Origin of the sequence: Vibrio sp. T13N (assembly GCF_032970445.1) — a bacterium.
Taxonomy (GTDB): domain Bacteria; phylum Pseudomonadota; class Gammaproteobacteria; order Enterobacterales; family Vibrionaceae; genus Vibrio; species Vibrio diabolicus.
In genome coordinates this window covers 1-113916 of sequence record NZ_JAWJYE010000005.1, presented here as the reverse complement: position 1 = coordinate 113916, position 113916 = coordinate 1, and the positions used below count along the sequence as shown (strand labels likewise).

Sequence of the window (113916 nt, the reverse complement as noted above, 5' to 3'; positions counted from 1 at the left end):
TTTGGAATAAAGCACAAACATATTGAGGTAGGTTCTTGGTCCCGTTGAGGGGGAGAGTTACAATGAGCGCGTCTTTTCTCAATACGTGAACCTCATGTCTTCTGCTGTTAATAAGAATGCTGCGATCACTGCTTCAAATCTGTCAAAAACGTCATCTAAATCAATGCTTCGTAAGTGGCTAGAGCGTTCTCTTATGCTTATAGCGATAGTTGGAACCGTTGTCGTGTGCATGCTGTATAGTGATTTGATTACTCGAACCATTAATCCGCCCATTCCCAAATCGACTATTTATGGCCGCTGGGTTGAGCAAGATGTTGCGCCTTATGCTCGTGAAGAATTTGTGTTGAGTGAGCGCGGTGTTACCGTAAATGGTTCTACAGTGGCGACCAGTTTTGAATTCGATGGGGATTCGTTTTCGTATCGAGTGGGTTCAAATGAGCGGCACTTCAATTTTGTGGGTAAGCAGCATGCAGAAATGAAGCTGGATGCCAATGCGCATTATCTACCTGTATTCCGTCTAGAGGGGCGTGCAAGGATTGCGGTAAGATAGTCGTTTTTATCATTGTCTGTTAAGCAGAGATCTCTTGCGTCTGTGAGTCACATGGATGATCACAATTTCATCTCTCAATCAGTAAATCTTACTTTCAAACATAATCCGGACAATTCCGTAATTCTTCCGCTGCTATCATGTTGCATTAACTGAATGAATTCACAACGAGTAAACGGATTGGCTTAGCGTTGAAACATTTTGTCGTTGCTTTTCAATTGCACCGTATGCATTTGTTTGCCATCCTTTTGCTATTCTCTTTTACGGAAAAGACACGTGTTAAAAAAACTCCTTCCTATTATCTCTTTGAGCCTACTCTTTGGCTGTGCTCAACAAAATGATCGTGCTCAGCAATATCTTGATGGTGAGTTTCCTCAGATCCTCAATCAAGTGGATGTGGTTGAGTCTAACAAACCACGCGATTTTACTGAATTTAACAAGCAAGCAGAGCAAGTGGTGATAAAGTCACCATCCATGGCGAAGATGTACCAACCGCTATATCAACGATTAAGTGAGTGGGCGCAACAGAGCGGAGATACCAGTGCGTTGAGTGCGTTTGGCATTCAAGCCGCGCAATTGGGTGGTGGTGATAAAAAAGGTAATGTGCTGTTTACCGGATACTTTTCTCCCGTGATGGAACTGCGTCATACACCAAACGACATTTTTAAGTACCCAGTTTATGGCAAGCCAAACTGCTCATCAGATTGTCCGACTCGCGCGGAGATCTACAATGGAGCACTAGATGGACAAGGTTTGGTGCTAGGTTACGCGCCTAATCGTATCGACCCATTTATGATGGAAGTGCAAGGCAGTGGCTACGTGCATTTTGAAGATGATGATACGTTGGAGTACTTTGCGTACGCGGGTAAAAACAATAAAGCTTACGTCAGCATTGGCCGCATTCTGATTGAACGTGGTGAAGTCCCGCGTGAAAAAATGTCCCTCAAAGCAATCAAAGAGTGGGTGATGGACAACGACGATGCGACAGTGCGCGAGTTGTTGGAGCAAAACCCTTCTTACGTTTTCTTTGCGCCAAAAGCAGAAGCGCCAGTAACAGGCTCGGCTGGTATTCCGTTGTTGCCAATGGCCGCCGTCGCGGGTGACCGTTCTATCTTACCAATGGGTACGCCAATCTTGGCGGAAGTGCCGCTGTTGAATGCCGATGGTACGTGGAGCGGTGCGCATCAACTGCGAATGCTGATCGTTTTAGACACTGGTGGTGCGGTAAAACAAAACCATTTGGATCTGTATCATGGCATTGGTGCGAGAGCAGGAACGGAAGCAGGGCACTACAAGCATTTTGGTCGAGTGTGGAAACTTGGGTTAGAAAACTCACCAACTCAAGCGCCTTGGGCTTTACCGCCAGAAAAGCTACAATAGTCGTCCAAGAGAGAGGAACACTCTCTTATCTAGACATTTCATCAAAGAGTGCGTATAAATCGCACTCTTTGTTTTTCTATCGATCATCTGGACTTCAATATGCGTGAACTCGATACCCCAGCATCTGACAGCTACAATCAACGCTTTGGCGGCACTCGTCGTCTTTATGGCAACAGCGAAGTGGACATTCTTCGCGCTGCACACGTTTGTGTGATTGGTATTGGTGGCGTAGGTTCATGGGCGGTGGAAGCGCTGGCTCGTACGGGGATCGGTGAGCTAACTCTGATTGATATGGACGATGTTTGTGTCACGAACATTAACCGCCAAATTCATGCGATGACGGGTACCGTTGGCCAAAGCAAGATTGAAGTGATGGCCGAGCGTGTTAAATTGATCAACCCAGAGTGTAAAGTTAATCTGATTGATGATTTCATCACGCCAGACAACCAACATGAGTACTTAAGCAAAGAGTTTGATTACGTGTTGGATGCCATTGACAGCGTAAAAGCGAAAGCGTCTTTGTTGGCGTATTGCCGCAGCAACAAGATCAAAGTGATCACCACGGGTGGTGCTGGTGGTCAGGTTGACCCAACGCAGATCATGGTCGCTGATTTAACGAAAACGATCCAAGATCCTCTAGCGAAGAAAATCAAAGACACCTTGCGTCGTCATCATAACTTCCCTAAGAACCCGGCTCGTAAGTTTGGTATTGATTGCGTATTTTCAACCGAGCAGCTGAAGTATCCTCAAGCAGATGGTTCAGTGTGTGGTGTAAAGTCGACAGCGGAAGGTCCAAAACGTATGGATTGTGCTAGCGGCTTTGGGGCGGCGACTGTCGTAACTGCAACGTTTGGCTTTGTCGCGGTATCGCGGATCGTTGAGAAGTTGATTTCAAAATATAAGCAGTAAACTAGAAGAAGAGCGCATCATGACAGATTTTCCCGTTTCTCCATTTGGTACAGATATCACCAGCGAAGACATTGTAGCGACTATGCAGCAATTTAAAGGCTGGGAAGATCGTTACCGTCAGGTTATTCAGTGGGGTAAAAAGCTGCCACAAATGCCAGAAGAGCTGAAATCAGAACAAGTTACCGTTTCGGGTTGTGAAAGCTTGGTGTGGTTAGTGAGCCAAGAGCAAGATGGCGTTTGGCATTTTTGTGCGGACTCCGATGCGCGTATCGTCCGTGGATTGATTGCCTTGGTGATGGCGGCTTATGACGGAAAAAAGGCCGATCAAATTCAAGCATTTGACATCGATGCTTATTTTGATCAACTGGGGCTTATTGCACATTTAAGCCCGTCACGTGGTAATGGCTTGAAAGCTATTGTAGAGCAGATTAAGCAAACCGCCGTGTAATGAGTCATTTTCCCAATTCTTAAAAAACGCCGAATAGCCTAGCTGTTTGGCGTTTTTTGTATCTGAGTTGAGACATCTTTTGCATATGGGTAAAAAATATGCAAATGGTCGACTATTTTAGCGCTAATTAACCATTCTATTGATCCTGGTTCATTATATTGCCCACTTGGTTTTTATAAACTCAATTGTATTTAAAATTTGTCTATATTAGATAATAGACATATGCCCCATTCGCTCCTATTCCCCAATGTGGAAACACACTTGGAAGCGATTGGGTTACTTAGATACAAATGCTAGGAACCTCCCTATATGCAATTCACCTTGGAACATGCGCAAGACGTGTTATCCGGAATGCCAGACCCCACTTTTATTCTGAGTGAAGATGGTATCTATATTGATGTTTTTGGAGGAACAGATAAAAAAGCCTATCACGATGGAAGTAATTTGATAGGTGAGACGCTGCACAGCGTACTTGAGAAAGATAAAGCTGACTGGTTTATCGAACAGATAAATCGGTCACTGAAACAAGACAGTATTGTGACGATCGAGTACAAGATGTGCGCCGACAGCATTCAGGGAATAGATGCTAACAGTGGGCCAAGAGGCGACCTATACTACGAAGGCAAGATCTGCCCACTCGCTATAAAATACCGAGGTCGTCGCGTTGTCCTTATTCTTACACGCAACATCTCCAATCGCCACCGAGTTGAAACCCTTCTTCGCCATCAAAGCCAAATTGATGCTCTTACCAACATCTACAATCGACGTGTCTTTTTCGAAAAGCTCACAGAAGAAGTTATTAAATCCCAAGCTCCGGATTATCACTCCGCGTTGTTATTATTTGATTTGGATTTTTTTAAAGTCATCAATGATAAACGTGGTCATGATGCGGGGGATTATGTCTTAGAGACGTTAGCTGATTTGGTTTCTCACTTACTCGTCAAAGACGAAATTTTTGCAAGAGTCGGAGGGGAGGAGTTTGCGATTATTTTGCCAGAAACTTCTCTGTCGGCGGCGAAAGAGGTAGGAGAGGAAGTACGTTCCCATATTCAAAATTGTCAGTTCGAATTTGAAAAGATTGAAATTCCGGTCACGGTGAGTGTAGGCGTGGTGGAAATAGGCAGGAATGAAACCACCAAACGTTTGTATGCGCATGCAGATAAAGCGCTTTATGCTGCGAAAAGAAATGGCAGAAATTGCGTGGCGACTCTGGATAGGCAGATGGAGTAACCTTGTTGGTTACTCCAAATCAAACCGTTGGCGTTATAGCATGTCGACGGCTTTTTCTACGGCGGCGATGAGTCTTTCCACATCGTTCGTCGTGTTATAAATACCAAAAGAGACGCGTACCGTGCCTTTCACATTTAGCGCATCCATCAATGGGTGAGCGCAGTGGTGTCCTGCTCGTACCGCAATGCCTTGTTGATCGAGCAGCGTCGCCATGTCTTGGTGATGAACGCCGTCCATGACGAACGTCAGTACAGAGGCATTCGGTTGATAGCCTAGAATATGGATGTCATCCAACGCGCTTAGTGCTTGGTAGGCCTTATCCTGAAGCGCATGGAGATGATCCTCTACTTCGTGATGGTCAAAACCTTGGTACCACTCAATGGCTTTCGCTAGAGCAATCGCGCCCGCAACGTTTGGTGTGCCCGCTTCAAATTTACCAGGAAGTGCTGAAAAGGTCGTTTTCTCGAACGAAACGCGTTCAACCATTTTACCACCGCCGTGCCATGGTGGCATGGCTTCCAAAAGTTCAAGCTTGCCGTATAAAACGCCAATACCTGCTGGCGCATAAAGTTTGTGACCTGAGAAAACGTAAAAATCGATATCTGATACCGATAAATCAAGCTGCTCATGGACGATGCCTTGAGCGCCATCAATCACAACAACCGCGCCAACGCTGTGCGCTAGTTCAGTGATTTTTTCGATAGGTTGTCGTGTGCCCGTGACGTTGGTGATTTGCGCACAAGCAACAATTTTACAGCGGTCAGACAGAAGCGCCTCAAATGCACTGATGTCGAACTGGCAATCTGATGTCATTGGAACTTTTATGACTTTGGCGCCCGTTTGCTCTGCCACGATTTGCCAAGGCACGATGTTAGCGTGGTGCTCCATCTCGCTAATCAAGATCTCATCACCCGGTTGTAACGTGCTGCGGGCGTAAGTCTGAGCAATTAAGTTCAGTGCTTCGGTTGCGCCCCGTGTCCAAATGATCTCTTTAGAGCTGTTTGCACCAATAAAGTTTGCCACTCGTTCTCGTGCCGCTTCAAATTGGCTGGTGGCATTAGCCGTTAAACTATGACTGCCACGGTGAACATTGGCATTTTGCGCACTGTAGTAATGACTGATGACATCAATCACACATTGCGGTTTTTGCGTTGTCGCTGCGCTATCTAGATACACTAAGGGCGTATCGTTGACGGATTGATTTAGAGCGGGAAATTGCTCACGTACAGCATTTACGTCAAACATTATTCTTCACCAAGCTTATGGTAATGCAGAGTAGGCAGAGGGATCATTGGTTCAGCAACTGACCATGCGTGTTTTTTACCTGAGAGTTGAATGATTACTTCCATTGCGAACTCTAAAGCAGTGCCCGGACCTTGACTGGTGATCAGGTTGTGGTTGATATCAAAGGTCACGCGTTTGCTGCGCCACTTCTCTTCCGGGATATGTGACTGAAAGCTCGGGTGACAGGTCATCAGTGATTGTGGGAAAAGATCATGGTGTTGCAATACCAACGCTGGTGCTGCGCAGATAGCAGCGACCAATTTTCCCTCGTAGATGTGCTGCTTAAGGATTTCTATCATCACCGTGCTATCACGAAAAATTTCTGCACCACCAACACCACCAGAAAGCGCTATGGCGTCAAACTCATCATCAGCGATATCGACCAGCTTACAATCGGCTGTTAGTGTGACTCCGCGAGAAGCTTTCATCGTCAATGAGCCATCAAAAGCAGCACTCGCTACTGTAACGTCATAACCCGCGCGAACCATCATGTCGATAACGGTGACGGCTTCCATTTCTTCGGTGCCCGGAGCGATTGGCACTAAGATTTTCTTACTCATTGTTCTGTCCAGCTTTGTTCTATTTGTTTGATGCGTTGGTAAAGTTTTAAATTCTCAGGCGTATTGATGTGATGTTTCTCGGCAGCCTTTAACAAGTATCCGGTTATAAAATCAATTTCCGTTCGACGCTGATGGAATACGTCTTGCTTCATTGAAGAATAGTTCTCAGCTGTGGCGTTCACCACTTGCATTACCGTATCGAAAAGAGAGCGATACTCGATAGCAATACCTTCTTTACTCATTACTTCAACCAGTTCTTGAGTGATGCTTTCGAGTTGTATCTTAAACTCGGGCTGCGCAAGCTCACCATTCTTACACTGGTGAATCGCAGTCAGTGGGTTAATCGCGCAGTTAATTGCTAACTTAGTCCATAACGCAGATTGGATGTGTGGATTCCAAATGGCCTCTGGAAGAGCATGATGCATAACATCTTGCAGAAAAGCGCACTGCATTCCTTTGTCATTATAACCACCCACTTGCGTTGTTCCGTGACCGGTATGCAGTACGTGTTGGTTATCTGGTTTGTATGCGCCGTGCGTCGTTGTGGCGAGCACTATCGGATTGTTTGGCAGAGCCTTCTCCACGCCAGAGGCGGTACCCATACCATTGTGCATCAGCATGATAATCGTGTCTGCGTTGATATGAGGCAGTAAAGGTTGAATGGCGTCTTCCAATTGCCAAGCTTTTACCGTGATCAAAATGAGATCCGCTTGATTTACGGAGGAAATATCTTGATTACTGAATACGATTGCGGGTGTGTCATTCAACTGAAGTGATTGTTGGCTTTCAGAGCTTCTTCCCCACAATGAAACATTGTGCCCGGCAAGCTTAAATTTTGTTGCCCAGAGTGAGCCCACCGCACCTGGACCGAGGATAAGGATATTCACCAAACGCTCTCATTAAAAAGGTTTGCTGCAAGGATAATGAGGGAAAAAAGGAAAGCAAATAAAAATGGCGCCGAAAGGCGCCATTTTTGATGAAACTTAGTGGTTCAATTAGAACTTGTAAGTTACAGCTACATAGTGACCTACACCAGAAGACTCTGGCTTATGACCCCATGGTAGAGCTTCGCCATCTTTAAAGCCGTATACGTCTTTGTATAGCTTCAGACCGTAGCCAACAGCAAAGCGGTCAGAGTGCCAGTAGATGCCGTTGAACATAGCACCGCCGTTAGATGCTGTAGTGTTGAACTTATTGCCTTTGTCGTCATCCATACCGAATTGGTAATCAATGTAACCTTGGTAAGAAATGAATGAGCCGTTCTCGAAGAAGTAGAATGGTTTGAACCAGTTAGTAGAAACTTGGAAACCGTTCCAGTCTTTTTTGTTGCCATCGTATGTACCGTAAAGGTTTAGGCCAACTTTGCCGAACCAAGGTACCATTACGTCAGAACCTAGACCGATTTTTTGAGAGTTAACATCAGAGTTACCACCCCACTCGATTAGAGTTGCAACGTATAGCTCTTGAACTGGACCGAAAGATAGGTCTTTACCAGTTACCGCATCTAGAGACATACGTGGAGCAAATTTCATGAAGATTTTCTCGCCACCAGCTTTGTCGCTGCCTGGATCAGAAGCTAGGTTGAATACGTCAACGTAGCCGTATAGATCGAAAATACCAGAGCGACCGCCAAATTCCATCTCTAGGTAATCATGAGAAGATTCAGCATAACCTTTCTCGTTGAATGCACCCATTAGGTTAAATTGCATCCACTTGTAATCGTTTTTGTGGATATCGCCGTCAGAGTAATCTGCAGCCAATACTGGAGCTGAAGTAGCCGCTAGAAGGCTAAGAGCTAAAAGTGATTTACGCATAAGGGGACTCTCTATGTTTGTAATGATTCAGAACACGCAATCTGTGCTGCGCTTTCCAATTGGCGGGAATAATAGCGATAAAAATCCCAAATGAAAGTGATAAAGGGTGCAAAATTGAACGTTTTTGGTGAGTTGCGTCACGAAATTATCTTTATTTACGGAACTTTTTGTTTGTTGCATTTGATTGCAATAAATATGTGATTTGGATCGTTTGCGTAAGCTATTTTATGACTTTTTAAGCCAGTCGATTAACCAACATAAATCGTTAGTGATCGGAGTGATAAGGGATTCGTATGTATCGGTGAATCAAAGAGGACGTTTGAATGAAAGAAGTCATGTTATTCCCACTCACTTCAGTTGTACTCCCTGAAGGTAAAATGAATCTGCGCATTTTTGAGCCACGATATAAGCGAATGGTAAAGGAATGCAGCCTACAAAATGTGGGTTTTGGAGTTTGCCTAGTAGGTAGTGAAGGTGACCCTAAAGACGTGGGAAATGTTTCATCTATCGGAACTTTGGTCAGGATCGTTGATTTTGAAACACTCAGTGATGGTCTTCTTGGTATTACAGTCGCTGGTGAGAAACGCTTTGTTGTCAAACGAGTTCGTGCAGATGCGGACGGCTTACGCCATGCAGAGGTCGAATGGTTAGACAATTGGCAACATCCAGACAACTCACCAGATTTCTTCTATTTAAGTCAGCAGTTATCCCATGTTTATGAAGAGTTTCCTCAACTTGGAAACCTCTACCAGCATCGTTTTTACGATGACTCAGCTTGGGTGACCCAGCGCTGGCTTGAATTACTTCCTTTAGACTGCAATCTGTTCGAACAGCTCGTTGGCGCAGAGAACTGCATTCCTGCGTTGCAATTTCTGACAGAAGCCATAGAAGCCCCGACTAACAAAGAGGCAAGGATATGAAAGGATTTAGCAGAGCTGCGCTAACTATGGTGGCGGCACTAGGACTGGCGGCGTGTGGCTCCGACAGCGACACCATCGAGTATTCCAATTTGCAAGCAGTACATGCGTCTTCTGATGCGCCGCTTGCAAATGTGTGGATAAACGATAAATCATCATTGACAGGTGTTGATTATGGTATGGGTTCTGGTTACATGAAGTTACGTGAGGGCATGAACTCAATTCAAGTTGATGTTCAACTTCCTGGCGATGAAACCGCGACCGTAATACCTAAAACAGAACTAGACCTTGATTCAGACCTCAATTACAACGTGTTCGTTGTTGGTGATGCCGATGGTTCGCCAAACCCAGTAGAACCTTTAGTTGTGACTCGCAGCGCCGATTCAATGGCTGATGCCAATAGTCTAGACGTTCAAGTTGTTCATGCAGCGTCTGGCATTCCTGCCGTTGATCTCTACGTCACTGAGCCCGGGGCTGATCTTGCTAGCGCGACACCGCTTATGAATCTTGCATATAAAGCATCTACAGACGTATTGAACATCCCCGCTGGTGAGTACCAAGTTCGACTTGCTGTTGGGGATAGCGTTGCTTTTGACTCGGGCGCAATATCTCTTGCTGCTAATTCAAACTTGACGATTGCCGCTATCAGTACCGGAGATTCAAATAGCACGTCACCGGTTAAGCTGTTGGTATTGGATGGTTCAGGATCTTCTATAATCGAGGATATGGGCAGCCAAGCTGAAGTCAGAGTCGGACATCTTGTCGATGGAGCGCCAATCGTCGATGTCAACGTTAACGGGGCGGCCTTCGGTCCTCTTGCCGACTTAGCGTTCAAAGAGATTCGTGGTTATTTGGATCTCGATGCTGGCGCTTACGATATTGACGTTTACGTGGATGGCACAACAACCAACCCTATTATCGATGTTGACGGATTAATGGTTGCGGGCGGAATGGATTACAGTGTTTACGCAGTCGGTGTTGTTAGCCCAACGATTGATATCGAACCTCTAGTTGTTGAAGACATGAGACGTGCAGTGGCAACTAGCGCGACGCTGAATGTGACACATGCGGCGGCGAATCCCGTAGCGGAAATGGTGGATATTTATCTCACTACAAGCGCTGGAATAGATGGAAGTGATCCAACTATTGCTAATTTTGCGTACAAAGATAGCGTTCAGGGATTATATGTCGCTGAAGGTACCTATTATGTAACCGTGACAGTGGCAGGCGATCCAAGTACGGTTGCTGTTGATTCAGCACCAGTCAATGTGATGAATGGTGTTGTGTATCAGGTGGTTGCCATTGATGATGGGAACAACGGTGGCTTCAACTTGTTGGTTGATGACGTTACCGATTAGGACGAATGGGAGGAGATGACTCCTCCCTAAAATTAAGGCCGATTATGATGAGTGATAGCCCAAAAAAACTGGGGCGCAGTGATTGGAACGATTACATGGACAAAGTGAAGGCTCGAGATAAAGACGCATTCGCTTTTGTATTCCGTTTTTACGCACCCAAGCTGAAGCAATTCGCTTACAAACATGTTGGTAATGAGCAAGTTGCTATGGAGATGGTGCAAGAGACCATGGCGACAGTTTGGCAGAAAGCGCACCTCTATGATGGGGAAAAGAGCGCGTTATCGACTTGGATATACACCATAATCCGAAACCTATGCTTTGATCTGTTGAGAAAGCAGAAAGGTAAGGAGTTACACATTCATTCTGATGACATTTGGCCGTCAGAATATTATCCACCAGATCTTGTTGATCACTATTCACCAGAGCAAGACATGTTGAAAGAGCAGGTGGTTAAATTTTTAGATATTTTACCGAAAAATCAGAGAGACGTTTTACAAGCGGTGTATCTTGAGGAGCTACCTCATCAGCAGGTCGCTGAATTATTTGATATACCCCTCGGTACCGTAAAATCCAGGCTGAGGCTTGCAGTAGAAAAGCTAAGGCATTCAATGCATACGGAGCAACTATGAACAAACACCCAGATAACAGCTTGTTAGAAGCATACGCTTCGGGAAGCATTGATGCAGTTTCTGGTCTTGTGGTCGCAACCCATTTAGAAACATGCACCAAGTGCCGAGCTTATGTGAACCAAGTCGAAGCCAGCCAAGCGAATATCGTGAGCGACATCCCCTCTGAATATGTCCCTGAATTCGACGATATGTTCAATGATATTATCAATGCGGAGCCAGCGACAGATAACATCGTTATCCGAGATCCTGCCGCAGTGAATGTTGCAGGAAAGAGCTTTGAACTTCCCAAAACCTTAGCGCGTTTCTCTGACCTTGTAGGGTCATGGAGAAGTTACGGAGGCAAGGTTTTCAGTGCTCAGATTGATCTAGGGGAAGATGCTCGTGTTAGCTTAATGTACATCGGAGAAGATGTGCAAATCCCTCAACATACGCACAAAGGCTTAGAATCTACATTGATCCTACATGGTGGGTTTAGTGATGAGGATGGCCAATATGAAGAGGGCGATTTGATGATTAGAGACGCGTCAGTGAAGCACAGCCCTTACACTAAGGCCGGAGAAGATTGCTTGTGTTTAACCGTATTGACCGAGCCGATGATCTTTACTCAAGGTGTGGCACGTATATTTAATATGTTTGGCAAAGGGCTATACCCATAGACCTCTTATCTCATATCTCGGCAAAACAAAAACCACCGAATTCGGTGGTTTTTTGATGCGCTTCTTAGTGCTTGTGACGTGCTTTTTCCAATAGAGCATCAAAGTAATGTCGTAGCGAGTACAACATAATCAAGCTTGGCACGACCATAACAGCGGTAAGCACAAAGAACGTGCTCCAGTCATTGAGGTAGTCCACCAGTTCTCCACTGAAAGAAGCAAGAGTCGTTCGTCCGAAGTTGCCCAAAGAGGCAAGCAACGCATACTGAGTTGCCGAGAATGCTTGTCCGGTTAGAATCGTCAAAAATGAAACAAAAGCGACAGTTGAGAAAGCAGTCGTAAAGTTATCGACAATAATGGTTGCTAAATACAGGTGCTCATTTGGGCCTACCGATGCAATCCAAGCAAACATCAAGTTGCTGGCAGACATAGCAATACCGCCGATCATTAATCCACGTACAATACCAAACCTGACGTTGAACATGCTTCCGACAAAGGTAAAGAAGATAGTGGCTCCCCAACCAATCAGTTTGGAGTAATAACCAATTTGTTCGTTACTAAAACCAATATCTTTATAGAACGCGATCGACATCCTGCCTAAAAACGCTTCGCCAATTTTGAATAGGAAAACGAACAGCAAAAGAGTAATCGCGACACGGACGCCATTGCGATTAAAGAAGTCAAGGAAAGGTTCTACAACAGTCACAGTAAACCAAGCCACGACTTTTGAACCAACCACTTCTTTGTGGCGTTGTTCAGCGGCAGACTGAAGTTGTTCGCGTTGAGTCTTCGGTTCACCGACTAAAATCGTAAAGACCATTAGAATGCCGACTATCACCGCCATCCCGTAATACACGCCATTCCAACCGACGCTATCAGCATTAACAAACGCTAAATAACCCGGTAGTGAATAACCTGTCCACCAGCCAATGACCGCCATTGCAGAAGCTTGTGGCAGCTTAGATTCTTCTGATTTTGGGAAAGTATCAATACGAAAAGCATCTATCGCGATGTCTTGTGTGGCTGATGCGGTTGCAATACACAAGGCGAGTAGAGACGCAAACACCAAGTTCTCTGCTGGATTCACGCCCGCAATAAATACCGTCGCGACGAGTACTATACTTTGACAGAAGAAAATCCAGCTACGCCTTTGTCCAAGTAGTCGATAGAGCACTGGTAGCTTCACCCGGTCTACGAGTGGCGCCCAGAGAAAGTTAATTGCATAAACCGCAAAGACACTACCAAAGTAGCCTATTGCGGATAGGGTCAAACCAGCGTCTTTTAGCCAGCCAGACATATTTGAACCGATAAGTACCCACGGAAAGCCGCTAGAGCAGCCCAACATGAAAACCCACATGAGTCGTTTATCGAGGTAACTTTTTACCGTTTCCAACCAAGTGATGGAAGGTAATGAAGACATAAATCAATCCAATAAAATGAAGCCGTTGAAAGAGAAAGCCCTTCGATTATTCAAAGGGCTTATCGTTTTGGCTATTTAAGTAGTGTTGCTTTAGTGATGACGATTTGAGTCTCGGGAACATCACGCATACCGCGAGTCGTCTTAGTTGGCTGTTTTGCCATTTTTTGGATAATGTCGAATCCTTCCGTGACCTCGCCAAATACCGCATAACCCGGTGGACGAGCGCCGTAGTTTAGAAAATCATTGTCGACTAAATTGATAAAAAACTGACGAGTAGCAGAGTCAGGCGCGTTGGTGCGCGCCATTGCAATCGTCGCACGGTCGTTATTTAAACCGTTATTACCCTCGTTTTTGATTGGAGCGTAAGTCTTCACCATTTGCATATCTTGGTTAAAGCCACCACCTTGCGCCATAAAGCCTGGAATAACGCGGTGAAAAATAGTGCCTTCATAGCTACCGTCTTCTACATATTTTAGGAAGTTCGCTACCGTAATCGGCGCTTTCTCTTCATTCAGTTCGACAGTAAATGAACCTAACGTTGTTTCAAACGCCACTTTTGGTCCAGCCCAAACGCTGCAGCTGAGTAGCGCGAGAGAAAGAATTGCCTTGCGTAACATTAGAAACGCTCCTGCATATACTGACGAAGCTCAGGATCATTGGCAATTTCTTTAAGTGTTAATGTCACTACATCATTCAGTGTTTGCTCAATGTCGGCATCAGACGCACTCAATGTGCCAGAACGCTTCGCAGTGCCTGTGTAAGTTTTGACCAGTTTGCCTTCTGGTGTTTCTGCGGTGATTTCAAGCACGACTTTCGCATCCATCTCATTTTCCATCACCGAATGTTTTACGTTAACTAATGCTTCTTGAACGTTTAATTCAATTGCATTGTTGCTGTTTAGATCGGCATGGAAGCCCTGAGATGAAAACTGCTTCTCTAATGCTTCTTCTAACGCAATACGTAAATTCTGTTTAGCATGAAGAGGAAGAATGTTCGAACGGCCGTTATCCACCAACGCCACGTACTGCGCTGCACGTACATCTTTGCTGGTCAAGCTGTAAGTCTTGCCTTGAACAATTGGATTGGTGCTCAGTGTGCTTTCTGGCATCAAATTCAGCTGAGGCTGTTGAGGAGCTGAACACGCAGCAAGCAACGCAACCGAAGCCGCAAGTACCAATTTTCTCATTTTATTATTCCTTTTAACTATTTTGCTAAAGCTTATTTTGCGCTTAATTTAGCAGGATTTTTTGTGGCCTGTAAAATCACAAACTTATTGTTGGAAGCGATAAGTTTCACATTCTTATCGCCAAACAGCCGTTTTAGTTTTGCGTCGTAACCAAGATGACGATTTCCAATCACCAGTAACTTACCACCTTCACTCAATACTTGCTTTGCATCACAGAACATTTGCCAAGCAATATGATCGGTGATTGCCTGCTGTTGGTGAAAGGGTGGGTTACACATAATCATAGAGCAGCTGTTGTGTTTAAAACCGTCCAAACAATTGTTTGCAACACACTGTATGTCTCTATCTTCACCAAGGTTATCTAGCAGGTTCTGCTTCGCGGACTCAAGCGCCATAAAGCTTTCATCAACACATGTTAATCGAGCATTCGGATTCAGCTGACCAAACTTCACAGACAAAACACCATTACCGCAACCGAGATCGATAACATTATCTACCAATGGGTCTTGAGGTAGGTGCTGCAGCATAAAACGCGCACCTAAATCTAAGCTTTCTCCTGAATAGACATTTGGCATGTTCTTGAGTTCGATATCTTCGCCATCAACGCGCCAAGTAGTGAAAGGGCTCACTTCAATTGTTGGTTCAACCGTTGCTTGAGCAAATACCAATCGGTGCTTTTTCCAGGCCAGAGATGTTTTTGTCTCACCCAAATATTTTTCAAACAGTTTTAGCGTTGAAGTATGAATGTCTTTCGCTTTATTAACTGCAATGACGGGGCAGGATGCAGGCAGTGCTTTTCTTAACTGACTGAGTATCCAAACGAGGTGACGGTTACTTTTTGGCAGTTGCAGCAATACGAGATCAGTATTGGAAGGTACGGGGTCCATCGTGGTTGCAAATGCTACCTTATTGCACTGGTTTTGCTCAAGGTTCTGCAGCACACCCTTATGAGAAATGAATGAATCACTCATTAGCGTTACATGGTGCTTTTCTGAAAACCAGCAGGAGAGGGCACCAAAGCTGTCATTAATCACGAGGATGTTTTGATTGTCTGGCAAAGCAAGTTCTTCAACATGATTAATAAGATACTCATCACCGGCATCCCACGCTTGTAGAGTTTCATTGCTGCGTTTTGGGAAACGATGAAGTGTTAAGCTTCGCTCGTGAAGATTCAGTTCGGTTTTCATAGCTAAATGTAAGTTGATTTAGAAATTAAGTGTTATTGTCGCAAATGATGACGTGTCGAGATACAAAAAGCTGTCAAATTTTACGTGTTCAGTGGTGGTCGCTCTCTAGGCATGTTCATGGCGTCAAGCGCTTTGAAATCAGTTGAACGTAAAATGCATCAATAATGAGAGTGATGTTTGAGTGATACACGTCTGCTTTACTTAGGTATATACTTATGGAATTCGCATCAATGAGGAACGAATATGATCCAAGAAATCATAGAGAAGAAACTACACAGTGAGCTGCAACCAAGCTATCTCAAAGTGATTAATGAGAGCTACATGCATAATGTGCCACCAGGCTCGGAGAGTCACTTCAAAGTGATTGTTGTGAGTGATTCGTTCGCGGGACAGCGTTTGATTGGACGCCATCGCCAAGTTCATCAAATTTTGGCAGATGAGCTGGATAACCACATTCATGCACTAGCTATCCATACATACACTGATGAAGAGTGGAAGCGAGAACAAGATGGCGCTCCTGATAGCCCTATGTGTATGGGTGGCGGTCACTAAAGACGCAAAATATAAAGGTGCAGAGAAAAGGTGGCTAAGGCCATCTTTTTTCGTTTTACATTCTTTAGGGGCATTGATGTGGCACAAATTCTGGTTAAAAAATGTGTTAACAGTGTTTCAACAAATGAATGGAAATTGCAGGATATTTCAGGCGATGAATATGACTTTTCCATAAGATATGTATGGAATATGGCATTTGTGCGATCGGTCAAAGTTATGACTATTCTTTGACCTTTTAGACCTGATTCTACCGAAATAACCCCTCTATTCTAATGATTGGTCATGGCATCAAGTTCCTAAAAAATGCTAGACTACGGCACCTGATAAATCTCGCGTATTCCTTGTGACGAGATTTTTAATAGGATGTTGCGATTTTGATGTTTAAAACAACATCAAAACCGGACACTGATGTCGTGTCTAAAAGTTACGCAATCAAAAGAATCTTTTTCCCGATAAAAGTAGTGCAAGTGCGTATGATTACAATAAAGAAGGGCTTGGATCTTCCTATCGCAGGAACTCCATCCCAGGTGATTAATGATGGTAAGACCATCAAAAAAGTCGCCTTGCTTGGCGAAGAGTACGTTGGCATGCGTCCTACCATGCATGTCCGCGTTGGTGATGAAGTGAAAAAAGCGCAAGTTCTTTTTGAAGATAAAAAGAACCCTGGCGTGAAATTTACTGCACCAGCAGCCGGTAAAGTGATCGAAGTTAACCGTGGCGCTAAACGTGTCCTTCAATCTGTAGTGATTGAAGTGGCAGGTGAAGAGCAGGTGACATTTGATAAGTTCGAAGCCGCTCAACTTTCAGGTCTAGATCGTGAAGCGATCAAGACTCAGTTGGTTGACTCTGGCCTATGGACCGCTTTACGTACTCGTCCGTTTAGCAAGGTTCCTGCAATCGAGTCTTCTACTAAGGCTATTTTCGTAACTGCAATGGATACTAATCCACTAGCAGCTAAGCCTGAGTTGATCATTAATGAGCAACAAGAAGCATTCATTGCTGGTCTAGACATTCTTTCAGCCCTGACAGAAGGCAAGGTTTACGTATGTAAATCTGGCACTAGTTTGCCACGCTCTTCACAGTCTAACGTAGAAGAACACGTCTTCGATGGCCCTCACCCAGCAGGTCTTGCTGGCACCCACATGCATTTCCTATACCCAGTGAATGCAGAAAATGTGGCATGGAGCATCAACTACCAAGACGTTATCGCGTTCGGTAAGCTGTTCCTAACTGGTGAGCTATACACAGATCGTGTTGTGTCTCTAGCTGGTCCAGTTGTGAATAACCCTCGTCTAGTTCGTACCGTAATCGGTGCAAGCTTGGATGACCTAACAGATAACGAGCTGATGCCTGGCGAAGTTCGTGTGATTTCTGGTTCTGTACTGACAGGTACACATGCAACTGGTCCACACGCATACCTTGGCCGTTACCATCAACAGGTTTCTGTATTACGTGAAGGCCGTGAGAAAGAACTATTTGGCTGGGCAATGCCTGGTAAGAATAAGTTCTCGGTAACTCGCTCTTTCCTTGGTCACGTATTCAAAGGTCAGTTGTTCAATATGACAACGACGACCAATGGTAGTGATCGTTCAATGGTTCCAATTGGCAACTACGAACGCGTAATGCCTCTAGATATGGAGCCTACTCTGCTGCTTCGTGATCTATGTGCAGGTGATACAGACAGTGCTCAAGCACTGGGTGCGCTTGAACTGGATGAAGAAGATCTAGCATTGTGTACCTTTGTATGTCCAGGTAAGTACGAGTACGGTACGTTACTTCGTGAATGCCTAGATACTATCGAGAAGGAAGGGTAATTTTCATGGCTCTTAAAAAGTTTCTTGAAGACATCGAGCATCATTTTGAGCCTGGTGGTAAACACGAAAAATGGTTTGCCCTGTACGAAGCTGTAGCAACAGTTTTTTACACTCCAGGTATCGTAACAAATAAAAGCTCGCACGTTCGTGATAGCGTTGACCTAAAACGTATCATGATCATGGTTTGGTTTGCGGTATTCCCAGCAATGTTCTGGGGTATGTACAACGCAGGTGGCCAAGCTATTGCAGCGCTTAACCACATGTACGCTGGTGATCAACTAGCGACAGTTATCTCTGGTAACTGGCACTACTGGCTAACTGAAATGCTGGGCGGAACGATTGCCGCTGATGCAGGGGTTGGCAGCAAGATGCTACTAGGTGCGACCTACTTCCTACCTATCTACGCAACAGTATTCCTTGTTGGTGGTTTCTGGGAAGTGCTTTTCTGTATGGTGCGTAAGCACGAAGTAAACGAAGGCTTCTTTGTTACTTCTATCTTGTTCGCACTTATCGTTCCACCAACGCTACCTCTATGGCAAGCGGCACTAGGTATCACATTTGGTGTTGTTGTTGCGAAGGAGATCTTCGGTGGTACAGGTCGTAACTTCCTTAACCCTGCACTTGCAGGTCGTGCATTCCTATTCTTCGCTTACCCAGCGCAAATCTCGGGTGACGTAGTATGGACTGCAGCTGACGGCTTCTCTGGTGCAACTGCTCTTAGCCAATGGGCTCAAGGTGGTAACGGTGCTCTAGTTAACACAGTAACTGGTTCTCCTATCACTTGGATGGACGCTTTCATCGGTAACATCCCTGGCTCTATTGGTGAAGTATCGACTCTAGCTCTAATGATCGGTGCAGCGATGATCGTTTACATGCGAATCGCTTCATGGCGCATCATTGCGGGCGTAATGATCGGTATGATTGCAGTATCGACTCTGTTTAACGTGATCGGTTCTGACACTAACCCAATGTTCAACATGCCATGGCACTGGCACCTAGTTCTAGGTGGTTTTGCATTCGGTATGTTCTTCATGGCAACGGACCCAGTATCAGCGTCATTTACTAACAAAGGTAAATGGTGGTACGGCATCCTGATTGGTGCAATGTGTGTGATGATCCGTGTAGTTAACCCGGCGTACCCAGAAGGTATGATGCTGGCGATTCTATTCGCGAACCTATTCGCACCTCTGTTCGACCATGTAGTGATTGAGAAGAACATCAAGCGGAGACTAGCACGCTATGGCAAGTAATAACGACAGCATTAAAAAGACGCTGGGTGTTGTTATCGGGTTGAGCCTTGTTTGTTCAATCATCGTATCAACAGCAGCAGTAGGTCTGCGTGATAAGCAAAAAGCTAACGCTGTCCTAGATAAGCAATCAAAGATCGTTGAAGTTGCAGGCATTGACGCGAACGGTAAGAAAGTACCAGAGCTATTTGCTGAGTACATCGAACCTCGTCTGGTAGACCTTGAAACAGGTAACTTTACTGAGGGTAATGCATCTACGTACGATCAGCGTGAAGCATCAAAAGATGCAGAACGTTCAATCGCATTGACACCAGAAGAAGACGTCGCTGATATCCGTCGTCGTGCGAATACAGCAGTGGTGTACTTAGTAAAAGACCAAGATGAAGTCCAAAAAGTTATCTTGCCTATGCACGGTAAAGGACTATGGTCGATGATGTATGCCTTTGTAGCCGTTGAAACTGATGGTAACACTGTGTCTGCTATTACTTACTACGAGCAAGGTGAAACTCCTGGACTTGGTGGTGAAGTAGAGAACCCTTCATGGCGCGATCAATTCATTGGCAAGAAATTGTACAATGAAGATCATCAGCCAGCGATTAAGGTCGTGAAAGGCGGCGCACCGCAAGGTTCTGAGCACGGTGTTGATGGCCTATCAGGAGCAACGCTCACTAGTAATGGTGTTCAACACACATTTGACTTCTGGTTAGGTGACAAGGGCTTTGGTCCTTTCCTAGCAAAAGTTCGTGACGGAGAACTTAACTAATGTCTAGTGCACAAAACGTTAAAAAGAGCATTCTAGCGCCAGTATTGGATAACAACCCAATCGCGCTACAAGTTCTTGGTGTATGTTCTGCTCTTGCAGTAACAACTAAACTAGAAACAGCTTTTGTAATGACGCTAGCGGTAACATTTGTAACTGCGTTGTCTAACTTCTCTGTTTCATTGATCCGTAACCACATTCCTAACAGTGTGCGTATCATCGTTCAGATGGCAATTATCGCATCGCTAGTAATCGTGGTAGACCAGGTGCTAAAAGCTTACCTATACGATATCTCTAAACAGCTATCTGTATTCGTTGGTCTGATTATCACTAACTGTATAGTAATGGGTCGTGCTGAAGCATTCGCAATGAAGTCTGCGCCAGTACCATCTCTTATTGACGGTATTGGTAACGGTCTAGGTTACGGTTTCGTTCTTATCACTGTAGGTTTCTTCCGTGAGCTATTTGGCTCAGGCAAACTATTTGGCCTAGAAGTTCTACCTCTAGTGAGCAACGGTGGTTGGTACCAGCCTAACGGCCTAATGCTACTAGCACCATCAGCATTCTTCCTAATCGGCTTCCTTATCTGGGTAATCCGTATTCTGAAACCAGAACAAGTAGAAGCGAAGGAGTAAGGACGTCATGGAACATTACATTAGTCTGTTAGTTAAATCGATTTTCATCGAAAACATGGCTCTGTCTTTCTTCCTAGGTATGTGTACTTTCCTTGCCGTATCTAAGAAGGTTAAGACCTCTTTCGGCCTAGGTGTTGCAGTTGTGGTAGTACTGACTATCGCTGTTCCTGTGAACAACCTAGTATACAACCTAGTTCTGAGAGAGAACGCGTTAGTTGAGGGCGTGGACCTTAGCTTCCTAAACTTCATCACCTTTATCGGTGTAATTGCAGCACTTGTACAGATTCTAGAGATGGTTCTAGACCGTTTCTTCCCACCTTTGTACAACGCGCTAGGCATCTTCCTACCGCTGATCACAGTAAACTGTGCAATCTTCGGTGGTGTATCTTTCATGGTACAACGTGACTACAACTTTGCTGAATCTATCGTTTACGGTTTCGGCTCTGGTGTGGGCTGGATGCTGGCAATCGTTGCTCTTGCAGGTATCCGTGAGAAGATGAAGTACTCTGACGTACCTCCAGGTCTACGTGGTCTTGGTATCACATTTATCACTGTAGGTCTTATGGCGTTAGGCTTTATGTCTTTCTCTGGTGTTCAACTGTAAGTCGGGTAAACCGCAACAATTAAGGAATAGTCAATGGACATTATTCTTGGTGTAGTGATGTTTACTCTGATCGTACTTGCACTAGTACTAGTGATTCTTTTCGCTAAGTCTAAGCTTGTACCAACAGGTGACATTACAATTTCTGTGAACGATGACCCTTCTCTGGCGATCGTTACACAACCAGGTGGTAAGCTACTGAGTGCTCTAGCCGGTGCTGGCGTATTCGTATCTTCTGCTTGTGGTGGCGGTGGCTCATGTGGTCAGTGTCGCGTAAAAGTTAAATCAGGTGGTGGCGACATCCTACCAACCGAGCTTGACCATATTACTAAAGGTGAAGCACGTGAAGGTGAGCGTCTAGCGTGTCAGGTTGCTATGAAAACTGACATGGACATCGAGCTTCCTGAAGAAATCTTCGGCGTTAAGAAGTGGGAATGTACCGTTATCTCTAACGATAACAAAGCGACATTCATCAAAGAGCTTAAGCTACAAATTCCAGATGGCGAATCAGTACCTTTCCGTGCTGGTGGTTACATCCAGATTGAAGCACCTGCTCACCACGTGAAATACGCAGACTACGATATTCCTGAGGAATACCGTGAAGACTGGGAGAAGTTCAACCTTTTCCGTTACGAGTCTAAAGTTAACGAAGAGACTATCCGTGCATACTCAATGGCTAACTACCCAGAAGAGCACGGTATCATCATGCTTAACGTTCGTATCGCGACTCCGCCGCCGAACAACCCAGACGTACCACCAGGCATCATGTCTTCGTACATTTGGTCTCTAAAAGAAGGCGACAAGTGTACTATTTCTGGTCCATTTGGTGAGTTCTTTGCGAAAGATACAGATGCAGAAATGGTATTCGTTGGTGGTGGTGCTGGTATGGCTCCAATGCGCTCACACATCTTCGACCAACTTAAGCGTCTGCACTCTAAGCGTAAGATGTCTTTCTGGTACGGCGCACGCTCTAAGCGTGAAATGTTCTACGTAGAAGACTTCGATATGCTACAAGCTGAGAATGATAACTTCGTATGGCACTGTGCACTGTCTGATCCACTTCCAGAAGATAACTGGGATGGTTACACTGGCTTTATTCACAACGTTCTTTACGAGAACTATCTACGTGATCACGAAGCGCCAGAAGACTGTGAATACTACATGTGTGGTCCACCTATGATGAATGCGGCTGTTATCGGCATGCTAAAAGATCTAGGTGTAGAGGATGAAAACATCCTACTAGATGACTTCGGTGGTTAATCCCTCCAAGTGATTGAATCTATGGCTAGCTCTCTAAGAGCTAGCCATTATTTTTTGTAGAAGTAAAAATAATATTCAACAGTTGATATAGGTAATTGGATTTAAGTAATCGGTCCCATTCCCCATATCAATTCAACAACATTGGGAGTTAACAAGTGAAAACGTGGCTTGTTGCATTCGCTTCTCTATTGATTTTGGCTGGCTGTGAGCAGCCAGCAGATCAAATTCATCTAAGTGGCCCTACCATGGGGACTTCTTATAACATCAAGTATATCGAGCAAGATGGTATTCCTACGCCAAAAGCGATGCAGACGGAAATTGATCGCTTACTGGAAGAGGTTAATGATCAAATGTCGACTTACCGTGATGACTCAGAATTAAGTCGCTTTAACCAGCATCAAACGAGTGAGCCATTTACTGTATCGATACAAACAGCAACCGTAGTCAAAGAAGCGATTCGTCTCAACGGTCTTACTTTAGGCGCATTGGATGTGACAGTCGGCCCTTTAGTTAACCTGTGGGGCTTTGGCCCAGAAGCTCGCCCTGATGTCGTTCCTACAGATGAAGAGCTAGCGGCACGCAAAGCCAATACTGGCATTCATCATCTATCTGTTGATGGCAATAAATTGTCCAAAGATATTCCTAACTTGTATGTCGATTTATCAACTATTGCTAAAGGTTGGGGGGTTGACGTGGTTGCTGACTACCTTCAATCTGAAGGGGTTCATAACTTCATGGTAGAAGTGGGCGGCGAAATGCGCCTCAAAGGCGTGAATCGTGAAGGCGTGCCGTGGCGCATTGCGATTGAAAAGCCGACTATTGATGAGCGCTCAATTCAAGAAATTATTGAGCCAGGGGACATGGCAATTGCAACAAGTGGTGACTATCGTAATTACTTTGAGAGTAATGGTGTGAGATACTCTCATATTATTAATCCAAGAACAGGCAAACCTATTCATCATAAAGTGGTGTCTGTAACGGTATTAGATAAATCGTCGATGACTGCTGATGGTCTTGCAACTGGCCTTATGGTGCTAGGTGAAGACAAAGGCATGGCAATTGCGAACGAAAATAATATTCCTGTTTTCATGATTGTGAAAACGGAAAATGGTTTTAAAGAGCTGGCTTCGGAAGCATACAAGCCGTTCATGAAGAAATAACAACAGAAGTGAGCATGTTCTTATGAGTACATTTCTAATTACGTTTGCAGTTTTTGTTGCGGTAATCGCAGCGATGGCTGTTGGCTACATCTTCCAGAAGAAAGTGGTGAAGGGTAGCTGTGGCGGTCTTGGTGCAGTAGGTATTGAGAAAGTATGTAACTGTCCAGAACCATGTGACGCGCGTAAGAAACGTGAAGCACGTGAAGCGGCGCGAGCTGAGAAATTAGCTGCATGGGAAAAAGATCGAATTGCTTAAGTATCGGTCATCCAAAGAGTAATACAAAATAACCCAGCTAAAGCTGGGTTTTTTTATATCTCTCGCTCTACTTCTCTGAGAGTTTATACTTTGCTTGCTACGTTTAATCTAGGATGACCGGAAGCTTAAGTCGGTGCAGACTTCACAGCCAAGTCATTTCCCTTTAATCACCGTACTTAACTGTTATTTGGTTATATACTCAAACTAAAGCGCGTTAACTTAGGAGGAAATATGGAAATGCATCAACACGGTATGGCTGAATTGTTTCAACAACTAGGCCTCGGCAGCTCTCCTCAAGAGATAAAGGACTTTATTAACGAACATCGGCACAAAAGAGCTTCAGCCCCTCTGCATGAAGCCAGCTTTTGGACAAGTTCGCAGGCCACATTTCTCAAACAAGCCATTGAAGAAGACGCAGACTGGGCAGAGTTGGTCGATCAGCTTGATGTGATGTTACGAGATTAAAGCACGTTTACAAACTCTCATTTCTATCAAGGCAGATTTAATTTATACTGTGTTTTTGAACAGTGTTTAATGGCTATGTCAGACCGAATCAGAAAAATCATTCACGTCGATATGGATTGTTTTTATGCTGCCGTTGAGATGAGAGATAATCCTAGTTACCGTGGCATTGCACTCGCCGTTGGCGGTCATGAAAAACAGCGTGGCGTGATTAGCACCTGTAATTATGAGGCGCGCAAATATGGCGTTCGTAGTGCAATGTCAACGGCGCGTGCATTACAACTCTGCCCCCATTTACTAGTCGTTCCCGGTCGAATGCACGTGTACAAACAAGTCTCTCAGCAGATTCGTGCTATTTTTGAGCGTTATACGCCTATCATTGAACCTCTATCATTAGATGAAGCATACCTCGATGTCACGGACTCGACAGCTTGTCGTGGCTCCGCAACGTTGATCGCAGAGTCTATTCGACGCGACATTTGGAATGAGCTTGGACTGACGGCATCGGCGGGCATTGCACCGATTAAGTTTCTTGCCAAAGTCGCCTCTGATATGAATAAACCCAACGGTCAGTTTGTTATCCCGCCAGATAAGGTTCAGGAAGTTATCGATACACTTCCGCTGGAAAACATTCCTGGCGTTGGGAAGGTGAGTCTTGAGAAGCTACATCAAGCGGGCTTTTATCGATGTGAGGATATTAAAAACAGCGACTATCGTGAATTGCTGAGACAGTTTGGTCGTCAGGGAGCATCTTTATGGCAGCGTAGCCATGGAATTGATAATCGAGAGGTCGTCGTTGAGCGAGAGAGAAAATCCGTCGGTGTGGAACGAACATTCAGCCAGAATATCTCGAGCTATGATGAATGTTGGCAAGTGATCGAGGATAAACTTTATCCTGAACTCGAGAAACGCTTAGAGCGTGCAAGCCCAGATAAATCGATTATTAAACAAGGTATTAAAGTTAAATTTGCCGACTTTCAACTGACAACAATTGAGCATATCCATCCGCAATTAGAGCTTGAGGACTTCAAGATCTTGTTAAGAGATATTCTTAAGCGCCAAAACGGACGGGAAATACGCCTTTTAGGCTTGAACGTGATGCTCAAGCCCGAGAACCAAGCGCGTCAATTGAGCTTTTTCTAGGCTCTTACTGCTTCTACCTGATCTAATACTTGCTCAAAGCTTGTGTTGGCCATCGCACCATAACCTGACAGTTTTGAAGCTTTTAGCTGGCTAATTAAAGGGGTACTAATGCCACACAAGAAGCGGGCGACAGCATCATTGCTGATAGCTGAAGGGGAGAGCTGAATAAATTCCTGCACCCACATTGCTACTTGAGGTGGCTCAATATCCTTACCTTGTGGTGTTGGGAACGAAGCGACTTGACCACGACACACGGAGCAGTGACCACATTGCTCTGGTGCATTGTGATCAGCAAAGTAGTTCGCCAATTGTGAGCTCAAACAGTGCTCTGACTGGAACAAGCGCAGCATGGTGTGAATTCTTTCGATATCTTTGCTTTCTTTGGATTGGAACAGTTCATACAGTTGTTGGATTAAAACATCAGAACTCTGTGTGGTTGGCAAAACAGAGTACACGTCGGTCAGTTGTTTGCTCTCTAGCTCTATCCAACCATTCTGGTGAAAATAGTCGAGGGCTGCGACAACTCGGCTGCGTTCCGATTGATAGTTCATCCATAACGCTTCTAGGTCAACTTGGCACCACACTTTGGCTTTTTGCGAGCAGGAGAAAATAGCCTCCACGAATTGACGTCGCTCGCCTTGAAATTGATTCACAATAAATTGCTGATCGTGCAAAAACTTAAAGCGATATTCCGCAAAGTAACTGTATTTTGCTTCAATGAGTTTATGTAGCTCCAAATAAACCAACAAGGTTTTGAGTGGCAATTGGCGGATATTACTTTCACGCGATAAACGCAGTGGCACTACCTCCCATTGTGGAGCATGTTCTTTCGCTTGCTCGACTACATAGTTAATCGAGGTTAGTTCAGGTGTGTCACCATAGACAAAGTTTTCCAACACCGTTAAGCCGGACGTATTGCCCAGCAGAATGCACTCAGAACGTTGCCCGTCCCTGCCTGCACGTCCAATCTCTTGTGCGTAGTTCTCGATCGATTTGGGTAAGTCGAAGTGAATGACGCGGCGGATATCAGATTTATCGACCCCCATACCAAATGCAATCGTGGCAACAATACAGTCAATTTGGCTATCCATAAACTGCTGTTGGATTTGTTCACGGATGTCGCTTTTCATACCTGCATGGTACGCGTGAGCATTAATGCCAATATGGATTAGTGATTTTGCTACTTGCTCTGCTGTCTGCTGTTGTGTCACGTATACGATAGTCGGAAGCTTAGGAGAAGAGGCGATGAGCTCACTTAGCACTTCTTGTTTCGTTGCTTCCTCGCATGGGATCACCGAGATATCCAGATTGGGGCGGTAGAAGCCTGTAACGGTAATATGTTCACTGGCAATATCGAACTTTTGTTTCATGTCTTCAATAACTGCGGGCGTTGCTGTTGCAGTGAGAAGCAAAGATTGTGGAATGTTCAGTTCACGTTGATATTGCGGTAGCTTGAGATAATCAGGGCGGAAGTTATGTCCCCATTCGGAAATACAGTGCGCTTCATCAACCACCATCAAAGAGATCGGTACTTGGCGAATGAACTCACGAAAACGCTCGTTTTTTAGGCGCTCAACAGGAATCATCAATATTTTGATCTGTCCATTTTTTACCCCTGCCATGACGCGTTGTGACTCTTCTCTGCTTTGACTGCTATCGATAGAAGCGGCCGGGATCCCTTTACTTTGCAAAAAGTTCAGCTGATCTTTCATTAGCGCCAACAACGGCGAGATCACCAACGTAAGATTGGGCAATACGGTTGCTGGCAATTGGTAACAGAGAGACTTACCCGAACCTGTAGGAAAGATGGCCGCAGCAGAGTAACCATTCATAACCGCTTCAATAACGGGTTGTTGACCTTGGCGTAATGAGTCAAAACCAAATACGGATTGAAGTGTTTGATGCAGCGAGTCACTTTGCATAATAGGGAAACCTTTCTTTGATGGTAAACTTAGGTACATTAACACACCCTGAGTGCCAAACGCGCGTCCTAAAAGTATGAACAAAGCTGACTTAGTCCAAATTATCATCCAACATCTGGAAGAAAAACTTCAAGTGGCCCATGCATCGGCTCAGCTAGCCATTGATGCCGCGACAGATGAAGAAACTGTTCCCGAGCATAAGTACGATACGTTAGCACTTGAAGCCGCGTATCTTGCTCATGGACAAGCTATGCGAATCCAAGAGAGTGAAGACGAGCTGCGTCAATATCGCGCTCTAGTGACTCGCGACTTTAAAGGAGCACCTGTTGGTGTAGGTGCTTACGTCGTTCTCGCAGATGAGAATTTGCTTGAAAAACACTTCTTTGTAGGCCCTTGTTCTGGTGGTCTGACTGTTAAATATCAGGCTCAGGAAGTCTTTGTCTTAACAGCAAAATCTCCTCTTGGTCGAGCGTTATTCGGGAAAGAAGAAGGCGATGAGATTGATGTAAAAATAGGAGATAAAACAACTTGTTATGAAGTCGTGACGATTTGCTGACATCTCATGTATCACTCAGTGTTATGTTTAACACGAGTAATGTTAAATAAAAGAGAATGACATGAAAAAGCTTTTTACACTCTCATTGCTGATGGTCAGTGCTACTGGTTATGCAGCGCAGTGTCGTGTAGACATTAATAATGAAGTTCGTATGGATGGACAAAGCTTGGAGATTCGCCAAACGACGGGTGACAAAGCGGTTGTGGATGAAGATAACAACCTTTTCATCAAAGGTGAGCTAATTGAACTCAATGCCGACCAAAAAGCGGCGATTGAAGATTATCGCGAAAAAATGAACGCGTATATTCCACAAGCAAAGCAATTGGCGAGTGATGGTTTAGCGCTTGCAAATGACATCATCGATGATGTTGCGGAAAGCCTAGACGCACCTGGCGCGTTTGATAACGTCAAAGTCGCAGTACAGGACTTTTTCGCTGATGTTGAATCACGTTACTACAAAGATGGCGATTTCATTCTACCAGCGGAAAGTTTTGAGTCCATGACACAAGGGTGGACTGAAGACTTTGCAAAAGCACAAGAGATCTTCAATAAAGAGTTTTTAGCCAGTTCGTTGGATGCTTTATCGAAAAAAATGAAGGAAGAGGGAGGGATAAACCTCACTGCATTATCAGAGAGTATGGCTGAGCTCAGCGCGAAAGTAGAAGAGCGTTTAGCTGAGCATTCGAAAGAGGTAGAACAACAAGCAGAAGACTTGTGCGATTCGCTGGATGACATGGCAGGGCAAGAAGACGATCTGTTGAAGAAAATCCCTGAGCTAAAAGATTACCGAGTATTTACGATTTAATTACCCTTCAAAAAGTAGAACTCAATGGTATAAAGAAAGAGAGCACAATTGTGCTCTCTTTTCGTTTTTACATACTTGAACAAGTAATGAAAGCAAGACGATGTTATTCGTTTGCTCATTAACAACTTACTGCGCGTTCATCTGAGTGAGTTTATCGCCGACAGGTTTTGAGAAATTAAAACCATCATGCTGATCCCAGTTGATAGACCACGTCATTACCCCTGCATAATTCGGGTAATTGAACGCTGGTTTAACGGTGCCACATGAAGTGCCTTTGGTTAAACAATCTAGTGCGCTGATAATATTCTGTGTCGGAGCCTGACCTGAATTTGCCGAGCTAGGACCTGAAGGTAAGCCGATTGCGACTTGATCATCACGTAGTGGTGCAAACTGAGTGCCGTCGGCCAATTCAAAGCCTTCGATAAGCATTTTAGATTGCGCTACCATCATATCCACAGAGCCTTCTGGTGCACTGCCTGGCAGATATGGGTTTGGTAAACCACCGTTGTTATATAGCTGGACGTGAAGTAGGTCGAGCGTGCTGCGTGTCTCGTTAATCACAGGAATGTAAGCTCCCCAAATACCGCTGTAAGCCACATAGCCGCCTTGAACATAAGGATGCTCAGGTGCCATGGTTAGGTACATGTCGCCACCCATGTTTTGCTCTATTTGAAGCAAAGCACGACCAAGGCGAGCTTGAATTTGCGAGCCATGAACCAAGTTAGATCCACTCTCTAAATCCACATCAAGACCATCAAAGCCCCACTCAGCGATAAGACCTGTTAGGCTAGAGACAAAGTTGGCTTCATCTTGGTCGGTATTCAGCGTAATCGTGCCTTCTGCGCCGCCAAGAGAGAGAACAAACTTCTTACCTTTAGCTTGAAGCGCTGCCATGTCCTGCTTGAATTGTGTTGGATCGAGTGCTGGACAATCGCTGTAAATATCGCCTGAATATAGATTAAAGTGCACGGTACCATCACTGTTGCGGTCATTTTCGGCAAAGGCAATATCAATCACATCCCACGCATCAGCCATATCCGCTAGACGAATTGGACAGCCAGCCCCATTTACAAAATTGTGCCAGTAACCGATGAGTTTGTGACGTTTCTCTGCTTGCTCAACCACCGTAATTGCTGCCGCGTCAGACAATGCATTGCTTCCTGACAAATCCACAGCTTGGGCGCTAACTGTAAAGTTACCAAGTGCAGTTGGTGTCCAGTTAGCTGTGTAAGGTGCCGTGGTATCGGTTGCAACAATAGAGCCGTTGATCATGAAATCAACGTGTTTAATGCCTGAGGTTAAAGACGTTGCATCGGCACTTAATGCGAGGTTTTTGCCTAAGCCGACGGTTTGACCGCTACTTGGTGAAGTCAGTGAGACGACCAAATCTTTATCGCTGACTTCCACACCAACCAAGGACTCTGACGTGTTGTTATCATTATCGGTTGCGACGGCTTTAAGTTGGTTAGCGCCAATAAGTGTGGCGTTCCAAGTAACGGAATATGGTGCTTGAGTGGTGACCCCTAAGCTGGTGTTGTTCGCAAAAAACTCAACTTGCGTGACGGTGCCATCAGCATCGCTTGCGTTTGCCGTGATTTCGTTATTGCTGCCAGCGAGCACGACTTGTCCATCCGTTGGTGCCGTAATGGTAACTTGCGGTGGTGTCGAGCAAGCACCTAGGCCACTCCAAGCATCTTGCCAGTATAGCCCTTCACCTGGTTCGTAAGCCCATGTCGCATCCGAGGAACACCAACCAGCAACATCACAACGATATTTTTGGTTGAAGTGAGAAACCAGGTCGCCAACTTGATAACTCGTTCCCGCCGCGTAAGGCACTGCATCTGAACATCCGCCCGTCCCTGTTTCTGAATTACTAACAACAAGCGTTACTTCTTGGCTCATGGTTGCGAGGTATGTGTCATCAGTCGCTTGTGCTTTAAACGAATGTGTACCAGCATTCGCGGTCCATTGATATTCGTAAGGTACGCTGGTATCAATCGCAACGGATTGATTGTTCACGAAGAACTCAACTTGTGTGACCACACCATCAATATCATCAGCTTGAGCGGCTACGGTTAGGTTATCGCCTACATTAAGCACTTCTGTGCCTACTGGGCTTGTCAATGAAATGCTTGGTGGCGGTAATTCGACTTGTGGTTGAACTTGGATAGAAATCGTCGTGGTGGTAACGGCTCCCTCATTATCGGTCGCAATTGCGGTCAATTGCGAGACACCTTCAATAGCGGTCCAAGATGCTTCGAATGGTGCTTGAGTTACCACAGCAACCGTTTGGTTGCCTGCAACAAACTCAACTTGTGCGATTTGGCCATCTTCGTCGGCTGCGTTGGCTAGCAAGGTGATCGCACTGCCTTCGGGAATTTGTGCGTTGTTTGTTGGAGAGGAGAATGACACTGTTGGCTCTAGGTTGTTGCTTCCACCATCACATTGCCCTAACGCTTTCCATGCCTCCCAAGCCCCTGAATTGGTAACAGGGTCATTGCCTTGCGTCCAATACGCGGCCTCGTAAGCGGCTCCTTGCGTTTTTACTAAAGTGCCTGATGTATAAGTCGCAGTGCTGTCCCAGTCGGGTAAGCTTTGGCAGTTATAGGCTTGAGCTTGGTAGCTGACGCTGAGTGCTGCAACCATCGCTCCGTGAAGTAGAGTGACCTTCATTTTCCTCTCCTTGAGTCATGGATATAAATGAGAACAGAGTAATAACTAGCTGATAAATAGACATAAGGGGGAAAAAGCGAAGCACAATATTCTGCTTTTCGACACAGTATCACGAGGAACTATTCGTTCCTTACACCAAAGCTCATTATTTTTCGGCTCACTTCACGATGGGAGAATCATAAATTCTAAGCGTGTGAAAAAGACAAAAGTCGCCAGGTCTTAGAATGATGAATGTGAGATGTACGTTAAAATTTACAAGCTGAATGACTGTGAATTGTTTCAACTGTCGAGTATTTAACCGGAGTGCTCTTGTTGAATAGTGAATATTGCTATAGTGTACTAGTTAGCTAGTTCAATGATATTTTGTGTGAGTAGTATGACACAGCAAACCTCTTCTCAGCCTCGTGAGCATTTTGGCTCTCGTCTCGGATTCATCTTAGCAGCCGCAGGTGCCGCAGTTGGCCTTGGCAATATTTGGGGCTTTCCAACCCAAGCTGCCAGTAATGGCGGCGGTGCTTTCCTGTTGGTTTATTTGGTGATGATTCTTATCGTCGCATTTCCTATGCTGGTGGTTGAAATGGCGATTGGTCGTCATGGTCAAGCCAACCCGGTAGATAGTATGCGTTCGCTTACCAATCATCCGGTAGGTAAAAAGCTCGGCGGTATTGTGGGCTGGATAGGTTTAAGCGTACCAAGCGCTGTTTTAGCGTTTTACTCTATTGTCGGTGGTTGGTTGATCTGCTTTTTACTGGGTGCAATCACAGATCTAATGGGGTTAGAAGCTGCAACTCAATGGCTAAAGGGCTTTAGCGTTGAACGTAACTTGTTCGGAACCATTACTTTTTATGTGCTAACGATTCTCATCGTACAAGGTGGCGTAAAACAAGGTATTGAGAAGTGGTCCACACGTTTGATGCCAGCATTGTTTGTTCTGTTTGCCCTGCTGTTTGCTTACATCATGACGCAAAACGGTGCGATGGAAGGGCTAAAGCATTACTTGGTACCGGATTTCGAAAAGGTATGGGACCGCAAGTTGATTCTTGCTGCAATGGGACAGGGCTTCTTCTCGCTTACGATCGGTGGCTGTTCAATGCTGATTTATGGCTCTTACTTGAGTAAGAAAGAGAACCTACCAAAGATGGCGATGAACGTGACCATGGTAGATACTGCCGTTGCTTTCATTGCAGGGTTAGTGGTGATGCCAGCGATGTTTGTTGCGATGCAAAAAGGCGTTCAAATCTATGCTGAAGATGGCTCTCTATTAAGCTCTGATACGTTGGTATTTACCGTATTGCCATTGATGTTTGATAGCTTAGGTTTGCTTGGTCAATTGTTCTCTATTGTGTTCTTTTTATTGCTGACGATTGCGGCGCTAACGTCTTCCATTTCAATGTTAGAGTGTCCAGTGGCGTTAGTGAGTGAGCGTTTCAACACCAAGCGTAGCGCAACGAGCTGGGTTTTAGGTGGTCTCATCGCCTTGTTCAGTGTGGTGATTGTTTATAACTTTGGCGCTCTGTTTGGTATGGTCGCGACGGTTGCTACTCAGTATCTACAACCAACCGCTGCGCTCTTATTCTGCTTATTTGGTGGTTGGGTATGGAATCGCAACTCAAAAATCAAAGAGCTTGAGCAAGGTTGCCCGGAGTTTACGCAAGGTTGGTTTGGTAAGTTATGGCCTGCGTATGTGAAGTTTGTATGTCCAATTCTTGTGGCTACGGTCATCTGGGCTTCTTTCGGCTAACCGAAACGTCTATTGGACAAAAGAAAAGGGCTTGATGATCACTCATCAAGCCCTTTTTCATGTTGATTATTCCCCGTTTCAGTTACTCGCGGTGATTGCTGCGGGTTAACGGAATTGTCCTGCTTCTGGAAGAAAGTCAAAACCAGCAGAAGCCAGTTTTGCTTCTAGTGCTGTGCGATCAATATCGAAGAAAGCTACCAGTTTATCTAAGTCACCACCGAAGTCGTCGCGTAGCTTCATATTTACAATGCTCATGAGCATGACAGGATCCATGGATTCAAAGTTCGCTAGATTCATTACTTATCCTCAAAATCTGAAATCAGTAGGTTTGCCGCAGCAAATGCCGCTTTTTCACGCACTTCTTTAGGCAGAGACTCATCCGCCGCAACATCGTTCAGCGCTTTAACAGCACATGAAATTGCCTGAGGAATGTAAGCTTGATCGCCACTACCAATTTGAGCATAAAGCTCACGAACCAGTTCACAACAGCCGTATACTTGCATGTTTTCTTTCCACTAAATGATAACTTATCTCAATATACACACAGCAGATTTGAAACTCAAAGTGCAGAGTTGTTTTGGCTCAAGTTGAGGAGTTGCTTGAGCGAGATTTAATCACTGCATTTGTACTTCTAACTGCTGAGTAACTTCTGGTGAAAGCTGAAGCTGTTTTGCCAGTTCTTGCAAATACGCTTTTTCCATGAAATTTTGCTCATCAGCAACAATCAAAGACGCGAGATAAATTTCTGACGCTTGTTGAGGAGAGGTCGCCTGATTAGCAATTTCAGCAGGATCGAGCGGTTTGTTTAGTTCTTGCTGAACGAGTTGACGTACGTGCTCATCTGCGCCCATATCCGCGAGGGCTTGCTCGATGCGGGCCATTTCCTCTTCATCGACATGGCCATCGGCTTTTGCGGCTCCAATCATTGCTTTTAAAATTAGTACACTGTGTTTGCTGTCATCGGGGTCAAAGGTCTCATGAACACCTTGACCGGACTGTTTGGCTTGCCAGTCGTTATAAACTTTGTAGGCTAATGCTCCAAGCGCAGCAGCGCCACCGACTTTTAATGCGCCCGAGCCTATTTTCTTGGTCATTTTTTTACTTTTCTTCGAGCCCATCAGCATACCGATAAGGCCTCCGCCAACGGCACCTGCTCCTAGCATTTTTAGGCTACTTGAGTTTGATGAGGATTTGATGTTGTTAGTTTGTTTACCTAACGCATCAGCCCCTTGCTTGAGTAAGTCTGATTTGAGTGCTTGGTTTAGAAGACTTTTTAAATCCATAACTGACCTCCTTTAGATGATGAAATCAGTTTAATAGCAAGAAGCTGAACCAAAGATTAACAAAGTGAATAGATCTAAAGGGGAGTAGTAAGGTTGCCCAGTAATAAAAAGGGTTGACCGAAGCCAACCCTTTTTAACTATTTGAAACTACTTCAAATGCGAACTCGTCTAGTGCTTACTTTAGTTGAGCTTTTACGTGCTCAACAATGTCAGTCATTGCGACTGCTGTTTTCTCACCAGTAGCACGGTTCTTGTATTCGAAGTTGCCTTCTTTCATTGAGCGGTCACCGATAATAATGGTATGCGGTACACCAATAAGCTCCATGTCAGAGAACATTACGCCTGGGCGTTCTTTACGGTCGTCAAATAGCACTTCGATGCCCATTGCCGTTAGCTCAGCGTACAATTTCTCAGCGGCTTCTTTCACTTCTTCTGACTTGTGCATGTTCATTGGAACGATCGCAACCTGGAATGGTGCGATTGCATCTGGCCAGATGATGCCGTATTTGTCATGGTTTTGCTCAATAGCAGCCGCTACGACGCGAGTGATACCGATGCCGTAACAGCCCATTTCTAGGATGACGTTCTTACCATCAGGACCAAGTACACCACAGTTCATCGCTGCGGAGTAAGCGTTGCCAAGTTGGAAGATATGGCCAACTTCGATACCACGCTTAAGCTGGATAGTGCCTTTACCACATGGGCTTGGATCGCCTTCAACCACGTTGCGTAGGTCTTCAACTTGACCAAGCTCTGCGTCACGACCCCAGTTAATGCCGAAGTAGTGTTTGCCATCGATGTTCGCACCCGCACCGAAATCACTCATTACCGCTACGCTGCGGTCAACGATGAACGGCAGTTTAAGACCAACAGGGCCTAGAGAACCAGGACCAGCACCGATAAGCTCACGAATTTCTTCTTCAGATGCCATTTCCAGTGGAGCTGCAACCTGAGGAAGGTTCTCTGCTTTCACTTCGTTCAGTTCATGATCGCCACGAATGATAAGCGCGATGATTGGTGCATCAACTTCGTCAGACGCTTTCACAAACAAAGTTTTCACTGTTTTTTCAATTGGCAGCTCGAACTGTTCAACCAATTCAGCGATTGTTTTTGCGTTTGGCGTATCTACCAACGTCATTTCTTGCGTTGGTGCAGCTGCTTCAGAGGCTGGAGCTAGTGCTTCTGCTTTTTCGATGTTTGCCGCGTAATCTGACTCGGTAGAGAATGCGATGATGTCTTCGCCACTTTCAGCCAGTACGTGGAACTCTTGAGAGCCGCTACCACCGATAGCACCGCTATCTGCTAGTACAGGACGGTAATCCAGACCCATGCGATCGAATGCTTTGCAGTAAGCATCGTGCATTGCGTCGTATGACTTTTGTAGGCCGTCTTTATCAATGTCAAAGCTGTACGCATCCATCATTGAGAATTCACGTGAACGCATTACACCGAAGCGTGGACGACGTTCGTCACGGAATTTGGTTTGGATTTGGTACAGGTTTAGCGGAAGCTGTTTGTAAGAGCTCACTTCATTGCGAACAAGGCTAGTGATCACTTCTTCAGCGGTTGGGCTAAGTACAAACGGACGAACATGACGGTCAGTAAAGCGAAGTAGCTCAGGACCCATCTTTTCGCTGCGGCCTGTCTCTTCCCATAGTTCAAACGGCTGAACAACGGGCATCAAAGTTTCGACTGCACCTGCATTGTCGATTTCTTGACGAACGATGTTTTCGACTTTACGCAGTACACGTAGACCAGTAGGTAGCCAGGTGTATAGACCTGAAGCCAGCTTACGGATCATACCTGCACGTAGCATGAGCTGGTGGCTCACTACTTCTGCGTCGTTTGGAGTCTCCTTCAGAGTAGAAAGAAGATAATTACTGGTACGCATTAAATTTATCCGTTTATTTAAGTTAGATACTCAAGCTTGAATAAGCTGGAGTATAGGAGTTCCCGAAAGGGAAATTTATTAGCCGCCTATAATATCAGCCAATTGCGTTTGTCAAAAGCTTTCAATAGCGGTAACCGTTATTAAGTTGCTTGTTGCTGTGAACTTTACGTTCAAGTCGAACAAATTTACCGCATATTCTTTGTCGTCCGGCTTGTTTTTCTTGTATGCAGGACGAGGATCTTGGGCCAGAACTTGTTCAATGACTGATCTTACATAGTCAGTATCGGATCGATTTTCTATCGTTGCTAATGCTTGAGCAGAAAAGTTGACTTGTGACTTTTCTGGTTCTTGGTCTGCGTATCCGCCTTGTGCTTCTGGAATAGAGTCCGAATAGGGGATATAGGGCTTAATGTCCACAATCGGTGTGCCATCCACGAGATCAACACTGCCTAGATCAAGATAGATTTGATCGCCTTGCTTAGTGACTCCTTTCACTTCAACGGCTGACATTCCGATTCCGTTTGGGCGGAAAGTCGAGCGTGAGGCAAAGACACCTATTCGTTCATTGCCGCCCAGTCGTGGTGGACGGACGGTTGGCTTCCAACCTGCTTCCAGATTTTGATCAAACAAAAATAACAGCCAAACGTGAGAGAACTGTTCTAGCCCACGCACTGCTTCAGGGCTATTCGCTGCGCCTAACAGTTTTACGCGTGCTTTCGCTGTTGGTACTAAGCGAGGCTGGCGCGGTACTGCAAACTTTTCTTTGTACGGTGTCTCAATGACGCCGATGGGTTCAATGGAATACATGGTGGACATCTTTAAGAATTCATTGAGATGAAAAGTATCACAAATTTCTCTTGCTTTTCTTGTTGATAATGATTATTAATTAAAATGTTATAACATAACATTTCGATTGAGAGGAAAAGTATTATGAAACCAGGAATCCACCCTGAATATCGTCCAGTGGTGTTCCACGACACCAGCGTAGATGAATACTTCGTTGTTGGTTCTACGTTGAAAACAGAGAGAACCATCGAATGGAAAGATGGCAAAACCTACCCTTACTTTACGTTAGATGTGTCGTCAGCATCCCATCCGTACTACACCGGTAAACAGCGAGTGGTTCAAACAGAAGGTCGTATTGCGAACTTCAACCGTCGTTTTGGTCAATTTAAGAGCGAAAAGGAATAAATCATGAAGGTAGTAAAATCATTAAAAAGTGCAAAAAGTCGTCATCCGGATTGCCAGGTCGTAAAACGAAGAGGGCGTCTATATGTCATTTGTAAGGCGAATCCGAGGTTTAAAGCAGTGCAGAAGTAATCGTTCTACATATTTCTGGCTTATGGTTTTGTTTAATTGATAATTTTGACTTAGCTGTTTTACATGGATGAAATATCTACACTTTTGTTTATTATTGGTTATAAAACTCTCTAATGGTCACAGTTTGTAACATTTAGGGCTTTTCTTTAACCTTCTACTCAAGTACCCTTCGCTCGCTTTTTTGACATTTTTGTCACATTTGCACAGGAATAAAAACAAGGAGGGAACAGATGAGTTCATCTGATTCAATTAAACAAAACTCGCCTAAGAAGCCGCTGTTTACGCGCTTTTTGGATACTGTCGAATATTTGGGGAACTTATTACCTCACCCGATCACACTATTTGCCATTTTCTGTTTAGCCATTCTGGTGATGTCGGGCATTGCAGGATACTTCGAAGTTTCCGTTGTAGACCCTCGTCCTGAGGGCGCAAAAGGTCGTGCCGCAGATGGCATGATTCATGTCGTCAGCTTACTTAACGCTGATGGACTCGAACTTATCGTTACCAATTTAGTGAAAAACTTTGTTGGCTTTGCGCCTTTAGGCACGGTTTTGGTTGCGATGTTGGGTGTTGCTATTGCCGAGTACTCTGGTTTGCTATCTGCAGCTATGCGTGGCTTGGTCATGGGCGCATCTCAACGCATGGTAACAGTGACTGTTGTTTTCGCTGGTATCATTTCAAATACGGCATCAGAGCTGGGGTATGTGGTACTTATTCCACTGGCAGCAATGCTGTTCCATTCTCTAGGTCGTCACCCACTTGCAGGCCTTGCTGCGGCATTCGCTGGTGTATCTGGTGGTTATTCAGCAAACCTACTTATCGGTACGGTTGACCCGCTACTGTCAGGTATTACTGAAACAGCAGCGCAAATGATTGACCCAACTTACACTGTTGGTCCAGAAGTTAACTGGTACTTCATGTTTGTTTCGACGTTCTTCATTGCAATCACTGGTGCGTTTGTTACTGAAAAAATTGTTGAGCCAAAGCTTGGCAAATACAGTGAAGAAGAAGCCTCAGAAGATTTGTCGAACGACAAAATGGGCGGCTTAACAGACATTGAGAAGAAAGGTCTAAAACTAGCAGGTGTTGCTGTACTGGTTGTTTCCGCGTTGCTTGCTTGGACGGTTGTTCCAGCTGACGGCATCTTACGTTCTGATGCAGGTACAATTGCAGGTTCTCCATTCCTGAAAAGTATCGTGGCATTCATCTTTGTGTTCTTTGCTATCCCAGGCTTTGTGTTTGGTAAAGTTGTTGGCACGATGAAGACGGATCGCGATGTAATTGATGCAATGGCGAAATCGATGTCTTCTATGGGCATGTACATTGTATTAGTTTTCTTTGCTGCTCAGTTCGTTGCTTTCTTTAAATGGACTAACTTCGGTCAGGTATTCGCAGTTGCTGGCGCTAGCTTCTTGCAAGAAATTGGCTTAACTGGCCCAATGTTGTTCTTTGCCTTCATCCTCATGTGTGGCTTTATCAACCTAATGATTGGTTCGGCATCGGCACAGTGGGCAGTGACGGCACCGATTTTTGTTCCTATGTTGATGCTTGTTGGTTATGCACCGGAAACGATTCAGGCTGCTTACCGAATTGGTGACTCGACGACAAACATTATTACTCCAATGATGAGCTACTTTGGTTTGATTCTTGCCGTAGCAACTCGTTACATGAAGAACTTAGGTATCGGTACGCTGATCGCGACCATGCTACCTTACTCAATCTGCTTCATTGTAGGTTGGAGTGTGCTGTTCTACCTATGGGTATTCGTATTTGGTTTACCAGTAGGCCCTGGCGCAGCAACATACTACACACCGTAAAAAACGGTTACCTCACACAGCTCCATTACAAAAGCCTGCGAACGTCGCAGGCTTTTTTATCGATCCAGATTGTGTGCAAGCAGGTTTGCTTGGTTATCGATGTCGTTTTATAGCTGAAAACGCATCAACAAAGGGCGATAAAAGTGCTGAGTGAGCCAGCACAAGCTTTTCCAAATTACGCGTTTGTACCAAGGTAAGTGCGCAATATAAACATAGCTAAATTCAATTTCTGGCTGGGCTTTTCGGTTGCGTTTAAAAGCTGGAGCCCCTGAGCTCATATTAAAGCGACGCTGGCATATCATTGCATGGCGGATGGTATAAGCAGATATTCTTCTATACAGCGCAAAACTCTTCGGCTTATTGGTATCGTAGCCAAAAATTGGGCAAGTCATGTCGTTATCAATTTCTACTATGCCTAACGTAGCCAGCATCTCTCCTTGATAAAACAGTCCCACTAAATGCACTAAGTTATTCTGGCTAGCCTGTTTTAAATATTGGGTTGAAAACTGGATGTTATTCCGGCTGTATTTATCAAGGTAAAGCATGTCATATAACACTTTGGCGCACTGAAACTCTTCATCAGTAGCCAGAGGCTTAAACTGCCAATCTTTATCATTAAACAGCTTGAAGTCTTTTGTTAAATCTCGGTTGAAGCTGAATGCTTGCCAATCCTCAAGTAAATACACTTGTCGTGTTACCAAGCTTTGCCATTGTTGCTGTTCTAATCGCTGAATTAAGTGTGAGTACTGAAGTTGGTTGAGGGAGCGAAGCACCAAGGGAAAGGTGGGGTATTGATCGAGTGCCACGCGACGCAGTTCATCAAGGTTTAAGGATTCCCATTGTTCGCTATACATATTGGTGGACAAGCACTGATTGTTGAGCGTTTGGACTTGATTCAATCCAGCCAATGATAAGATTGGTTTAGTCATATTAATAAGTAGCTTACATATCCATCGTACAGCCACATTTTGGACTTTGTGAAGCTCTTCTTCGGCGTAGCCACTAAGCAGTGTCATAGGGGACACGGCATAACAGTTGTTTGGTATTTTTGGTGTTACGGAGTAGGGAATGGCAACATCATCGATATAGTAGCAACCAAAGCTTGCTGTGCATTCATCAATAGGATTCGACTGCATAAGAGTGATAAAGGTTTGATGCCATTCTTGAGAGGAAAGTGTCATGATCGCAACGCTTCTCCATTCCACTCAATATCAACGGTAGAAGCGGCGCTCCATTTTGCCTTGTTCTGCCTAGCTAACCGGAGTAATTCAAACACACTCCGGATTTGGCTCCCGACCGGTAAGTTATGCTGTTGCATAACATTCACTCCAGACCACCAATCTTGCCAAGTTCGGGCCTTGAACAGGGATAACCCACCTTCAGCGATGAGTGTTATTGGCCCTAAATGATGCAATCGCTGTTTGGAAGGACTGGTAAACTCCATATTAGGAAGCAGTTGATTGCATCGAGACGAGAGTAGGTGCAAACCACTGGTGGCTCTTGGGTTACATTCAATCACGTAGAGTTCATTTTGTGATTTGATGAAGTCAAACGACACTTGCCCATGATAAGTATGACGTTTACCAAAAGCGGCGATAAATGTATCTAGTCGTCCGCATGAGAGCGGCTGAAAAGCACTGGCGGCCGAGCCGTTTACACAGTATTTCGGCACATAAGCTTGGTGTGCTTTAAGGTCACCATGTTCAAAAATCGCATAGTTACACACCGGAGTCCCATGGATTTTTTGTTGCTGAACCCAAGGGAAAAGGGGTGATATCGTGGCGGCAGAAATAGACTGAGTTGTCACATCTCTTATTACTTGCCCGCCAAACCGAGAGTAAACTGGCTTTAGAACGGTTCTCTTATTAATTTCAATCTCACTTTTATCAGCGACCAAACGAGTTTTTGGAAGTGTAATTTCTGGCAAGCCTTTAAGTTGTTCAAAGACGGTCAACTTGTTGTGTAGGGCATTGAGCAGCGCCACATCGGGAAGAAAAAAATCTACTTCTGGACATTGTTTGGCAACATGAGCCAAGTAATACACTTCTTCACAAGTGGGTATCACCATATCAATACGCATCTGAGTAATGATTTTTAGGATCTGCTGTTGATAGGTGGGAAACGCAAATCGAGGTGAAGCGGTGGGTATATAAGACTCGATGCCTCGCAAAAATGATCCCAGAGGCTTTTTTAGCGAATCGGTGAGAATTACTTCATGGCCATGATGCATACACATGGTTGCCCACTCTAGTGCAACTGGTGCTCGGGCTCCGGTGATTAAGACCCGCATATGTTCACCACACGTCGTTGTTTATTCATTGGCGTCCAAATAGGCGCAGGGCGGTAACTAAATCTGACAGGATCAAGCCGTAATTGGTCAAACAACTTTATCAAGGCTTGATGTATAACCCTATGGTGGTGAACATCCGCTTCAATTTGAATGGTTTGTGACCCTGTTTGGGTGATTCGGTAATCCACGCGACCTTGGGCAGATAGTGTTATAGCGCGGTAGATGAGATCTGGTAACACCGTCACTGGGACGTGGTTTGAGTTTAGCGTGAGGCGATCACCACATCGTCCGGCAATTGCGCCAAGAGGTTCAAATACGCCATTATCCTGTTTATTCTCAATAATATCGTCGAGCTGATAACGAATAATTGGCTGAGTTTTACGACGAAAATCGGTAATGATTGGGCTGTAATGAGTACGTTCGGTATTCAGCCAATGTTTTTCGATGTAAACAACATCTTGATTCCAGCGCATTTGTCCATGCTGATCAGTACATGCAAGAAAACCTTCAGTACATTGATAGACTTCATGGAGTTCGCTGTCGAACCGTTGAGAAATATAGTGACGGTCACTCTCGGTTAGAACCTCTGCCCCAGAAATGATCCGCTGTGGTTGAATTGCGGGTTGACCAAATTGACCGCTGAACTGGGCGCAGAGCTGAAGAGCTTGCGCACTACCAACCAAAAGCGTGGGTTGGAACTCATCCAGCTCTTTTATCCATTCTTGGTAAGGTTTGGTTAAATCGGCATAAAAGAATGTGACAGGCCCTTTCGCGACGGATTTATACAGTGGGCTGTTGGCTCGCAAGGCTAGTGCAATTCGGTGCTTTTGCCATAGGTTGGGCAAAAGGCGAGCCAATATATTGCCGGCCCACAGTTGTGTTTCCTGCTTGTCAGCAAGAAACAGCCCGCGCATGCCTGATGTGCCCGAAGAAAGCCCAACCGTAACATCACCAACTTTCGAAGCGGCAAAGTTGCGTGACTGCTCTGCTTTGAGTGCCTGCTGCATTAACTGTTCAGCATCTAAGCCCTTCGTATTTAACTCTGAAAGGTTCTCCATCATGGTTTGCTTATTCATGATAGGGAAATCACTGAGTGGTGCACCTTGAAAAGAGCGGTAATACGGTGAATGACGGCATACCCAATCCAAGTGTTGCGTTAAGTGTTGTTGCTGCCACGCTTCGACTTGTTCCCTTGAGCCGAAAGGGCGGTAGCGGGTTCGCCAGAATTCTGAGATAAGCGTTCTCACTTCATCCATCCTTCTTTGATTAGCTGCTGGATAGTTTCCTGACAGTGTGAAGGTACGAAGCGAACAACGTGGTGGGTTCGTTGGTAGCAACTTCTCAACTCGGAGAGGGTGTTTTTATAGGCTTTTGTGTCATCGCAAAGCATATTCGCCAGCCAATGCTGATCGATATTTTCACTCAAGCTCTCGATTAACCAGCATGCATCGGCGAGTAAGAACAGCCAACTTTGGTCTCTTTTAACCAGCAAGCCCACTTGGCCAGCTGCATGGCCTGGCAAGCTAACCATATAAATAAGTCCATCGTCGAACATGTCTTTACAGAGCAAGTTAACCCCTTGGCACTGAGGAAGAATTTGGCTGATTGGCACAGAAAAATCACCATGAATGATGAAGTTAGATTCTAGTTGTGGAGGGAGCAGAGCTTTTAGGTAGCCTTTTCTTACGCCTCCAATTCGACCACTTTTAGTAATCGCATCTACCCCTTTTTGTTGGCAATGCAATTGAGAGTGAGAAAACTCAGACACGGCGGCAATGTGATCAGCGTGGAAGTGGGAGAGCACTAAATGCTCAATATCATGAGGTTTGAGATTTTCTTTTGCTAACTGCGCAACAATCCCATGTTCTTGTTGATAGCGGCAAGGTGTTGTCCAAGCATAAAAACGTTCAGGGAAGGGACGAGTCGCGCTAAAAAAGTGCTCGTGATATCCCGTATCAAACAGGATGTTGCCTTGTGTTGGGTGCTGAATTAACGCAACGGCTGCCGGAAATGCTCTAGGCTTGATACCAGAGCCTGGTTTGACAACAAAGCCTGGGTGTACGCAGTGTCCAGCCTCAAAGATTTTTATTTTTAGACCAGTTTGCATACTGCTGTATTCCTTCTTGAATTGAAAAAAGCGGTTGGTAATTCAGGTTTTTTATCGCCTTGCTGATATCCAGAGTTTGATGATAGTTAAACAATCCTGCGCTGTATGAAGTGAGCCTTGGCTCTGGCTGATGTGGTAAGCGCCTTCGTATTTGCTCACTGAGCTTTAATAATGGTGATATCACACCGTATGGTAATGATTGTAACGTTACTTTTAGGTTCAACCCCACACATAAAGCTTGTAGAACAGTCTCAATTGGCATTGGTTCGTTGTTGGAAATATTGAAGACATCACCATGCTGAAGCTGGTCTGCCTGAGTGCAAGCGAGCATCGCCGCATGGGCAACGTTGTCGACATAAGTTAGATCAACCACTGGGTTTCTACCCGATGGCAGAAGCAGAGTGTTGTTTTTTATCGCCTTAAGCACTCTTGGGATAATCGCGCGATCGTTGGGGCCAAAAATGCCACGCGGTCTTAAAATGATCGCTTTGCTTTGGCCTTTTATGGCTTCAAGTTCAGATAGGTATTTGGTGTGTGCGTAATCATTACACCAGTGTGAAGCAATGGCGTCGGTTTCTCTAATATTCCAACGGTCTTGATGGTCAAAATAGACGCTGGTGGAGGAAATATGGATAAAGCGCGAGATTTGATGCGAATTAGCCGCACTGACGAGGTTTTTGGTGGCATCTACATTGGCTTGATAAAACGCTTCCCACTTGCCCCATGGGCTTGAGAGAGCGGCACAATGGATGACTGCATCCATGCCGTGGCATACCGCATGAACAGCAGAGTGGTCTCTCAAATCGACTAAATGTGGGATAACATCGAATTGCTCAGCGAGTTGTTTAGCGATGACTGAATTTCGCGCTGTAAAATGCAGCTCATGTTGCTGGTGAAACATTCTTAGAATTGCGCTACCCAACATCCCACTGCCACCAGTGACTAATATCTTCATAGTTTTAGCACTCCCATCCCTAGTGACAACCCTGCGGCGGTGCCAGCTAATAACACATGTTTTCCTGCTGTTTCTGGCTGATTACGCAGCCAGTGTAAGTTAATTGGGAGTGAGGCGGCGACTTGGTTTCCCAAAGTCGAAAAGTGATTAACTGTTTTCTCGGTTGGTAACCCGGTGAGTGATGGCAGTTTTTTTAATCCGTGCGCACTGGCTTGATGCGGAAGAAAATAATCAATATCGCTGAGTGTTACCGGAGAGGAGTCAAAGCCTTTTTTTAGAAACGCCGGTAAGGTTTTACGCACATGTTTAAACAGTGCTTTGCCCTCCATCTCAAACTGGCAGCTTTTTAAATAGGCTTGATGCTCTGAGGTGTGAGGGTTGACGTGACTACCTCCGCCCTTAATTTGACAAAATGAATACCCGGTATGATGCGTTTCAAAGTGACTGGTGAGCAATCCATCACCGTTTTGTTCTTCGAGCAAAAATGCGGCGGCACCGTCTGCGAATAGGGTTGCAACTTCTGGTTTGAGCGTAAAATTTCGATTCAGTGTGATGCCAGTGGCGAGCTCACTGGTAACAATGAGAATCCGACGGTATCGTTTTGCGAAGAATAGACTCTGAGCAAGATCAAGCGCAGAAAGAAATGATAAACAGGTGCTGTTCAAATCAAAACTTTCTAGCCATGTTGGAGCGTCTAACGCGGCGAGAACCGCTGAGGCGTCGTAGGGCAGAGACTGGTGGTGAGTGCCGCTGGCGTAGATAAGGAGATCAATGGAGCCCAAGGTATATATGTTTCCTAAACACTGCTCTATCGCCTGCACCGCCATGTAAATAGCGGTCTCTTTTGTATTGGCTACATGACGATATTCAACGTCGAATTTATTTCGGCAGGTCCCAGGCGCCAATTTTAGGAAGCGATCCATCTCTCGATCTGACCATTGATTCGTTGGCAGGTAGCTTCCACTGGAAACGATGTTAAAGCCCATTATTCTCTATACATTTATTAAAAACGTCGTTCAAAATAAACCACGTTGCATATTGAAGCTATGGCGAGCGAGATGAAAAATAAACAGAACAAAACAAATGGGAGTAAGAGCACGCTTTGGGTGCAATACTGAAAATGAATTTTCAGTAATGAGCCAGGCTTTGATTTGCTGGCTCAATATGAATAGAGTGAGTATTACTTCTTAAATTTAGCCAAAATACGATCTAAATGGTTCGCAAATTCGCGGCGATCGGTTTGGGAAAGCGCAGCGGGTCCACCTGTCTGAATTCCGCTTGAGCGCATGGTTTCCATGAAGTCGCGGATATTTAGACGAGCTTTGATAGTATCTTTTGTATAAAGCTCGCCACGTGAACTGAGGGCTTGAGCGCCTTTAGAGATGACCTCATCTGCAAGCGGAATGTCTGATGTGATCACCAAATCGTTGGCCTCCACACGCTTGACGATTTCGTTGTCAGCGATGTCAAATCCAGCTGGAACTTGCAGCGAGTGGATGTTGTCTCTTTTGGGCACCGGGACAACGTGGTTGGCGACAAACGTACATTCAATCCCCGTGCGTTCGGCGGCACGCACAATGGTTTCGCGGATGACTTTCGGACACGCGTCTGCATCTACCCATAACTTCATGATGACTTCTCACTTAGCTTGGCTTCTAGCTCTTCAATGCGAGCGACTAGTTTTTTCACCGTGCTTTCTAGCGCTGCAAGACGATCATTATCGGTATGCGCTTGCGCTGCGACTTCAACCTTGGGAACACGCTGAGCGCTTTTCCAACTTTTTATTGCGGTGATTAATGCAGGCATTGGGACGGGCGTTTTCAAGCGTGCTTTCACTAACGCTACGGTTGGTTCTTTTCCTTGTTGTTGCAGTTGTTCCATTACCGCTTCTAATTCTTTAGTAACGTCTTGAGTTAACATTTTTAATCCTTAACAACGATATATCTATCATCATACGTTGAGTCCCCTAATTTGGCGAATAGCAATTTGGAATGTGCGGTGTGAGAGATCTCTTACATGGGTTGTGAGAGAAAACGATTTCGTGAGCGGAAAAATAGAAATTACAAACATCAAGTTATTGATAAATAATGATTTAACAACTATTTAACCAATGTGGCGTATAAATATTTATCTAGTATAGATTGTCAATTTTTAGGAAAGGCGTAAATTGAGAGTTGTCAGCAGGAAGCAGACATGGAACAGGAAAGCACCAAGGATTTGGTTATCGTCAGGAAGACGATTTGGTTGGTCAGGATGATTAATCAAGCATGGAGCGTAGGACATTGTAAGGACACTATCATCAATAGGATGTTGATGACTAAGGATAGACAATGGACCCCTCTAGGATAGAGGTTATGGACAGCGTCAGGAAGATGCAAGGGACACCGCTCAAGGAACAAGTGATGTGTGCTAACGGGGAATGTTAGCTATCAGGATGATAAGGACACCGCTAGGACGGCGACGTAAGGAATAAGCTGACGGAATCAGCCACTATTATGGATGATGCATGGAGCACTTTTAGTAGCCGGACTGCTGCGAGTAAGACCATGACCCCGATACTTATGTGTCGGGGTCTTTCTTATATAAAAAGATACCTAGTCGTTCTCGTTGAATTAAGCACCTCGAGGTGACGTGGGTATATCAATATCACAAAATTTATAAATTCCTAATAACACTTAATAAAAAACAATCCAGATCAATATCCTTTCCAATCAGTTGGTTTAACTTTCGGCTTCTCTACAAGGTGTTATGCCCCGCAGCTATTGAGCATATTCAAGCTCATCGAGTTTGTGATCTGCGGATAAATAAAGTTTGTTGTAATCAAGGAACAGATGTGGCCATAGTAACCAGAAGAATGCTTCTTCTACCCTACAATGAGTCGTTGCAACTAGAGTTCGTCATGCTGAATTGCTGTGCGAAAAACCGTGCTGAAATGAACGGTCCGTATACTGTCGCGTCTGCCAAACAGATGTTTGAGAAAATACTGGATGATGAAAATATTTATAGTATGGCGGTGCTAGAAAGCACCAGTCGTGACTATATGGGGCACGTGTTCATTTCCCATCTCGATTCCGAGCCTGAGTTAGGGTTTATTTTTGATAAATCTTATTGGGGTAAAGGGTTAGCGACAGAAGCTCTAAAAGCGTTTTTCCCAAAGGCGTGCCGTGAGCTGGGGCTACATAAGGTGAAAGCTAATGTGAATAGCAACCATCAAGCTTCTATGGCGGTGCTGAAAAAACTGGGATTTGTTGAAACAAAAGAAAGTAAGGATCTATATGGCCCTTACTTTGAAATGGAATTTACAAGCGATGCGGTGGTAGGTGAAAGTTCTGCGGCCTGAAACCGACCATGGTTAACTCCCCTTGGTAGCAATCGTCACCAAGAGATGAAAACTCAAATTGATACACCGTATGCCAACGCCAGACTCCGTCTGGCGTTTTTAGTTTATGGGCACCAAAGGCGATGCTGATTAATTGGAGATCCAATTGCTCACATTTACGCGTGATTGCCACTTTTGCGAGTTCGGCTTGACGACGTTGTTGCCAAAACAGATAACAGAAAAAGCATAGCCCTAAAATTGCTAAAAGATCACCAATCATCCCTGAACCTTTATTATCCCTTTGTTGCTTGTTGTAAGCTTACTAGCGCGTTTGCTAGTTCTTCAGATGGATTTGAATGTAGCAAGGGCAATAGCACCATTCTTAACTCTGGTAGCATCACTAAATCGGCAAATAACTGATTAAATAGGGCTTGATTACCGGTTTGAGCTAAACGCAGCAAAAACTGTTCTGCTACCTTTTCATTGGCTAGTAAGTGCCAAGCTCGGCCAGCCACGCCAATCAGTACTTCCTGATGGCTTAAACGAGGGCTTTGTAAAATCGCTTCTAACACTGGCGAGGCAATGGCTGTTGGTGCGCCAGCCAAAGCTCGGATAAGCGCTGAAAGTAGGAAGAGATCCGGTTCGCTACTTGCGATTTCTTGTTGTGCTTTGTCGGCGATACGCTCAGCTAAACGCTCTTGTAACTCTACATGCTCAAGCGCACCCAACAGAGCATAAAGTGGTTCATTCGGTAGGTGGTTCAATGCTTTGCGTATCATTACCCCGTTTTGCTCTTTGTCCAAACGAGCGGCCATGTCGGTGATTCCTTGCAGACCTACGGTTTGCCAATTATCCCAGCCTAAGCCACCTGAAAAGTAATGCTGAGTGTGCTCATAATATTGGCTGGTAGGAAGATCGAGATTCGCGCGGACCTGGCTATGGAACACGGCCATTTTGTCTTCGGAAGGTTTGAACGTATATGGGTTATTAGACAGCTTTTGCTGTTGCTCTTCAGTGATATCATCATTGAGGCGTGTTCCCATGGCTTCCACTACGTATTTAATGAAATTGCCGATATCCGCTTGCTTTAACAAACCGCGCTCGTCCAATTCAAACTTTAGAAACCAAATCCAAGGTTGCTTTTGTTCATTCCAATAAGCGATGGCAAGGTGTGCTTTACGCTGCATTGGAAATGGATACGGTGCTTGACCTTTTTCTACATCGGCAAACTCTTTCTTAGCGATGGTTTTGATACGACGACCAAGATCGAAGATTTGATAATCACAGCGGCTGTTGTTCAACAGTTGAGTGAGGGTTTGAATGTTTTCCATTAAATACGACGTCCTAACGTTCTTTTCACAAGAAATGGTATCATTCTCGGCTAATTCAAGGTTCGAGATAGAATTAATGGTAACAAATACTCAATTGGTCGACTTACTTCACCAACTTGAAACGCAGCTTAAAGAACATAAGTTGTGGCAACACACTAGGCCTTCAGAGCAAGCCTTACAAAGCGTGGAGCCATTTGCGATTGATACGTTGCATCCTCATGAGTGGTTGCAGTGGATCTTTATAGACAGAATGCACGTGCTAGTGGAAAACAACCAACCATTGCCAAGAGGGTTTTCTCTCGAGCCCTATTTTTCAGAAGCGTGGAAGCAGGAACCGCAGTTCGCAGAGCTGCTTGTTACAATCCGAACCATTGACGAACTGTGTAAGTAAACGAATGCTAGAACAAGAAATAGCGCGATCTTCAGAACCAGTGGAACTGGAGATCGTTTATCAGGATGAATATTTTGTAGCGGTTAACAAGCCTGCCGGCATGCTGGTGCACCGCAGTTGGTTAGATAAACACGAAACTCAGTTTGTCATGCAAACTTTGCGCGACCAAATTGGTCAGCATGTGTTCCCATTGCATCGTCTGGATCGTCCAACATCTGGTGTGCTCGTGTTTGCTTTGTCGAGTGAAGTCGCGTCACAAGTCATGCCGATGTTTGCTGAACATAAAATGGAAAAGACATACCACGCAATAGTACGCGGTTGGATTGAGGAAGAGGGCGTCTTGGATTACGCGCTCAAAGTCGAGTTAGACAAGATTGCGGATAAGTTCGCTTCACAAGAAAAAGAAGCGCAAGAAGCGGTGACGGAATATAAACCGTTGGCTAAAGTGGAAGTTCCCTATTCGACGGGTAAATTTCCTACAACGCGTTATTGCTTAGTTGAGATGAAACCTAAAACGGGGCGTAAGCACCAACTTCGTCGTCATATGGCGCATCTACGCCATCCTATTGTGGGTGATACAACGCACGGAGACGGCAAGCACAACAAGCTTTATCGCACAGAGTTTGATTCTCATCGCTTGCTACTGCACGCTTCAGAGTTACGGTTTGTCCACCCATTTACCGATCAAGAGGTTGTCATGACTGCCAATATTGATGAGACTTGGCTGCAATTGTTTACTCGTTTTGAGTGGGATGAATCAATGATCAACCGATAATGGGATTAGTTAGATCTAGATAATGATTGAGTACAAATAAAAAGGGTTAGCATYRATGCTAACCCTTTTTTAATATTTAAGACTTAACGTTTTACTTTAGTTTTTCGAGATCCGCTTCGATCTCTGCGATCTTGCTCGAAACGACTTTTTCTAAATGACGAAGGTCTGAAAGAATTTTCTCTTTGACATCAACCTCAGGTTGTTTCGTTGGCTTAGTGATTTTATTCAGTTCATCAATGACCAATGTGAGGTTACGGTTGATTTCCGTTACTTCTTTATATTTGTGACTGCCACTGTCCACAAGAACATTTTTGATTTGGCGCGGGTATTTGAATTTAACGCTTTTGGCGAACAGCTCGCCTTTTTGCTTGTGGAAATAGATCTTGAGCACGTCTTTGTGTGCTTCTTGGCGTAGGGAATAACGTTCAATCTGCTTAGGGTCGTGAATACCCAAACCAGTGAGGTGGGGATACATAGGCTACCTCTATTACATCGAATTGATATTGATATAACTGTAGCAGCCTATGTATGAGCTAGATAGCTGATATTTAGCCAAAATGCTTAACTTGTGGGCAAGATCGCTCTCGCCCTGAACCGAAAAGATTGGCAGGTTTGATCTAAGCTGCGACCTCATCAGATAACTTTTCGATCAATCTCTCTCTTAGCTCATCTTGTTGTTCTTCACTTAATCTTCCCCCTGCATCACTGGTTAAAATAAACAAGTCTTCTGCTCGCTCACCAATGGTGGTGATTTTTGCACCATGAAGGTTGATATTTAAATCAGCAAACGTACGGCCTACTTTGGCCAACAGCCCTGGTGTGTCTAGCGCGACAAACTCCATCAACGTGTGTTTTTTACCTTTGGTTGGTAAGAAGTCGACTTTGGTTTTTACATTAAAGTGCTGAAGTTTGTTCGGAGTACGGCGTGTTTTAATCTTGGTTGGTCGGCCCGCCTCTAGTACATGGGTGAGGTGCTTAATCACCGCGGCGTGACGAGACTCATCGATCGCTTCGCCATGTTGATCGAGTACCATAAAGGTATCAATCACGTGCCCATCTTTGCTGGTCATTATTTGTGCGTCGTGTACATTAAAATTACGCCTATCTAACTCCGCCACGACCGTCGCAAATAAAGCAGGCTGGTCTTTCGTATATACAAACACCTCAGTGCCGCCACGAGTGGCTTTTTTACTGATCAAGACCAAAGGCTTAGTCGGATCTTCCATGCGAAGTAAGTGTTCGCAGTGCCACGCGATTTGCGTATGGGTATGACGAAGGAAATAGTCAGCTTTGAAGCGTTGCCACAATACTTCAATTTCGCGCGCGGCAAACCCCTCTTTGCGCAGCATTGCAGAGGCCATTTGTTGGTTGTGGCGAATTCGCTCACGCACATCGACAGGATTCTCTAACCCTCTACGTAAAGCACGTTGTGTGGAGTAATAAAGCTCTGCCAGTAAGGTTCGTTTCCAAGCATTCCAAAGTTCTGGGTTGGTTGCACAAATATCTGCAACTGTCAGGCACACAAGATAATCGAGAGATTCTTCGTCTCTGACTTTTTTGGCAAATTCGGTAATCACATCGGGATCATAAATGTCTCGGCGCTGTGCGGTGACGGACATTAATAGATGATGCCTTACCAACCAAGCGACAAGTTTGGCCTCGGGCTTTGATAAGCCATGCTCAATACAGAAGTCGTAAGCCTCACCTTCGCCTATAACAGAGTGATCGCCGCCACGTCCTTTACCGATATCGTGGAAAATAGCGGCAATAATCAGCAGCTCTTTCTTTTGCATCCGTGGGTAGACGTCACAACAAATAGGGTGCTTCGCATGATTGTCTGGGTCACTAAAGGTATTAATGTGTTTCAGTAAGCGAATACTGTGCTCATCAACCGTGTAGGCGTGGAATAAGTCAAACTGCATTTGACCAACAATTTGGCTCCATTGCGGTAAATAGGCCGCCATAACCCCCAATCTGTGCATCAGGCTGAATGCTTTATGCAGAGCATTAGGGTGACGACATAACGCCATGAACTTTTCACGCGCAGCAGGAATGGTGTGCAAAAATTTGTTGAGTCGACGGCGCGCGGTGCGCAGCTGACGTAGTGTTGGTGGGCTCACCCCTTCAATGGTTGAGTCGTTCGCGATATGTAAGAACATATCCAGAATAGTTTCTGGGCGAGCTTGAAACAATGCGGGTTTCCGCGCTTCAATCAAAGAGCCACGACGTTGGAAGTCGGCATCGAGAATCTCGGCACTTTCTGTCGCACCACCATTAATGATCGCTTGATCAAAAAGTTTGAGTAGCATTTTATTGAGCTCTGCCACACGACGAAGTGTGCGATAGAACTCTTTCATCATCATTTCTACGCCTCGGTTGCCTTCACCGACGTAGCCTAGATTTTCCGCAACTTGTGCTTGATGGGCAAAGGTTAAGCGGTTGTCATAGCGGCGAAGCTCCATGTGCAGAGCGAAACGCACTCGCCAAAGGAAGTCCTGACATTCAACCAATTCTCGGTATTCTGCGTCAGTTAAAAATCCATATCGGCTCATTTCCAGCAATGACGTGGCACCAAAGTGACGCCGGGCGACCCAGCTTAATGTATGAATATCGCGCAGCCCGCCAGGGGTCGACTTAATGTCTGGTTCTAAGTTGTAGGTCGTATCGTGGTAACGGGCATGGCGTTCTCGCTGCTCTTGAATTTTAGCGCGATAAAACGTTTCACTTGGCCAAAAGGAGTCTGATAACACGACTTTCTTCAGTGCCTGAAAGGTATCCTCGCTGCCACACATTAGACGCGCTTCTTGAAGGTTTGTCGCGACGGTCAGATCGGCTTTACCAATTTCCGCACATTCGTTAACGGTGCGAACAGCGTGTCCGACCTCGAGTTTTAAATCCCACAACAGCGTAATGAATTCGCTGATTTTTGCTTCTAGTGCGGTCGGCAGCTTATTGTTCGACAGAATCAAAATATCGATATCGGAGAGCGGATGCAGCTCGCCACGCCCATAGCCACCCACGGCAACTAGAGAAATGTTGTAAATATCTTTGAAGCCAAAATGTTGCCACAAACGATTCAGAAGCAGATCCATGTATTCTGCCCTGGCTAAAACCAAGCTTGTTACCGGATGATGATTGAGAAACTCTTGGTTTTGATCGGAGCTAAATTTCTCTAACTCTTGTTTGAGCTCTCCGATATTGATTTGTTCATCGGAAAAGGTAAGAGGGGACTGAAGTGTCATATTTGCCATCCGTGCAAGCTAATCTAGTTACAATCTAACAAATTTGTGGCAGATAAAAAATATCCCCGCCGAAGCAGGGATATAGTAAACAACGAGTGGTCGTTAGCTTTACGCGTTTTTCATTAGGCGAGGAATCGTATCGTCGCTACGAAGCGTCAGTACTTCACAACCTTCTTTTGTTACAACAATGGTATGTTCCCATTGCGCAGAGTTCTTGCCGTCGCCTGTGTAAACGGTCCAATCGTCTTGAGCGTCAACAGAGCAACCAAATTTACCTGCGTTAATCATCGGCTCAATAGTAAAGCACATGCCTTCTTTTAGTACGCGGCGGTCTTTGTTCTTGTAATGAACCACTTGTGGTTCTTCATGGAACTCATCGCCGATACCGTGGCCACAGAAGTCTTTCACAATAGAAAACTTGTTGCGAGGGTTGTTTTTGTTGTTCTCTTTGATGTATTTCTCGATAGCTGTACCGATGTCACCAACTGTTGAACCTGGCTTAACGGTACGCATACCAACATACAGTGCTTCTTGAGCAACCATACATAGACGTTTGTTTGCAGGTGAAACATCACCGACTAGGAACATCTTAGAAGTGTCACCATGGTAACCTTGAGGACGCACGCTCAGATCCGCATTTTCGTCATTTGGAACGATTACGGTAATATCAACGTTTAAGATGTCGCCATCTTTTAGTACCGCTGGCTTCATTTGACCGTTGCTACCGATTTCGTCTTTTTCTGCTGGAATACCGTGGCATACGATATGGTTGATTGAAGTACAAATCGACTTAGGGAAACCATGGTAATCAAGCGGAGCAGAGTATGCGCCTTTTTCTAGAGCGTACTCATGACAGATTTTGTTCAACTCTTCTGTCGTCACACCAACTTTGATGTGAGGTTCGATCATTTCTAGAATCTCTGCGGCCAGCTTGCCCGCAATGCGCATGCGTTCTATTTCTTCAGCAGTTTTAATCTTGATTGACATTGGCTTTCTCTACTTATTCCTAAGCACGTAAACGTGCGAATGGCCGCATTCTATCAGACATCGGGGCGTTAACCCAAGTTAGATAGGAATATGCATCATTCTTAATTCGATCGTATGTTTAAAGTTTTGCTTATAAATAGGAGAAAGTGGCACGGTGAAGAAATAATTTTTACTAGCCACAGTGAGCTAAAATATGGTATAAAGCGCGCCGGAATAGAGGACTGTTCTCTTCGTTTAGCAAAGCTAAGCGGCGAAGCAAGCTTCATCCGAATAACCTTTTATCTTTAAATCACACACATTCCGTCACATATTCCGGGGTGCTGAGCAGAAGCTTGGTCGGAGTTATGGGGAATGTGGAGGCCTAACCCCATAGAGGAATTTAAAATGGCAACTGTATCAATGCGCGATATGCTAAAAGCTGGTGTTCACTTCGGTCACCAGACTCGTTACTGGAACCCAAAAATGAAGCCATTCATCTTTGGCGCTCGTAACAAAGTTCATATCATCAACCTAGAAAAAACTGTACCAATGTTCAACGACGCTCTAGCTGAACTAGCTAAAGTTGGCGAGAAGAAAGGTAAAGTTCTATTCGTAGGTACTAAGCGCGCTGCATCTGAAGCTGTTAAAGAAGCTGCAATCGCAAGCAACCAGTTTTACGTAAACAACCGCTGGTTAGGCGGTATGCTTACAAACTACAAAACAGTTCGTCAGTCTATCAAGCGTCTAAAAGATCTAGAGACTCAATCTCAAGACGGTACTTTTGACAAACTAACTAAGAAAGAAGCTCTAATGCGTACTCGCGAAATGGAGAAGCTAGAGAAATCTCTTGGTGGTATCAAAGACATGGGCGGCCTACCAGACGCTCTATTCGTAATCGACGCTGATCACGAACACATTGCAATTAAAGAAGCTAACAACCTAGGTATTCCAGTATACGCTGTGGTAGATACTAACTCTAACCCAGACGGCGTTGACTACGTAATCCCAGGTAACGACGACGCGATCCGCGCTGTACAGCTATACCTGAACGCTGCTGCTTCAGCAGTATCTGAAGGTCGTAACAAAGACGTAGCTGCAGTTGCTGAAAAAGACGGTTTCGTAGAAGCTGAATAATAGCGGCTCTGTGTCACACTTGGTCTATGTGAAACCTTTGTGTAGCATAAACTAAGTTATAGTTAGCAATGGGGGCCGACAATGTTAGGCCCCTGTTTTTTACCTTATTTCGAATCAAACGAGGAATACAGAATGGCAACTGTAACTGCTGCTCTAGTTAAAGAACTTCGCGAGCGTACTGGCGCTGGCATGATGGAATGTAAGAAAGCGCTTGTAGAAGCAAACGCTGACATCGAACTAGCAATTGAAAACATGCGTAAATCTGGCGCAGCGAAAGCAGCTAAGAAAGCTGGTAACGTTGCAGCTGAAGGCGCAATCATCATCAAAGAAGAAAACGGCGTTGCTGTTCTTCTTGAAGTTAACTGCCAAACTGACTTCGTTGCTAAAGACGGTAACTTCACTGCATTCGCAGAAGAAGTTGCAGCTGCAGCTCTAGCTTCAAAAGCGACTGTTGAAGAGCTACAAGCACAATTCGAAGACGCACGTGTAGCTCTTGTAGCTAAAATCGGTGAAAACATCACTATCCGTCGCGTAGAATACGTTCAAGGCACTGCAATTGCTTCTTACCGTCACGGTGAGAAAATCGGTGTTGTTGTTGCTGGTGAAGGCGACGCAGAAACTCTTAAGCACGTTGCAATGCACGTTGCTGCTTCTAAGCCTGAGTTCGTTAACCCAGAAGACGTACCAGCTGACGTAGTAGAAAAAGAGAAAGCGGTTCAAGTTGAAATCGCAATGAACGAAGGCAAGCCTGCTGAAATCGCTGAGAAGATGGTTGTTGGCCGCATGAAGAAATTCACTGGCGAGATCTCTCTAACAGGTCAAGCTTTCATCATGGAACCTAAGAAAACTGTAGGTGAAATGCTGAAAGAAAAAGGCGCTTCAGTTTCTACATTCGTTCGCCTAGAAGTAGGTGAAGGTATCGAGAAGAAAGAAGAAATGAGCTTCGCTGAAGAAGTTGCTGCAGCTCAAAAAGGTTAATCCTTAGAGACTGTATAAAGATTAGACCGTAGCCTTGGCTGCGGTCTTTTTATGAGCAGTGAACGATTAGCCGTGATGAATAGCCATAACTGAATTTGTGTCTATTCATGACTGTTAATCAACAACTCTCTTTGGAAGGTAAACTCCATGACTACGAACCCTAAACCAGCGTATCAACGTATTCTATTAAAACTGAGTGGTGAAGCTCTTCAAGGTGAAGACGGTTTTGGTATTGATCCTGCGGTCCTTGATCGCATGGCACAAGAAGTTAAAGAACTGGTTGAACTGGGTGTTCAGGTTGGTGTAGTTATCGGTGGCGGTAACTTGTTCCGTGGTGCAGGCCTTGCTGAAGCTGGTATGAACCGCGTAGTTGGTGACCACATGGGTATGCTTGCTACAGTAATGAATGGCCTAGCGATGCGCGATGCTCTTCACCGCGCATACGTGAATGCGCGCGTTATGTCTGCCATACCTCTAAAAGGCGTATGTGACGACTATAATTGGGCTGATGCGATCCGTGAGCTTCGCCAAGGCCGTGTTGTCATCTTCTCTGCTGGTACGGGTAACCCGTTCTTTACAACGGATTCTGCTGCTTGCCTACGTGGTATTGAAATCGAAGCGGATGTTGTACTAAAAGCGACGAAAGTTGATGGTGTATTTACTGCTGACCCTGTAGCAAACCCAGACGCAGAGCTGTATGATAAGCTATCTTACGCAGAAGTTCTGGATAAAGAGCTGAAAGTGATGGACTTGGCGGCGTTTACGCTAGCTCGTGACCACAAAATGCCAATCCGCGTATTTAACATGAACAAGCCAGGCGCACTACGTCGCGTGGTTATGGGCGAAGCAGAAGGCACGCTAATCAACGAATAAGCTTGTCCCAAGGTGCCACCCAAAGCGTTAGGGTGGCGTTTGCTTTGCTCAACCGTTTTAGGCTTTCTTCAGGAAAGATGACATTTTTAAGGTGAAACTGTGATTAACGAAATCAAAAAAGACGCGCAAGAGCGCATGGATAAAAGCGTTGAAGCGCTTAAGAACAACCTTTCTAAAATTCGTACAGGTCGTGCACACCCAAGCCTACTATCTGGTATTTCTGTAGAATACTACGGTGCAGCAACACCTCTAAACCAAGTAGCAAACGTTATTGCTGAAGATGCACGTACACTTGCAATCACGGTTTTCGATAAAGAGCTGACTCCGAAAGTAGAAAAAGCGATCATGACGTCTGATCTTGGTCTAAATCCTATGTCTGCTGGTACTATCATCCGTGTTCCACTTCCACCACTAACGGAAGAGCGTCGTAAAGACCTAGTTAAGATTGTTCGTGGTGAAGCTGAAGGTGGTCGTGTTGCTGTTCGTAACATCCGTCGTGACGCAAACAACGATCTAAAAGCGCTTCTAAAAGATAAAGAAATCTCTGAAGATGAAGATCGTAAAGCACAAGACGAAATTCAAAAACTAACTGACGTTGCAGTTAAGAAGATCGATGAAGTTCTTGCTGCAAAAGAAAAAGAGTTGATGGAAGTTTAATACTCCCACACACATCACTGTTGGAAAACGCTGTGCTCACAGCTCAGCGTTTTTTTATGTTAGTCTATCCAACTGATGGAACTCAATTAACTCCCTATGCAAAATTCTCAAGCCTTCTCTGATTCCCTTCCTAAGCATATTGCCATCATTATGGACGGTAATGGCCGTTGGGCTAAGTCCAAAGGAAAACCTCGCGTATTTGGTCACAAAAAAGGCGTTAATGCCGTTCGTAAGACCGTGGCTGCTGCTTCAAAGCTTGGCATTAAAGCCATGACGCTGTTTGCTTTTAGTAGTGAAAACTGGCGTCGTCCGGAGGAAGAAGTGGGTCTTTTGATGGAACTGTTTATCACGGTCCTGTCTAGTGAAGTAAAAAAACTACACAAAAATAATTTACGGTTGCGCGTGATCGGTGATACCAGTCGATTTAGTGAGCGTCTACAAAAGAAGATTGTAGAAGCTGAAAATCTAACGGCAGGTAACACGGGGATGGTGATCAACATTGCAGCCAATTATGGCGGTAAGTGGGACATCACAGAAGCGGCCAAAACGTTAGCGTTAAAAGCACGTAACGGTGAGATTCGTGTAGAGGATATCAATGAGCAGCTAATCACTGAGCATTTGACCATGGCAGACTTACCTGAAGTGGATCTTTTGATTCGTACCAGTGGAGAGTGTCGCATCAGCAACTTTATGTTGTGGCAAATGGCTTATGCAGAAATGTACTTTACACCCGAGTATTGGCCGGAATTCGACGAAGACAGCTTAGTTGAAGCTGTAACTTGGTTTATCAATCGAGAACGTCGTTTTGGCTGTACAGGTGAACAAATAAAGGCATTGATGGCAGCTCAATAAGGACTAGTTAGTTTGAAACAGAGAATAATAACAGCACTAATTTTAGCTCCCCTGGTTATTTTAGGCATTTTTAAATTACCCCTAATGGGCTTTATTGCCGCTTTAACTGCAATTACCCTATTAGGTTTTTGGGAGTGGACTCAATTTACAGGAAGCAACTCTCGCTTTGCTGCCCTCGTTCCGGCAGTCATTGTTACCGGACTTAGTTTTCTATATATTTCGCCTGACGCACATAGCCTCAACCATTTAGCAACGCCTCATTATGTTGTGCTGGGCCTTGGTTTTGTTTGGTGGATTATTGCTAGCTTAATGGCGATTACTTATCCCAAAACAACGAAATCTTGGCAAAATAATTTTGTTTTACGCCATGTGTTTGGTTTTCTGACATTAATTCCATTCCTTTGGAGTGTAGTTATTCTTAGAGCTCATGACATTACGGTAGATCCATACCACGGAGCAAAGCTCGTGTTATACGTTTGTTTCTTGGTATGGGCTGCAGATAGCGGTGCTTACTTTGCAGGCAAAAGCTTAGGCAAACGTAAAATGGCGCCACATGTCAGTCCGAATAAAACCATTGAAGGGCTTATTGGCGGCATTATCACGGCATTGATCGTGGCGTGGGCATTTGCTGATTGGTTTGATATTCAGTTCTCCAGTCCTGTCCATATGGTGTTGATTACGTTGGTTACTGTTGTTATATCAGTGCTCGGCGATCTGGTGGAAAGTATGTTCAAGCGTGTCTCAGGCATTAAAGACAGCAGCAACATTATCCCAGGACATGGCGGTGTGCTCGATCGTATTGACAGCCTAACCGCAGCATTCCCAGTTTTTGCTCTTCTTTACTACGTATTCTAATTTATCAGGAGCGGCATTGTCGCTCCTGAGCTTTCTAACGGTCTTACAACATGCAAAAGTTAACGATTCTTGGTGCTACTGGATCTATTGGTGCAAGCACGCTTAAAGTGGTCGAACAAAACCCAGAGCTGTTTTCTGTCGTTGCCTTAGCGGCAAGCACCAACGTTGAAAAGATGATCGGGCTATGTCGTCAGTGGCAACCTAAATACGCGGTAATGGCGGACAAAGCCGCAGCGATTCAACTCCAATCTGAGTTACATTTGGTTTCGCCAAACACCGAAGTATTAGGTGGTGTGGATGCTCTATGCCATATTGCTTCATTGGACGAAGTTGACAGTGTGATGGCTGCTATTGTCGGAGCGGCTGGTCTACTGCCTACCATGGCTGCTGTGAAAGCTGGTAAGCGAGTATTGTTGGCAAATAAAGAAGCACTGGTCATGTCAGGCCAGTTATTTATTGATGCCGTAGAAGAGTTTGGTGCGGAGCTACTTCCCGTCGATAGTGAACACAATGCTATTTTCCAGTGCTTACCACAGCAAGTACAAACCAATTTAGGTCGTTGTAATTTACAAGAACATGGCATTTCTCATATTTTGCTGACTGGTTCTGGTGGTCCTTTCCGTTACACTGACATCGCAGAACTGGAAAAGGTGACTCCTGAACAGGCGATCGCCCATCCAAACTGGTCGATGGGACCAAAGATTTCCGTTGACTCAGCCACGATGATGAACAAAGGCTTAGAGTATATCGAAGCTAAATGGTTGTTTAATGCGGCTCGCGAGCAGCTAAAGGTTATTATTCATCCGCAGTCTGTTATTCATTCAATGGTTCAATACCGCGATGGTTCGGTTTTGGCACAAATGGGTGAGCCGGATATGGCGACTCCTATTGCACTGACTATGTCATACCCATCAAGGGTTGAAGCTGGGGTTAAGCCACTAGACTTCACGCAAATTGGCGAATTGACGTTTTTGCAACCTGATTTTGCTCGTTACCCATGTCTAAAACTAGCAATTGACGCTTGTTATGAAGGTCAACATGCAACAACGGCACTGAATGCAGCGAATGAAGTCGCTGTTGATGCATTTTTAAATAACAGCCTAGGTTTTACGGATATCGCTCGCATCAATGAGTCTGTGTTGAATAAAATCAATGCAAGCTGCAAAGCTGAGAATGCGAATAGCTTGGAAAGCTTGTTAGAGCTAGATAGAATGGCACGAACTATTGCCCTAGAAACCATACGCGAGCGTATCTGATGACTGGTATATTGTGGAATCTCATTTCTTTTATCGTCGCACTGGGCATTCTTGTCGCTGTGCACGAGTTTGGGCACTTTTGGGTTGCTCGCCGTTGCGGCGTGAAAGTTGAAAAGTTTTCAATCGGTTTCGGTAAGTCTATCTGGAGTAAGGTAGGCAAAGACGGAACGGAGTACAGCATCTCAATGATCCCTCTCGGCGGCTATGTAAAAATGGTTGATAGCCGTGTTGATGAGGTGCCAGAACATGAGAAGCACTTAGCGTTTGATAAGAAGCCGCTATGGAAGCGAACCTCTATTGTTGCGGCAGGCCCTATCTTTAACTTCCTTTTCGCAATTTTCGCCTATTGGCTCGTATTTCTTATTGGTATCCCAGCAGTTAAGCCAGTAATTGGTGAAGTTACGCCCAATTCGATCGTCGCAGAAGCCGGAATTGAATCAGGAATGGAACTTAAATCGATATCTGGTATCAAAACTCCGGATTGGGAATCGGTAAATATGGGATTGATTTCTCATATTGGCGATGATTTGATGACAGTAACACTGACGTCAGCGAATGAAGTTGGTTCAGAAGTAACGAAAACGCTCGATCTGCGCGAATGGGAGTTCGACCCTGAAACTCAGTCTGCGATGCAGTCATTAGGTTTTGCGCCGTATACACCGGAGGTGTATCGCGTTATCGAACAGGTTTCGCAAGGTGGAGCGGCGGAAAAAGCAGGTGTGCTTCCAGGTGATGAGATTGTCGCTATTGGTGAACAACGCGTCGCGGAGTGGAAGCAAGTTGTTGAAGCGGTTCGCTCTAATCCTGATACACCGATTGAATTAACGGTATTGCGTCAGGGCTATGAGCAAACATTAACGCTGACGCCAGGTAGCCGTGAGCTAGCTAACAAAGAAGTCGTTGGTTTTGCAGGTATTGCACCTAAAGTCGCAGAATGGCCAGAAAGTTATCGCTTCGACCTTCAGTTTGGTGTATTCGAGTCAGTAGGTAAGGCGGTAGACAAAACCGGCCAAGTCATTGGCTTGACAATCAGCATGCTTAAGAAACTGATTGTTGGTGACGTTGGTCTGAATAATCTGAGTGGTCCAATATCAATAGCCAAAGGCGCAGGTGCGACGGCTGATTATGGCTTGGTCTACTTTTTAGGTTTTCTCGCTCTAATTAGTGTTAACCTAGGTATTATTAATCTCGTTCCTTTACCAATGTTGGATGGCGGTCATTTGTTGTTTTTTGCAATTGAAGCAGTCATTCGACGTCCCGTTCCTGAGAGAGTGCAGGAAATGGGTTTTAGAATTGGTGGTGCGATCATCTTCTCGCTCATGGCGTTAGCGCTATTTAATGATTTTACTCGTCTGTGATAGTTCAGAGACAAAAGCAGTAGCAAGGAATAATTAGAACAAGTATGGCGATTAAGCGAATTCTATTTGCAAGTTTACTGGCGACCAGTGTATCTGCAAATGGAGCAGAGAACTTCGTAGTTCAAGATATTGAAATCGATGGATTGCAGCGTGTAGCACTGGGTGCTGCGTTGTTGAAAATGCCTGTACGTGTCGGTGATACCATTGGCCAAGGCGATGTTGCAGAGATTATCCGTGCACTGTATGCATCTGGTAACTTTGAAGATGTGAAAGTGTTACGTGACGGCGGCGTTCTGATGGTTCAAGTCAAAGAACGTCCTACCATTGCCAGCATCTCATTTTCTGGTAACAAAGCAATCAAGGACGAGCAGCTACAAGAAAACCTGAACGCATCTGGCGTTCGTGAAGGCGAAGCGCTTGACCGCACCACGCTAAGCAACATTGAAAAAGGCTTAGAAGACTTTTACTACAGCGTAGGTAAATACAACGCCACAGTAAAAGCTGTGGTGACTCCACTGCCACGTAACCGTTCTGACCTAAAGTTTGTCTTTACTGAAGGCGTGTCGGCAAAAATTCAGCAAATCAATTTTATCGGCAATGAAGTTTTCAGCGATGAGGACCTTCTTTCTCGTTTTAACTTGAATGTTGATGTGCCGTGGTGGAATTTCCTGTCTGACGAAAAGTACCAAAAACAAGTGCTTGCAGGTGATATTGAAGCGCTCAAATCATTCTATCTGGACCGCGGTTACTTAAAATTTAACGTTGATTCGACACAAGTTGCAATCTCTCCTGACAAGAAAGGGGTATACATTACTCTTGGCTTAGAAGAGGGAGAGGTTTATACCGTCAAGGATGTAAAGTTCCGTGGTGATTTGATTGGTGAGGAAGCGACGTTCGAACGACTTGTACCATTTGAAGACAATGAGACGTACAACGGCTCGTTGGTCACTTCAATGGAAGAGGGTATTAAACGTGTGCTTGGTGAGTCCGGCTACGCTTATCCTCAAGTGAATACCATTCCTGAGTTTGACGATGAGAATCAAGAAGTATCTTTGGTCGTTAACGTCGATCCAGGTAACCGAATTTACGTTCGTGATATCCGCTTCACGGGTAACAACTCAACCAAAGATGAAGTCCTTCGTCGTGAAATGCGTCAGATGGAAGGCAGTTGGTTAAACTCGAAATCGATTGAAACGGGTAAAACTCGTCTAAACCGTTTGGGCTACTTTGAAAATGTTGAAGTACAGACGGTTCGAGTTCCTGGTAGTGATGATCAAGTTGACCTAGTTTACTCTGTCAAAGAAGCGAACTCTGGTAGCGTTAACTTCGGTGTTGGCTACGGTACAGAATCGGGAGTGAGCTTCCAGGTTGGCCTGCAACAAGATAACTTTATTGGTAGCGGTAACCGTGTTGGTATCAACGCGATGATGAATGACTACCAGAAAAACATCAGTCTAGATTACCGAGACCCGTACTGGAACTTAGACGGTGTTAGCTTAGGTGGTAAGGTCTTCTACAACGAATTTGAAGCGAAAGAAGCTAATATCGTTGACTATACCAACGAAAGCTATGGTGCGAGCTTAACGTGGGGCTTCCCATTCGATGAGCTGAACCGTTTTGAATTCGGTGTCGGTTATACGCACAACAAGATCGGTAACTTATCGCCTTACTTGCAGGTAGAGCAGTTCTTACGAGCACAAGCAGACAACATTGATTCTAGTGGAGCGTTGAACACGAACGACTTCGATTTCAATATCTCTTGGACACGTAATAACTTAAACCGTGGCTACTTCCCTACGGCAGGTAACCATCAGCGTGCATTCTATAAAATGACCGTACCTGGCTCTGACGTTCAATACTTCAAAATGCAGTACGATGTTCGTCAGTATGTGCCATTGACTAAAAAGCACGAGTTTACCCTCTTGTTCCGTGGCCGCTTAGGTTACGGTAATGGTTACGGTCAAACAGATGGTAACGATAACTTGTTCCCATTCTACGAAAACTACTACGCAGGTGGCTTTACATCGCTTCGTGGCTTTGGCTCAAACTCTGTTGGTCCTAAAGCGGTTTACCGTGATACATCTGGTTCAAACAATGGCGCAGATACAGCAACAGATGACTCTGTTGGTGGTAACGCCGTAGCGCTAGCAAGTGTTGAGTTGATTGTCCCAACACCATTTGCATCAGAAGAAGTACAAAACCAAATTCGTACCAGTATCTTCTTTGATATGGCAAGTGTTTGGGATACGGAGTTTGACTACCGCGATTCAGGTGCGGAATATGGTGACCGTTACTACTACGATTACTCAGATCCAACCAACTACCGCTCTTCTTACGGTGCGGCGTTGCAGTGGATGTCTCCAATGGGGCCACTAGTATTCTCACTAGCGAAACCAATTAAGAAATTTGATGGCGATGATGAAGAGTTCTTCACATTCACTATCGGTAGAACTTTCTAAAGAGGAAAATATTTTGAATAAAATGATCAAAGCGGCTGGGATTGGCCTTCTTGTACTGAGCTCTTCAATGTTTGCAAATGCGGCAGAAGCTGCACAGAAAATTGCTTACGTAAATACAGCTCAAGTTTTCCAAGCTCTTCCTCAACGTGAAGTTGTACTACAAAAAATGCAAAAAGACTTCAAAAGCAAAGCTGATGAACTGAAGTCAATCCAAGCACAAGCTAAAACAAAGATCGAAAAGCTACAACGTGACGGCGAGCTTTTGGGTCAAGACGAAGTTGAAAAGCTACGTATCGATATCGCGAAGCTAGACAGCGAGTACAAAGTGAAAGCACAAGCACTTGAAAAAGCAAGTGCGCGTCGTGAAGCTGAAGAAAAAGCGAAGCTTTTCAAAACGATTCAAGATGCAGTTAAGAAAGTCGCAGACAAAAATGGTTACGATCTTGTGATTGATATCTCTGCTTTGCAGTACGGCAAGCCAGAATACAATATTTCTGAAGACGTAATTAAAGCTCTAAAATAAGAAGTTATGAAGACATTAACATTAGCCGAATTGGCGACAATTACCGGGGGTGAGCTGTTTGGTGACGAGTCTCTCGTTGTAAGCCGTGTTGCCCCAATGGATAAAGCACAAGAAGGCGACGTAACCTTCTTGTCTAACCCAAAATACGCAAAACACCTTTCTGAGTGCCAAGCTACCGTTGTTATGGTAAAGGCTGAGCATAAAGAGCAATGCGGTGGAAATGCGCTAGTGGTTTCAGACCCTTATGTCGCATTTGCTCGTGTGGTCCAAGCGATGGATACCACACCAAAACCGGCAGACGATATTGCACCAAGTGCTGTGATTGCCGCTGACGTTAAGATGGGTGAGAACGTTACAATCGGCGCTAACGCCGTGATTGAAACGGGCGTGGAACTCGGCGACAACGTAAGCGTTGGCGCTGGTTGTTTTATCGGTAAGAACGCCAAGCTAGGGAATAACACCAAGCTTTGGGCTAATGTCACTATCTATCATGAAGTGTCATTGGGTGATGACTGTCTTGTTCAATCGGGCACCGTCATTGGCTCTGATGGCTTCGGTTATGCGAATGACAAAGGCGAGTGGATTAAAATTCCTCAGCTTGGTTCAGTGCGTATCGGTAACCGCGTTGAGATTGGTGCTTGTACTACGATTGACCGCGGTGCACTCGAAGATACTATCATTGAAGACAATGTCATTCTGGATAACCAACTTCAAATCGCGCACAACGTGCAGATCGGATATGGTACCGTGATGCCTGGTGGTACTATTGTCGCGGGCAGTACAAAAATTGGTAAGTACTGCCAGATTGGCGGCGCGTCTGTTCTGAATGGCCATATCACTATCGCAGATGGTGTGGCGATTACAGGTATGGGCATGGTAATGCGCAGTATCGAAGAAAAAGGCCTTTACTCATCAGGTATTCCACTACAAACGAACAGAGAGTGGCGTAAAACTGCAACTCGAGTTCACCGTATTGATGAGATGAATAAGCGCCTAAAAGCGGTTGAAAAACAACTGGAACAGAAAGAAGAAAGTTAGAACAAGTTATCTTTCGCTCTGTATTTAACGTGAAAGCTAACAGGCTCTAGTTCCATATTCTGTACGAAGACTCGCGAAATGCGGGTCTTTTTCTTCTATAATGACGCGCTCTAAGTAGATTTAACTCCAAGATGGTGCGTATTTTGCTAGTATATTGCAAAGCGATTCGGCTTTACGACCTGTTGCCACGTTTGCCATCTTGGCGGCAAAAAATTGATATAGGAAGACGACTTTGACTACTGAAAAGAAAACGATGAACATCTCTGAAATTCAAGAGCTACTACCTCATCGCTACCCATTCTTATTGATCGACCGAGTGATAGACTTCCAAGAAGAGAAGTACCTTCACGCGATTAAAAACGTGTCGGTTAACGAACCTCAGTTCACAGGTCACTTTCCTCAACTACCAGTATTCCCAGGTGTTTTGATTTTAGAAGCAATGGCTCAGGCAACAGGCTTACTTGCATTTAAATCATTTGGTGCACCAACAGAAAATGAACTGTACTACTTTGCAAGCGTAGACGGCGCGAAATTCCGTAAACCAGTGGTTCCGGGCGACCAATTGGTTATTGAGGTAGAATTTCTGAAAGAACGTCGCGGCATTGCTGCATTTAGCGGTGTAGCAAAAGTTGACGGCGAAGTGGTATGTTCTGCAGAACTGAAGTGTGCTCGTCGAGAGTTTTAATATGATTCATGAAACCGCTAAAATCCACCCGGCAGCGGTGGTAGAAGAGGGTGCCAAAATTGGTGCTAACGTAACGGTAGGTCCTTTTACGTACATCACCTCTACGGTTGAAATTGGTGAAGGCACAGAAGTGATGTCTCACGTTGTGATCAAAGGTCACACGACTATTGGCAAAGATAACCGTATTTTCCCGCATGCTGTCATTGGCGAAGAAAACCAAGACAAAAAATACGGTGGTGAAGACACAACTGTGGTTATCGGTGATCGTAACGTCATTCGTGAAGCGGTCCAAGTTCACCGCGGCACAGTGCAAGACAAAGCAACCACGATCATTGGTGATGACAACTTATTATGTGTGAATGCACACATTGCGCACGATGTTGTTATTGGTAACCATACTCATATCGGTAATAACTCGATTCTTGGTGGTCACGTTACTGTTGAAGATTATGCCGGTGTGATGGCACTGTCTGCGATTCATCCGTTTTGTACAGTGGGCGCCTACGCGTACATTGGCGGCTGCTCAGCAGTGGTGCAAGATGTCCCAGCTTACGTACTCGCGCAAGGTAACCACGCGACTCCTTTCGGCTTGAACCTTGTTGGCTTGAAGCGTAACGGCTTTGAGAAACCAGAGATTCGTGCGCTGCAAAAAGCGTATAAAGAAATCTATCGTTCAGGTAAGACGCTAGAAGAAGTGAAGCCTATTCTGGTTGAAATTGCTCAAGAGTGGCCGGCTGTGAAGCGTTTCTCAGATATCCTGGAAACGACGGAACGTGGCATTATTCGTTAATTGGCGAATGAACCAATAAATAAAAAGATCGTGACCGAATTTGAGGTTACGATCTTTTTGTGTTTTATGGATAAGGCAAACCGTTATCCATAGCGCACAGGAAAAATAGCGAAGTAGATATGGAAAGACCATTACGTATTGGCATCATTGCCGGAGAATTGTCTGGCGATACGCTAGGTGAAGGCTTTATCAAAGCAGTAAAGCAGCAATATCCAGACGCTGAGTTCGTAGGCATTGGCGGTCCGAAAATGATAGCCCAAGGTTGCGAGTCTCTGTTTGATATGGAAGAGCTTGCGGTGATGGGATTAGTCGAGGTTTTAGGCCGCTTACCGAGACTTCTTAAAGTGAAAGCTGAGCTCGTTCAGTATTTTACTCAGAATCCGCCTGATGTTTTCATCGGGATCGATGCTCCTGACTTCAACTTACGCCTGGAGCTTGACCTCAAGCAAGCGGGCATTAAAACCGTTCATTACGTGAGTCCGTCTGTTTGGGCTTGGCGTCAGAAGCGCATCTTTAAAATAGAAGCGGCAACGAACTTGGTGTTAGCATTTCTTCCTTTTGAAAAAGCGTTCTACGACAAATTTAATGTACCTTGCGAGTTCATTGGTCATACCTTGGCTGATTCCATCCCACTAGAATCAGAACAAGCGCCTGCACGTGAGTTGCTTGGTTTAGAACAAGATAAAAAGTGGCTTGCTGTCCTGCCAGGCAGTCGTGGTAGCGAGTTAAAAATGCTCTCTGAGCCATTTATTGAAACCTGCAAGTTACTCCATAAAAAATTTCCAGAACTGGGGTTTGTTGTCGCGCTTGTTAATCAAAAACGCCGTGAGCAGTTTGAACAAGCCTGGAAAGAACTCGCACCAGAGTTGGACTTCAAGTTAGTTGATGACACCGCACGCAACGTCATCACCGCATCCGATGCCGTGATGCTGGCCTCTGGTACCGTAGCGTTGGAGTGTATGCTTCTCAAGCGTCCAATGGTGGTGGGTTATCGTGTGAATGCATTTACCGCTTTCTTAGCTAAACGTCTATTGAAAACGAAGTATGTGTCATTGCCGAATATCTTGGCGGATGATGAGCTCGTCAAAGAATATCTACAAGATGAGTGCACACCAGACAATTTGTTTACTGAGGTTTCTCGCTTATTGGAAAGCGACAATAAACCGATGTTAGATAAGTTTACGGAAATGCATCATTGGATCCGTAAAGATGCGGATCAACAAGCCGCAAACGCGGTTCTAAAATTGATTGAGAAATAGAGATTTATCATGGCTGTTAAACCAAAAGCGACCAAAACCAAAGTTGAACTCCCTCCGTTTGAATATCCACAAGGTTATCAGTTTGTGGCCGGAGTCGACGAGGTAGGACGTGGCCCTTTGGTGGGAGACGTCGTCACCGCTGCGGTTATCCTTGATCCTAACAATCCTATTGAAGGTTTGAACGATTCGAAAAAATTGACCGAAAAGAAACGCATGGCGCTGCTTCCTGAAATTAAAGAAAAAGCATTGGCTTGGGCGGTCGGGCGCTGTTCTCCTGAAGAAATCGATCAACTGAATATTTTGCAGGCGACTATGGTTGCGATGCAGCGTGCAGTGGCGGGGTTAAAGGTTCAACCTGATTTGGTGTTGATTGATGGTAACCGTTGTCCAGAGCTGCCAATGGATGCTCAAGCTGTAGTAAAAGGCGATCTACGCGTTGCCGAAATCAGTGCGGCTTCCATTATTGCCAAAGTCGTGCGTGACCAAGAGATGGAAGAGTTGGATAAACTTCATCCACAATTTGGCTTCGCGAAGCACAAAGGTTATCCAACTAAAGCGCACTTTGAAGCGATTGAGCAATACGGAGTGATCAGTGAACACCGCAAGAGTTTCAAGCCAGTAAAAAAAGCTTTAGGCATAGAATAATCAAACGATCTAATTGGTGTTATAAACCCAACCTCTTTAGGTTAGAATCCCCAACAAAATAGAGTTACACGGTACCTGTTAATGTCAGATCCCAAATTCATCCACCTGCGTGTTCATAGTGACTTCTCGATGGTGGATGGCCTCAACAAAGTTCCGCCAATCGTAAAGAAAGTTGCTGAACTCGGTATGCCCGCAATGGCGTTGACCGACTTTACCAACCTATGTGGTTTGGTGAAGTTTTACGGTACGGCACATAGCAGTGGTGTTAAACCGATCATCGGTGCTGACTTTAAAATGCAGTCGGACGAGTTTGGTGAAGAGCTGACTCAAGTGACTTTGCTTGCGGCGGATAATGTAGGTTATAAGAACCTGACGTTATTGATATCAAAAGCGTACTTACGTGGACATGTTCAACACCACCCGGTGATTGATAAAGCCTGGTTGGCTGAAATGTCTGAAGGCTTGATTGTATTATCCGGCGGTAAAAGCGGGGAAATTGGTCGCGGCCTTTTGAAAGGCAACCGTCAAATAGTGCAAGGGTGTGTTGATTTTTATAAACAGCATTTTCCAGATCGCTTTTATCTTGAGTTACTTCGTACCGGTCGTCCAGATGAAGAAACTTATCTTCACTTTGCAGTTGAATTGGCAGAGCAGCAAGACTTGCCAGTAGTGGCGACCAATGAAGTTGTATTCCTGAGTCCAGACCTATTTGATGCTCATGAAATACGCGTAGCGATTCACGATGGTTACACATTAGAAGATCCGCGTAGGCCAAAAAACTACAGTCCGCAGCAATATCTTCGTACAGAAGAAGAAATGTGCGAGCTGTTTGCTGATATTCCTGAAGCGTTAGAAAACAGTGTCGAGATAGCGAAACGTTGTAACGTGACTGTGCGCTTAGGGGAGTACTTCCTACCAGCCTTCCCAACTGAAGGGATGAAAGAGACTGAGTTCTTAGTCATGAAATCCCGAGAGGGCTTGGAAGAGCGTTTAGAGTTCCTATTTCCAGATGAGGAAGAGAGGAAACGTCGTCGCCCTGAATATGATGAACGTCTTCAGATAGAGCTAGATGTTATCAACCAAATGGGATTCCCTGGTTACTTCTTGATCGTAATGGAGTTCATCCAGTGGTCAAAAGATAATGGAATTCCTGTAGGTCCTGGACGTGGTTCCGGTGCCGGCTCTTTGGTGGCTTACGCATTAAAAATCACCGACCTGGATCCATTAGAATACGACTTGCTGTTCGAACGTTTCTTGAACCCAGAACGTGTCTCGATGCCCGATTTCGACGTCGATTTCTGTATGGATAAACGTGACCAGGTTATTGACCACGTTGCGGAAATGTACGGTCGTGACGCGGTGTCTCAGATCATCACGTTTGGTACCATGGCGGCAAAAGCGGTAATCCGTGACGTTGGCCGCGTATTGGGTCATCCATTTGGTTTTGTTGATCGTATTTCAAAGCTGATCCCGCCCGATCCAGGCATGACGCTAGATAAGGCGTTTAAAGCTGAACCTGCACTACCTGAATTGTATGAGGCCGATGAGGAAGTTAAAGAACTCATCGACATGTGTCATATTTTGGAAGGCTGTACGCGAAACGCCGGTAAACACGCTGGTGGTGTTGTAATTTCACCTACAACAATTACCGATTTTGCGCCAATTTATGCAGACGCTGAAGGTCACTTTCCGGTTACTCAATTTGATAAAAACGATGTTGAGACCGCTGGCCTAGTTAAGTTTGACTTCTTGGGTTTACGTACCTTAACCATTATTGACTGGGCGTTAGGGCTGATTAACCCACGTCTAGAGCGAGAAGGTAAAGAACCGGTTCAAATTGAATCCATACCGTTAGAAGACCCAGCCTCTTTCCGTTTGTTGCAAAACTCTGAAACGACAGCAGTATTCCAGCTTGAATCTCGAGGTATGAAAGAGCTGATCAAGCGACTTCAGCCAGACTGTTTCGAAGACATTATCGCATTGGTAGCACTCTTCCGTCCGGGTCCTTTGCAATCGGGCATGGTAGATAACTTTATCGACCGTAAACATGGTCGAGAGGCGATCTCTTATCCAGATGAAAAGTGGCAACACGAGTCGCTAAAAGAGACGCTTGATCCAACCTACGGCATCATCCTGTACCAAGAGCAGGTAATGCAGATTGCACAGATCTTAGCGGGTTACACGCTAGGTGGTGCGGACATGCTCCGTCGTGCAATGGGTAAGAAAAAGCCAGAAGAGATGGCAAAACAACGTGCTATCTTTGAAGAAGGTGCGATAAAGAACGGTATCGATGGCGAGTTGGCGATGAAAATCTTCGACTTGGTAGAGAAGTTCGCTGGTTATGGTTTTAACAAATCGCACTCTGCTGCTTATGCATTGGTTTCTTATCAGACTCTTTGGCTGAAAACCCATTATCCTGCCGAATTTATGGCCGCGGTAATGACAGCTGATATGGATAACACGGAAAAAGTCGTTGGCTTGGTCGATGAGTGTTTCCGTATGAAGCTCACCGTGCTGCCACCAGACATCAACTCTGGCCTATATCGCTTTAATGTTGATGAAAATGGCGCAATTGTTTACGGTATTGGTGCGATAAAAGGGGTAGGTGAAGGCCCTATCGATGCGATTCTTGAGGCGAGAAATAAAGGTGGTCACTTTAAAGACCTATTTGATTTCTGTGCTCGAGTTGATCTAAAACGCGTCAATAAACGAGTGATAGAGAAGCTGATTTACGCGGGCGCGTTGGATCGACTGGGCCCACACCGTGCGGCGATGATGGCGTCACTCAATGATGCTGTAAAAGCAGCAAGTCAACATCACCAAGCTGAGGCGTTTGGTCAAACGGATATGTTTGGTGTGTTAACGGATGCGCCTGAAGAAGTAGAGCATAAGTATACGCAGGTTCCGCCTTGGCCAGAAAAAGTGTGGTTAGAGGGCGAGCGTGATACCCTAGGTCTATATTTGACAGGGCACCCAATTAACGCCTACGTAAAGGAACTAAACAAATACACCAGTTGTCGACTAAAAGACGCAACGCCAACGCGTCGCGACCAATCTGTCACGGTGGCAGGTCTGGTTATTGCAGCTCGTGTAATGACGACTAAGCGTGGTACACGAATTGGCATTATGACACTGGATGACCGAAGTGGTCGCATGGAAGTGATGTTGTTCTCAGATGCACTGGATCGATACGCTGAACTTCTCGAAAAAGACAGAATTTTGGTCGTTTCTGGACAGGTCAGCTTTGATGACTTCAACGGTGGCCTTAAAATGTCGGCGCGTGAAGTTATGGATCTCGGCAGTGCACGCGAGAAATACGCTCGTGGTTTGTCGGTATCGATAGATGCAACTCAGATCAACGATCAGTTTTTTGAGCAGTTCAGCCGTATTTTAGAACCGCACAAAGCCGGAACCGTACCCGTCAATGTATACTACCAGCGTGCCGACGCCAGAGCGCGGTTAACATTGGGCACCGAGTGGCGAGTAACGCCAAGTGATACATTACTCGACGATTTAAAACAGTTACTTGGCAAAAGCCAGGTAGAACTCGAATTTAACTAAAAATTCAGCGCAATATGTTAGACGCTGAGTAAACAAGGATTCATAGATGAGCCTAAACTTTCTTGAATTTGAAAAGCCAATTGCAGAACTAGAAGCGAAAATTGAAGCACTACGTGATGTCTCTCGTCACGGTGGTGATTCTGCGATTGACCTGGATAAAGAAATCGAACAGCTTGAGAAGAAAAGCTTAGAGCTGAAGAAAAAAACCTTCAGCGACCTAGGCGCATGGGAAACAGCTCAACTGGCTCGTCACCCACTACGTCCTTACACGCTGGATTACATCCAACACGCTTTTGAGGAGTTTGATGAATTAGCGGGTGACCGCGCGTTTGCAGACGACAAAGCGATTGTGGGTGGCATGGCTCGACTTGAAGGCCGTCCAGTGATGATCATCGGTCATCAAAAAGGTCGTGAAACCAAAGAGAAAGTGAAACGTAACTTTGGTATGCCAAAACCAGAAGGTTACCGTAAAGCGCTACGTTTGATGGAAATGGCTGAGCGTTTCAACATGCCGATCATCACATTTATCGATACGGCTGGCGCGTACCCAGGTGTGGGCGCAGAAGAGCGTGGTCAATCTGAAGCTATCGCGAAAAACCTAAAAGTGATGTCTGGTCTTAAAGTGCCAGTAATCTGTAACGTTGTTGGTGAAGGTGGTTCAGGCGGCGCACTAGCAATTGGTGTAGGCGACTACGTGAACATGCTTCAGTACTCTACATACTCAGTAATCTCTCCTGAAGGTTGTGCTTCAATCTTATGGCGTGATTCTGACAAAGCACCGCAAGCTGCAGAAGCGATGGGTCTAACTGCTCCTCGTCTTAAAGAGCTTGAACTGATCGACGAAATCATTGAAGAGCCACTAGGCGGCGCTCATCGCGATCATGTTCAAATGGCAGCGAATATGAAAGCGACACTACTTCGTCAACTAGAAGATCTAGAGCAATTGGATGAAGAGACGCTGCGTGAACGTCGTTACCAGCGCCTAATGAGCTACGGTTACTGTTAATTTCGGTGATTGCTATTAAGCGTTAGCTGATATCTCAAGTGATAACAGTTAAAATAGAAAGGGTTGGATGAGAGTCCAGCCCTTTTTTGTACCTATCGGATCGCTTATGGAATCGCTGTACCCGCATTTTGCTCAAGTTCTCGGCCGCTACTATCAATCAGGCACTAAGGTTGTCTTGGCGTTTAGCGGAGGAGTGGATTCACGTCTTTTACTCGAATTACTCAGTCGCTATCAACAAGCGCATTCGATAGAGTGTCACGCTGTGTATGTGCACCATGGTTTGAGCTCGAATGCCGATGATTGGGCCGATAAATGCTTACTTTGGGCAAAACAAGTGGGCATATCATGCTCGATTGAGCGAGTGAGCTTAGACATCAGCAATGGTGAAAGTATTGAACTTCTTGCTCGTGAAGCTCGCTATCAAGCCTTAACTAAGTACATTCAAGAAGGCGATATACTGTTGACCGGCCAACATGCTGATGATCAACTAGAGACTTTTCTCCTTGCTCTTAAGCGAGGCAGCGGGCCAAAAGGGTTATCTTCGATGGCGGAGAGTATGCCGTTTTCTGGCGGATCCCTAGTTCGACCATTGCTTACTATCAAGCGGAAGACCATCGAAGACGCGGCTACTAAATTAGGCTTGGAGTGGGTGGAAGACGAAAGCAACCAAGATACCCGTTATGATCGTAACTTTCTTCGTCATTGTGTTATTCCTGAATTGTCTGGTCGCTGGCCTAGTATCCATCAAGCGGTTCAGCGCAGTGCAAGCTTATGTGCTCAACAAGAAGCGCTATTGGATGAACTATTGAGCGCGGTGTTTGAACGCGCTTTACAAACGGATCTAAGTTTGAGTATTGAAGAACTGGCTAAGCACAGTGAATTAGCGCGTGCGCGCTTGATTCGTATGTGGCTGGCTAAGCTTAATACTAGTATGCCGACTCAGGTACAACTCAATCTTATCTGGAATGAAGTCGCATTAGCTCAGCAAGATGCCAACCCCAAGCTACAACTTAAACAAGGTGAAGTGCGCCGTTTTCGAAATCGTCTCTATTGGGTAACGGAAATCGCTGACGTCACTGAGTGGCAAAGTACGATTCAAGTCGATACCGTTTTATCGCTTCCAGAGCGGCTAGGGGAGCTGACCTTAACGACGAGTTCTAGCAACGCAACGATTGCGCTTCCGAGTCAGCCAGAATTGCTTCGCGTGACCTTTAATCCGGAAGGCTTATCAGCGCATCCAACCACGCGTAATCACAGTCGAAAACTGAAGAAGTTGTTCCAAGAATACAATGTGCCAAGCTGGCTGCGTCGTCAAATTCCGATTTTGATGTATCAAGACCGAGTTGTTGCTGTGGCAGATCTGTTCGTTGATCAGGCGTTTAATGGTCAAGATTGTGAACTTATTTGGCGCAGGTAATGAAAATTCATGCCACAATGTCGATTATAAAATATAAAAATCCTTAAATAATAATTGATTAGGTGAAGCAATGAAGAAAACAATCATGGGCGCAATGGTGGCGCTAACCATACTCAGTGGGCAGGCTCTAGCTGCGGGAGATGCCACAGCAGGTCAAGCAAAGGCAGGAGTATGCGCTGCGTGTCATGGCGCCGACGGCATTGCTGTCATTCCGGGTTACCCAAACCTGAAAGGGCAAAACGAGCAATATATTATCAGTTCAATTAAAGCCTATAAAAACAAAGAGCGAACAGGTGGTCTTGCTGCTGTTATGCAAGCTCAAGCTTCACTGTTGTCTGATGAAGATATCGCAAATCTAGCGGCTTACTACGCAAGTTTGAAGTAAATGCGAGTCTGAAAAAGCTTGGACGATTGGGCATTGAGCAGTCCTCACTGGGGTTTTATCAACTCACGATATTCGCTATGTTAATTTGCTCAATCTGGATTTTCGCTGGTAGATCAGAGACAAACATTGAATGTTGCGAAACGCTAAACGATAATAAGCGCAATCGATTGAAGCTTAAGGGATGAACATGAAAAAAATTGAAGCGATTATCAAGCCATTTAAATTGGATGATGTTCGAGAAGCGCTAGCTGAAGTTGGCATTACAGGGATGACCGTCTCTGAAGTGAAAGGCTTTGGTCGCCAAAAAGGTCACACCGAGCTTTACCGTGGTGCAGAGTACATGGTGGACTTTCTGCCTAAAGTGAAGCTCGAAATTGTTGTAACGGAAGATGTGGCTGATAAATGCGTAGAGACGATCATTGAAACCGCGCAAACCGGCAAAATTGGTGATGGTAAAATCTTTGTTACTGATGTTGAGCGTGTGGTTCGTATCCGTACTGGTGAAGAAGACGAAGACGCGATCTAAGGTTTCTTGTTACCTGTCTCGTATTTATTATGCTAAAAGGGAGCCAAGTGGCTCCTTTTTTGTTTTTTACTTTCAGTGAAATCAAGTCACCCGGGGCTGGTTGTTCCAGTTTTAGGGTGTGTATATTCAGGTTTGTCGTATGTTTAAGCGTTTTCTTCTGGCGTTAGCTTTTCTTATTATGGCGGTATTGGTCGGCTTCCAGGTTATTTTCACCGTACCAGATCAGCCGCAAATCATTACTCAAACAGGCTCAGAGCTGACGCAGGATATTAGGTGTATCGAATTTAGCGGCTCAAAAGCTCTGGATCAGGGCGGTGAAATCAATGTACTTGTCTGGAATATCTACAAACAGAACCGGACGAATTGGCAAAGCGCACTCAATGAATTCTCTGCTGATAAGCAGCTGCTGTTATTGCAAGAAGCCAGCATGACACCATCTTTTAAGCAATGGTTGGTGGATGGCAACTGGGTCAGCAACCAAGTGAGTGCCTTTAAGGCGCTGGGCAGCGGTGCGGGTGTGATTAGTATCGCTCAAAGGCAACCAGAAAAAGCCTGTGCTTATACGTCTAAAGAGCCTTGGCTGCGTTTACCCAAGTCTGCACTATACAGCCAATATCAATTAAGCAATGGCGAGAGACTCGCTGTGGTGAATGTACATGCGATTAACTTCACGGTTGGCACGCAAGAGTATGTCTCTCAGTTAACGGCTCTTGAAATGCTTTTAAAGCATCATACAGGGCCGATCCTATTCGCTGGAGACTTCAATAGTTGGAGTGAATCTCGCGTTAATGCGATGCGACAGGCCTTAAAAGCCGCGGACTTGCAAGAAGTGACGTTCTCGCCTGATCATCGAGTCCAATTTATAACGGGATTACCGTTGGATCACGTATTTTACCGAGGGCTGACCCTCAAATACGCGAAAGCGCCGCAGAGCGACGCTTCCGATCATAACCCATTGTTACTGTCATTTACGTTAGATGACTAGCTTAGGTCACTACAATATAAAGCGCCCAAATAACGTAGAAGAATACCCATGGCAGGCTTGCAATCACCAAGGCTTGCCCACGTTCAAACTCAGTCCAAGTAAGCACAACACCGTAGCCCAATACAATATACCAAGGCAGCAGTAGTGGTAGTGAGCTGGCAAAATGCGACCACTCGCTGGTAAGCGGCAGTTTTAATAGACCATTGAGGCTGTTTAAATCTGCTGCGTAAGTCATCACCTGACCATGCTTGAGTAACAGACTCGCGTAGCTTGCGATATCGCCCAATACTGCTGGGAATAAGATTGCACACGACGCGGCAAACCACTTCCAGTAACCATATTGTTGCTTGCTTGCCTTCGTTGCAAGAAAGAACCAAAGCGCAAGCAACAGTAAGGTGGCAAAGCGGTTGAATACATCATTGATGATCGCACTTGCCATTAGCGTGTTTGGCTCTAATAGCTCAATCTGCTTTGGGTCGATTTGTTGAAACTGCGCGGCTAGTTGGTCACTAAGCCACGTGAAATCGACATTCGAAAAGTAAGCGCCCCAGAATAAAAACGGACTAAGCATCAAGAAGATGAACGGTTGCCATCCCCATCCGCCGCGTTGGTAAAGCGCTAGAAAGCAAGATGTTGGAGAACGAAAAATGTCCAACAGCATCACAAGTGGGTTGCTTGATGGGTTCATACACTTACCTTCGTTACGTCAACGTACAACTTAAGTTTTTGACCTGGTTGTAAGTATTTTTTCTTGTGTAGCGAGTTCCATTTTACGATGTCGTTTGTTTTTACTTTGAACTTGCTTGCAATGCCGCTAATGGTGTCACCGGAGCGAACGTTGTAGAAAACGGTACGGATCACAGCACCTTTGTCTGAGTCCTTCCAAATCACGAGCTTTTGACCCACACGCAATGGATCTTTAGGGCCCATGCCATTCCATTTTGCTAACGATTTATACGACACTTTATTTTCACGTGCGATTGACCACAAACTTTCTCCAGACTGAACGACATGAGTGAGCTTAAGTTGTCCACGAGCACTTGATTGAGTCTTGCTTAATCGATTTTGTGCCGTTAGTGCGTATTTCGCATCGTCTTTTGTTGACGTCGGAATCAGTAGGTATTGGCCAATACGAATATTGTTATTCGACAGGCCGTTTGCACGTCGAATCACTTTTGTGGTTGTGCCGTATTTATTAGCTAGCACACTTAAAGAGTCACCAGACTTCACCTTGTAGCGAGCGACCTTCATCCCTTTACCACGGTTTTTCTCCACCTTAGTGAGAAAAGTCTCTTTTTTCTCTACCGGAATCAGAAGTTGGTGCGGACCTTCAGGCGCCGTTGACCATTGGTTGTATGCAGGGTTGTAACTTTGTAACTCTTTCACACCAATGCCGGCATAATCTGCAGCAATGGCTAGATCAAGCTGTTCTTTCGGATCGACAAGCGTTAGAACAGGCTTGTTTGGAATCGCAGGAATATTAAGCCCGTACTTGTCTTGGTTTGCGATGACGTCAGCCAAGGCTAGCAGCTTAGGTACGTAACTGCTGGTCTCTTTTGGTAAGTCCAATGAGAAGAAATCGATAGGTTTACCGAGCTTTTTGTTCTTACGAATTGCGCTAGAAACACGGCCACCACCACTGTTGTAAGCAGCAATTGCATGCTCCCAGCTACCATCAAAACGCTCGTTTAGTTGTACAAGGTAGTCCAGTGCGGCATCCGTTGCTGCTGCCACATCTCGGCGACCGTCATACCAGTAGTTTTGCTCTAGTCCCATCATCTTTCCGGTGCCAGGGACAAATTGCCACAATCCAGCTGCACTACCATGTGAGTAGGCAAAGGCATCGAATGAGCTTTCCACCACAGGAAGCAAAGCAAGCTCCATTGGAAGTCCACGCTCTTCGATACGTTTTGTGATCATGTATAGAAAAGGAGTCGCACGCTTAGACACCGTGTAAAGGTGATTCGGGTGCTTTAGATACCACGTACGGTAGTAGTCCACTTTCTTATGGTTTGGGATATCCATTTCAAGTTGCATGGCGATACGTTGCCATACATCTTCTTGTTCCTGAGGGGAAAGAACTTTAGGCGCGTCGTTAGCGGATTTTTTTGCTAAAGACGATGTGTTGCCCGGTTGAGCCTTCGCTGCATTTTGTTTTGCAGTCTGCTCAGATTTATTGGTTTCTGGTGTAGAAGACGTTGAGTCTGACTGAGTCAATTGACAGCCAGATAATAACAACGCCAACGCCCAGGTATACTTCAAACGCATGGATTCAGCCTATTTAGGGCCTTTTTATCTTCACCTGCCTGTCGCGCAACACAATGTGCGTGGCAGTCGCAAGATAATAGACATCTTTTAAACACTAACTAATTAATAGAGGCAAAGAGCTTCTAAATTATGCAATGGGGAGAAATTCAAATAGATTTATATCAACCCCAAACGTAAGAGAAGCGCCAGTGGCGCTTCTCGAAAAATCAGCCCCTGATAATACTGGGGTCTTGCAAACTTACAAGCAGAAAATGGTTAAAATTCGTTCTTCCACTCACGCAAAGCAGTAAAAACCGAGCATGGATCGCTATTTTTAATGCGACTAGCAACAGATTGAACCACGTCAGGATTGGTGGTTCGCAAGAACGGATTAATCCACTTTTCTTTGCGTATTGTTGTTGGAAGTGTCGGAATGTTTAGAGCTCGCAGTCGGTTTACATCATCGCGATATTGACGGAGCTGCTCATTATCAGGCTCAACCGCTAAAGCAAACGCCACGTTACTCGCGGTGTATTCATGCGCGCAGAAGACTTGAGTTTCTTCTGGTAGAGACGTTAGCTTGTTTAGTGACTCAAACATTTGCTCTGGCGTACCTTCAAAAATACGACCGCAGCCTGCGGAAAACAACACGTCACCGCAAAACAGTTTTCCGTCTCCAACGTAACCGATATGACCTAAGGTATGGCCTGGTAAACCTAGCACCAAAAAGATTTCGCCAAATAACTCCAGTTTGTCGCCTTCTTCCATGGGGGTGGTTAGGGTTGGAATTGGTTCAGATTTCGGGCCCACAACGGCGACTTCAGGAAAGGCACGCACTAAGTCTGGAACGCCACCAATGTGATCGTTGTGGTGGTGCGTAATTAAAATCGCTTCTAAAGTTAATTCGTTAGCCTGCAAGTATTCTAACACTGGCTTCGCATCGCCCGGATCAACGACTGCGCAACGTTTATCGCTATTTTGTATCAGCCAGATGTAATTATCATTAAATGCGGGTATGCTTTTGATCTCTAACACGATTCGTTCTCCGTCACCCATTTTTAGTCAGGTGGTTAATGAAACCAGCACTCAGCAACAAAACTATACCACACCCGTCGACTTGGTCAGCAATGAACAACGGTCCGTGGGTGCTTGAGTCAATCCAGACCCGACTTGATGAATGGTGTCCGAAACTCTTCGGTTACCATATGCTCAAACTGGGCGGGTTGAGCTGTGAGCTAACCAGCTGTAATTGTAACATTCAACACCAAGTCAACGTAGATATCCAGAACCCGTTGCATAATGTGATTGCAGATGGTTACGAATTGCCCTTTTTGGAAAAAAGCTTTGATGTTGTGATTCTCGCTCATCAGCTCGACTATGCAAGTGATCCACACCGTTTGCTGCGGGAAGTCGATAGAGTGATGATGGATGATGGTTATTTGATAATCACTGGATTTAACCCACTAAGTTTGACTGGATTAGCGAGTTTGCTTCCTTGGCGTAAACATAATTTGCCTTGGAGTGGACGAATGTTTACGTCGAACCGCATCAACGACTGGTTAGGGTTACTTAATTATCAAGTGATTCATTGCGATCGTTACGCGCTGTTTCCGATGAAGCGCTACCGCACGATGTGGACATGGTTGGAAAACAGTCTCGGTGATTGGGCGTCACCTGCAGGGAGTTTGTATTACATTGTGGCACGGAAACGAACATACCCTCTCAAGCCTATCAAACCGCATTGGCGTTTGAAGAAAAAGCTCACACCACTAGGGGTGATGAATCGAGAGGGCAATACTATGAGGAAAGAATCTCGTTAAGAGGGTTGGTAACCGGTATCTTCCTCGGTTGGGTTTTCTGCGGCGGTACGGGCTAGCTCATCACAAATTTCATTCTCACGATGACCAGCGTGGCCTTTTACCCAGTGCCATTCAACTTGATGGCGTGCAGTTTCTTTGTCTAGAGCTTGCCATAGATCGGCATTCTTCACGGGTTTTTTATCCGCTGTTTTCCAGCCACGCTTCTTCCAGTTATGGATCCACTGAGTAATACCTTGGCGCACATATTGACTGTCAGTCGTTAAAGTGACTTTACAAGGTTGTTTTAACGTCTGCAGCGCGACGACAGCCGCCAACATTTCCATGCGGTTGTTGGTGGTTAGCGTGTAGCCTTTGGAAAGCGTCTTTTCTACGTCTTTGTAACGCAATACAATGCCGTAACCACCTGGTCCTGGGTTACCTAAACAAGAACCGTCAGTGAAAATCTCAACGTGTTTGGTCATATTTTTTGGTACTATTAGCCGAAACATTTAATAAAGCATAGTCTGACATACATAACCTTATGAATACCAGCAGCAATTCTGAATATAACCGCATTGTCGTTCTCGATACCGAAACCACAGGTATGAACCGCGAGGGTGGTCCTCACTACATGGGACACCGCATTATTGAAATCGGTGCCGTGGAGATCATCAACCGTAAGCTGACTGGTCGTCACTTCCACGTTTATTTAAAACCCGATCGTGAAATCCAACCAGAAGCGGTTGAAGTTCACGGTATTACGGATGAATTCTTGGTTGATAAACCGGAATACGCGAGCGTGCACCAAGAGTTTCTTGAGTTTATTAAAGGCGCCGAACTTGTTGCCCACAACGCGCCCTTCGATACCGGCTTTATGGATTACGAGTTTGGCATGCTCGATCCTAACATCGGCAAAACGGACGACTACTGCAAGGTGACCGACACCCTTGCTATGGCGAAGAAAATCTTCCCTGGTAAGCGAAACAACCTTGATATCTTATGTGAACGTTACGGTATTGATAACTCGCACCGTACTCTCCACGGAGCTTTGCTCGATGCGGAGATTCTAGCCGACGTTTACCTCTTTATGACGGGCGGTCAAACGAGTCTAGAATTTAACGCGAATAAACAAGAGGGTGGAGTAGAAACCATTCGCCGTATTGAAGGAAGAAAAGCGCTAAAGGTTTTGCGCGCAAGTGCCGATGAACTAGAAGCTCACCAAAAAAGATTAGAGTTGGTGAACGACTGTATTTGGCATCAATAGGAGAAGCTATGCTGAGGGCTTTGTTGGTCGCGTTTTTAGCGATATGGAGTAGTCTCTCGAGTGCATCGAGTGAATCTGCTATGTCTTTGTTAGACAATCGATTTCGAGTGGATCCAACCATCGAGCAGATCACTTTTTTAGTTTATCGTGAGCAAAGTTCTCAGCCAGTTGTTTTAGTCCGCCCTGACGGTAAAAAGTACTATGCTTGGGACGCCTACGACAATGTACGTTGGTACCAAGAAGCCTCACTCGATATTATCTCCGTTGACAACCCTATGCCAGGCCCATGGCAGGCTGTGGGGAAAGTCACTCCTAAAAATAACATCCGCTTAATTTCTCACTTAAAGCTCAGCACGGATGTGTTCCCAAACCGATTATATAATGGGGAAGCGCTTAAGTTTACAGCTCGCCTAACCTCCGACGACAAACCTCTTGTACTGCGCGACTTCCTTGACCGCGTGAATTTGCGCGTGACATTTACCAAGTTTGTCGAAAATGAAGATGAGTTGATCAAAGAAGCACGTCCAGTGCCGATGGTTGTGGGTGAGTTTGCTGATGATGGCCGCGGCTTGGATGAAAAAGCAGGGGATGGTGTGTTCACTGTCCAACTACCAATAGATGTTGAGCCCGGTAAGTACCGTGCGCGAATCACCTCTGGTAATGGCGTATTCTTACGAGCGCAAGAGCAAGTCATCTTGGTTTATCCGAACCCCATTTCTCGTACTTTTATTCAGGCGCGCAATCCTGACAAACCACACCAATTGGTGGTGAGTGGTGAGCAAGGTATGATCGCGCCAGGCTCAATCGCAGTCACGGTGGAACAAGATGCACCCGATGGCTTTGTTAGCTACAGCCAAGGCCAGGTTTCTAAAGATGGAATGAGAACCACGCTGAACCTCAATAACGACGCTGAGCTTGGTAAATACGCATGGCGCGGCGAGATCTTTGCCACTGATTTTGCGACGCAACGTCCACTGGTGTTTCCTATTCCAGAGCAAACCTTCAGTGTTGTTGATGACTTTGATCTAGAAGCCGCTCGAATTGCAAAAGAAGCTGAATTAGCCGAGCAGCGCCGTATTGAAATGGAAAAGCAAATTATCGCTGAGCGGGAGGCTGAGCGTAAGCGCAGCATGATTATTATCGCGGTGGGTAACGTGATAATGCTGCTGATTGTGATCATTGCATGGATAGTCTGGCGCAAAATTAAAGCGAAACGCGATGCCATGCCAGAGATGCAGTTAGAGGTGCCAAAGAAATAGTAGTAACACATAAAGCGAGAAACGGAGCCAATCGGCTCCGTTTTTGTATCAAGTTACCAAGTGGCAGAAGAAAAATGGAAAAATTATGAATATTTGAGTTTACTGTACTCAAATGTATGTTTGGGATTTCATATAAATAATATATCATTATTACTTTCTAAATTGGTTACGTTTTTAATGTGACTAACTTTCRAAATAATTAACTAAAGATAAAAGAAATAATGAATAAAATTTTAGCTTTTTTTTGTGCAGTGATAATTGTAGGTTGTTCTTCTACTGGTGATAGTATTAATAAGCTAGATGCGGGAACTAATAATGTAAAATCACTTGATACTTTCACTTTCGATCCCTTAAGTAAAATCCAAAAAGTAGAAATACCAACTTATTACGATGGCTTGTTTGATACAGCAAGACCCTATTTAGATGAAAAGTACCCTTACACTTATGTTAGCAAACCTCAAGCATACATAATCGATGACGAAATTGTTTCTTTTGCTCCTTGGTTTCCTGTCGAAGGAAGGTTCACGGTTTTTCCAACCGCTCACTATATAGTTATAACTCAAGAAACCGAGAGTGGCTTAGTCTCGGCACGGTTTAATCATGAACAAGTAATTAAGTTGTTAAGTGAAGAATATAAAATTACTGAGCATACAAGTCCGTTTTTTCATTATGTTCTAGAGGTTTCTCCAAGTGAGCAAGCCAATTTTGTAGAAGATATTCATAAAAAATTGAGTAAACTTCCTTCAGAATAAGGATGCTTGGTTAAATCGTAATCAATAAAGTCGGGGGCGTTCTGGCTTTATTGATTGCATGGAGTTCTATTTATATTGAGTTGGTATTTGTAATTAGTAGTACGCCATAATTACAAGATCCGATCTTGTAGGGTTTTTAGATAAGATTTCAGCTCTGCGTGATGAATAAGAATAAGTAAACGCGAGGTCTCTGATGAAATACAAAAAGCGTCAGAAGTACAAATACACTCTCCACTCTGAAGAAAAGATTGAGACTCGCATTTCAGTGAGTCAGGTGTATGACAGCCCTTTTCTTAGTTTGTCCAAACAAGGCGTGTTAACGATTAAAAAGGGCTATGCATGGGATGGAGCGAGTGGGCCAGCATTAGACACAAAAAACATTATGAAAGCTTCTTTAGTGCATGATGCTCTTTACCAACTCATGAGGGAAGAGGTGTTGCCACAAAGTGCTCGAAAGCATGCGGATATGTTGCTGAGAGAAACATGTTTAGAAAAAGGAATGTCTAGCTTCAGAGCGACTTATATCTATTATGGCGTCAGAGTTGTCGGTGGCTTCTTTTCTAGACCCGACACTTTGTGTGCTTAATGGGAACATCTTTCCAATGTTTAACTGTTTATTTATACAGTTTGGTTATGTAAGCTCCAAGGTGATACAAAGGAGTCGTACATAATGACAATAAGATATGAAGAGCATGTGCCAAGCCCGAAAGAATACTGTGATATGCGTGTCAAAGCCGGGCTATCACCCAAATCGTTGAAAGCTGCTGAAATTGGTCTACCCAATTCGTTATATGGTGTATCTGTTCGGGATGAGGGAAAGCTCATTGCAATGGGCCGGATTGTTGGTGACGGGGCGTGTAACTTCGAAATTGTCGACGTTGCCGTTGACCCTGATTATCAAGGTAACGGGTTAGGTAGAAAAGTCATGGAATACATCGACGGTTATCTTTCTTCTGTTGCACTTGAAGGCTCTTACGTTTCTATGATTGCTGATGAGCCGGTCTTTTACGAAAAGATTGGTTATAGGCTGGTGGCTCCTAAAAGCCAAGGGATGACAAAAAAGTTTAAGCCGAAGGTGTAACACGTATTCAGCTGTGTAAATAAGCAATAGAAAACAGGAGTTTAATTTCCTGTTTTCTATATTAAATTTCTACTTAAGCCACTTCTGGAATTGGTTTGGGTGGCTGCTCTAAATCAGGCTCTTTTTGAACAGTAGGAATTTGTCCCTCACCCACAGCACTGATGTAACAGCCACTAAGTTTAATGGCAAGGTACATATCGGCTCGCAGTAAGATGCCTCCTTCACTGGTGCTGATACCAGTAAGCTCACACCATTGACGTAAGCGTCGTTTCCTTCCTGCGAGGATTAAGCGTACGCCTCTCTTTTTTAAAGTATTGTGAATATCTGCTAGTGTTGCCATCACACTGAGATCCAAGTGAGTAAAGCTCGATACGGCGTCGATGACAACGCAACTTGCGTCTTTGTGATGTTCTACTTGCTCTAACACTCGGCGTTTAAAGTAAGGTGCGTTGAAGTAAGTCAGCGGCGAGTTAAAGCGGTAAATCACCATTCCAGGAATAGGCGAAGCTTTTCCTGAGTCGTCGATGGTCCGAATGGTGCCTTTTTCATCCAAGCCAAGTAGCTGATCACTCGGTCGCATGACAATACGTAAAAATTGAAATAGCCCTAGCAGTACCGCTAAAGTGATCCCCGGTATTACGCCTACGATCAAAACAGAAATAAAAGTGATGATTGCTAGATAGAACGCATCTTTGTCACGAGATTTTAATTTCCAAATGGCTTTGAGATCGAGCAGCGACAAGGATGCAATGATCAACACGACACCAAGTGATGCGATGGGAATAAACTGTAAAGGCTCATAAATAAATACCGCAATAATGGCAATGGTGATTGCGGCGACAATCGAAACTAATTGAGATTTACCGCCATTTGCATCATTTACCGCTGTGCGTGAGTCAGCGCCGCTTATCGCGAAACCTTGCGAAAACGCTGAGGCAATGTTGGCAAAGCCCAACGCCTGAAACTCTTTATTTGCATCAATATCATAACCGTTTTTAGCAGCGAAACTGCGGGCGGTGAGCATCATGCTAACAAAACTGACAATCGCAAGGTTGAGCGCCGGGACCACTAGTTCACGAACTTCACCTAGCTCAAACTCCGGCGTTTGAAACTGAGGGAAACCACCTTGAGTGAGTCCAACCACGGATACGCCCATCTCTTGTAAATGGAAAAACCAAACTGACGCGGTAGTCACGAGTATTGCCAGCATGGCAGCAGGCCAAGTTGGTCGGTAGCGCTTGGTGAGTAAATAAACGACAACCGTCACGATACTCAGAGTTACGGTAGGCCAATGAAGCTCGGTTAATCGTTGTGGAGCCTCCCATAAGCGTTCCAGCAAATAACGTTGTTCGTATTTCAAACCGACCACTTTGGCAAACTGACCAACGATAATCGTGAGAGCGACACCGTTGAGTAGACCCAAAAGAATCGGGCGAGAAAGGAAGTCTGCAAACACCCCTAACTTGAAACGACTTGCCAGTACACACCAAATACCAGTCATCGCTGTCATGGTCATGACTAACTGCCAATGTTTTGTAGGATCACCCGCGGCAAGCGGCGTAACAACGGCGGCAATCACTGCACAGGTTGCTGCATCAGGTCCGACAATGAGTTGTCGAGATGTGCCCATCATGGCGTATACCAACATTGGCAGTACACACGAGTACAGACCGACAATTGCGGATACACCGGTTAGCTGTGCATAAGCTATGGCAACTGGCAGGGCAACCGCGACAACAGAAAAGGCGGCTCTAAAGTCGTTAACAAACCATTCTTTTTGATAATGCTTAAGCTGAACAAGCCCTGGGAACCACTGTGCGAATAATATTTTAGCCAACGGATTTACCATATATGTGAGTGAGTTACTTAAAAGTATACACCGCTTGCTTGGAACGTCTGTGAGTTAGTTATCACTGGAAATCGGGGGAAGGGTCGGAGTGCGTGGATTTTATTGCGCTTGCGCAGAGGTTCTTTGTGGTGTGAGGTGTTATGAACGCTATTCTGGTAGCAATAAAAAACGGGAGTTGTCACTCCCGTTTTATGGTTTCAGATTAGAGAGTTAGGCAACGCTATCCATCTGAGGGTATAGCGGCTTTGCGGCGAGCAATTCCGGCTCAAAGTCGTCAACGTTGATTGTATCCAGACGATGCTGTTCAGCTTCTCTTAGTAGGTCGGCTTCTTCTTGCGTGATAAAGCCTTGCTCTAGCCCTTCTTGAGCAATCATATCCAAACGTAGGAATGGACGACGTTTGCCTTGCGCTTTACATACTTTGTCGAACACTGGCTCTGCTTGAAGAATGACTGACAGCGCAAGCTCAATCTTACCTGCTGCGTTGTGTTCTGTTGGCTCTAGGTACTGACCTCGACCAATGCGTGAACGCGTTGCACTTGGCGTTTGTAGAATGCGCGCCACTTTGCTGTCTAGCTTATCACTTGGCGCTTTGCGTACACGACCGAATGGCATGATTAACACGCGCAGTGCACGACCAATCACTTTGTTCGGGAAGTTTGCTAAGAATTCGTCTACCGCCACTTCCGCTTGTTTCAAACTGTCTTGTAGACCCCAGTGTACTAATGGTAAATCTTCGACTGGGCGGCCATCTTGCTCAAAACGTTTCAACGTCGCAGAGCTCAAATATAGCTGGCTTAGAATGTCACCAAGACGCGCTGATAGACGCTCTTTACGCTTCAAAGAGCCACCTAGCACTGCCATTGAGATATCCGATAGCAGAGCAAGGTTTGCACTGTAACGGTTCAATTGTTGGTAGTAACGTTTTGTCGCATCTTTGGTTGGTGATGAAGAACCTAAACCGTCGCTCAAACCAAACCAGATGCTGCGAACGAGGTTACTCATGGTAAAGCTCACGTGACCAGCCAGCGCTTTATCAAACTTCTCTACAGAGTCACTGGCATCAGAGTACGCTGCGTTCATTTCTTCAAGAACGTACGGATGGCAACGGATTGCGCCTTGGCCAAAGATGATCATTGAGCGTGTTAGAATGTTAGCACCCTCAACCGTTACCGCGATTGGTGCACCTTGGTAACCACGGGCTAGGAAGTTAGAAGGTCCCATACAGATACCTTTACCGCCTACGATGTCCATTGCGTCGATGATGCTTTGTTGTCCACGGTGCGTACAGTGGTACTTCACGATAGCTGAGATAACCGAAGGCTTTTCACCTAAGTCGATACCTGCCACGGTTAAGTTGCTTGCCGCGTCCATTACGTAGGCGTTACCACCTAGACGCGCTAATGGCTCTTCAACCCCTTCCATGTGGCCGATTGGCTGTTTGAACTGGCGACGAATGCGTGAGTAAGCACCTGTGGCCATTGCGGCAGTTTTGATGCCACCTGTTGAGTTTGAAGGTAGCGTGATACCACGTCCAACCGACAGACACTCAACCAGCATACGCCAACCTTGGCCCGCCATTTTTTCACCACCGATAATGAAATCGATAGGAACAAAGATGTCTTTACCGCGCGTTGGACCATTTTGGAATGGTACATTGAGCGGGAAGTGTCGGTTACCAATCTCAACACCTTTGACATCAGTTGGGATAAGCGCACAAGTGATGCCAAGATCTTCTTTGTCGCCTAGCAAACCTTCAGGATCGCGAAGTTTAAATGCTAAGCCTAGTACCGTTGCGACTGGCGCTAGGGTGATGTAGCGCTTGTTCCAAGTCAGGCGCATACCCAGTACTTCTTTTCCTTCCCATTCGCCTTTACAGACCACACCGTAATCTGGAATAGATCCAGCGTCAGAACCCGCTTCTGGACTTGTTAGGGCGAAACAAGGGATTTCCTTACCTTCAGCTAGGCGCGGTAAGTAATGATTTTTCTGATCTTCAGTACCGTAGTGTTGCAGTAGTTCACCAGGACCCAAAGAGTTAGGAACACCAACGGTAGACGATAGAACGCCAGAAACACCCGTTAGTTTTTGTAGTACTAGTGATTGCGCGTATGCTGAGAACTCAAGACCACCGTACTTTTTCTTAATGATCATGGCAAAGAATTTGTGATCTTTCAGGTATTGCCATACTTCTGGCGGTAAGTCCGCGAGTTCGTGAGTCACTTGGAAATCGCTCACCATGGCACACACTTCATTCACTGGACCGTCTAAAAAGGCTTGTTCTTCTGCACTTAATTTAGGTGCTTGAATTGCGTGAAGCTTTTGCCACTCTGGTTTGCCTTTAAATAGCTCGGCTTCCCACCAGACGGTACCTGCGTCTAACGCTTCTTTTTCGGTTTGAGACATAGCTGGCAGCACTTTCTTGAAAAGCGCTAATGCTTTGCGGCTTATCAAAGACTGACGTACGCCAGGAACCGCGAATACAGCGGCAGCAAGAACGTAAATAGCCCAACCAGTAACGCCAACCGCGCCTATTACTGTGAGCGCTAACATAGCCGCTGTGAGTAAACTAATAGATTTCACGAGAGACATGCGGTGGTAGAGCGTAATGCCTAGCACGACCGTCATCGTGATGATTGAGAGCAAGATGTCCATATGTATTTTCCTTTTCAGACTTTATAGGTGTTGTACGTCTGTATGTTAGGTAAGAGGTCTAACCAGTTGGTTTAAGTGTAATCAAAATATTAAGGAAATGTAAAACATAAGATTGGATAAAAAGTGATCTAAGTAGAGTTAAAGTTCTAAAGTTGCGATTTGAGTGATGGTTTCATGAGCAAGTTGACAAGTTTATTACCATCACCAATCTAAATCTGTTGGTTCACTATCGACACTAATTCTCGTTTGTGGGTAAACTCAGAGTAATCAAACCCGAGTTCAGGTTTATGAAATGTCCGATACCAAACTGGTATCAGAACAATTTGCTCAGTGAATCTAGGACTGACTGAAGCCGAAATAATAAAGAGAACGTCTTATGTACCATGATCTGATTAGAAGTGAATTAAACGAAGCTGCTGAAGTGCTCAACAAATTTTTAAGCGATGACCATAACATTGCGCAAATCGAAGCAGCGGCGAAAATGATTGCTGACTCATTCAAGCAAGATGGTAAAGTACTGTCATGTGGTAACGGTGGTTCTCACTGTGATTCGATGCACTTTGCCGAAGAGTTAACAGGCCGTTACCGAGAAAACCGTCCTGGCTATGCTGGTATTGCTATTTCAGATCCAAGTCACCTTTCTTGCGTGAGTAATGACTTTGGTTATGACTTCGTGTTTTCCCGTTATGTAGAAGCCGTTGGTCGAAAAGGTGACGTACTGTTTGGTCTGTCGACTTCAGGTAACTCAGGTAACATCCTGAAAGCGATTGAAGCGGCGCAAGCGAAAGGCATGAAGACGATTGCGCTAACAGGCAAAGATGGCGGCAAAATGGCAGGGCTTGCCGATATTGAAATCCGCGTGCCACACTTTGGTTATGCGGACCGTATTCAGGAAATTCATATTAAGATTATTCATATCATCATTCAGTTGATTGAAAAAGAGATGGAATAGTCGTTTCACAGCCACCTTTTCGAGCTGTGTTGTTAGGGAGTTTTTTAAATCATGTGTGAATTGCTCGGTATGAGCGCTAATGTTCCGACGGATATTTGTTTCAGTTTTACCGGGCTCATGCAGCGTGGAGGTCGAACTGGCCCACACCGTGACGGATGGGGAATTACCTTCTACGAAGGGAAAGGTTTTCGAACTTTCAAAGATCCCAAGCCAAGTTGTGAGTCGCAAATTGCAGAGTTAGTGCAAAATTATCCTATCAAGAGTCGTGCTGTCGTTAGTCATATCCGACAGGCGAATCGTGGTGGTGTTAATTTAGAAAATACTCATCCCTTTACACGTGAGTTATGGGGTAGGTATTGGACGTTTGCGCACAACGGTCAGCTCTCAGGCTATCAAGACTTACATACGGGTCGACACCGACCTGTCGGCGAGACAGATAGCGAACTGGCATTTTGCTGGTTGTTGAAGCAAATGGAAGATCGATATCCTGAGCCGCCAAAGGATATGGAATCGGTATTCTTATATGTTGCTAAATGTTGTGATGAGCTAAGAGAGAAGGGTGTATTTAACATGCTTCTGAGTGATGGTGAGTATGTAATGACGTATTGCACCAATCATTTGTATTGGATCACGAGACGCGCACCGTTTGGTAAAGCCGCTTTGCTTGATGAAGATGTGGAAATTAACTTCCAAGAAGAAACAACGCCACACGACATTGTGTCTGTGATCGCGACTCAACCTTTAACGGGCAATGAAGCTTGGCAGCGGATGAAGCCTGGTGAATACGGCTTGTTTCACCTAGGTGAACTTGTGAAAAACAATGCCTCTGAACTGGTGAATGTGCCGTTTGCAGCGGTGAAACCGGGCAATCAGGCGCCAACTGAGCCGTTAGAATAGCGGTTCATTCGGAACAACTCGTAAAGCTCGCTTAATCGCGAGCTTTATTTTTATGCGTTTAAACCGAGGGCGGATACTGGTGAACTCTCATACTTTCTAGCCTCCTAGTCTCGCTAAGGCTTGCCGGAAAGATGGAACTGATAGAAATTTCTCATAAAACACCACGTCATTCTGAACGGTGAGGAACGAACCAGATTCAGAATCTACTTTCCGAGTGTCGTGTTACTCAAGTGGTTATGGGATTTTTTAGAATGTTGGGTTTTAGGTTTCTAGTCTCACTACGGCTTTCTTGAATCAAGTTTATATGTTTCAAAATAACAAAAGGCAGCTCTCAGGCTGCTCTTTTGTGTTTGGAGTTTGGTATTCAGGACTACTCATCGGAGGCGTAGCCGTGTGTGCCAAGCTCTGCGCCATCTAAATAGGCTTTACCATCCTTCATGATTAAGCGCTCATCTACTAACCACTTCGCCACCATAGGGTAGATTCGGTGTTCCTGAGCCTGAACACGCGCTGCAAGTACACTAGCATCATCGTCTTCGAACACCGGAACTTTTGCTTGCAGTATGACAGGGCCACCATCAAGCTCTTCAGTTACAAAGTGCACACTCGTACCATGTTCTTTGTCGCCAGCATCTATTGCTCTCTGGTGTGTGTGTAGCCCAGGATATTTTGGTAGAAGAGAAGGGTGGATATTGATCATCTTACCCATGTAATGAGAAACAAACTCGCTGCTCAGAATACGCATGTAGCCCGCCAGAATAATCACGTCTGGTTGGTATTCATCGATTTGACTCATTAGCTCTGCATCAAAGCTTTCACGCGAGTCGAATGCTTTAGGGTCGACAAAGTGACCGTCTACATCAAATTTTTTTGCACGTTCTAAACCAAAAGCATCTGCTTTGTTAGAGAACACGGCTGCCACTCGTGCGTTTGGCATGCTGTTTTCGCAAGCTTCCAAGATAGCTTGCAGGTTACTTCCGTTACCCGAGATGAGGACCACAATGTTTTTTAGGGTATGGTTTTTCATGATGTCGAGAGTGCCTTGGTATTGTAGGTTGGAGTTATGTAGCTTCTAAACTACCTACTAATAGAATGGTTTTTATTGTTCTAGATAGCAAAATGAGGACCTAGTCATCTAGTGTCCTCATTCTTTTTATCTTGTGGGCTCGATTTGCAAATTATTGGATTTCAACTTGCTCTTCATTCGCGTCTGCTTGCGCGATTTGACCAATCACCCACGCGTTTTCGCCTTCTTCTTTAAGAAGAGCAACTGCTGCGTCTGCCTGGTCTTTCGGTAGTGCGACGATTAGACCCACACCACAGTTGAATGTGCGGTACATTTCGTGTGTGTCGACATTGCCTTTCTCTTGTAGCCACTTGAAGATCACTGGCCATTCCCAGCTGTTACCATCGATAACTGCTTTTGTGCCTTCAGGCAGCACACGTGGGATGTTTTCCCAGAAACCACCACCAGTGATATGAGAAATCGCATGGATGTCGTGTTTCTCAATCATCTTAAGTGCTGATTTGATGTAAATCTTCGTTGGTTCTAGTAGGTGCTCACCGATAGTGCGACCTGCTAGTTCTTCGTTCTTATCTGCACCTGATACTTCTAGGATTTTACGGATAAGGGAGTAACCGTTTGAGTGTGGGCCGCTTGAGCCAACAGCGATAAGTGCATCACCAGCAGCGACTTTCGTGCCGTCGATCACGTCTTCTTTTTCGACTACGCCAACACAGAAACCAGCTACGTCGTAGTCTTCGCCTTCATACATGCCAGGCATCTCCGCAGTTTCGCCACCAATTAGGGCACAACCTGCTTGAATACAGCCTTCCGCGATACCTGAAACAACATCCGCTGCGGTATCAACGTCTAGTTTGCCTGTTGCGTAATAATCTAGGAAGAACAGTGGCTCTGCGCCTTGCACGATAAGATCATTTACACACATCGCAACAAGGTCGATGCCGATAGTGTCGTGCTTGTTCATATCCAGTGCTAGGCGAAGCTTAGTACCTACGCCATCAGTACCAGAAACCAGTACAGGTTGTTTGTATTTGGTTGGCAATTCGCATAGCGCGCCAAAACCACCGATACCACCCATAACTTCAGGGCGACGAGTACGTTTTACCGCACCCTTAATACGATCCACAAGCGCGTTGCCTGCATCAATATCTACACCAGCGTCTTTATAGCTAAGAGAAGAGTTGTTACCACTCACAGGGAAGTCCTCGGTATTAAGTTGGATATGAAAACGGCGCTATTCTAACAGTGCTTAAACACAGATAGCAAACGTTTGCGTCTGTTTTTTTCTTTAGTGATTTATCCTGATATCCCTGTAAAAATCATGTATAATCTGAAGGTTTGTTTAAATATTGCCAACTATAGCCGGAGATGGACATGAAAGTTGTTGAAGTAAAGCACCCTCTAGTAAAACATAAAATTGGTCTAATGAGAGAAGGTGACATCAGCACAAAACGTTTTCGTGAGTTAGCGACTGAGGTCGGTAGCCTACTTACTTACGAAGCAACGTCAGACTTTGAAACAGAAAAAGTGACCATTGATGGTTGGAACGGTCCGGTAGAAGTAGACCAAATTAAAGGTAAAAAAGTAACCGTAGTACCAATCCTACGTGCAGGTCTAGGCATGATGGACGGTGTTCTTGAGCACATGCCAAGCGCACGTATCAGTGTTGTTGGTATTTACCGTGATGAAGAAACACTTGAGCCAGTTCCTTACTTCAACAAGCTTGCTTCTAACATCGATGAGCGTATTGCGCTTGTTGTTGACCCAATGCTTGCAACGGGTGGTTCTATGATTGCTACGATTGATCTTCTAAAAGAGAAAGGTTGTAACCAAATCAAAGTGTTGGTACTTGTTGCTGCACCAGAAGGTATTGAAGCGCTAGAAAAAGCACACCCAGATGTGGAGCTATACACTGCGGCCATCGATGAGAAGCTGAATGACAAAGGCTACATCGTACCGGGTCTAGGTGATGCAGGTGATAAGATCTTCGGTACTAAGTAATTCTTTAATGTATTACTACGACTGAACAGAAAAAACAAAGGCTTGGTGAAAACCAAGCCTTTTTTATATCTATAATACGAGAAGAATAAAATGCGCCACTCAGTAAAGCAGCGCAGACGCACTATTTCGCGTTCTCTTCTTCCATTTGTGCGTTATCTACAACGTGGTTTTCACCTAAATCGTTTGGTAGCACAAGGTTAAGAATAATTGCCACGATACCGCATAGGCTCACACCTTGTAGGCTGAACTCGCCAATACCGAAAGCCATACCGCCAATACCAAATACAAGTGTTACGGCAACGATCACTAGGTTGCGAGACTTATGTAAATCAACGTTATTCTTGATCAGTGTGTTGAGGCCTACTGTGGCGATAGAGCCGAACAGCAGAATCATGATACCGCCCATGACAGGTACTGGAATCGTTTGAAGAACCGCGCCTAGCTTACCTACCAATGCAAGTACGATTGCAGTGATCGCAGCCCAAGTCATGATCACAGGGTTAAATGCTTTGGTTAGCATTACCGCTCCTGTAACTTCACTGTAAGTGGTGTTTGGTGGAGCACCCACCATCGAGGCTGCGATAGTTGCCACCCCGTCACCTGCGATTGTGCGATGAAGGCCAGGTTTTTTCAGGTAGTTTTTACCTGTAACGTTTGAGATAGCAAGCATGTCACCTACGTGCTCTACCGCAGGTGCGATAGCGACAGGAATCATGAACAAGATTGCGTTTATGTTGAACTCTGGCGCGGTGAAGTTTGGCATAGCTAGCCAAGCCGCTTGTGTTACAGGAGTGAAATCAACCACCCCGTAGAATAGAGAAACAGAGTAACCTGCAAGAATACCACCGACAATTGGAACGAGCTTCAAAAAGCCTTTTGCAAACACGCTTAGTACAATGGTTGTGAGCAGTGAGACCGCCGAGATGATGATCGCAGCATCACCATTAACAAGCTGTGCAGCACCATCACCGGTTTTACCTACCGCCATGTTCACTGCTGTTGGAGCAAGGCCAAGACCAATCACCATGATCACAGGGCCAACGACAACAGGCGGGAGAATTTTATGGATAAATCCAACACCACGCACTTTGATCATCGCCCCTAGAGCCACATAAACCAGGCCCGCTGCCATTAAGCCGCCCATCGTTGCGCCGATACCCCAAGTTTGGATACCGAACATAATAGGAGCAATAAACGCAAAAGAAGAGGCAAGGAAGATGGGAACAGAACGTTTAGTCATTAATTGGAAGAGGAGAGTACCGACACCGGCACCAAAGAGGGCGACATTTGGATCAAGGCCAGTTAGCAGCGGCACAAGCACCAAAGCACCAAAAGCGACAAAGAGCATTTGAGCGCCTTGTAACGCGTTTTTCATAATAATTCCCTATTTTCAAGATACGCAGACAAATCCGGCGAATACTATCATCCTGCAATCGTTTGCAACGTTGCATGGATCAAACTTTCGATTGAATCTTTCCCATAAATAGCATTTTTGAGAGTTAGTTGCTTGCAAATTGGTCTCTTTTACGAGTCTTGCGTGACGAAGAAAAATGAACTGTCTAACTCGTTGAGATAGCTGGATAAGCAATGAGTTTATTATGAAAAACAACATTAGAGTGCTCGTTGAGACCCGAGTTAACAAAGCTGGTCATAATACAGACAATTTACTCAGTACTTACCTTGCTCAAGATTTGATAGTTGCTTATTATTCGGGTTCTTGTTCAGAGGATTATAAAAACTATGCGCTATTTAGCTCTCTTACTGATAGGTTGGTTGTCCCTACCAGTATATGCATTAACTCAGGTGGATATCTATCGTGCCGAAGTGGTTATCGACAGTGAGCAGAACGACGGTGAGTCTCTGGCTCGTCAACAAGGTATGCAGGATGTGATTGTTCGAGCGACCGGTTCTCAATCCTCTTTAAGCAATCCAGTGATTAAAAAGGCACTTGGTTCAAGTGCGCGTTACATTTCCCAGCTGAGCTACGGGCAGGTTGATGGAAAAGCGAGCTTAAAAATGTTGTTTAACAGCGACCAAATCAGCTCGCTTTTAACACAAGCACAATTGCCATCTTGGTCGCCAAATCGCGCCAATATTTTGGTTTGGATGGTGGAAGAGCAGGGCTACGATCGTAATATTGCTTGGGAGCATTCCGACTCTTCAAACGTTGTAGCACTTCGTAGCGCAGCGAAATTAAGAGGCCTACCAATCACTATCCCGGTTGGGGATTTTGATGATGTAACTGGTGTTAATGTTTCTGATCTTTGGGGCGGCTTTATTGAGCCAATTGGCCAAGCGAGCCAGCGCTACCCAGCGGATGCCGTTTTAGTTGTGCGCGCTCAAGGTGAACAAATTCGCTGGACGTTATACGATCAATCACCAATGAGAATTGTTGAAGCACAGCGCTCTCCGCGTAACGGTTCCGCATCAGGCGCCAATGCCATTGCTGAGATGGTTGATGGCATCGCTGACTACTACGCGAGTAAGAGCGCAGTGGTAGTATCTGGAAAATCTTCAAAAGCGTTGGCGGTGAAAGTCCTTAATGTAACGTCTGCCACGGACTTCTTCCGTTTAGAGAATGCGTTAAAACAACTTAATTCGGTTGCGGGTACGGAAATTAAGCGTGTCCAAGGTGATGAGCTGACGCTCAACATCCATCTTTTGGCATCTCAACAAGCTTTTGAGAAAGAAGCTTCTTCTATTTCTCAATTAATGGTTTTTGAAGATCCTTTGGGTGAAGTTGATGCCCCAGCTTTAACTCAAGAAGCAGAGCCAATTGCTCCGATGAATGAAGCTAAAGATACAGCTATGGTAGAAAAAGTGCAGTCTGAAGTGCCTGCGGATATCGCAGCGGAAGCAAAGGACGAAACGCAACCAATTCAGCCGATGATTGTGAAGCCTGTCCGAGAACAGTATGACTTGATCTACGAGTGGCGCTCGGCATCGTAATTGCGTTGATAGCGTTCCAGGCGTGAAGCGCAAGGATCAAACACCAATGTGGTAAGCGTAAAAAAGAGTCGCAATAGCGACTCTTTTTGTTTTCTAAATTCGTATTCGAACCAATGGTCAGTGATGACTGCGATTGGCGTTATTTATTGAATTTCGCTTTTTCTTCTTTTTCTACTTGAGAGAGGCGTTTCAACTTAAGACCTAGCTCTTTGCCTCTCGCTCTAGCAAACAAAATATTGCCAGCGAAACCGAGTGAAGTCAGGAGCAACTCTACTGCCGCAAGCCAACGTTCTCCACCATCCACATAAAGGATGGTCAGCGCATGCAAGAAATACAGCATAAGAACAAAGTTAGCCCAAGCATGAGTGTAAGGCTTACCAGCCAAAATACCAGGCAACGGAAGTAATAGCGGAATACACCAAGCAATAGCAAGTGTTGTGCTGCTAAGGTGAGGGTGAGGGGACAACGCAAGCTGCCAAATTGCGACCCAGGCTAATAAGGCTAAGTTGCCAAATAAAGCTAGGTAACGATAGGTTTTAGCCTGTGTACCGAGTGGTGTTTGGTCTAAAGAGTCAGACATCGATTAACTATCCTTGATTTTACTAACAGACTTTTAGTTTTAACGCTGCAGTTGCCAGCCTTTTGCCTAATTGTTGTGCCAGACGAATCTCTTCACTGCTGAGGGTTGCCTCATGGCCTACACTGCTGGCGCCATACGGAGTGCCTCCGGACTGCGTAGTGTGTAGCTCTGGTTCGGCATAAGGAATGCCCAAAACCATCATCCCGTGATGCAATAAAGGGGTCATCATGCTTTGTAACGTTGTTTCTTGACCACCATGCATCGAAGAGGAAGAGGTAAAGACACAAGCTGGCTTATCGATTAAGTCACCACTGACCCATAAAGATGTAGTCTGATCCCAGAAGTGCTTTAAAGGCGCAGCCATGTTGCCAAACCAGACGGGACTGCCAAACGCTAGACCGTCGCACGTTTTCAGTTCCTCTAGAGTAACAATTGGATCAGAAGGGGAGTGTGAGTGAGGTGACAATTCTTCAACTGTACGCAAAATTGCTTGGCATTGAGGAGTCGATTCGACTCCTCTTGCTATCTGTCTTGCCAGTTGTTTTGTCGAGCCGTGACGGCTGAAATACAAAATAAGGATCTGGCAATCCATTTATAGAATATCCAACACTTGCTCTGGTGGTCGACCAATTTTCGCTTTGCCGTTGGCAACTACCACCGGACGCTCAAATAATTTTGGATTTTTCGCCATTGCTTCGAACAATTGCTCATCGCTAACAGAGTCTTCGCCTAGGCCAAGTTCTTTGTATTCGCTTTCTTTGGTGCGCATCATTTCACGTACAGATGAAAAGCCAAGTTGTGCGTACAGCGCTTTTAGCTCATCTACGTTAAGTGGTGTGTCTAGGTATTTGACGACTTCCGGTGTAACACCATTTTGCTCAAGCAGTTCAAGTGTTTGACGGCTTTTTGAGCAACGAGGGTTGTGATAAATCACGACTGACATGGTTTTCTCCATTTCGTTATTGTAATGCCATGAATCGATCTCTTTGGATCATGAGTTGGTCAATACGGGCATCGTATCGAGCTTGCTCTAAGCTGCCCAACTTGGCCATTTTACTTGCTTCACTATAATATTGAATCGCTTTATTCCAGTTTGCTCGCAACGCCAAAATTTCCGCTCGCGCAGCCAACTCTTCATCACTACGTCCTAGCGCGTGGTAGCTCTTCGATATTAGGTGCCAGCCATTTGTATCTTCAGGATAATCATGAGTGTATCGCTGAAGAACTCGCGTGGCTTGATCGTTTTTATTGTCCTCAAGTAGCGCATTGGCATAGTTAATGGTCAATACTTTATTTTGAGGGTTCCGAGATAACGCTTTACGGAGCATCTCGGTTGCTTTTTCTGGCTGCTTCTTCTCGATATATAAATCCGTCATAGCATCCAGGTAGAATGGGTTACTTGGGTCCTGCTCCAGCAACTTTTTCAAAATAGGTTCCGCTTGAGACAAGCGTTTGCTGTCTAAATGTACGAGTGCTCGCCCATAGTCAAAAGCAGGTGTGATGTCCGCAGAGGCTTTCTTTTGAGTTCGCTCAAACCAGCCTAAAGCAGCTTGTCCGTCAATGCCGGCGTACCGCGCCACAATGCGCGCACGCGCTAGGTGATAGTCTATTGAAGGCACAACTCGCATTGGTGGATAGGTCCTTGCTCGCGCACGGCTATCGGTAATTCGATCTTCAGGTAGTGGGTGAGTCAGTAGCATTGGCGGCGGTTTACTCGCATAACGATATTCATCTGCAAGACGGCCAAAAAAACGTGGCATTGCTTGAACATCAAAACCAGCTTTTGCCAGTGTTGAAATACCAAAGCGATCCGCTTCTTTTTCATTCGCGCGAGTGTAGTTGATTTGGCTTTGCATGTTACCTGCGGTTGCCGCCGTAATTGCAGCCATCCCCGCTTCTGGTGAGGCAATCGAAAGCAGTAATGCGCCAGCGAGTGCAGCTAATGTGGCCGGAGAGCGACGTGCTTGCTCTTCCATGCTGCGCGCAAGGTGGCGTTGTGTGACGTGCGCAATCTCGTGAGCAACAACAGAGGCTAACTCGCTTTCTGAACGTGCATGAAGAAACAACCCAGAGTGCAACGCTACGTAACCACCAAAAAACGCGAACGCGTTAATATTGCGGTCGCGAATCATAAAGAAGTGAAACGGCGTTTTTACATCGTTCGCATTGGCTACTAATCTGTGCCCGAGAGCGTCAATATACTCATTGATAACAGGATCATTAACGATAGGTTTACTGGCTCTGAGCATACGCATATAGGCGTCGCCGTAAATCAACTCTTGGTCTATTGAGAGCGTGCCACCAGCAGCCGTGCCAATGTCTGGCAAGTCAATGCTATTGGCATAAGTTGTCGGCGAACTGATTGCAGCTGCAAGACATAAGCAAACTAGCGAGCGAGTGCGTTTTAACATACGTTTAAAAGGTTCTCCAAAATACATAAGCATGTGGTTAGAGGCTGAGAACCTCTCAACAGCGCCACATGCGTTTTGGTTATCCGCGAGGATATAAGCTAGCAATAAGACCGGAAATAAATGAATTGGTTTCGTAAATTATTTTATATCCGAGTCATTTCAGCATGTGGTTAAATCATGTCAGAAGTGCTAGCACCAGCTCAAAAAGCCGTTACAATACAACCCTATCATAAGTGCAGAGCAATACAATGGAATCCATGTTACTTGATTTGCGTGAACAACGTTGCCCTATGGCACTGTTACTTGCAAAGCGTCACGCAGCTGAAGTCTTTCAAGGAGAAACGCAGCAGTATCATCAACTTGTTATTCAAGTGGTGGATAACAGCTCTAAACGAGACATTGTGAACTATCTCAGTGCCCAAGGGTACTCAGTTGATTGCCAATCTACATCAGAGCACTACACATTGACTGTATTCAATAAGGAATCCGCATAAGATGTTTGAAATGGTTAGTCGTTGGTATAAACGACGTTTCTCAGACCCTCATGCAGTAAGTCTCGTCGCGATCTTGCTGTTTGGTTTTATCACCATTTACTTCTTTGGGCATTTGATTGCGCCATTGCTTGTCGCGATCGTTTTGGCTTATTTACTTGAATGGCCAGTCGTAAAAATGTGTCGCATGGGCGTGCCGCGCACTTTGTCGGTCATCATCGTGATCTTAATGTTCGTCGGATTGATGTTGATCGCTTTGTTTGGTTTGGTTCCGACGATTTGGACTCAGGTCGGTAATCTAATTAACGATATTCCAAACATGTACAACGGGTTACAAAAGTTTATTGTCACGCTACCAGAACGTCATCCTGAGTTAGCAAACTTAGAAATTGTAGAAACCGTGGTGACAAATGCCAAAAACCAAGCGTTGGGACTTGGTGAGAGTGTAGTAAAAGGCTCACTTGCGTCATTAGTCAGTATTGCGACGCTAGCGGTATACCTGATTTTAGTGCCACTACTTATCTTCTTCTTACTGAAGGACAAAGAAGAGATGCTAAGAATCGCGAGTGGTGTTTTGCCGAAAAACCGTAAACTCGCGAATAAAGTTTGGCATGAAATGAACGAGCAGATATCAAATTACATTCGCGGTAAAGTGTTAGAGATTTTAATCGTGGGTGGCGTGAGTTACGTGACTTTTGCCATTTTAGATCTTCGCTATTCGGCGCTGCTTGCCGTAGCTGTCGGTCTATCTGTGTTAATTCCATATATCGGCGCAGCAGCTGTAACTGTGCCTGTCGCCATCGTTGGTCTGTTCCAATGGGGCCTTGCGCCTCCGTTTTATTGGTTGCTGCTTGCTTACGGTATTATCCAAGCGCTGGATGGCAATGTGTTGGTTCCTGTTCTGTTTTCTGAGGCGGTAAATCTACACCCCGTTGCCATCATTGTGGCAGTGTTAGTCTTCGGTGGCTTGTGGGGTTTTTGGGGCGTGTTCTTCGCCATTCCGTTGGCGACACTAGTTAAAGCCGTATGGCATGCCTTACCAAGTACGGAAGAAAACGAACCAGTCGAACAAGAGTAGGCGTTACCAAAGTACGATGCTCAAAAGAAAGCCCAGCAGTTTGCTGGGCTTTCTTGCTATTTGAAGAACGGATCGCGCTTATGCGTTTTCGTTCAGGTAATTTAATACGACTTCGTGGTGATCTTTAGTTTTGAACTTGTTGAACACGTGTTCGATCACGCCTTCTTCATTGATTAGAAAGCTAATGCGGTGAAGACCATCGTATACTTTACCCATGAATTTCTTTTCGCCCCAAACGCCAAATTGGTCTGCAACGGCATGATCTTCGTCAGAAAGTAGGGTGAAGTTTAAATCATCACGCTCGATGAATTTGCCTAGGCGTTTTACAGGGTCGATGCTTACGCCAAGTACAACCACGTTGTGCGCATCTAATTCAGCTTTGATGTCACGTAGACCTTTTGCTTGTGTAGTACAACCCGGCGTCATCGCCTTAGGGTAAAAGTAGAAAAGTACTTTCTTGCCTTTAAAGTCTTCGAGAGAAACTGTATTTCCGTCTTGGTCGAGCAAAGAGAAGGCTGGCGCTGGCGAGCCTGCTGTCAGCGTATTCATGGTGATTTCCTTTACTTTATAGTGTGTTTTTAATGAAATTCAGAGAACCTTGTACGTTGAGCGACTGACAAAGTTCATCGAAATCTTCTTGTAATTGCATTAAGTTACAATCCGCACTTACTGATGCGGTAATCGCAATGTGGAATTGGTCCGCATCAAGTTGAATTTTCGACTTACTGATAGTTTGGGCGCTAAGAGAGTCCAAACCAATCTGTTGATCCGCGAAGAACTTAGTAAACTTTTCAGTCAGACCTGGGCGGTCTTCAGACTCAATAAACACTTCCATTGTGTAGCTGTTGTCGAGCAATTCGTGCGCCGACGTACGCTTCATAATCGTAATCAGGTCATGCTCTTGGCCAAGTAGGGGCAATTGCGTCTCTACTCGAGTCACACTGCTGGCGTTCCCAGTTAGGAGCATGATCAGGGTAAATTCACTTCCAAAGATAGCGATACGGCTATCGACTATGTTACAACCGGCTTGAGTAACGAGGTGTACGACTTGGTTACAAATGCCTGGACGGTCCGTTCCAACTGCTGTAAGTACCAGATGTTGCTTCATAAATGAGCTTCTTGTCCTTTCTTCAATAGAGAGATGTTAGCACAGATATTGCGGAGAAATATCGAGTCAGTTCTTTTTTTAGTTTACAAAAAAGCAGGTTGGCTCTTGAGGTGAACGATTGGAGGCAAGCAGTAAACGAGGGAGTTGGGGGAATAAAACGTTTGCATGATGTGCTTGCGTGTTGTTTGGTCTTTTTATTCACTCAGGTCTGACTTGGTGAGCACGACCAAAGAGTATATTTTCCTGGCTTGTGCACTTCAGTATTTTCCAAATCACTGATAGATTCTAAAGTCACTCGAAAGCCCAACACGATTATCAATATTGCCGCTAATCAAACCAAATAGAGCAATTAAGTTGCTAGACCTCTAACAACTGATAATTATTCATTCATTTGTACTTTGTAAGCGAGTTTACGCTCTTGTGTTTTTCAATCGCATTACAGTACCATGCAGAAAGAGTTAAATGAGGGAGATAAACATGTTTTCAGGAAGTATCGTAGCGCTGATTACGCCATTCAAAGCAGATGGCGAAGTAGACTTTGACAGTCTGCAAAAGCTAGTAGAGTACCACGTTGAAGCGGGTACAGACGGTATTGTGGCAGTAGGCACAACAGGTGAGTCAGCGACACTGACCATTGAAGAGCATGTAAAGGTCGTTAATAAAACTGTTGAGTTTGCCGACGGTCGCATCCCTGTGATTGCTGGCACGGGTGCAAATGCAACCCACGAGGCAGTAACATTTAGCAAATTACTGGCTGATTCTGGTATTGCTGGCTTCCTGAGTGTGACACCGTATTACAACAAACCAACTCAAGAAGGTTTGTTCTTGCACTACAAGGCAATTGCTGAAGCGAGTGATGTGCCTCTAATTTTATACAACGTACCAGGCCGTACTGCTGTTGATATGCAGCCAGAAACAGTGGCACGCTTGTCAAAGCTTGATAATATCGTGGCTTTAAAAGATGCAACGGGCGATTTGGACCGAATTGCAATTCACCGTGAACTTTGTGGCGAAGATTTTATCTTACTAAGTGGCGATGATGCGACGGGTCTCGATTTTGTGAAACTTGGCGGCAATGGTGTTATCTCGGTAACGAACAATATTGCAGCTAAAGACATGGCAGACATGTTCCATTTGGCAAGTGAAGGTAAGTACGAAGAAGCAGAAGCGATTAACCAACGCTTGATGACTCTACACAAAAATCTTTTCATTGAAGCAAGCCCTATCCCAGTAAAATGGGCAGCGCAAAAGCTTGGTTTGATTGAAGAAGGTGGTTTGCGTCTTCCTTTAACCACACTTTCTGAAAAATCGCAGCCGATCGTTGAACAGGCGTTAACCGACGCCGGTATTTATTAAAATTGAGCTATTAAGATTGAGTTACTAGGATTGAAGTTCATACTGGGGGCCAAAGCGCCCTCGGTGTTTTAGGAGTATAGATGAAGCTTTCAAGCCAGTTAGTGTTAAGTTCATTAGCTGTATTCGTATTGACTGCCTGTTCAGGTGGTGCCAATCAACGTCGTCAAGCAAAAGATGACTTCGAGTATTTGAACTCCCCCAATTTGGGTGAGTGGAATGTCCCACAAGGCGCACAGCCACAGTTTTATCCGAACTATGAGATCCCTCAGGGTAACTATGCTGGTGGTGTAGGTAAAGATGTCGACATTCGTCCACCTCAACAAGTCCTAGAGCTTATTCCTGGTGCACGTCTGGACCGCAGTAGTGATGGTGAAGTGACACTTTGGCTACTTCGTAAAGATGAACTAGATAAAGTTTGGCAAACGGTACAAAACATGGTCGCGGCCAACGAGATTCCAGTTGAAAGCCAAACAGATTCTCGCATCGAGACGGGTTGGGTGACGTGGGATTCGCCAGACGAAGAGCTGGAAATTGGTAGCCGATATGAGATCGTAAGTGCTGAAGCAAATGGTCGACACGGCTTTAAAGTGAGTCTTATTGACTGGCGTGAAGGCAATCAAGTGAAAGAAGTAACGGCGACCAACCGTGAGCGCTACAATGTGTTCATGACGAACTTGGTAACCGCTCGCTACGATCAAGAAGTACGTGAAGAAGCACAACGTAAAGCGCAAGAGTTGGTTAAACAGATCCCAATTACAATGGGTAAAGACCGTAGTGGGCTTCCTGTGATTGTCGCGCGCGCGCAATACAACATGCTTTGGCAACGTCTGCCTAATATTCTACCTAAGATGGGCTTTAAGATTGAAGAGCGTAGCCAGTCTCAGGGCACAATCACTGCGAAATATGCGTCTCCGGATGATGAATTCTGGAACGATATCGGCGTTAAACCAGTGGAGTTAGACGCTGGTAAGTACACATTCTTACTTGGCGATTTAGGCAACCGTACGTCTATCAATATTACGGATTCCTCTGGTAAGCCAGTAGAAGAAGAGTTTTTGAAATCACTAGCGCCTGTATTGGCTGCGACGGTGAAGCAGTAACCAAAGCGAACTTAACGCGATACGTTTACACAATAATTGAAAAGGGACCCAGTGGTCCCTTTTTTGATGCTTATATTCGGCGTGTCGGGATAAAGTAGGTGTTTAACTAACGAGGCTCGTCTTTGTTGCTCTCCTCGTCAGCGGAGCGCTGTTTATCCAACGTGTTCAGCTTATCTAAATCGTTCTTACGGCTTTTATCCATCTGACCAAACTTCATTTTTGCGGTGTATTTGAGTGCGGCAATGTTACCAATGACCACGCTCAACACTACAATGATAATGACCCAAGGATTGGTGAGTATTTCTATCATAGAGCCTCCGGCGGCGTGATATTGTGAATAAATTTGGCAACGACGTTATCCAAATTATTCAGTATGACGTCAATCCCTGCAATGTTGTCGGTCTGATTTTGCTGAATCAGCTGGTTTCTGAGCACATCAGGCGTCAATTGCGCGAGGCACTGTTGCCCGACAGTGCGGTGGCTAATGTGCCAAGGCTCAATCGAAACGCCACCTAAATCTTGCTGATAAGGGAAGAAGAAGCCGAATCGACCAAGGTTGGCTTTTAACCATTGGTAGAACGCTTGCTGGTGGCCTTCAAGGTACTCCCAAGGCTCCAGCTTGAGTTTGGTGTCAGTAGGCAATAAATTGCGCGCATAGACATCAAAATCACAACCCCAATGATGACGACTTCCTCCAGGCAGTGCCGACCAGCGTAAAATGGCCATCAATTTTTCTTCGTCATTTAACTCTGCTTTATTTAAAGGGCGGGAGTTGATGTCGAGAATTGGCAACTCACCAGAAAACTTCCCGTTCCAGATCGCTTTTTGGCGGTTGAAGTCACGAAAACCACTGGCGATTTCCATTTTAAAACCTGCTTCTGTTGCCGCTTCAATCATCTTTAGCAGATCGTCAGCCACTTCAGGGTGGAGTAGAAACGCTTTTTGACCCACTAAAGTGGATTGCAGATGAGAATCTGTGGTGCCGGTGAGTTGCTCTGGTGTCATGGTGTTCTCGCTGATTACTTCGCTAACAGGTGTTTCAACGTGTTCTCGTACATGTCAGTCAACTTTTCTAGATCGTCCACTTTCACGCATTCGTTCACTTTATGAATCGTAGCATTAACAGGGCCTAACTCTACGACTTGACCACCCATTCGAGCGATAAAGCGACCATCAGACGTACCGCCAGTTGTAAGTAGGGCTGGCTTCGTATCATTCACGTCGGCAACAGCAGCAACAACCGCATCTAGCAGCGCGCCTGTATCGGTCAGGAATGGGTCGCCGTTGAATGTCCATTTTAGATCGTAGTCCAGCTCATGCTTGTCCAATGTTTCGGTAACACGCTGAACAATTGCGTCATTGTTAAGCTCAGTACTAAAACGTAGGTTGAACTGAACATGGAACTCGCCAGGAATGACGTTAGACGCACCAGTGCCAGCCGATACGTTCGGGATCTGGAAGCTGGTTGGTGGGAAATAATCATTTCCTTTGTCCCACTCTGTTGTTGCGAGTTCATGAATCGCGAGTAGAGACTCGTGCACAGGGTTATTGGCTAGGTGAGGATAGGCCACGTGGCCTTGTGTTCCTTTTACCGTTAAATCGCCCGTGATAGAACCGCGACGTCCATTTTTCACCACATCGCCAACCACTTCGGTGCTGGATGGTTCACCGACGATACACATGTCGATATTTTCGCCACGTGCCATCAACGTTTCTACAACACGAACGGTACCATTGATAAATGGTCCTTCTTCATCCGACGTAATTAGAAAGCCGATTGAGCCTTTGTGGTCTGGGTTTTCTGCAATGAAGCGTTCGACAGCAACGACCATAGCAGCTAGCGACCCTTTCATGTCCGCTGCACCGCGACCGTGTAGGTAACCATCAATAATAGTTGGTTCAAACGGATGTGTATCCCAGTGCTCCAGTTTGCCAGCAGGTACCACATCGGTGTGGCCAGCGAATGCAAATAGTGGCGCTTCTGAACCACGTCGAGCCCAGAAGTTCGTGGTATCTTCAAACACCATTACTTCAATTTCAAACCCGAGTGCTTTTAAGCGCTCGATCATCAAATCCTGACAACCTGCGTCTTCCGGCGTTACAGATTGTCTACTGATCAGATCTTTAGCAAGTGCCAATACTGGACTGTCTGTCATCCTTGAGTATTCCTTTATTTAAGAGTTGAAAATGGTAGCGTATTGATCAGCTTTAAAACCGATATGAAGTTGATCATTCACTTTTAAAATTGGGCGCTTGATCATCGCCGGATTTTCTACCAAAAGAGCGATCGCGTTTTCTTCGTTAAGCGTGTCTTTCTGTTCTTGTGTCAGTTGGCGGTAGGTCGTGCCACGTTTGTTGAGCACCTGTTCCCAACCTAAAGCGCGACAAAATTCGCTTACCATAGCTACATCAACGCCTTGCTTACGGTAGTCATGGAAGTCGTAAGCAATATCCTCAGCTTCTAACCATTTTTTGGCTTTTTTGATCGTATCGCAGTTGGGAATACCAAACATGGTAATCGACATAGTGTTTCCTTTTTTCTTTGTTCTATTTTTCACTGGCGCGGTTAAGACGCACTTAAGTGATTTGGCTGCTATAGCATCCTATCAAGAAGCAATCAAACTGACAAAATGCGGTGGAAAATATTTTCAGATAGATTGAGATAACTGATGTTACGTAACTTATTTACGATGAATGCACTATAAATCGAATAAAAAATCGTCTAAATCAAATGGAAAAGTCGAGTTATTGATCAAACGCAACATCTCGCTGAGCAAAAACGAAATAATGAATCAGCACAATTTTAGGAGGTGTCAATGGAATTGAGTCCTGTTTTTGCAAGGCGGCTATATTTGGCCTTGTTGGTGGAAAACCTAGAAAGGCCGAATGTGCCAAAGTTGATCGAAAAAACGGGGTGGCCTCGTCGTACAATTCAAGATGTACTCAAGGCGTTACCTGGGATCGGCATTGAACTCATATTCGTTCAAGATGGCCGACGTCATAATGACGGCTATTATCAACTTTCAGATTGGGGGCCTTTTGATAGCCAATGGGTTCTAGAGCGGGAGAGAGATATCGCTAGCAGTCTTGGATTTCGTGCATAAGCCAGCAATTGCTGGCTTTTTTCATATTCAGGCGTCATCCATTGCAGCGGTAAGCGGAGCCCAGCACGCTAAATGAGGTGATAAAATCTTGCGGGGAGACCATAAAAACGGTGTCCGCATCGATAGCCGCGGCATTGTTTTTTAAATCATTCATCGCGCCTTGCATCATCGCGTCATTGGTCATGAAAATGTAGTTATACCAATGACCCTCGCTTCCGGTGACTTCGCCTTTGTATTCGCATCGATCAGGATTGAACTGAGCGTCAATGCGAATATGAACATCTTGGCTTTGAGCCTGAGTAAGGTGAGAAGGCATCGTACATCCAGAGAGAAGTACGACAAAAAGTCCAAGTAACAGGCGTATCATCAGCTATTTCCCCAATATTGTGTAAGCAGCAAAGCCAATCCAGCTCAGAGCGAGCAGTATCCAAGGCAGTTTGCTTGATACATGGTTTGGCGCATCGTCGGTGATGTTGTCTTGTTCGATAGTCTCTTCATGCTGACGTTGCTTTTCACGTTGCTGTTTTTTCTTCGCTTTATCGGCTTGACGATTGCGCTCTTTTTGTTGTTTCTTATATTGTGCGATGCCTTTTTCGATACCTTGAGCGATCAACTTGGTTTGCTCTTTGGTTTGCCCCGGTTTCTGTGTGGATTTGGCAATTCTCATCGCTTCGGCTTGAGTTTCTTGAGAAGGCGCTGGGGTAGCTGGAGTTCTTTTTTTCATGTTTCTCATCAACGTCATTGTAAATCTTTGTTTAGTTTACCTGTGTAAGATGATGAAATGAACTTTAGTTCTCATCTTTGCTGGCTTGCAACTCTGAAATGATAGGTTAAAGTGGCGTTTTATCACATTAAGAAGAAGATGTTGTGCGCTACTCGTTTGACCAATATGACGCCCATGGATTTTTAAAAGCGCCGATTATTTTATGGTTTGGATGGATGTTTCTTGTGCGTTCATGGGTTGTGTTTGCGATGGCAGGCGTAAGTCGTGATAGTGGCAGTAAGCTACTCGCTATTGTTTATCCAGACTCAAGTACGCTGTATTTGGGTTTGGCTATGGGCATTCCAAGCCTGCTTCTCATGTGGTTGATGGGGCTCCGTCACCCCGATAGAGGATGGGTAAACAGAATTACTCGCTATGGTCGAGAGATCACTTTGATCTTGTGCGGTATCCAACTGGCTCAGACCATGTATCATGTGTATCTGGAACATGGTGTATTCAACTGGGCAAACGCCCTTACCATTACCTTATTAGCTTGGTTTATGATCTATCTTCTAAATGGAAGATGGGTAAAAGACTGTTTTCATGTGCCACAATTGGAGCGCAATGAAGAGCAGCCTTCGAAGAATTAAAAACAATAACTTCCCACACCGGGGCAAAGTATAGAGGAAACCTCAATGTCACAAGCTCAAACGGCGATCGTGCCAGAAGCAGGGCCATTTGCACTGTACACTCAACTTAAAGTGAACCAAAACCGTGAAAACGTATTGGATAAGCTGAAAGCACTACCAAAGTTAGTGGAAGAGTTAAATATTACCCAGCCAGGCGCGGCGCTGACCCTTTCTATCGCATTCACAAAATCGTTTTGGCAACACCTCAATGTAGACGCGCCAGAAGAGCTTATTGATTTTACTCAACTTGGCGAAGGAGACATCGTAGCGCCTGCAACGGATGTTGATGTGCTGATTCACTGTCACTCTACTCGTCACGACTTGCACTTTTATGTTCTGCGTAAGTTTCTAGAAGAGACGGCACAAGATGTCACCATTGTGGACGAAACGTATGGGTACCGTTACCTTGATGCTCGTGATATGACAGACTTTATTGATGGGACAGAAAACCCGAAAGGGGAGGCCCGCGCTGATGTGGCTCTAGTAAAAGAGGGCCTATTTGCTGGAGGCAGTTATGTCATGGCTCAACGCTTTGAACATAACCTTGCCGCTTGGAATCGCTTGAATGTCAAAGCGCAAGAAAAAGTGATTGGTCGTACCAAACCAGACTCTATCGAGCTAGAAGACGTTCCTGCTGCATCACACGTCGGTCGCGTTGATATTAAAGAAGAAGGAAAAGGTCTCAAGATTGTTCGTCATAGCTTGCCATACGGGACGGTAACAGGGCCTCATGGCCTGCTGTTTATTTCTTACTGCAATACACTTCATAACATTAAAGTGATGCTAGAAAGTATGTACGGCGTGACAGATGGTAAAACAGACCAAATGCTTCGTTTCACAAAAGCGGTAACTGGTGCGTACTTCTTCGCTCCATCACAAGAAATGCTAGCAGAGCTAGCCATCAAGTAAGTTCTCAGACTTTATTTCTTAAGCCCTCCAATTGGAGGGCTTTTATTTTCTTCTTTTCTATTCCACAGACTTTTTCAAAAAAGACTAAACCTTTCGATTATTTGGTCGATAAATACTCAAAGCCTTAATTTTAGGACCCTTTATTCGTGGCGATCACCGTTAATACCAATATTGCAGCACTTGTCGCACAGCGTCATTTGACCAGTGCAACTGACATGCTGAACCAATCCATGGAGCGTTTGTCTTCAGGGAAGCGTATTAACAGCGCAAAGGATGACGCTGCGGGTCTGCAAATCTCCAACCGTCTGCAATCGCAAATGCGTGGTTTGGATGTCGCGGTACGTAACGCGAACGACGGCATTTCTATAATGCAAACCGCCGAAGGGGCGATGAATGAAGTGACTAACATCATGCAACGTATGCGTGATTTGTCGCTTCAATCTGCTAACGGTTCAAACAGCAAAGCGGAGCGCACTGCACTGCAAGAAGAAGTCTCTGCTTTAAATGATGAGTTAAGTCGTATTGCAGAAACGACCTCCTTTGGCGGGCGTAAATTGCTGAATGGCACATTCGGTACATCGTCTTTTCAAATCGGTGCAACGGCTGGTGAAGCGGTCCAAGTTGGCCTACGGACCATGCAGCCGGAATCTTTAGGTAGCTTTTCAATGAGCTCATATCAAAGAGTCAGTTCAGATTGGACGGTTCAAAACGGAAATAATGAAATTGTTATCAGCTACCGTGATAACAATTTAGAAGAGCAGGAGATCCGTATAGAAGCTAAAGCTGGCGACGATATAGAAGAACTCGCGACTTACATTAATGGGCAAACCGATAAAGTGAAAGCGTCTGTTAATGAAGAGGGGCAACTGCAGTTACTCATGTCCCACAAGGACGCCATAAAATACCCTGGACCAACCTTCAGTGGTAGTCTGGCTGATGAGTTAGAACTTGGCAAGTATGTCACCGTAAATAGAACGGTAGATAGTATTGATATCAGCACGGTCGGTGGCGCTCAGATGGCGGTCGGCATTTTAGATGATGCTTTGAAAACGGTAGATGGCAGTCGTGCTGAGTTAGGCGCGTATCAAAACCGCTTTAATCACGCGATCAATAATCTGGATAACATCCACGAAAACTTAGCCGCTTCCAACAGTCGTATCCAAGACACTGACTACGCGAAAGAAACCACGCAAATGGTGAAGCAGCAGATCTTGCAGCAGGTCAGTACTTCTATTCTTGCACAAGCAAAACAAGCGCCAAACCTAGCATTAACCTTACTTGGCTAATGATCGACCTCGCTCGAATTTAACGCAAAACCTGCCTGTATCGACAGCTCGAAAAGAAGCTTTAGCGAAAGTTTGACGTTTTTTTGCTTTTTTATCTGCTTCATCACGATTCCTTCTCCAAATGAACTTTTTTCAAAAAAATCCAAAGAATTCCCTAAAGAAATCAGTTTGAGCGCCGTTAATAAAAGTAACTTTGAGAGAACTACTTGGTTTTCCGAGACGTCGGAAACCGCTATACCGGAAAATCAATTGGAGAAATCACCATGGCAGTGAATGTAAACACTAACGTATCAGCGATGACCGCTCAGCGTTACCTAAACAACGCAAACTCAGC

At 45.1% G+C, this 113916-nt stretch carries 117 protein-coding genes and 1 pseudogene; 69 read left to right on the top strand and 49 right to left on the bottom strand.

Going from position 1 to position 113916, the window contains the following annotated elements:
- Positions 1-94 precede the first annotated feature (94 nt).
- The 5 genes from R2S67_RS10035 to R2S67_RS10015 all read left to right on the top strand — a co-directional run bounded on the left by R2S67_RS10035 (position 95) and on the right by R2S67_RS10015 (position 4514).
- Positions 95-550, top strand: coding sequence for a DUF2850 domain-containing protein (locus R2S67_RS10035; RefSeq protein WP_005380234.1), 456 nt, complete (start codon positions 95-97; stop codon positions 548-550).
- A gap of 273 nt (positions 551-823) precedes the next feature.
- Positions 824-1927, top strand: coding sequence for a murein transglycosylase A (gene mltA / locus R2S67_RS10030; RefSeq protein ID WP_012841480.1), 1104 nt, complete (start codon positions 824-826; stop codon positions 1925-1927).
- 99 nt (positions 1928-2026) lie between these two features.
- Positions 2027-2836, top strand: coding sequence for a tRNA cyclic N6-threonylcarbamoyladenosine(37) synthase TcdA (gene tcdA, locus R2S67_RS10025; protein ID WP_005391724.1), 810 nt, complete (start codon positions 2027-2029; stop codon positions 2834-2836).
- A 19-nt stretch (positions 2837-2855) separates the two neighbouring features.
- On the top strand, positions 2856-3284 hold the full coding sequence (gene csdE / locus R2S67_RS10020) for a cysteine desulfurase sulfur acceptor subunit CsdE (RefSeq protein WP_124008446.1): 429 nt from the start codon (positions 2856-2858) through the stop codon (positions 3282-3284).
- Positions 3285-3593: 309 nt separating this feature from the next.
- The gene (locus R2S67_RS10015; RefSeq protein ID WP_046874992.1) at positions 3594-4514 is read left to right on the top strand and encodes a GGDEF domain-containing protein; all 921 of its coding nucleotides are present in this window, start codon (positions 3594-3596) and stop codon (positions 4512-4514) included.
- Between the two features lie 33 nt (positions 4515-4547).
- Here the strand turns inward: R2S67_RS10015 and csdA are convergent, their stop codons facing one another.
- The 4 genes from csdA to R2S67_RS09995 form a co-directional block, all read right to left on the bottom strand.
- Positions 4548-5759 carry a cysteine desulfurase CsdA gene (gene csdA / locus R2S67_RS10010; protein ID WP_317343598.1) on the bottom strand — a complete coding sequence of 404 codons (1212 nt, stop codon included), beginning with the start codon at positions 5757-5759 and terminating at the stop codon, positions 4548-4550.
- Positions 5759-6358 (bottom strand): DJ-1 family glyoxalase III, encoded by a 600-nt coding sequence (locus R2S67_RS10005; RefSeq protein ID WP_006742560.1) that lies wholly within the window; start codon positions 6356-6358, stop codon positions 5759-5761. Before R2S67_RS10005 ends, csdA begins: the two co-directional genes overlap by 1 nt.
- Positions 6355-7245 (bottom strand): 2-dehydropantoate 2-reductase, encoded by an 891-nt coding sequence (gene panE / locus R2S67_RS10000; protein WP_317343594.1) that lies wholly within the window; start codon positions 7243-7245, stop codon positions 6355-6357. Before panE ends, R2S67_RS10005 begins: the two co-directional genes overlap by 4 nt.
- Positions 7246-7353: 108 nt before the next feature.
- Positions 7354-8172 (bottom strand): outer membrane protein OmpK, encoded by an 819-nt coding sequence (locus tag R2S67_RS09995; protein WP_046874988.1) that lies wholly within the window; start codon positions 8170-8172, stop codon positions 7354-7356.
- A gap of 323 nt (positions 8173-8495) precedes the next feature.
- Between R2S67_RS09995 and R2S67_RS09990 the strand changes: the two genes are divergently transcribed.
- Genes R2S67_RS09990 through R2S67_RS09975 form a run of 4 tightly spaced genes read left to right on the top strand, consistent with a single transcriptional unit; the run spans position 8496 to position 11732 of the window.
- A complete protein-coding gene (locus R2S67_RS09990; RefSeq protein ID WP_005380253.1) occupies positions 8496-9092 on the top strand; it encodes an LON peptidase substrate-binding domain-containing protein in 597 nt (198 codons plus the stop codon).
- A complete protein-coding gene (locus R2S67_RS09985) occupies positions 9089-10447 on the top strand; it encodes a DUF4397 domain-containing protein (protein WP_317343590.1) in 1359 nt (452 codons plus the stop codon). The genes R2S67_RS09990 and R2S67_RS09985 overlap by 4 nt, the downstream gene beginning before the upstream one ends.
- A gap of 44 nt (positions 10448-10491) precedes the next feature.
- Positions 10492-11076 carry an RNA polymerase sigma factor gene (locus R2S67_RS09980; protein WP_005380255.1) on the top strand — a complete coding sequence of 195 codons (585 nt, stop codon included), beginning with the start codon at positions 10492-10494 and terminating at the stop codon, positions 11074-11076.
- Positions 11073-11732, top strand: a complete 660-nt coding sequence (locus R2S67_RS09975; RefSeq protein ID WP_048625904.1) for a ChrR family anti-sigma-E factor — start codon at positions 11073-11075, stop codon at positions 11730-11732. Before R2S67_RS09980 ends, R2S67_RS09975 begins: the two co-directional genes overlap by 4 nt.
- Positions 11733-11796: 64 nt before the next feature.
- Here R2S67_RS09975 and R2S67_RS09970 read toward each other — a convergent pair whose 3' ends face one another.
- From R2S67_RS09970 to R2S67_RS09955, 4 genes are all read right to left on the bottom strand, one after another.
- Positions 11797-13149, bottom strand: a complete 1353-nt coding sequence (locus R2S67_RS09970; protein WP_006742554.1) for an AmpG family muropeptide MFS transporter — start codon at positions 13147-13149, stop codon at positions 11797-11799.
- A 71-nt stretch (positions 13150-13220) separates the two neighbouring features.
- The gene (locus R2S67_RS09965; protein WP_176320099.1) at positions 13221-13766 is read right to left on the bottom strand and encodes a peptidylprolyl isomerase; all 546 of its coding nucleotides are present in this window, start codon (positions 13764-13766) and stop codon (positions 13221-13223) included.
- Complete coding sequence (locus R2S67_RS09960) at positions 13766-14335, bottom strand: YajG family lipoprotein (protein WP_012841484.1); 570 nt, start codon at positions 14333-14335, stop codon at positions 13766-13768. Before R2S67_RS09960 ends, R2S67_RS09965 begins: the two co-directional genes overlap by 1 nt.
- A 32-nt stretch (positions 14336-14367) precedes the next feature.
- Positions 14368-15522: a methyltransferase gene (locus R2S67_RS09955; protein WP_006742553.1), complete on the bottom strand. Its 1155-nt coding sequence runs from the start codon at positions 15520-15522 to the stop codon at positions 14368-14370.
- Positions 15523-15765: 243 nt separating this feature from the next.
- On the opposite strand from R2S67_RS09955, the gene bolA reads away from it, so the two are divergent.
- The 11 genes from bolA (at position 15766) to dinB (ending at position 25412) form a co-directional block, all read left to right on the top strand.
- Positions 15766-16074, top strand: a complete 309-nt coding sequence (gene bolA / locus R2S67_RS09950) for a transcriptional regulator BolA (RefSeq protein WP_005380262.1) — start codon at positions 15766-15768, stop codon at positions 16072-16074.
- 473 nt (positions 16075-16547) lie between these two features.
- A complete protein-coding gene (locus tag R2S67_RS09945) occupies positions 16548-17888 on the top strand; it encodes a Na(+)-translocating NADH-quinone reductase subunit A (RefSeq protein WP_317343584.1) in 1341 nt (446 codons plus the stop codon).
- Between the two features lie 5 nt (positions 17889-17893).
- Complete coding sequence (locus R2S67_RS09940; RefSeq protein ID WP_006742551.1) at positions 17894-19138, top strand: NADH:ubiquinone reductase (Na(+)-transporting) subunit B; 1245 nt, start codon at positions 17894-17896, stop codon at positions 19136-19138.
- The gene (locus R2S67_RS09935; RefSeq protein ID WP_006742550.1) at positions 19128-19898 is read left to right on the top strand and encodes a Na(+)-translocating NADH-quinone reductase subunit C; all 771 of its coding nucleotides are present in this window, start codon (positions 19128-19130) and stop codon (positions 19896-19898) included. The genes R2S67_RS09940 and R2S67_RS09935 overlap by 11 nt, the downstream gene beginning before the upstream one ends.
- A complete protein-coding gene (locus tag R2S67_RS09930) occupies positions 19898-20530 on the top strand; it encodes an NADH:ubiquinone reductase (Na(+)-transporting) subunit D (RefSeq protein ID WP_005380269.1) in 633 nt (210 codons plus the stop codon). The genes R2S67_RS09935 and R2S67_RS09930 overlap by 1 nt, the downstream gene beginning before the upstream one ends.
- A 7-nt stretch (positions 20531-20537) precedes the next feature.
- Entirely contained in the window at positions 20538-21134 is a 597-nt protein-coding gene (nqrE, locus tag R2S67_RS09925; RefSeq protein WP_005380270.1) for an NADH:ubiquinone reductase (Na(+)-transporting) subunit E, read from the top strand.
- 33 nt (positions 21135-21167) lie between these two features.
- Complete coding sequence (gene nqrF, locus R2S67_RS09920) at positions 21168-22391, top strand: NADH:ubiquinone reductase (Na(+)-transporting) subunit F (protein WP_005380271.1); 1224 nt, start codon at positions 21168-21170, stop codon at positions 22389-22391.
- A 155-nt stretch (positions 22392-22546) separates the two neighbouring features.
- Positions 22547-23551, top strand: coding sequence for an FAD:protein FMN transferase (locus R2S67_RS09915; RefSeq protein WP_046874982.1), 1005 nt, complete (start codon positions 22547-22549; stop codon positions 23549-23551).
- Between the two features lie 22 nt (positions 23552-23573).
- Entirely contained in the window at positions 23574-23807 is a 234-nt protein-coding gene (gene nqrM, locus R2S67_RS09910) for a (Na+)-NQR maturation NqrM (RefSeq protein ID WP_005436655.1), read from the top strand.
- A 231-nt stretch (positions 23808-24038) separates the two neighbouring features.
- The gene (locus tag R2S67_RS09905; RefSeq protein WP_012841486.1) at positions 24039-24272 is read left to right on the top strand and encodes a DUF2789 domain-containing protein; all 234 of its coding nucleotides are present in this window, start codon (positions 24039-24041) and stop codon (positions 24270-24272) included.
- A 75-nt stretch (positions 24273-24347) separates the two neighbouring features.
- Positions 24348-25412: a DNA polymerase IV gene (dinB, locus tag R2S67_RS09900; RefSeq protein ID WP_053809828.1), complete on the top strand. Its 1065-nt coding sequence runs from the start codon at positions 24348-24350 to the stop codon at positions 25410-25412.
- Here dinB and R2S67_RS09895 read toward each other — a convergent pair.
- Entirely contained in the window at positions 25409-27334 is a 1926-nt protein-coding gene (locus tag R2S67_RS09895) for a RecQ family ATP-dependent DNA helicase (RefSeq protein WP_317344162.1), read from the bottom strand. The two genes, dinB and R2S67_RS09895, sit on opposite strands and share 4 nt — an antisense overlap.
- A gap of 76 nt (positions 27335-27410) precedes the next feature.
- On the opposite strand from R2S67_RS09895, the gene R2S67_RS09890 reads away from it, so the two are divergent.
- Complete coding sequence (locus tag R2S67_RS09890) at positions 27411-27890, top strand: GreA/GreB family elongation factor (protein WP_225461942.1); 480 nt, start codon at positions 27411-27413, stop codon at positions 27888-27890.
- Positions 27891-27951: 61 nt separating this feature from the next.
- On the top strand, positions 27952-28695 hold the full coding sequence (locus R2S67_RS09885) for a YggN family protein (protein WP_005385316.1): 744 nt from the start codon (positions 27952-27954) through the stop codon (positions 28693-28695).
- Positions 28696-28821: 126 nt separating this feature from the next.
- On the opposite strand, the gene R2S67_RS09880 is transcribed toward R2S67_RS09885, so the two are convergent.
- Positions 28822-31368 carry an Ig-like domain-containing protein gene (locus R2S67_RS09880; RefSeq protein WP_317343570.1) on the bottom strand — a complete coding sequence of 849 codons (2547 nt, stop codon included), beginning with the start codon at positions 31366-31368 and terminating at the stop codon, positions 28822-28824.
- A gap of 376 nt (positions 31369-31744) precedes the next feature.
- On the opposite strand from R2S67_RS09880, the gene R2S67_RS09875 reads away from it, so the two are divergent.
- Complete coding sequence (locus tag R2S67_RS09875) at positions 31745-33109, top strand: sodium-dependent transporter (RefSeq protein WP_012841489.1); 1365 nt, start codon at positions 31745-31747, stop codon at positions 33107-33109.
- Between the two features lie 105 nt (positions 33110-33214).
- Here R2S67_RS09875 and R2S67_RS09870 read toward each other — a convergent pair whose 3' ends face one another.
- From R2S67_RS09870 to tsaA, 5 genes are all read right to left on the bottom strand, one after another.
- Entirely contained in the window at positions 33215-33406 is a 192-nt protein-coding gene (locus tag R2S67_RS09870; RefSeq protein ID WP_012841490.1) for a DUF4250 domain-containing protein, read from the bottom strand.
- Positions 33406-33612 carry a YaeP family protein gene (locus R2S67_RS09865; protein ID WP_005391765.1) on the bottom strand — a complete coding sequence of 69 codons (207 nt, stop codon included), beginning with the start codon at positions 33610-33612 and terminating at the stop codon, positions 33406-33408. Before R2S67_RS09865 ends, R2S67_RS09870 begins: the two co-directional genes overlap by 1 nt.
- A 111-nt stretch (positions 33613-33723) precedes the next feature.
- Positions 33724-34392 (bottom strand): tellurite resistance TerB family protein, encoded by a 669-nt coding sequence (locus R2S67_RS09860; RefSeq protein ID WP_104974882.1) that lies wholly within the window; start codon positions 34390-34392, stop codon positions 33724-33726.
- Between the two features lie 175 nt (positions 34393-34567).
- On the bottom strand, positions 34568-36283 hold the full coding sequence (locus tag R2S67_RS09855; RefSeq protein ID WP_104974883.1) for a proline--tRNA ligase: 1716 nt from the start codon (positions 36281-36283) through the stop codon (positions 34568-34570).
- Positions 36284-36394: 111 nt separating this feature from the next.
- Positions 36395-37090: a tRNA (N6-threonylcarbamoyladenosine(37)-N6)-methyltransferase TrmO gene (tsaA, locus tag R2S67_RS09850; RefSeq protein WP_109169598.1), complete on the bottom strand. Its 696-nt coding sequence runs from the start codon at positions 37088-37090 to the stop codon at positions 36395-36397.
- A 123-nt stretch (positions 37091-37213) separates the two neighbouring features.
- On the opposite strand from tsaA, the gene R2S67_RS09845 reads away from it, so the two are divergent.
- The 3 genes from R2S67_RS09845 to R2S67_RS09835 all read left to right on the top strand — a co-directional run bounded on the left by R2S67_RS09845 (position 37214) and on the right by R2S67_RS09835 (position 39420).
- The gene (locus tag R2S67_RS09845) at positions 37214-37474 is read left to right on the top strand and encodes a type B 50S ribosomal protein L31 (protein WP_012841491.1); all 261 of its coding nucleotides are present in this window, start codon (positions 37214-37216) and stop codon (positions 37472-37474) included.
- A 3-nt stretch (positions 37475-37477) separates the two neighbouring features.
- The gene (ykgO, locus tag R2S67_RS09840; RefSeq protein WP_074191703.1) at positions 37478-37603 is read left to right on the top strand and encodes a type B 50S ribosomal protein L36; all 126 of its coding nucleotides are present in this window, start codon (positions 37478-37480) and stop codon (positions 37601-37603) included.
- A gap of 230 nt (positions 37604-37833) precedes the next feature.
- Complete coding sequence (locus R2S67_RS09835) at positions 37834-39420, top strand: AbgT family transporter (RefSeq protein WP_006742541.1); 1587 nt, start codon at positions 37834-37836, stop codon at positions 39418-39420.
- Between the two features lie 107 nt (positions 39421-39527).
- On the opposite strand, the gene R2S67_RS09830 is transcribed toward R2S67_RS09835, so the two are convergent.
- From R2S67_RS09830 to R2S67_RS09795, 8 genes are all read right to left on the bottom strand, one after another.
- Positions 39528-40601 carry a hypothetical protein gene (locus R2S67_RS09830; RefSeq protein WP_182019941.1) on the bottom strand — a complete coding sequence of 358 codons (1074 nt, stop codon included), beginning with the start codon at positions 40599-40601 and terminating at the stop codon, positions 39528-39530.
- Complete coding sequence (locus R2S67_RS09825) at positions 40598-41710, bottom strand: ATP-grasp domain-containing protein (protein ID WP_317343536.1); 1113 nt, start codon at positions 41708-41710, stop codon at positions 40598-40600. Before R2S67_RS09825 ends, R2S67_RS09830 begins: the two co-directional genes overlap by 4 nt.
- The gene (locus R2S67_RS09820) at positions 41698-42966 is read right to left on the bottom strand and encodes a F390 synthetase-related protein (RefSeq protein ID WP_317343535.1); all 1269 of its coding nucleotides are present in this window, start codon (positions 42964-42966) and stop codon (positions 41698-41700) included. The genes R2S67_RS09825 and R2S67_RS09820 overlap by 13 nt, the downstream gene beginning before the upstream one ends.
- Positions 42954-43817, bottom strand: a complete 864-nt coding sequence (locus tag R2S67_RS09815; RefSeq protein WP_012841494.1) for an MBL fold metallo-hydrolase — start codon at positions 43815-43817, stop codon at positions 42954-42956. The genes R2S67_RS09820 and R2S67_RS09815 overlap by 13 nt, the downstream gene beginning before the upstream one ends.
- Complete coding sequence (locus R2S67_RS09810) at positions 43786-44772, bottom strand: NAD(P)-dependent oxidoreductase (protein WP_317343532.1); 987 nt, start codon at positions 44770-44772, stop codon at positions 43786-43788. The genes R2S67_RS09815 and R2S67_RS09810 overlap by 32 nt, the downstream gene beginning before the upstream one ends.
- The gene (locus tag R2S67_RS09805; protein WP_317343531.1) at positions 44769-45758 is read right to left on the bottom strand and encodes a ketoacyl-ACP synthase III; all 990 of its coding nucleotides are present in this window, start codon (positions 45756-45758) and stop codon (positions 44769-44771) included. The genes R2S67_RS09810 and R2S67_RS09805 overlap by 4 nt, the downstream gene beginning before the upstream one ends.
- A gap of 194 nt (positions 45759-45952) precedes the next feature.
- Complete coding sequence (locus R2S67_RS09800) at positions 45953-46402, bottom strand: YaiI/YqxD family protein (RefSeq protein ID WP_005380310.1); 450 nt, start codon at positions 46400-46402, stop codon at positions 45953-45955.
- Entirely contained in the window at positions 46399-46692 is a 294-nt protein-coding gene (locus R2S67_RS09795) for a hypothetical protein (RefSeq protein ID WP_012841496.1), read from the bottom strand. The genes R2S67_RS09800 and R2S67_RS09795 overlap by 4 nt, the downstream gene beginning before the upstream one ends.
- A gap of 934 nt (positions 46693-47626) precedes the next feature.
- Here R2S67_RS09795 and R2S67_RS09790 point away from each other — a divergent pair.
- Positions 47627-48112 (top strand): GNAT family N-acetyltransferase, encoded by a 486-nt coding sequence (locus R2S67_RS09790; protein ID WP_080936742.1) that lies wholly within the window; start codon positions 47627-47629, stop codon positions 48110-48112.
- Here R2S67_RS09790 and R2S67_RS09785 read toward each other — a convergent pair.
- Positions 48072-48371 carry a DUF3301 domain-containing protein gene (locus R2S67_RS09785; protein ID WP_012841498.1) on the bottom strand — a complete coding sequence of 100 codons (300 nt, stop codon included), beginning with the start codon at positions 48369-48371 and terminating at the stop codon, positions 48072-48074. The genes R2S67_RS09790 and R2S67_RS09785 overlap by 41 nt on opposite strands.
- A gap of 13 nt (positions 48372-48384) precedes the next feature.
- Positions 48385-49422, bottom strand: coding sequence for a DUF3549 family protein (locus tag R2S67_RS09780; RefSeq protein WP_109169607.1), 1038 nt, complete (start codon positions 49420-49422; stop codon positions 48385-48387).
- A 76-nt stretch (positions 49423-49498) separates the two neighbouring features.
- On the opposite strand from R2S67_RS09780, the gene R2S67_RS09775 reads away from it, so the two are divergent.
- Together R2S67_RS09775 and truC are read left to right on the top strand one after the other, a co-directional pair.
- Positions 49499-49813 carry a YqcC family protein gene (locus R2S67_RS09775; protein ID WP_005391784.1) on the top strand — a complete coding sequence of 105 codons (315 nt, stop codon included), beginning with the start codon at positions 49499-49501 and terminating at the stop codon, positions 49811-49813.
- A 4-nt stretch (positions 49814-49817) separates the two neighbouring features.
- The gene (gene truC / locus R2S67_RS09770; RefSeq protein WP_237284067.1) at positions 49818-50588 is read left to right on the top strand and encodes a tRNA pseudouridine(65) synthase TruC; all 771 of its coding nucleotides are present in this window, start codon (positions 49818-49820) and stop codon (positions 50586-50588) included.
- 91 nt (positions 50589-50679) lie between these two features.
- Here truC and R2S67_RS09765 read toward each other — a convergent pair whose 3' ends face one another.
- The 3 genes from R2S67_RS09765 to map form a co-directional block, all read right to left on the bottom strand.
- Positions 50680-51063 (bottom strand): DUF3461 family protein, encoded by a 384-nt coding sequence (locus R2S67_RS09765; RefSeq protein ID WP_005380322.1) that lies wholly within the window; start codon positions 51061-51063, stop codon positions 50680-50682.
- 142 nt (positions 51064-51205) lie between these two features.
- On the bottom strand, positions 51206-53830 hold the full coding sequence (gene glnD / locus R2S67_RS09760) for a bifunctional uridylyltransferase/uridylyl-removing protein GlnD (protein ID WP_317343528.1): 2625 nt from the start codon (positions 53828-53830) through the stop codon (positions 51206-51208).
- Between the two features lie 108 nt (positions 53831-53938).
- Positions 53939-54817, bottom strand: a complete 879-nt coding sequence (gene map, locus R2S67_RS09755) for a type I methionyl aminopeptidase (RefSeq protein ID WP_005380326.1) — start codon at positions 54815-54817, stop codon at positions 53939-53941.
- A 384-nt stretch (positions 54818-55201) separates the two neighbouring features.
- On the opposite strand from map, the gene rpsB reads away from it, so the two are divergent.
- The 21 genes from rpsB (at position 55202) to R2S67_RS09650 (ending at position 78038) form a co-directional block, all read left to right on the top strand.
- Positions 55202-55930, top strand: a complete 729-nt coding sequence (gene rpsB / locus R2S67_RS09750; protein WP_012841501.1) for a 30S ribosomal protein S2 — start codon at positions 55202-55204, stop codon at positions 55928-55930.
- Positions 55931-56062: 132 nt separating this feature from the next.
- Positions 56063-56908, top strand: a complete 846-nt coding sequence (gene tsf / locus R2S67_RS09745; RefSeq protein WP_012841502.1) for a translation elongation factor Ts — start codon at positions 56063-56065, stop codon at positions 56906-56908.
- Between the two features lie 147 nt (positions 56909-57055).
- A complete protein-coding gene (gene pyrH / locus R2S67_RS09740) occupies positions 57056-57781 on the top strand; it encodes a UMP kinase (protein ID WP_005380329.1) in 726 nt (241 codons plus the stop codon).
- A 99-nt stretch (positions 57782-57880) separates the two neighbouring features.
- Positions 57881-58438, top strand: coding sequence for a ribosome recycling factor (gene frr, locus R2S67_RS09735; RefSeq protein ID WP_005380330.1), 558 nt, complete (start codon positions 57881-57883; stop codon positions 58436-58438).
- A gap of 96 nt (positions 58439-58534) precedes the next feature.
- Complete coding sequence (locus tag R2S67_RS09730; RefSeq protein ID WP_006741661.1) at positions 58535-59290, top strand: isoprenyl transferase; 756 nt, start codon at positions 58535-58537, stop codon at positions 59288-59290.
- Between the two features lie 12 nt (positions 59291-59302).
- The gene (locus R2S67_RS09725; protein ID WP_048625888.1) at positions 59303-60145 is read left to right on the top strand and encodes a phosphatidate cytidylyltransferase; all 843 of its coding nucleotides are present in this window, start codon (positions 59303-59305) and stop codon (positions 60143-60145) included.
- A 50-nt stretch (positions 60146-60195) separates the two neighbouring features.
- Entirely contained in the window at positions 60196-61401 is a 1206-nt protein-coding gene (gene ispC / locus R2S67_RS09720) for a 1-deoxy-D-xylulose-5-phosphate reductoisomerase (RefSeq protein ID WP_047008882.1), read from the top strand.
- Positions 61401-62759 carry a sigma E protease regulator RseP gene (gene rseP / locus R2S67_RS09715; RefSeq protein ID WP_317343523.1) on the top strand — a complete coding sequence of 453 codons (1359 nt, stop codon included), beginning with the start codon at positions 61401-61403 and terminating at the stop codon, positions 62757-62759. The genes ispC and rseP overlap by 1 nt, the downstream gene beginning before the upstream one ends.
- A 44-nt stretch (positions 62760-62803) precedes the next feature.
- The gene (gene bamA / locus R2S67_RS09710; RefSeq protein WP_006741664.1) at positions 62804-65218 is read left to right on the top strand and encodes an outer membrane protein assembly factor BamA; all 2415 of its coding nucleotides are present in this window, start codon (positions 62804-62806) and stop codon (positions 65216-65218) included.
- Positions 65219-65231: 13 nt separating this feature from the next.
- Positions 65232-65741, top strand: a complete 510-nt coding sequence (locus R2S67_RS09705; protein ID WP_005391804.1) for an OmpH family outer membrane protein — start codon at positions 65232-65234, stop codon at positions 65739-65741.
- Between the two features lie 6 nt (positions 65742-65747).
- Positions 65748-66779: a UDP-3-O-(3-hydroxymyristoyl)glucosamine N-acyltransferase gene (lpxD, locus tag R2S67_RS09700; RefSeq protein WP_317343522.1), complete on the top strand. Its 1032-nt coding sequence runs from the start codon at positions 65748-65750 to the stop codon at positions 66777-66779.
- A gap of 232 nt (positions 66780-67011) precedes the next feature.
- Positions 67012-67464, top strand: coding sequence for a 3-hydroxyacyl-ACP dehydratase FabZ (gene fabZ / locus R2S67_RS09695; protein ID WP_005380349.1), 453 nt, complete (start codon positions 67012-67014; stop codon positions 67462-67464).
- A gap of 1 nt (position 67465) precedes the next feature.
- On the top strand, positions 67466-68254 hold the full coding sequence (gene lpxA / locus R2S67_RS09690) for an acyl-ACP--UDP-N-acetylglucosamine O-acyltransferase (protein ID WP_317343521.1): 789 nt from the start codon (positions 67466-67468) through the stop codon (positions 68252-68254).
- A 119-nt stretch (positions 68255-68373) separates the two neighbouring features.
- On the top strand, positions 68374-69513 hold the full coding sequence (gene lpxB / locus R2S67_RS09685; RefSeq protein ID WP_006741666.1) for a lipid-A-disaccharide synthase: 1140 nt from the start codon (positions 68374-68376) through the stop codon (positions 69511-69513).
- 9 nt (positions 69514-69522) lie between these two features.
- Entirely contained in the window at positions 69523-70158 is a 636-nt protein-coding gene (gene rnhB, locus R2S67_RS09680) for a ribonuclease HII (protein WP_046875505.1), read from the top strand.
- An 81-nt stretch (positions 70159-70239) separates the two neighbouring features.
- Complete coding sequence (gene dnaE / locus R2S67_RS09675; RefSeq protein WP_047008875.1) at positions 70240-73719, top strand: DNA polymerase III subunit alpha; 3480 nt, start codon at positions 70240-70242, stop codon at positions 73717-73719.
- A 46-nt stretch (positions 73720-73765) separates the two neighbouring features.
- Positions 73766-74725, top strand: coding sequence for an acetyl-CoA carboxylase carboxyl transferase subunit alpha (gene accA / locus R2S67_RS09670; protein WP_005380365.1), 960 nt, complete (start codon positions 73766-73768; stop codon positions 74723-74725).
- A gap of 106 nt (positions 74726-74831) precedes the next feature.
- A complete protein-coding gene (gene tilS, locus R2S67_RS09665) occupies positions 74832-76142 on the top strand; it encodes a tRNA lysidine(34) synthetase TilS (RefSeq protein WP_109169619.1) in 1311 nt (436 codons plus the stop codon).
- Positions 76143-76212: 70 nt separating this feature from the next.
- Positions 76213-76527 (top strand): c-type cytochrome, encoded by a 315-nt coding sequence (locus R2S67_RS09660; RefSeq protein ID WP_139060409.1) that lies wholly within the window; start codon positions 76213-76215, stop codon positions 76525-76527.
- A 187-nt stretch (positions 76528-76714) separates the two neighbouring features.
- The gene (glnB, locus tag R2S67_RS09655) at positions 76715-77053 is read left to right on the top strand and encodes a nitrogen regulatory protein P-II (protein ID WP_005436810.1); all 339 of its coding nucleotides are present in this window, start codon (positions 76715-76717) and stop codon (positions 77051-77053) included.
- Between the two features lie 139 nt (positions 77054-77192).
- Positions 77193-78038, top strand: a complete 846-nt coding sequence (locus tag R2S67_RS09650) for an endonuclease/exonuclease/phosphatase family protein (protein ID WP_317343461.1) — start codon at positions 77193-77195, stop codon at positions 78036-78038.
- Between the two features lies 1 nt (position 78039).
- Here the strand turns inward: R2S67_RS09650 and R2S67_RS09645 are convergent, their stop codons facing one another.
- The 3 genes from R2S67_RS09645 to gloB form a co-directional block, all read right to left on the bottom strand.
- On the bottom strand, positions 78040-78726 hold the full coding sequence (locus R2S67_RS09645) for a YIP1 family protein (RefSeq protein ID WP_046875508.1): 687 nt from the start codon (positions 78724-78726) through the stop codon (positions 78040-78042).
- Positions 78723-80306 (bottom strand): LysM peptidoglycan-binding domain-containing protein, encoded by a 1584-nt coding sequence (locus R2S67_RS09640; protein ID WP_258680127.1) that lies wholly within the window; start codon positions 80304-80306, stop codon positions 78723-78725. The genes R2S67_RS09645 and R2S67_RS09640 overlap by 4 nt, the downstream gene beginning before the upstream one ends.
- A 255-nt stretch (positions 80307-80561) precedes the next feature.
- The gene (gene gloB / locus R2S67_RS09635; RefSeq protein ID WP_006741673.1) at positions 80562-81320 is read right to left on the bottom strand and encodes a hydroxyacylglutathione hydrolase; all 759 of its coding nucleotides are present in this window, start codon (positions 81318-81320) and stop codon (positions 80562-80564) included.
- 38 nt (positions 81321-81358) lie between these two features.
- On the opposite strand from gloB, the gene R2S67_RS09630 reads away from it, so the two are divergent.
- Complete coding sequence (locus R2S67_RS09630; protein WP_012841508.1) at positions 81359-82105, top strand: class I SAM-dependent methyltransferase; 747 nt, start codon at positions 81359-81361, stop codon at positions 82103-82105.
- Here the strand turns inward: R2S67_RS09630 and rnhA are convergent.
- Positions 82102-82566 carry a ribonuclease HI gene (gene rnhA, locus R2S67_RS09625; RefSeq protein ID WP_012841509.1) on the bottom strand — a complete coding sequence of 155 codons (465 nt, stop codon included), beginning with the start codon at positions 82564-82566 and terminating at the stop codon, positions 82102-82104. The genes R2S67_RS09630 and rnhA overlap by 4 nt on opposite strands.
- Before the next feature lie 59 nt (positions 82567-82625).
- Here rnhA and dnaQ point away from each other — a divergent pair, with 59 nt between their 5' ends.
- The 5 genes from dnaQ to R2S67_RS09600 all read left to right on the top strand — a co-directional run bounded on the left by dnaQ (position 82626) and on the right by R2S67_RS09600 (position 86440).
- Positions 82626-83348, top strand: coding sequence for a DNA polymerase III subunit epsilon (gene dnaQ, locus R2S67_RS09620; protein ID WP_005380385.1), 723 nt, complete (start codon positions 82626-82628; stop codon positions 83346-83348).
- A gap of 8 nt (positions 83349-83356) precedes the next feature.
- Positions 83357-84607, top strand: coding sequence for a TIGR03503 family protein (locus R2S67_RS09615; protein WP_317343459.1), 1251 nt, complete (start codon positions 83357-83359; stop codon positions 84605-84607).
- Positions 84608-84828: 221 nt separating this feature from the next.
- Positions 84829-85359 (top strand): hypothetical protein, encoded by a 531-nt coding sequence (locus R2S67_RS09610; protein ID WP_047008866.1) that lies wholly within the window; start codon positions 84829-84831, stop codon positions 85357-85359.
- A 193-nt stretch (positions 85360-85552) separates the two neighbouring features.
- On the top strand, positions 85553-85945 hold the full coding sequence (locus R2S67_RS09605; RefSeq protein ID WP_114323538.1) for a DUF1353 domain-containing protein: 393 nt from the start codon (positions 85553-85555) through the stop codon (positions 85943-85945).
- 84 nt (positions 85946-86029) lie between these two features.
- Complete coding sequence (locus R2S67_RS09600) at positions 86030-86440, top strand: GNAT family N-acetyltransferase (protein WP_317343458.1); 411 nt, start codon at positions 86030-86032, stop codon at positions 86438-86440.
- A 73-nt stretch (positions 86441-86513) separates the two neighbouring features.
- Here the strand turns inward: R2S67_RS09600 and R2S67_RS09595 are convergent, their stop codons facing one another.
- Both R2S67_RS09595 and fadE read right to left on the bottom strand, forming a co-directional pair.
- Positions 86514-88289 carry a SulP family inorganic anion transporter gene (locus R2S67_RS09595; protein ID WP_046875514.1) on the bottom strand — a complete coding sequence of 592 codons (1776 nt, stop codon included), beginning with the start codon at positions 88287-88289 and terminating at the stop codon, positions 86514-86516.
- A gap of 210 nt (positions 88290-88499) precedes the next feature.
- The gene (fadE, locus tag R2S67_RS09590; RefSeq protein ID WP_046875515.1) at positions 88500-90944 is read right to left on the bottom strand and encodes an acyl-CoA dehydrogenase FadE; all 2445 of its coding nucleotides are present in this window, start codon (positions 90942-90944) and stop codon (positions 88500-88502) included.
- A gap of 376 nt (positions 90945-91320) precedes the next feature.
- Between fadE and lpcA the strand changes: the two genes are divergently transcribed.
- Entirely contained in the window at positions 91321-91896 is a 576-nt protein-coding gene (lpcA, locus tag R2S67_RS09585) for a D-sedoheptulose 7-phosphate isomerase (protein WP_005380392.1), read from the top strand.
- 51 nt (positions 91897-91947) lie between these two features.
- Entirely contained in the window at positions 91948-92793 is an 846-nt protein-coding gene (locus R2S67_RS09580; protein WP_085342907.1) for a class II glutamine amidotransferase, read from the top strand.
- A 370-nt stretch (positions 92794-93163) separates the two neighbouring features.
- Here the strand turns inward: R2S67_RS09580 and purN are convergent, their stop codons facing one another.
- Together purN and purM are read right to left on the bottom strand one after the other, a co-directional pair.
- Positions 93164-93820: a phosphoribosylglycinamide formyltransferase gene (purN, locus tag R2S67_RS09575; RefSeq protein ID WP_152811782.1), complete on the bottom strand. Its 657-nt coding sequence runs from the start codon at positions 93818-93820 to the stop codon at positions 93164-93166.
- Positions 93821-93971: 151 nt separating this feature from the next.
- On the bottom strand, positions 93972-95012 hold the full coding sequence (gene purM, locus R2S67_RS09570) for a phosphoribosylformylglycinamidine cyclo-ligase (protein ID WP_317343454.1): 1041 nt from the start codon (positions 95010-95012) through the stop codon (positions 93972-93974).
- A 179-nt stretch (positions 95013-95191) separates the two neighbouring features.
- Here purM and upp point away from each other — a divergent pair, with 179 nt between their 5' ends.
- Positions 95192-95818, top strand: coding sequence for a uracil phosphoribosyltransferase (upp, locus tag R2S67_RS09565; RefSeq protein WP_041852906.1), 627 nt, complete (start codon positions 95192-95194; stop codon positions 95816-95818).
- A gap of 121 nt (positions 95819-95939) precedes the next feature.
- Here the strand turns inward: upp and R2S67_RS09560 are convergent, their stop codons facing one another.
- Complete coding sequence (locus tag R2S67_RS09560) at positions 95940-97193, bottom strand: uracil-xanthine permease family protein (RefSeq protein ID WP_047008859.1); 1254 nt, start codon at positions 97191-97193, stop codon at positions 95940-95942.
- A gap of 365 nt (positions 97194-97558) precedes the next feature.
- Here R2S67_RS09560 and R2S67_RS09555 point away from each other — a divergent pair, with 365 nt between their 5' ends.
- A complete protein-coding gene (locus R2S67_RS09555; protein ID WP_317343451.1) occupies positions 97559-98767 on the top strand; it encodes a DUF2066 domain-containing protein in 1209 nt (402 codons plus the stop codon).
- A 139-nt stretch (positions 98768-98906) separates the two neighbouring features.
- On the opposite strand, the gene R2S67_RS09550 is transcribed toward R2S67_RS09555, so the two are convergent.
- Genes R2S67_RS09550 through R2S67_RS09535 form a run of 4 tightly spaced genes read right to left on the bottom strand, consistent with a single transcriptional unit; the run spans position 98907 to position 101758 of the window.
- Positions 98907-99347 carry a DUF2069 domain-containing protein gene (locus R2S67_RS09550; protein ID WP_012841511.1) on the bottom strand — a complete coding sequence of 147 codons (441 nt, stop codon included), beginning with the start codon at positions 99345-99347 and terminating at the stop codon, positions 98907-98909.
- 22 nt (positions 99348-99369) lie between these two features.
- Positions 99370-99939 (bottom strand): NAD(P)H:quinone oxidoreductase, encoded by a 570-nt coding sequence (gene wrbA, locus R2S67_RS09545; RefSeq protein ID WP_012841512.1) that lies wholly within the window; start codon positions 99937-99939, stop codon positions 99370-99372.
- Positions 99940-100290 (bottom strand): arsenate reductase (glutaredoxin), encoded by a 351-nt coding sequence (gene arsC / locus R2S67_RS09540; protein ID WP_005380410.1) that lies wholly within the window; start codon positions 100288-100290, stop codon positions 99940-99942.
- A gap of 16 nt (positions 100291-100306) precedes the next feature.
- Positions 100307-101758: a tetratricopeptide repeat protein gene (locus R2S67_RS09535; protein ID WP_012841513.1), complete on the bottom strand. Its 1452-nt coding sequence runs from the start codon at positions 101756-101758 to the stop codon at positions 100307-100309.
- Between the two features lie 257 nt (positions 101759-102015).
- Here R2S67_RS09535 and R2S67_RS09530 point away from each other — a divergent pair, with 257 nt between their 5' ends.
- Both R2S67_RS09530 and R2S67_RS09525 read left to right on the top strand, forming a co-directional pair.
- Positions 102016-102252, top strand: a complete 237-nt coding sequence (locus R2S67_RS09530; RefSeq protein WP_046875522.1) for a sulfurtransferase TusA family protein — start codon at positions 102016-102018, stop codon at positions 102250-102252.
- A 1-nt stretch (position 102253) separates the two neighbouring features.
- Positions 102254-103327: an AI-2E family transporter gene (locus R2S67_RS09525; RefSeq protein WP_006741685.1), complete on the top strand. Its 1074-nt coding sequence runs from the start codon at positions 102254-102256 to the stop codon at positions 103325-103327.
- A 78-nt stretch (positions 103328-103405) separates the two neighbouring features.
- Here R2S67_RS09525 and bcp read toward each other — a convergent pair whose 3' ends face one another.
- Together bcp and R2S67_RS09515 are read right to left on the bottom strand one after the other, a co-directional pair.
- Positions 103406-103876 (bottom strand): thioredoxin-dependent thiol peroxidase, encoded by a 471-nt coding sequence (gene bcp, locus R2S67_RS09520; RefSeq protein WP_005380418.1) that lies wholly within the window; start codon positions 103874-103876, stop codon positions 103406-103408.
- A gap of 16 nt (positions 103877-103892) precedes the next feature.
- On the bottom strand, positions 103893-104435 hold the full coding sequence (locus R2S67_RS09515) for a glycine cleavage system protein R (protein ID WP_012841515.1): 543 nt from the start codon (positions 104433-104435) through the stop codon (positions 103893-103895).
- Positions 104436-104912: 477 nt separating this feature from the next.
- Here R2S67_RS09515 and dapA point away from each other — a divergent pair, with 477 nt between their 5' ends.
- Together dapA and bamC are read left to right on the top strand one after the other, a co-directional pair.
- Positions 104913-105791: a 4-hydroxy-tetrahydrodipicolinate synthase gene (dapA, locus tag R2S67_RS09510; RefSeq protein WP_012841516.1), complete on the top strand. Its 879-nt coding sequence runs from the start codon at positions 104913-104915 to the stop codon at positions 105789-105791.
- 80 nt (positions 105792-105871) lie between these two features.
- The gene (gene bamC, locus R2S67_RS09505) at positions 105872-106891 is read left to right on the top strand and encodes an outer membrane protein assembly factor BamC (protein ID WP_317343449.1); all 1020 of its coding nucleotides are present in this window, start codon (positions 105872-105874) and stop codon (positions 106889-106891) included.
- 106 nt (positions 106892-106997) lie between these two features.
- On the opposite strand, the gene R2S67_RS09500 is transcribed toward bamC, so the two are convergent.
- From R2S67_RS09500 to R2S67_RS09485, 4 genes are read right to left on the bottom strand one after another with little or no spacing between them, the layout of a single operon-like run.
- Positions 106998-107201 carry a DUF2897 family protein gene (locus R2S67_RS09500; RefSeq protein ID WP_012841517.1) on the bottom strand — a complete coding sequence of 68 codons (204 nt, stop codon included), beginning with the start codon at positions 107199-107201 and terminating at the stop codon, positions 106998-107000.
- Positions 107198-107896 (bottom strand): M15 family metallopeptidase, encoded by a 699-nt coding sequence (locus R2S67_RS09495; protein ID WP_237312527.1) that lies wholly within the window; start codon positions 107894-107896, stop codon positions 107198-107200. Before R2S67_RS09495 ends, R2S67_RS09500 begins: the two co-directional genes overlap by 4 nt.
- Before the next feature lie 14 nt (positions 107897-107910).
- Entirely contained in the window at positions 107911-109047 is a 1137-nt protein-coding gene (dapE, locus tag R2S67_RS09490) for a succinyl-diaminopimelate desuccinylase (protein WP_047008854.1), read from the bottom strand.
- Positions 109048-109065: 18 nt separating this feature from the next.
- Positions 109066-109416, bottom strand: coding sequence for an ArsC family reductase (locus tag R2S67_RS09485; protein WP_047008853.1), 351 nt, complete (start codon positions 109414-109416; stop codon positions 109066-109068).
- A gap of 291 nt (positions 109417-109707) precedes the next feature.
- Here R2S67_RS09485 and R2S67_RS09480 point away from each other — a divergent pair, with 291 nt between their 5' ends.
- A complete protein-coding gene (locus R2S67_RS09480) occupies positions 109708-109995 on the top strand; it encodes a helix-turn-helix domain-containing protein (protein ID WP_005380433.1) in 288 nt (95 codons plus the stop codon).
- 34 nt (positions 109996-110029) lie between these two features.
- Here the strand turns inward: R2S67_RS09480 and R2S67_RS09475 are convergent, their stop codons facing one another.
- Both R2S67_RS09475 and R2S67_RS09470 read right to left on the bottom strand, forming a co-directional pair.
- Complete coding sequence (locus R2S67_RS09475) at positions 110030-110362, bottom strand: DUF4156 domain-containing protein (RefSeq protein ID WP_047008852.1); 333 nt, start codon at positions 110360-110362, stop codon at positions 110030-110032.
- Positions 110363-110365: 3 nt separating this feature from the next.
- Complete coding sequence (locus R2S67_RS09470; RefSeq protein ID WP_164666258.1) at positions 110366-110719, bottom strand: DUF2956 domain-containing protein; 354 nt, start codon at positions 110717-110719, stop codon at positions 110366-110368.
- 143 nt (positions 110720-110862) lie between these two features.
- Between R2S67_RS09470 and R2S67_RS09465 the strand changes: the two genes are divergently transcribed.
- The 4 genes and pseudogenes from R2S67_RS09465 to R2S67_RS09450 all read left to right on the top strand — a co-directional run.
- Positions 110863-111348 carry a DUF2919 domain-containing protein gene (locus R2S67_RS09465; protein WP_012841521.1) on the top strand — a complete coding sequence of 162 codons (486 nt, stop codon included), beginning with the start codon at positions 110863-110865 and terminating at the stop codon, positions 111346-111348.
- A 45-nt stretch (positions 111349-111393) separates the two neighbouring features.
- Positions 111394-112296 carry a Dyp-type peroxidase gene (locus R2S67_RS09460; RefSeq protein WP_046875528.1) on the top strand — a complete coding sequence of 301 codons (903 nt, stop codon included), beginning with the start codon at positions 111394-111396 and terminating at the stop codon, positions 112294-112296.
- A 146-nt stretch (positions 112297-112442) separates the two neighbouring features.
- The gene (locus R2S67_RS09455; protein WP_317343445.1) at positions 112443-113582 is read left to right on the top strand and encodes a flagellin; all 1140 of its coding nucleotides are present in this window, start codon (positions 112443-112445) and stop codon (positions 113580-113582) included.
- 206 nt (positions 113583-113788) lie between these two features.
- Positions 113789-113916, top strand: a pseudogene (locus R2S67_RS09450) (flagellin); the annotation flags it as partial.

What these genes read in the sequence shown, in the direction of transcription:
- wrbA (WP_012841512.1), bottom strand. Translation starts at nt 99,939, where the DNA reads ATGGATTGCCAGATCCTTATTTTGTATTTCAGCCGTCACGGCTCGACA.
- R2S67_RS09980 (WP_005380255.1), top strand. Translation starts at nt 10,492, where the DNA reads ATGATGAGTGATAGCCCAAAAAAACTGGGGCGCAGTGATTGGAACGAT.
- R2S67_RS09975 (WP_048625904.1), top strand. Translation starts at nt 11,073, where the DNA reads ATGAACAAACACCCAGATAACAGCTTGTTAGAAGCATACGCTTCGGGA.
- R2S67_RS09600 (WP_317343458.1), top strand. Translation starts at nt 86,030, where the DNA reads ATGACAATAAGATATGAAGAGCATGTGCCAAGCCCGAAAGAATACTGT.
- R2S67_RS09835 (WP_006742541.1), top strand. Translation starts at nt 37,834, where the DNA reads ATGAGTTCATCTGATTCAATTAAACAAAACTCGCCTAAGAAGCCGCTG.
- R2S67_RS09830 (WP_182019941.1), bottom strand. Translation starts at nt 40,601, where the DNA reads ATGACACTTTCCTCTCAAGAATGGCATCAAACCTTTATCACTCTTATG.
- R2S67_RS10005 (WP_006742560.1), bottom strand. Translation starts at nt 6,358, where the DNA reads ATGAGTAAGAAAATCTTAGTGCCAATCGCTCCGGGCACCGAAGAAATG.
- glnD (WP_317343528.1), bottom strand. Translation starts at nt 53,830, where the DNA reads ATGACACTTCAGTCCCCTCTTACCTTTTCCGATGAACAAATCAATATC.
- upp (WP_041852906.1), top strand. Translation starts at nt 95,192, where the DNA reads ATGAAAGTTGTTGAAGTAAAGCACCCTCTAGTAAAACATAAAATTGGT.
- bcp (WP_005380418.1), bottom strand. Translation starts at nt 103,876, where the DNA reads ATGAATACGCTGACAGCAGGCTCGCCAGCGCCAGCCTTCTCTTTGCTC.
- R2S67_RS09775 (WP_005391784.1), top strand. Translation starts at nt 49,499, where the DNA reads ATGGTAACAAATACTCAATTGGTCGACTTACTTCACCAACTTGAAACG.
- R2S67_RS09730 (WP_006741661.1), top strand. Translation starts at nt 58,535, where the DNA reads ATGCAAAATTCTCAAGCCTTCTCTGATTCCCTTCCTAAGCATATTGCC.
- rpsB (WP_012841501.1), top strand. Translation starts at nt 55,202, where the DNA reads ATGGCAACTGTATCAATGCGCGATATGCTAAAAGCTGGTGTTCACTTC.
- R2S67_RS09765 (WP_005380322.1), bottom strand. Translation starts at nt 51,063, where the DNA reads ATGTATCCCCACCTCACTGGTTTGGGTATTCACGACCCTAAGCAGATT.
- dnaQ (WP_005380385.1), top strand. Translation starts at nt 82,626, where the DNA reads ATGAATACCAGCAGCAATTCTGAATATAACCGCATTGTCGTTCTCGAT.
- R2S67_RS09825 (WP_317343536.1), bottom strand. Translation starts at nt 41,710, where the DNA reads ATGCGGGTCTTAATCACCGGAGCCCGAGCACCAGTTGCACTAGAGTGG.
- R2S67_RS09860 (WP_104974882.1), bottom strand. Translation starts at nt 34,392, where the DNA reads ATGGATTTAAAAAGTCTTCTAAACCAAGCACTCAAATCAGACTTACTC.
- ykgO (WP_074191703.1), top strand. Translation starts at nt 37,478, where the DNA reads ATGAAGGTAGTAAAATCATTAAAAAGTGCAAAAAGTCGTCATCCGGAT.
- R2S67_RS09615 (WP_317343459.1), top strand. Translation starts at nt 83,357, where the DNA reads ATGCTGAGGGCTTTGTTGGTCGCGTTTTTAGCGATATGGAGTAGTCTC.
- tsf (WP_012841502.1), top strand. Translation starts at nt 56,063, where the DNA reads ATGGCAACTGTAACTGCTGCTCTAGTTAAAGAACTTCGCGAGCGTACT.
- dapA (WP_012841516.1), top strand. Translation starts at nt 104,913, where the DNA reads ATGTTTTCAGGAAGTATCGTAGCGCTGATTACGCCATTCAAAGCAGAT.
- rseP (WP_317343523.1), top strand. Translation starts at nt 61,401, where the DNA reads ATGACTGGTATATTGTGGAATCTCATTTCTTTTATCGTCGCACTGGGC.
- R2S67_RS09535 (WP_012841513.1), bottom strand. Translation starts at nt 101,758, where the DNA reads ATGTTAAAACGCACTCGCTCGCTAGTTTGCTTATGTCTTGCAGCTGCA.
- nqrF (WP_005380271.1), top strand. Translation starts at nt 21,168, where the DNA reads ATGGACATTATTCTTGGTGTAGTGATGTTTACTCTGATCGTACTTGCA.
- R2S67_RS09960 (WP_012841484.1), bottom strand. Translation starts at nt 14,335, where the DNA reads ATGAGAAAATTGGTACTTGCGGCTTCGGTTGCGTTGCTTGCTGCGTGT.
- purN (WP_152811782.1), bottom strand. Translation starts at nt 93,820, where the DNA reads ATGAAAAACCATACCCTAAAAAACATTGTGGTCCTCATCTCGGGTAAC.
- accA (WP_005380365.1), top strand. Translation starts at nt 73,766, where the DNA reads ATGAGCCTAAACTTTCTTGAATTTGAAAAGCCAATTGCAGAACTAGAA.
- R2S67_RS09460 (WP_046875528.1), top strand. Translation starts at nt 111,394, where the DNA reads ATGTCACAAGCTCAAACGGCGATCGTGCCAGAAGCAGGGCCATTTGCA.
- R2S67_RS09485 (WP_047008853.1), bottom strand. Translation starts at nt 109,416, where the DNA reads ATGTCGATTACCATGTTTGGTATTCCCAACTGCGATACGATCAAAAAA.
- R2S67_RS09885 (WP_005385316.1), top strand. Translation starts at nt 27,952, where the DNA reads ATGAAAAAGCTTTTTACACTCTCATTGCTGATGGTCAGTGCTACTGGT.
- bamA (WP_006741664.1), top strand. Translation starts at nt 62,804, where the DNA reads ATGGCGATTAAGCGAATTCTATTTGCAAGTTTACTGGCGACCAGTGTA.
- R2S67_RS09870 (WP_012841490.1), bottom strand. Translation starts at nt 33,406, where the DNA reads ATGAATCTAGCGAACTTTGAATCCATGGATCCTGTCATGCTCATGAGC.
- dapE (WP_047008854.1), bottom strand. Translation starts at nt 109,047, where the DNA reads ATGACAGACAGTCCAGTATTGGCACTTGCTAAAGATCTGATCAGTAGA.
- R2S67_RS09640 (WP_258680127.1), bottom strand. Translation starts at nt 80,306, where the DNA reads ATGCGTTTGAAGTATACCTGGGCGTTGGCGTTGTTATTATCTGGCTGT.
- R2S67_RS09500 (WP_012841517.1), bottom strand. Translation starts at nt 107,201, where the DNA reads ATGATAGAAATACTCACCAATCCTTGGGTCATTATCATTGTAGTGTTG.
- R2S67_RS09475 (WP_047008852.1), bottom strand. Translation starts at nt 110,362, where the DNA reads ATGATACGCCTGTTACTTGGACTTTTTGTCGTACTTCTCTCTGGATGT.
- fadE (WP_046875515.1), bottom strand. Translation starts at nt 90,944, where the DNA reads ATGGACATCTTGCTCTCAATCATCACGATGACGGTCGTGCTAGGCATT.
- glnB (WP_005436810.1), top strand. Translation starts at nt 76,715, where the DNA reads ATGAAAAAAATTGAAGCGATTATCAAGCCATTTAAATTGGATGATGTT.
- nqrE (WP_005380270.1), top strand. Translation starts at nt 20,538, where the DNA reads ATGGAACATTACATTAGTCTGTTAGTTAAATCGATTTTCATCGAAAAC.
- rnhA (WP_012841509.1), bottom strand. Translation starts at nt 82,566, where the DNA reads ATGACCAAACACGTTGAGATTTTCACTGACGGTTCTTGTTTAGGTAAC.
- lpxA (WP_317343521.1), top strand. Translation starts at nt 67,466, where the DNA reads ATGATTCATGAAACCGCTAAAATCCACCCGGCAGCGGTGGTAGAAGAG.
- R2S67_RS09855 (WP_104974883.1), bottom strand. Translation starts at nt 36,283, where the DNA reads ATGCGTACCAGTAATTATCTTCTTTCTACTCTGAAGGAGACTCCAAAC.
- R2S67_RS10035 (WP_005380234.1), top strand. Translation starts at nt 95, where the DNA reads ATGTCTTCTGCTGTTAATAAGAATGCTGCGATCACTGCTTCAAATCTG.
- R2S67_RS09865 (WP_005391765.1), bottom strand. Translation starts at nt 33,612, where the DNA reads ATGCAAGTATACGGCTGTTGTGAACTGGTTCGTGAGCTTTATGCTCAA.
- R2S67_RS09845 (WP_012841491.1), top strand. Translation starts at nt 37,214, where the DNA reads ATGAAACCAGGAATCCACCCTGAATATCGTCCAGTGGTGTTCCACGAC.
- arsC (WP_005380410.1), bottom strand. Translation starts at nt 100,290, where the DNA reads ATGTCAGTCGTGATTTATCACAACCCTCGTTGCTCAAAAAGCCGTCAA.
- R2S67_RS09595 (WP_046875514.1), bottom strand. Translation starts at nt 88,289, where the DNA reads ATGGTAAATCCGTTGGCTAAAATATTATTCGCACAGTGGTTCCCAGGG.
- R2S67_RS09985 (WP_317343590.1), top strand. Translation starts at nt 9,089, where the DNA reads ATGAAAGGATTTAGCAGAGCTGCGCTAACTATGGTGGCGGCACTAGGA.
- R2S67_RS09800 (WP_005380310.1), bottom strand. Translation starts at nt 46,402, where the DNA reads ATGAAGTTATGGGTAGATGCAGACGCGTGTCCGAAAGTCATCCGCGAA.
- pyrH (WP_005380329.1), top strand. Translation starts at nt 57,056, where the DNA reads ATGACTACGAACCCTAAACCAGCGTATCAACGTATTCTATTAAAACTG.
- R2S67_RS09660 (WP_139060409.1), top strand. Translation starts at nt 76,213, where the DNA reads ATGAAGAAAACAATCATGGGCGCAATGGTGGCGCTAACCATACTCAGT.
- R2S67_RS09905 (WP_012841486.1), top strand. Translation starts at nt 24,039, where the DNA reads ATGGAAATGCATCAACACGGTATGGCTGAATTGTTTCAACAACTAGGC.
- R2S67_RS09580 (WP_085342907.1), top strand. Translation starts at nt 91,948, where the DNA reads ATGTGTGAATTGCTCGGTATGAGCGCTAATGTTCCGACGGATATTTGT.
- map (WP_005380326.1), bottom strand. Translation starts at nt 54,817, where the DNA reads ATGTCAATCAAGATTAAAACTGCTGAAGAAATAGAACGCATGCGCATT.
- dnaE (WP_047008875.1), top strand. Translation starts at nt 70,240, where the DNA reads ATGTCAGATCCCAAATTCATCCACCTGCGTGTTCATAGTGACTTCTCG.
- R2S67_RS09495 (WP_237312527.1), bottom strand. Translation starts at nt 107,896, where the DNA reads ATGACACCAGAGCAACTCACCGGCACCACAGATTCTCATCTGCAATCC.
- R2S67_RS09970 (WP_006742554.1), bottom strand. Translation starts at nt 13,149, where the DNA reads ATGTCTTCATTACCTTCCATCACTTGGTTGGAAACGGTAAAAAGTTAC.
- R2S67_RS09530 (WP_046875522.1), top strand. Translation starts at nt 102,016, where the DNA reads ATGTTACTTGATTTGCGTGAACAACGTTGCCCTATGGCACTGTTACTT.
- R2S67_RS09935 (WP_006742550.1), top strand. Translation starts at nt 19,128, where the DNA reads ATGGCAAGTAATAACGACAGCATTAAAAAGACGCTGGGTGTTGTTATC.
- truC (WP_237284067.1), top strand. Translation starts at nt 49,818, where the DNA reads ATGCTAGAACAAGAAATAGCGCGATCTTCAGAACCAGTGGAACTGGAG.
- bamC (WP_317343449.1), top strand. Translation starts at nt 105,872, where the DNA reads ATGAAGCTTTCAAGCCAGTTAGTGTTAAGTTCATTAGCTGTATTCGTA.
- R2S67_RS09555 (WP_317343451.1), top strand. Translation starts at nt 97,559, where the DNA reads ATGCGCTATTTAGCTCTCTTACTGATAGGTTGGTTGTCCCTACCAGTA.
- R2S67_RS09790 (WP_080936742.1), top strand. Translation starts at nt 47,627, where the DNA reads ATGCTTCTTCTACCCTACAATGAGTCGTTGCAACTAGAGTTCGTCATG.
- lpxD (WP_317343522.1), top strand. Translation starts at nt 65,748, where the DNA reads ATGAAGACATTAACATTAGCCGAATTGGCGACAATTACCGGGGGTGAG.
- R2S67_RS09610 (WP_047008866.1), top strand. Translation starts at nt 84,829, where the DNA reads ATGAATAAAATTTTAGCTTTTTTTTGTGCAGTGATAATTGTAGGTTGT.
- R2S67_RS09795 (WP_012841496.1), bottom strand. Translation starts at nt 46,692, where the DNA reads ATGTTAACTCAAGACGTTACTAAAGAATTAGAAGCGGTAATGGAACAA.
- lpxB (WP_006741666.1), top strand. Translation starts at nt 68,374, where the DNA reads ATGGAAAGACCATTACGTATTGGCATCATTGCCGGAGAATTGTCTGGC.
- R2S67_RS09515 (WP_012841515.1), bottom strand. Translation starts at nt 104,435, where the DNA reads ATGAAGCAACATCTGGTACTTACAGCAGTTGGAACGGACCGTCCAGGC.
- ispC (WP_047008882.1), top strand. Translation starts at nt 60,196, where the DNA reads ATGCAAAAGTTAACGATTCTTGGTGCTACTGGATCTATTGGTGCAAGC.
- R2S67_RS10015 (WP_046874992.1), top strand. Translation starts at nt 3,594, where the DNA reads ATGCAATTCACCTTGGAACATGCGCAAGACGTGTTATCCGGAATGCCA.
- R2S67_RS09965 (WP_176320099.1), bottom strand. Translation starts at nt 13,766, where the DNA reads ATGTTACGCAAGGCAATTCTTTCTCTCGCGCTACTCAGCTGCAGCGTT.
- tcdA (WP_005391724.1), top strand. Translation starts at nt 2,027, where the DNA reads ATGCGTGAACTCGATACCCCAGCATCTGACAGCTACAATCAACGCTTT.
- R2S67_RS09880 (WP_317343570.1), bottom strand. Translation starts at nt 31,368, where the DNA reads ATGAAGGTCACTCTACTTCACGGAGCGATGGTTGCAGCACTCAGCGTC.
- R2S67_RS09630 (WP_012841508.1), top strand. Translation starts at nt 81,359, where the DNA reads ATGAAACCAGCACTCAGCAACAAAACTATACCACACCCGTCGACTTGG.
- tilS (WP_109169619.1), top strand. Translation starts at nt 74,832, where the DNA reads ATGGAATCGCTGTACCCGCATTTTGCTCAAGTTCTCGGCCGCTACTAT.
- tsaA (WP_109169598.1), bottom strand. Translation starts at nt 37,090, where the DNA reads ATGTATTCCATTGAACCCATCGGCGTCATTGAGACACCGTACAAAGAA.
- R2S67_RS09820 (WP_317343535.1), bottom strand. Translation starts at nt 42,966, where the DNA reads ATGGATGAAGTGAGAACGCTTATCTCAGAATTCTGGCGAACCCGCTAC.
- R2S67_RS09480 (WP_005380433.1), top strand. Translation starts at nt 109,708, where the DNA reads ATGGAATTGAGTCCTGTTTTTGCAAGGCGGCTATATTTGGCCTTGTTG.
- csdA (WP_317343598.1), bottom strand. Translation starts at nt 5,759, where the DNA reads ATGTTTGACGTAAATGCTGTACGTGAGCAATTTCCCGCTCTAAATCAA.
- dinB (WP_053809828.1), top strand. Translation starts at nt 24,348, where the DNA reads ATGTCAGACCGAATCAGAAAAATCATTCACGTCGATATGGATTGTTTT.
- R2S67_RS09805 (WP_317343531.1), bottom strand. Translation starts at nt 45,758, where the DNA reads ATGGGCTTTAACATCGTTTCCAGTGGAAGCTACCTGCCAACGAATCAA.
- R2S67_RS09525 (WP_006741685.1), top strand. Translation starts at nt 102,254, where the DNA reads ATGTTTGAAATGGTTAGTCGTTGGTATAAACGACGTTTCTCAGACCCT.
- R2S67_RS09990 (WP_005380253.1), top strand. Translation starts at nt 8,496, where the DNA reads ATGAAAGAAGTCATGTTATTCCCACTCACTTCAGTTGTACTCCCTGAA.
- R2S67_RS09650 (WP_317343461.1), top strand. Translation starts at nt 77,193, where the DNA reads ATGTTTAAGCGTTTTCTTCTGGCGTTAGCTTTTCTTATTATGGCGGTA.
- R2S67_RS09940 (WP_006742551.1), top strand. Translation starts at nt 17,894, where the DNA reads ATGGCTCTTAAAAAGTTTCTTGAAGACATCGAGCATCATTTTGAGCCT.
- R2S67_RS09560 (WP_047008859.1), bottom strand. Translation starts at nt 97,193, where the DNA reads ATGAAAAACGCGTTACAAGGCGCTCAAATGCTCTTTGTCGCTTTTGGT.
- R2S67_RS09945 (WP_317343584.1), top strand. Translation starts at nt 16,548, where the DNA reads ATGATTACAATAAAGAAGGGCTTGGATCTTCCTATCGCAGGAACTCCA.
- R2S67_RS09550 (WP_012841511.1), bottom strand. Translation starts at nt 99,347, where the DNA reads ATGTCTGACTCTTTAGACCAAACACCACTCGGTACACAGGCTAAAACC.
- R2S67_RS09810 (WP_317343532.1), bottom strand. Translation starts at nt 44,772, where the DNA reads ATGAAGATATTAGTCACTGGTGGCAGTGGGATGTTGGGTAGCGCAATT.
- R2S67_RS09780 (WP_109169607.1), bottom strand. Translation starts at nt 49,422, where the DNA reads ATGGAAAACATTCAAACCCTCACTCAACTGTTGAACAACAGCCGCTGT.
- R2S67_RS09955 (WP_006742553.1), bottom strand. Translation starts at nt 15,522, where the DNA reads ATGAAAACCGAACTGAATCTTCACGAGCGAAGCTTAACACTTCATCGT.
- R2S67_RS09815 (WP_012841494.1), bottom strand. Translation starts at nt 43,817, where the DNA reads ATGCAAACTGGTCTAAAAATAAAAATCTTTGAGGCTGGACACTGCGTA.
- bolA (WP_005380262.1), top strand. Translation starts at nt 15,766, where the DNA reads ATGATCCAAGAAATCATAGAGAAGAAACTACACAGTGAGCTGCAACCA.
- R2S67_RS09605 (WP_114323538.1), top strand. Translation starts at nt 85,553, where the DNA reads ATGAAATACAAAAAGCGTCAGAAGTACAAATACACTCTCCACTCTGAA.
- R2S67_RS09875 (WP_012841489.1), top strand. Translation starts at nt 31,745, where the DNA reads ATGACACAGCAAACCTCTTCTCAGCCTCGTGAGCATTTTGGCTCTCGT.
- R2S67_RS09785 (WP_012841498.1), bottom strand. Translation starts at nt 48,371, where the DNA reads ATGATTGGTGATCTTTTAGCAATTTTAGGGCTATGCTTTTTCTGTTAT.
- lpcA (WP_005380392.1), top strand. Translation starts at nt 91,321, where the DNA reads ATGTACCATGATCTGATTAGAAGTGAATTAAACGAAGCTGCTGAAGTG.
- R2S67_RS09645 (WP_046875508.1), bottom strand. Translation starts at nt 78,726, where the DNA reads ATGAACCCATCAAGCAACCCACTTGTGATGCTGTTGGACATTTTTCGT.
- R2S67_RS09995 (WP_046874988.1), bottom strand. Translation starts at nt 8,172, where the DNA reads ATGCGTAAATCACTTTTAGCTCTTAGCCTTCTAGCGGCTACTTCAGCT.
- nqrM (WP_005436655.1), top strand. Translation starts at nt 23,574, where the DNA reads ATGAGTACATTTCTAATTACGTTTGCAGTTTTTGTTGCGGTAATCGCA.
- csdE (WP_124008446.1), top strand. Translation starts at nt 2,856, where the DNA reads ATGACAGATTTTCCCGTTTCTCCATTTGGTACAGATATCACCAGCGAA.
- R2S67_RS09470 (WP_164666258.1), bottom strand. Translation starts at nt 110,719, where the DNA reads ATGAAAAAAAGAACTCCAGCTACCCCAGCGCCTTCTCAAGAAACTCAA.
- rnhB (WP_046875505.1), top strand. Translation starts at nt 69,523, where the DNA reads ATGGCTGTTAAACCAAAAGCGACCAAAACCAAAGTTGAACTCCCTCCG.
- R2S67_RS09890 (WP_225461942.1), top strand. Translation starts at nt 27,411, where the DNA reads ATGAACAAAGCTGACTTAGTCCAAATTATCATCCAACATCTGGAAGAA.
- R2S67_RS09930 (WP_005380269.1), top strand. Translation starts at nt 19,898, where the DNA reads ATGTCTAGTGCACAAAACGTTAAAAAGAGCATTCTAGCGCCAGTATTG.
- R2S67_RS09895 (WP_317344162.1), bottom strand. Translation starts at nt 27,334, where the DNA reads ATGCAAAGTGACTCGCTGCATCAAACACTTCAATCCGTATTTGGTTTT.